General features: G+C 59.2%; 81 protein-coding genes and 1 riboswitch. Of the genes, 17 read left to right on the top strand and 64 right to left on the bottom strand.

Going from position 1 to position 115,343, the window contains the following annotated elements:
- The first annotated feature begins 356 nt into the window (after window positions 1-356).
- Entirely contained in the window at window positions 357-1,064 is a 708-nt protein-coding gene (locus ACFOTD_RS20795; RefSeq protein ID WP_378121850.1) for a peptidylprolyl isomerase, read from the top strand.
- Between the two features lie 104 nt (window positions 1,065-1,168).
- Here the strand turns inward: ACFOTD_RS20795 and ACFOTD_RS20790 are convergent, their stop codons facing one another.
- The 35 genes from ACFOTD_RS20790 to urtA all read right to left on the bottom strand — a co-directional run bounded on the left by ACFOTD_RS20790 (window position 1,169) and on the right by urtA (window position 64,241).
- On the bottom strand, window positions 1,169-1,396 hold the full coding sequence (locus ACFOTD_RS20790) for a hypothetical protein (RefSeq protein WP_378121849.1): 228 nt from the start codon (window positions 1,394-1,396) through the stop codon (window positions 1,169-1,171).
- Window positions 1,397-1,544: 148 nt separating this feature from the next.
- Complete coding sequence (locus ACFOTD_RS20785) at window positions 1,545-2,003, bottom strand: S1 domain-containing RNA-binding protein (protein WP_090117826.1); 459 nt, start codon at window positions 2,001-2,003, stop codon at window positions 1,545-1,547.
- A gap of 143 nt (window positions 2,004-2,146) precedes the next feature.
- A complete protein-coding gene (locus tag ACFOTD_RS20780; RefSeq protein ID WP_378121848.1) occupies window positions 2,147-2,464 on the bottom strand; it encodes an FtsB family cell division protein in 318 nt (105 codons plus the stop codon).
- A 118-nt stretch (window positions 2,465-2,582) separates the two neighbouring features.
- Entirely contained in the window at window positions 2,583-3,206 is a 624-nt protein-coding gene (gene yabQ / locus ACFOTD_RS20775; RefSeq protein WP_378121847.1) for a spore cortex biosynthesis protein YabQ, read from the bottom strand.
- On the bottom strand, window positions 3,203-3,484 hold the full coding sequence (gene yabP / locus ACFOTD_RS20770; protein WP_378121846.1) for a sporulation protein YabP: 282 nt from the start codon (window positions 3,482-3,484) through the stop codon (window positions 3,203-3,205). The genes yabQ and yabP overlap by 4 nt, the downstream gene beginning before the upstream one ends.
- A 123-nt stretch (window positions 3,485-3,607) precedes the next feature.
- Complete coding sequence (locus ACFOTD_RS20765; protein ID WP_378121845.1) at window positions 3,608-3,889, bottom strand: RNA-binding S4 domain-containing protein; 282 nt, start codon at window positions 3,887-3,889, stop codon at window positions 3,608-3,610.
- A gap of 3 nt (window positions 3,890-3,892) precedes the next feature.
- A complete protein-coding gene (locus ACFOTD_RS20760; protein WP_090117831.1) occupies window positions 3,893-4,165 on the bottom strand; it encodes an HU family DNA-binding protein in 273 nt (90 codons plus the stop codon).
- 190 nt (window positions 4,166-4,355) lie between these two features.
- A complete protein-coding gene (gene yabN, locus ACFOTD_RS20755; RefSeq protein WP_378121844.1) occupies window positions 4,356-5,840 on the bottom strand; it encodes a bifunctional methyltransferase/pyrophosphohydrolase YabN in 1,485 nt (494 codons plus the stop codon).
- A gap of 1,247 nt (window positions 5,841-7,087) precedes the next feature.
- Window positions 7,088-8,776, bottom strand: coding sequence for an oligosaccharide flippase family protein (locus ACFOTD_RS20750; RefSeq protein ID WP_378121843.1), 1,689 nt, complete (start codon window positions 8,774-8,776; stop codon window positions 7,088-7,090).
- A 212-nt stretch (window positions 8,777-8,988) separates the two neighbouring features.
- Window positions 8,989-10,995, bottom strand: coding sequence for an alpha-galactosidase (locus ACFOTD_RS20745; RefSeq protein ID WP_378121842.1), 2,007 nt, complete (start codon window positions 10,993-10,995; stop codon window positions 8,989-8,991).
- 390 nt (window positions 10,996-11,385) lie between these two features.
- Complete coding sequence (locus ACFOTD_RS20740) at window positions 11,386-13,740, bottom strand: alpha-L-rhamnosidase-related protein (protein ID WP_378121841.1); 2,355 nt, start codon at window positions 13,738-13,740, stop codon at window positions 11,386-11,388.
- Between the two features lie 361 nt (window positions 13,741-14,101).
- Window positions 14,102-16,516 (bottom strand): spermidine synthase family protein, encoded by a 2,415-nt coding sequence (locus ACFOTD_RS20735; RefSeq protein WP_378121840.1) that lies wholly within the window; start codon window positions 16,514-16,516, stop codon window positions 14,102-14,104.
- Window positions 16,517-16,523: 7 nt separating this feature from the next.
- A complete protein-coding gene (locus tag ACFOTD_RS20730) occupies window positions 16,524-17,366 on the bottom strand; it encodes a carbohydrate ABC transporter permease (protein WP_378121839.1) in 843 nt (280 codons plus the stop codon).
- Between the two features lie 6 nt (window positions 17,367-17,372).
- A complete protein-coding gene (locus ACFOTD_RS20725) occupies window positions 17,373-18,320 on the bottom strand; it encodes a carbohydrate ABC transporter permease (RefSeq protein WP_378121838.1) in 948 nt (315 codons plus the stop codon).
- Between the two features lie 341 nt (window positions 18,321-18,661).
- Window positions 18,662-20,035, bottom strand: coding sequence for an ABC transporter substrate-binding protein (locus tag ACFOTD_RS20720; protein ID WP_378121837.1), 1,374 nt, complete (start codon window positions 20,033-20,035; stop codon window positions 18,662-18,664).
- 90 nt (window positions 20,036-20,125) lie between these two features.
- Window positions 20,126-22,285: an amylo-alpha-1,6-glucosidase gene (locus tag ACFOTD_RS20715; protein WP_378121836.1), complete on the bottom strand. Its 2,160-nt coding sequence runs from the start codon at window positions 22,283-22,285 to the stop codon at window positions 20,126-20,128.
- Window positions 22,286-22,430: 145 nt separating this feature from the next.
- Window positions 22,431-23,450, bottom strand: coding sequence for a LacI family DNA-binding transcriptional regulator (locus tag ACFOTD_RS20710; protein ID WP_378121835.1), 1,020 nt, complete (start codon window positions 23,448-23,450; stop codon window positions 22,431-22,433).
- Window positions 23,451-23,625: 175 nt separating this feature from the next.
- A complete protein-coding gene (spoVT, locus tag ACFOTD_RS20705; RefSeq protein WP_378121834.1) occupies window positions 23,626-24,168 on the bottom strand; it encodes a stage V sporulation protein T in 543 nt (180 codons plus the stop codon).
- A 312-nt stretch (window positions 24,169-24,480) separates the two neighbouring features.
- Entirely contained in the window at window positions 24,481-30,489 is a 6,009-nt protein-coding gene (locus ACFOTD_RS20700) for an Ig-like domain-containing protein (RefSeq protein ID WP_378121833.1), read from the bottom strand.
- 345 nt (window positions 30,490-30,834) lie between these two features.
- Window positions 30,835-31,524: a S1C family serine protease gene (locus ACFOTD_RS20695; protein ID WP_378121832.1), complete on the bottom strand. Its 690-nt coding sequence runs from the start codon at window positions 31,522-31,524 to the stop codon at window positions 30,835-30,837.
- Between the two features lie 62 nt (window positions 31,525-31,586).
- Complete coding sequence (locus ACFOTD_RS20690; RefSeq protein ID WP_378121831.1) at window positions 31,587-40,067, bottom strand: S-layer homology domain-containing protein; 8,481 nt, start codon at window positions 40,065-40,067, stop codon at window positions 31,587-31,589.
- Window positions 40,068-40,093: 26 nt separating this feature from the next.
- Window positions 40,094-47,731 carry an S-layer homology domain-containing protein gene (locus ACFOTD_RS20685; protein ID WP_378121830.1) on the bottom strand — a complete coding sequence of 2,546 codons (7,638 nt, stop codon included), beginning with the start codon at window positions 47,729-47,731 and terminating at the stop codon, window positions 40,094-40,096.
- A gap of 112 nt (window positions 47,732-47,843) precedes the next feature.
- Window positions 47,844-53,210 carry a hypothetical protein gene (locus ACFOTD_RS20680; protein WP_378121829.1) on the bottom strand — a complete coding sequence of 1,789 codons (5,367 nt, stop codon included), beginning with the start codon at window positions 53,208-53,210 and terminating at the stop codon, window positions 47,844-47,846.
- Between the two features lie 463 nt (window positions 53,211-53,673).
- Window positions 53,674-54,534, bottom strand: a complete 861-nt coding sequence (locus ACFOTD_RS20675; protein ID WP_378121828.1) for an urease accessory protein UreD — start codon at window positions 54,532-54,534, stop codon at window positions 53,674-53,676.
- Window positions 54,509-55,195 (bottom strand): urease accessory protein UreG, encoded by a 687-nt coding sequence (gene ureG, locus ACFOTD_RS20670; protein WP_378121827.1) that lies wholly within the window; start codon window positions 55,193-55,195, stop codon window positions 54,509-54,511. The genes ACFOTD_RS20675 and ureG overlap by 26 nt, the downstream gene beginning before the upstream one ends.
- Window positions 55,196-55,236: 41 nt before the next feature.
- Complete coding sequence (locus tag ACFOTD_RS20665) at window positions 55,237-55,926, bottom strand: urease accessory protein UreF (protein ID WP_378121826.1); 690 nt, start codon at window positions 55,924-55,926, stop codon at window positions 55,237-55,239.
- Window positions 55,927-55,942: 16 nt separating this feature from the next.
- A complete protein-coding gene (ureC, locus tag ACFOTD_RS20660; RefSeq protein ID WP_378121825.1) occupies window positions 55,943-57,655 on the bottom strand; it encodes an urease subunit alpha in 1,713 nt (570 codons plus the stop codon).
- Window positions 57,648-58,025 carry an urease subunit beta gene (ureB, locus tag ACFOTD_RS20655; RefSeq protein ID WP_378121824.1) on the bottom strand — a complete coding sequence of 126 codons (378 nt, stop codon included), beginning with the start codon at window positions 58,023-58,025 and terminating at the stop codon, window positions 57,648-57,650. The genes ureC and ureB overlap by 8 nt, the downstream gene beginning before the upstream one ends.
- Window positions 58,026-58,086: 61 nt before the next feature.
- The gene (locus tag ACFOTD_RS20650) at window positions 58,087-58,389 is read right to left on the bottom strand and encodes an urease subunit gamma (RefSeq protein WP_378121823.1); all 303 of its coding nucleotides are present in this window, start codon (window positions 58,387-58,389) and stop codon (window positions 58,087-58,089) included.
- Window positions 58,370-59,350 carry a HoxN/HupN/NixA family nickel/cobalt transporter gene (locus tag ACFOTD_RS20645; RefSeq protein WP_378121822.1) on the bottom strand — a complete coding sequence of 327 codons (981 nt, stop codon included), beginning with the start codon at window positions 59,348-59,350 and terminating at the stop codon, window positions 58,370-58,372. The genes ACFOTD_RS20650 and ACFOTD_RS20645 overlap by 20 nt, the downstream gene beginning before the upstream one ends.
- Before the next feature lie 18 nt (window positions 59,351-59,368).
- A complete protein-coding gene (urtE, locus tag ACFOTD_RS20640; protein WP_378121821.1) occupies window positions 59,369-60,076 on the bottom strand; it encodes an urea ABC transporter ATP-binding subunit UrtE in 708 nt (235 codons plus the stop codon).
- Entirely contained in the window at window positions 60,063-60,839 is a 777-nt protein-coding gene (gene urtD / locus ACFOTD_RS20635; RefSeq protein WP_378121820.1) for an urea ABC transporter ATP-binding protein UrtD, read from the bottom strand. Before urtD ends, urtE begins: the two co-directional genes overlap by 14 nt.
- Window positions 60,790-61,902, bottom strand: coding sequence for an urea ABC transporter permease subunit UrtC (gene urtC / locus ACFOTD_RS20630; RefSeq protein WP_378121819.1), 1,113 nt, complete (start codon window positions 61,900-61,902; stop codon window positions 60,790-60,792). The genes urtD and urtC overlap by 50 nt, the downstream gene beginning before the upstream one ends.
- A gap of 51 nt (window positions 61,903-61,953) precedes the next feature.
- Complete coding sequence (urtB, locus tag ACFOTD_RS20625) at window positions 61,954-62,859, bottom strand: urea ABC transporter permease subunit UrtB (RefSeq protein ID WP_378121818.1); 906 nt, start codon at window positions 62,857-62,859, stop codon at window positions 61,954-61,956.
- A 113-nt stretch (window positions 62,860-62,972) separates the two neighbouring features.
- Window positions 62,973-64,241: an urea ABC transporter substrate-binding protein gene (urtA, locus tag ACFOTD_RS20620; RefSeq protein WP_378121817.1), complete on the bottom strand. Its 1,269-nt coding sequence runs from the start codon at window positions 64,239-64,241 to the stop codon at window positions 62,973-62,975.
- A 459-nt stretch (window positions 64,242-64,700) separates the two neighbouring features.
- On the opposite strand from urtA, the gene ACFOTD_RS20615 reads away from it, so the two are divergent.
- The 4 genes from ACFOTD_RS20615 (at window position 64,701) to ACFOTD_RS20600 (ending at window position 68,662) form a co-directional block, all read left to right on the top strand.
- Window positions 64,701-66,332 carry a plastocyanin/azurin family copper-binding protein gene (locus ACFOTD_RS20615; protein WP_378121816.1) on the top strand — a complete coding sequence of 544 codons (1,632 nt, stop codon included), beginning with the start codon at window positions 64,701-64,703 and terminating at the stop codon, window positions 66,330-66,332.
- Window positions 66,333-66,345: 13 nt separating this feature from the next.
- The gene (locus ACFOTD_RS20610) at window positions 66,346-67,155 is read left to right on the top strand and encodes a plastocyanin/azurin family copper-binding protein (protein WP_378121815.1); all 810 of its coding nucleotides are present in this window, start codon (window positions 66,346-66,348) and stop codon (window positions 67,153-67,155) included.
- A gap of 140 nt (window positions 67,156-67,295) precedes the next feature.
- The gene (locus tag ACFOTD_RS20605) at window positions 67,296-67,862 is read left to right on the top strand and encodes an RNA polymerase sigma factor (RefSeq protein WP_378121814.1); all 567 of its coding nucleotides are present in this window, start codon (window positions 67,296-67,298) and stop codon (window positions 67,860-67,862) included.
- 5 nt (window positions 67,863-67,867) lie between these two features.
- Entirely contained in the window at window positions 67,868-68,662 is a 795-nt protein-coding gene (locus ACFOTD_RS20600) for an anti-sigma factor domain-containing protein (RefSeq protein WP_378121813.1), read from the top strand.
- Window positions 68,663-69,099: 437 nt separating this feature from the next.
- Here the strand turns inward: ACFOTD_RS20600 and ACFOTD_RS20595 are convergent, their stop codons facing one another.
- The 4 genes from ACFOTD_RS20595 to pth form a co-directional block, all read right to left on the bottom strand.
- A complete protein-coding gene (locus ACFOTD_RS20595) occupies window positions 69,100-70,296 on the bottom strand; it encodes a peptidylprolyl isomerase (RefSeq protein ID WP_378121812.1) in 1,197 nt (398 codons plus the stop codon).
- Window positions 70,283-73,807 carry a transcription-repair coupling factor gene (gene mfd, locus ACFOTD_RS20590; RefSeq protein WP_378121811.1) on the bottom strand — a complete coding sequence of 1,175 codons (3,525 nt, stop codon included), beginning with the start codon at window positions 73,805-73,807 and terminating at the stop codon, window positions 70,283-70,285. The genes ACFOTD_RS20595 and mfd overlap by 14 nt, the downstream gene beginning before the upstream one ends.
- A 108-nt stretch (window positions 73,808-73,915) precedes the next feature.
- On the bottom strand, window positions 73,916-74,146 hold the full coding sequence (locus ACFOTD_RS20585; RefSeq protein ID WP_090117844.1) for an anti-sigma-F factor Fin family protein: 231 nt from the start codon (window positions 74,144-74,146) through the stop codon (window positions 73,916-73,918).
- A gap of 170 nt (window positions 74,147-74,316) precedes the next feature.
- Entirely contained in the window at window positions 74,317-74,883 is a 567-nt protein-coding gene (gene pth / locus ACFOTD_RS20580) for an aminoacyl-tRNA hydrolase (RefSeq protein ID WP_378121810.1), read from the bottom strand.
- A 108-nt stretch (window positions 74,884-74,991) separates the two neighbouring features.
- Here pth and ACFOTD_RS20575 point away from each other — a divergent pair, with 108 nt between their 5' ends.
- The 10 genes from ACFOTD_RS20575 (at window position 74,992) to ACFOTD_RS20530 (ending at window position 90,205) form a co-directional block, all read left to right on the top strand.
- The gene (locus ACFOTD_RS20575; RefSeq protein ID WP_378121809.1) at window positions 74,992-75,195 is read left to right on the top strand and encodes a hypothetical protein; all 204 of its coding nucleotides are present in this window, start codon (window positions 74,992-74,994) and stop codon (window positions 75,193-75,195) included.
- A 182-nt stretch (window positions 75,196-75,377) separates the two neighbouring features.
- On the top strand, window positions 75,378-77,777 hold the full coding sequence (locus tag ACFOTD_RS20570) for a helix-turn-helix domain-containing protein (protein ID WP_378121808.1): 2,400 nt from the start codon (window positions 75,378-75,380) through the stop codon (window positions 77,775-77,777).
- Between the two features lie 165 nt (window positions 77,778-77,942).
- Complete coding sequence (locus ACFOTD_RS20565; protein WP_378121807.1) at window positions 77,943-78,896, top strand: ABC transporter permease; 954 nt, start codon at window positions 77,943-77,945, stop codon at window positions 78,894-78,896.
- Window positions 78,897-78,925: 29 nt separating this feature from the next.
- A complete protein-coding gene (locus tag ACFOTD_RS20560) occupies window positions 78,926-79,846 on the top strand; it encodes a carbohydrate ABC transporter permease (protein ID WP_378121806.1) in 921 nt (306 codons plus the stop codon).
- Window positions 79,847-79,901: 55 nt separating this feature from the next.
- On the top strand, window positions 79,902-81,425 hold the full coding sequence (locus ACFOTD_RS20555; RefSeq protein WP_378121805.1) for an ABC transporter substrate-binding protein: 1,524 nt from the start codon (window positions 79,902-79,904) through the stop codon (window positions 81,423-81,425).
- A gap of 51 nt (window positions 81,426-81,476) precedes the next feature.
- Window positions 81,477-86,300: a carbohydrate-binding protein gene (locus ACFOTD_RS20550; RefSeq protein ID WP_378121804.1), complete on the top strand. Its 4,824-nt coding sequence runs from the start codon at window positions 81,477-81,479 to the stop codon at window positions 86,298-86,300.
- 53 nt (window positions 86,301-86,353) lie between these two features.
- Window positions 86,354-87,382 carry a Gfo/Idh/MocA family protein gene (locus tag ACFOTD_RS20545; protein WP_378121803.1) on the top strand — a complete coding sequence of 343 codons (1,029 nt, stop codon included), beginning with the start codon at window positions 86,354-86,356 and terminating at the stop codon, window positions 87,380-87,382.
- Entirely contained in the window at window positions 87,379-88,158 is a 780-nt protein-coding gene (locus ACFOTD_RS20540) for a sugar phosphate isomerase/epimerase family protein (protein WP_378121802.1), read from the top strand. The genes ACFOTD_RS20545 and ACFOTD_RS20540 overlap by 4 nt, the downstream gene beginning before the upstream one ends.
- Complete coding sequence (locus tag ACFOTD_RS20535; RefSeq protein WP_378121801.1) at window positions 88,155-89,492, top strand: alpha-L-fucosidase; 1,338 nt, start codon at window positions 88,155-88,157, stop codon at window positions 89,490-89,492. Before ACFOTD_RS20540 ends, ACFOTD_RS20535 begins: the two co-directional genes overlap by 4 nt.
- Complete coding sequence (locus ACFOTD_RS20530) at window positions 89,489-90,205, top strand: ThuA domain-containing protein (RefSeq protein ID WP_378121800.1); 717 nt, start codon at window positions 89,489-89,491, stop codon at window positions 90,203-90,205. Before ACFOTD_RS20535 ends, ACFOTD_RS20530 begins: the two co-directional genes overlap by 4 nt.
- A 149-nt stretch (window positions 90,206-90,354) precedes the next feature.
- Here the strand turns inward: ACFOTD_RS20530 and ACFOTD_RS20525 are convergent, their stop codons facing one another.
- The 14 genes from ACFOTD_RS20525 to ACFOTD_RS20460 form a co-directional block, all read right to left on the bottom strand.
- The gene (locus ACFOTD_RS20525; protein ID WP_378121799.1) at window positions 90,355-91,002 is read right to left on the bottom strand and encodes a 50S ribosomal protein L25; all 648 of its coding nucleotides are present in this window, start codon (window positions 91,000-91,002) and stop codon (window positions 90,355-90,357) included.
- Between the two features lie 168 nt (window positions 91,003-91,170).
- On the bottom strand, window positions 91,171-92,127 hold the full coding sequence (locus ACFOTD_RS20520) for a ribose-phosphate diphosphokinase (RefSeq protein ID WP_378121798.1): 957 nt from the start codon (window positions 92,125-92,127) through the stop codon (window positions 91,171-91,173).
- 87 nt (window positions 92,128-92,214) lie between these two features.
- Window positions 92,215-93,639, bottom strand: a complete 1,425-nt coding sequence (gene glmU / locus ACFOTD_RS20515; RefSeq protein WP_378121797.1) for a bifunctional UDP-N-acetylglucosamine diphosphorylase/glucosamine-1-phosphate N-acetyltransferase GlmU — start codon at window positions 93,637-93,639, stop codon at window positions 92,215-92,217.
- A gap of 161 nt (window positions 93,640-93,800) precedes the next feature.
- Window positions 93,801-94,088, bottom strand: coding sequence for a septation regulator SpoVG (gene spoVG / locus ACFOTD_RS20510; protein WP_067781204.1), 288 nt, complete (start codon window positions 94,086-94,088; stop codon window positions 93,801-93,803).
- Between the two features lie 411 nt (window positions 94,089-94,499).
- A complete protein-coding gene (gene purR / locus ACFOTD_RS20505; RefSeq protein WP_378121796.1) occupies window positions 94,500-95,327 on the bottom strand; it encodes a pur operon repressor in 828 nt (275 codons plus the stop codon).
- A 126-nt stretch (window positions 95,328-95,453) separates the two neighbouring features.
- Window positions 95,454-96,311, bottom strand: coding sequence for a 4-(cytidine 5'-diphospho)-2-C-methyl-D-erythritol kinase (gene ispE, locus ACFOTD_RS20500; protein WP_378121795.1), 858 nt, complete (start codon window positions 96,309-96,311; stop codon window positions 95,454-95,456).
- Window positions 96,312-96,510: 199 nt separating this feature from the next.
- Entirely contained in the window at window positions 96,511-96,693 is a 183-nt protein-coding gene (locus ACFOTD_RS20495; RefSeq protein WP_378121794.1) for a small, acid-soluble spore protein, alpha/beta type, read from the bottom strand.
- Window positions 96,694-96,840: 147 nt separating this feature from the next.
- The gene (gene veg, locus ACFOTD_RS20490) at window positions 96,841-97,113 is read right to left on the bottom strand and encodes a biofilm formation stimulator Veg (protein ID WP_277529852.1); all 273 of its coding nucleotides are present in this window, start codon (window positions 97,111-97,113) and stop codon (window positions 96,841-96,843) included.
- A gap of 152 nt (window positions 97,114-97,265) precedes the next feature.
- A complete protein-coding gene (gene yabG / locus ACFOTD_RS20485; RefSeq protein WP_378121793.1) occupies window positions 97,266-98,150 on the bottom strand; it encodes a sporulation peptidase YabG in 885 nt (294 codons plus the stop codon).
- 101 nt (window positions 98,151-98,251) lie between these two features.
- Window positions 98,252-99,136: a 16S rRNA (adenine(1518)-N(6)/adenine(1519)-N(6))-dimethyltransferase RsmA gene (rsmA, locus tag ACFOTD_RS20480; RefSeq protein WP_378121883.1), complete on the bottom strand. Its 885-nt coding sequence runs from the start codon at window positions 99,134-99,136 to the stop codon at window positions 98,252-98,254.
- A 26-nt stretch (window positions 99,137-99,162) separates the two neighbouring features.
- On the bottom strand, window positions 99,163-99,891 hold the full coding sequence (gene rnmV / locus ACFOTD_RS20475; protein ID WP_378121792.1) for a ribonuclease M5: 729 nt from the start codon (window positions 99,889-99,891) through the stop codon (window positions 99,163-99,165).
- 239 nt (window positions 99,892-100,130) lie between these two features.
- Window positions 100,131-101,282 carry a resuscitation-promoting factor gene (locus ACFOTD_RS20470; RefSeq protein ID WP_378121791.1) on the bottom strand — a complete coding sequence of 384 codons (1,152 nt, stop codon included), beginning with the start codon at window positions 101,280-101,282 and terminating at the stop codon, window positions 100,131-100,133.
- Between the two features lie 311 nt (window positions 101,283-101,593).
- A riboswitch (cyclic di-AMP (ydaO/yuaA leader) is annotated at window positions 101,594-101,806 on the bottom strand.
- A gap of 154 nt (window positions 101,807-101,960) precedes the next feature.
- A complete protein-coding gene (locus ACFOTD_RS20465) occupies window positions 101,961-102,758 on the bottom strand; it encodes a TatD family hydrolase (RefSeq protein WP_378121790.1) in 798 nt (265 codons plus the stop codon).
- Between the two features lie 41 nt (window positions 102,759-102,799).
- A complete protein-coding gene (locus tag ACFOTD_RS20460) occupies window positions 102,800-104,092 on the bottom strand; it encodes an HD domain-containing protein (RefSeq protein WP_378121789.1) in 1,293 nt (430 codons plus the stop codon).
- A 318-nt stretch (window positions 104,093-104,410) separates the two neighbouring features.
- Between ACFOTD_RS20460 and ACFOTD_RS20455 the strand changes: the two genes are divergently transcribed.
- Window positions 104,411-104,659, top strand: a complete 249-nt coding sequence (locus ACFOTD_RS20455; RefSeq protein ID WP_067781230.1) for an AbrB/MazE/SpoVT family DNA-binding domain-containing protein — start codon at window positions 104,411-104,413, stop codon at window positions 104,657-104,659.
- Between the two features lie 90 nt (window positions 104,660-104,749).
- On the opposite strand, the gene rsmI is transcribed toward ACFOTD_RS20455, so the two are convergent.
- The 11 genes from rsmI to ACFOTD_RS20400 form a co-directional block, all read right to left on the bottom strand.
- A complete protein-coding gene (gene rsmI / locus ACFOTD_RS20450) occupies window positions 104,750-105,700 on the bottom strand; it encodes a 16S rRNA (cytidine(1402)-2'-O)-methyltransferase (RefSeq protein WP_378121882.1) in 951 nt (316 codons plus the stop codon).
- A gap of 114 nt (window positions 105,701-105,814) precedes the next feature.
- Window positions 105,815-106,606, bottom strand: a complete 792-nt coding sequence (locus tag ACFOTD_RS20445; RefSeq protein ID WP_378121881.1) for a tRNA1(Val) (adenine(37)-N6)-methyltransferase — start codon at window positions 106,604-106,606, stop codon at window positions 105,815-105,817.
- A 235-nt stretch (window positions 106,607-106,841) separates the two neighbouring features.
- On the bottom strand, window positions 106,842-107,225 hold the full coding sequence (locus ACFOTD_RS20440; RefSeq protein WP_378121788.1) for an initiation-control protein YabA: 384 nt from the start codon (window positions 107,223-107,225) through the stop codon (window positions 106,842-106,844).
- A 55-nt stretch (window positions 107,226-107,280) separates the two neighbouring features.
- On the bottom strand, window positions 107,281-108,081 hold the full coding sequence (locus tag ACFOTD_RS20435; protein ID WP_282912072.1) for a PSP1 domain-containing protein: 801 nt from the start codon (window positions 108,079-108,081) through the stop codon (window positions 107,281-107,283).
- A 41-nt stretch (window positions 108,082-108,122) separates the two neighbouring features.
- Window positions 108,123-109,106 (bottom strand): DNA polymerase III subunit delta', encoded by a 984-nt coding sequence (gene holB / locus ACFOTD_RS20430; RefSeq protein ID WP_378121787.1) that lies wholly within the window; start codon window positions 109,104-109,106, stop codon window positions 108,123-108,125.
- A gap of 56 nt (window positions 109,107-109,162) precedes the next feature.
- Window positions 109,163-109,606 carry a YaaR family protein gene (locus ACFOTD_RS20425; protein ID WP_282912074.1) on the bottom strand — a complete coding sequence of 148 codons (444 nt, stop codon included), beginning with the start codon at window positions 109,604-109,606 and terminating at the stop codon, window positions 109,163-109,165.
- Window positions 109,607-109,630: 24 nt separating this feature from the next.
- Entirely contained in the window at window positions 109,631-109,960 is a 330-nt protein-coding gene (locus ACFOTD_RS20420) for a cyclic-di-AMP receptor (protein ID WP_067781248.1), read from the bottom strand.
- 141 nt (window positions 109,961-110,101) lie between these two features.
- Window positions 110,102-110,740 carry a dTMP kinase gene (tmk, locus tag ACFOTD_RS20415; RefSeq protein ID WP_378121786.1) on the bottom strand — a complete coding sequence of 213 codons (639 nt, stop codon included), beginning with the start codon at window positions 110,738-110,740 and terminating at the stop codon, window positions 110,102-110,104.
- Window positions 110,741-110,787: 47 nt separating this feature from the next.
- Window positions 110,788-112,383: a glycan biosynthesis hexose transferase WsfD gene (wsfD, locus tag ACFOTD_RS20410; protein ID WP_378121785.1), complete on the bottom strand. Its 1,596-nt coding sequence runs from the start codon at window positions 112,381-112,383 to the stop codon at window positions 110,788-110,790.
- Window positions 112,361-113,842 carry an aminotransferase class I/II-fold pyridoxal phosphate-dependent enzyme gene (locus ACFOTD_RS20405; RefSeq protein ID WP_378121784.1) on the bottom strand — a complete coding sequence of 494 codons (1,482 nt, stop codon included), beginning with the start codon at window positions 113,840-113,842 and terminating at the stop codon, window positions 112,361-112,363. Before ACFOTD_RS20405 ends, wsfD begins: the two co-directional genes overlap by 23 nt.
- A 148-nt stretch (window positions 113,843-113,990) precedes the next feature.
- Entirely contained in the window at window positions 113,991-114,176 is a 186-nt protein-coding gene (locus tag ACFOTD_RS20400) for a sigma factor G inhibitor Gin (protein ID WP_378121783.1), read from the bottom strand.
- 156 nt (window positions 114,177-114,332) lie between these two features.
- Between ACFOTD_RS20400 and ACFOTD_RS20395 the strand changes: the two genes are divergently transcribed.
- A complete protein-coding gene (locus ACFOTD_RS20395) occupies window positions 114,333-114,860 on the top strand; it encodes a transposase (RefSeq protein ID WP_378121782.1) in 528 nt (175 codons plus the stop codon).
- Window positions 114,861-115,343 lie beyond the last annotated feature (483 nt).

Here is a 115,343-nt window from a genome sequence, read left to right as displayed (position 1 = left end):
GTTCGATCGCGTGAATGTTTTTAATTATAGAAGGGCGCATTCAGGAAGTTTGTCAGACCGCGTTGGCGAACGAAAAGTTTTTTCCGACAGATCCCACGTCCGAGAAGGGCGCTTGGCGCGGTTCAGGTTTATGGCGTCGCGATGCGGTTTATCCTGTTGTTTTCCGCTTAGCGCCTTCTGCAAAACGTTTAAAACCGCCGCTATCCGACGGCATATAGGAGCCGCTATGCTGACGGCATTCGAGGACCGTTTGACGTACGAACGCGAATCGCGGACGACCTGCGCCGACATGGAATTACTTTCGGGCGATATGCTATGATACGGGGGTGAAAACAGGACAAGGGGGATTATGAATAATGATTAAAAAAAGAACGCGAGTCGTCGGCGTACTGCTGCTGCTCGCTGCCGTGCTGCTGCTCGTCGCGGGCTGCGGCGCTCGCAATAATCAGAACGAATCGGGGGGCGCATCTTCCCCGGCCGCGACGGAGACGGCTTCGGCATCCGAATCGGCGGCGCCTTCATTCGATCCTTCCTCGGACAACGACCCGGTCGTCACGATCGAAATGGACAGCGGAGACAAGATCGTCATCGAGCTGTATCCCAAGGTCGCGCCGAATACCGTCAATAACTTCATCTCTCTGGTCAAAAAAGGCTTTTACGACGGCACGATCTTCCATCGCGTCATCCCCGGCTTCATGATTCAGGGCGGCGACCCGGAGGGTACAGGCGGGGGCGGACCCGGCTATACGATTAAAGGCGAATTCTCGGCAAACAACGTAGACAACCAGCTGCTGCATACGCGCGGCGTTCTCTCCATGGCACGGAGAGGCGACAGCAACGACAGCGCCGGCTCGCAGTTCTTCATTATGGCAGCGGATTATCCGTCTCTGAACGGTCAGTACGCTTCCTTCGGCAAGGTCGTGACCGGCCTGGAGACGGTGGACAAGATCGTCGCGCTGCCGACCGGAGAGCAAGACCGCCCCGTCGAGCCGCCCGTTATGAAGAAGGTCACCGTCGATACGAAGGGCGTAGATTATCCGGAGCCGGAGAAGATGGCCGAATAACGGCGCGCCGGTCAAACGCAAAAAGAAGACCTTCGGGAGAAAGCTCCCGAAGGTCTTCTTTTTGCTGCCGCCCCTCGAGCCACGCTCCGGGGTTTGTTTTGACGCTATTTGACGATGCTAACGAGAACCAAGGCGGCGCCGATCGCGATGAACGTCATGACGAAGTAGAAAAACCATCTCACGGCCGCGGGCATGGCGCTAAGATCCGCCCGGCGCGAGGGAACGCCGACGATCCGATTCATATGGTCGGTCACGTCGTTGAAGACGAGGCTCTCCTCTGCGTCCTCCCGAATAACCTCGGCCTGCGTCTCGTGCGTTCGATCTCTTTTCATCCGGATCCCTCCAATTCGCTTGCGAATAGGATGTCCTTCGTCGTTCAATGACGTCCAACCTGATTATAAGAAACAAATAAGCCGGACTCGCGAGTCCGGCTGCATATCTATATCGCGCAACACGATCCAATTCTCAGAGGGGCTCCGATCAGGAACGACGGCCGCCTCTTCCGCCACGCTTGGATTCTGTGCTCTTCTTCAGGTTGGAGATGCGTTCTTCGCTATCCTTCAGGAAGCGGGATACTTTGTCCTCGAAAGTGGCGCGGACCGGTCCTCCGGGTCTGAAGTTCCTGCCTCCGCGATCGCCTCCGCCGCCGCGAGGTCCGCGCGGGGGGTATTGCTGCTGTTGTTGCTGTTGCTGTTCGGGCGGTTTGTCGACCGCTTGCCGGATGGACAGCCCAATCTTCCCGTCTTTGTCCACGTTGATGACTTTGACGGTGACGGCATCGCCGACCTTTAGGTGGTCCTTGACGTCCTTAACGTAGCTGTCTGCAATCTCGGAGATGTGCACGAGGCCCGTAACGCCGCCGGACAAGTCCACAAACGCTCCGAAATGCGTGATACCGGTAACTTTACCCTCTAATTTGGAGCCCACTTCGATGGCCATAAAAACCGAATTTCCTCCCTGAAGAAAGTGTGCCGAGATCCTAGCGGCTTCAAACGATAAGTCCGGCTGTGCTGATTATAACCGATCTAGAAAAGTAAGGTCAACCGACGTCCGCCCTTGCGGGGCTTGGCCTCGCAGATTTCTCAAGGGTTCTTCGGCTTAACGATGATGGATTGCTGGCCTGGACGGGTCATTCCCTGCTGTATGGCGATCTGTCCGATATACTCATCGTCATGCAGTCGGACGATCTCCTTCTTAAGCGTCTCGTTCTTCAGCTGGACCTCGGATAGCTTGATCTTCACGTCGTGCAGCTGCGTGGAGCGCTCGGACGTGTGCTGCTGCTGTATGACCAAGGTGTAGACCGCCCAGCTCATGAACAGAATGACGAAAAGAAGCAAAAGTTTGAGACGTCTCTTGAGTCCGACCGAAGCCGGGGTGTTCGCTGCAGTGCTGGTTGGCATTCGGTCGCTCCTCCTAGCAGTCCCTTGCGCACGCTATAAATGGTGTACTTATTATAGCATAATCCCGAGAATTCGAAATATCCTTCTATCGTCATGCTTTACGGACGGATTGTGTCGATTACTCGTCGGGATCCGGCTTATCCGAAGGATCGTCCGGTCCTTTCAAAACGCGCCATACTTCCTTTACCCGCGCCACGATCCGCTGAAACAACAGTTTTGCGCGGTTGAATTGGTTTCGAACCGGCAGCAGCCTGTCCCACAGCCAACGGCCCGGCGGACCGAGCGGGCGGAGCAGCAGTTTGGCCAACCAGAGCAGGAGGGCCGCCGTCACGACGAAGATCGCGTCAAGCAGGCTCGCAAGCGTACGCACGATCCACATCATAGGGACGATTAGCAAAATCCGTACGATGCGCCAGAGCAGCAGCCCTAGCTTGCGCAGCGTCTCGAAGATCCAGCCTGCGGCCCGCAGCACATGCGAGCTGAACAAACCGAAATACGCGCAAACGCCGATGCCGATGCCTAAAAACACATAGAGACGCACTTCGCCGTAATTGACGCCGAGAAGGATGCGGAACACGATCAGCGTAGCGGCGACCCAGTACAGAAGATCGAGCAGCGGGAGCAGCCAGCGGCGGAAATGAAGACGAGCGGCGGCGGCCCGATAGATATCGAATACGGTGCCCATGCCAAGCCCGCATAGAATCATCGCGCCGATCGTCGACCAGTGGACGGCCGCGTTCACCGGAAGAGCTTCCCGAGCAAGCCCTTCGACTTGGAGGCGGCTTTGCCGTCCAGGTAGACGAACGCGTCGATCGTGCCCTCGATGGTCACGAGTCCCTGCTCCAGGCTTAAATTTTTCATATGAAGGTTATGTCCGCGAACCGCGAGCGGCCCGCAGGACGTGTCCAGCAGAAACTCCTCGCTGTCGAAGCTCTCGACCTGGCTCACGCCCGTGATATCCATTAATTTGCGGTTCTGCAGACGAACATCCTGCACCTTGCCGCTCTTTCCCTGGTCCATGGCGCGTCCCTCCTTTAGATGAGACTAGCATATGGGCCTGTACAGAGAATTAGAACGGACATGCCGGAGAATGCGCGCGGACATAAAAAAATCCCTTATCCCCGGGCTGGAGATAAAGGATCTTCAGAGGAAAAAGTCGTCGCTCTCGCGTTTGCGCACTTCTTCTTTGACGATTGCGTAGAGGCCTTCGGCATCTTCCTTTTTGGTCGATTCGAGCAGCTTCTCCACGCGGACCGTCAGGATGCGCTGGCCATACTGGATCTCAAGCTCGTCGCCGATCTTCACGTCGGCGCTCGGCTTGGCTTCGCGCCCATTGAGAAGGACGCGTCCCTGATCGGACACGTCCTTCGCGACGGTGCGCCGCTTGATCAGCCGCGACACCTTCAAAAATTTATCGAGGCGCATCGATTACTTGACTGCGTCCTTCAGCTTGTTGCCGGCTTTGAAGGCAGGAACCTTGGAAGCGGCGATCTCGATCGTCTTGCCCGTTTGCGGGTTGCGGCCTACGCGGCCGGAGCGGCTGCGGGTCTCGAACGTGCCGAAGCCGATCAGTTGAACCTTGTCGCCGGAAGCCAGCGCGTCGGATACTTCGCCCAGGAAGCTGTTAAGTACGTTCTCTACGTCTTTCTTCGTCAGGCCGCTTTTTTCGGAGATGTTGTTGATCAGGTCAGTCTTGTTCATGGTTAATATTCCTCCCATAATTGGAAATCTTAAATTGGGTTGGCGCCGTCCGCCATAGAATCTTGTTGTTGACGCAAAAGCACGAAGGTTACTATTCTTCACCTGCCGATAAAATCCTGCAAATTCCGCGAAAAATAATTCGAAAAAAAGCGGAAAAGCGCAGTCTTGAGCGAAAAATAGAGCCTTCGAACTAGTCGGCGGCGTGCTTGGCTTCTTGCCACCAACCTTCCATCTCTAGTAAATCAGTTTCGTCAAACTTGCGCCCGCTTATACTTAGCCGCTCTTCGATATAGCGAAACCGCGCGGCGAACTTGCGGTTCGTGCCCGCAAGCGCCTCCTCCGGATCCGCGTGGATGAAGCGGGACGCGTTCACGACCGCGAACAACAAATCTCCGAACTCCTCTTGCTGGCGCTCTTGCGATTCGTCCCGCACCGCCGCCTTGAGCTCGTCCAGCTCCTCGGCGATCTTGTCCCACACGCCTTCGAGATCCGGCCAGTCGAAGCCGACGCCGGACGCCTTCTTCTGAATCTTGTGCGCGCGCGGCAGCGCCGGCAGGTCCTTGGGAATGCCGTCGAGCAGAGACATGCGCTCCGGACGTCCTTTCAGCCGCTTTTCCTCGGCCTTCATGGCTTCCCAGTTCCGCAGCGCTTCCTCGGCATCGCCCGCGTTCTCCGTGCCGAATACGTGCGGATGGCGGAAGATCAGCTTGTCGTTCAACTCCCCGAGCACATCGAACACGTCGAACGCGCCGGTCTCCTCTTCCATCTGACTATGCAGCAGAATCTGCAGCAGCACGTCGCCGAACTCTTCCTTCATGCCGTCGGGATCGTCGAGATCGAGCGCTTCGAGCGCTTCGTACGTCTCTTCGATAAAATTGCGGCGGATCGACTGATGCGTCTGCTCGCGATCCCAAGGGCAGCCCTCGGGACTGCGCAATATCGATACGATCTCGTGCAGCCGCTCGAACGAACGACGCTGAAGCCTGGCATCGTCGCTGGCGGGAACGTAGACCAGCGTCAGATTGCCGTAGCTCTCCTGGCGGTCCAGATCATGAAGCGGTATGCGCGCGATGCGCTCCTCCCCCGCGATACCGAGCGCCTGTCCGAGCACGATCTCATGATCGTCCGGGTAAACGCCCATCAGCGTGAGCTTGACGTCCGACGCGGTATAAGCGTCATATACCTGGCCGACAACGGTATGCAACGACGGACGCAGATGCTCGCGCTTCAGGCTTGAGGCGTCCAGCAGCTGGAAGCCCTCGATCGGATCGAAGCCCAGCCTTACGAATGCCTGGTCGAGAAAGCTCTCTCCGCCCAGGATGTCAAGCGAGATGCCGCGCGCTTCGGATCGCTGGCGCAGCAGCTGAACGGTGCGCTCCGCGACCATCGGATGACCGGGCACGGCGTAAGCGACCGGCTGCTCCGGATTCGACGCCGCCTGGCTAAGCAGCGTCTCTGCGATGTCTTCGTACACCTGCTCGAAGCTGTCGCTGCGCTCGTACAGGGCGTCAAACGGCTCCATCGCGATGCCGCGCTTGGCGAGATCCGCCACGGCCGGATGGTCCGCGGTGCGGCAGTAACGGATGCCGGCGGACTCCAGCGACTTCAAGATGCCGAGCGTCAATTGGTCCTCCCCGCCGGAGCCAAGCCCGACGACGATGATGGATGGGGGCATGCGGTACTCATCCTTTCCGTTGCTCGAAGGTCGATAAGCCAGTATAGGTTTAAAATGGGGGCGAAGTCAAAATGCGGGCTGCCAGAAGGCGAGGAAAAGTGCGATAGTGGCGGAAATGTGGGGCGTGGAGCGTGGAGCGAGAAAGTTCCGCTGGTGCATTTGGCTGAAAATTTTGCGGAGATGTAGGGGTGCGGGGTTTACGGTCTATATCATTGATCGGTTTTAACGATATCCCTTTGGAACAGGAAGGTCGAGGAACAGGGAGGTTGAGGAACAGGAAGATCGAAAAGCAGGAAGATCGAAAAGCAGGAAGATCGAAAAGCAGGAAGATCGAGAAAGCAGGAAGATTGAGAAGCAGGAAGATCGAGAAAGCAGGAAGATCGAGAAAGCAGGAAGATCGAAAAGCAGGATGATCGAGAAAGCAGGAAGATCGAGAAAGCAGGAAGATCGAGAAGCAGGAAGATCGAGAAAGCAGGAAGATCGAGAAAGCAGGAAGATCGAGAAAGCAGAAACCGGTAGAGCGGGAACAACGGTAAAGTAAGAAAAACAAAATTGTTGTAATGAGCGGCTCGGCAAGATTGCTCTAGGGAAAGTAATTGTCCGATTTGCGGGGCGGCGGGCCGGTGGGTTCCATCGCCTGCTGCAGGAGAGGCGATGGCTCGATTTGTGGGCCAGCGGGCTTCATCGCCTGCTGTAGGAAAGGCGATGGCTCGATTTGCGGGCCGCCGGGCCCCATCGCCTGCACCAGGGGAGGCGTTTGTCCGGTTCGCGGTTCGGCGGACTCCATCGCCTGCACCAGGGGAGGCGTTTGTCCGATTCGCGGTTCGGCGGATTCCATCGCCTGCACCAGGGGAGGCGTTTGTCCGGTTCGCGGGCCGGCGGGTTCCATCGCCTGCTCTAGGGAAGGCGATGGTACGATTTGCGGGCCGCCGGGCCCCATCGCCTGCTGTAGGGAAGGCGATGGCTCGATTTGCGGGCCGCCGGGTTCCATCGCCTGCTCTAGGGAAGGCGATGGCACGATTTGTGGGCCGCCGGGCTTCATCACCTTCCATAGGGAAGGCGATTGTTCGCCATGGGCGTTGCCTGAATGAAGGGGATAACGTTAAAACGCCGCGCAGAAGAACGATTCGTAGCGGAGCATGACTATTAAAACGTGAGGAATGCGGGACGTGTTAGGTGCATATGCAGGCCGCGTGAGCGCACATGTATCGATCGTACAGGCGCGGACAGTGGGCCATGCTCCCGCGTTACGGCGCGGATGGCGGGCCGCCTGGGTCGGCTGTAGTCTCGCCCAACCGGCGCGAAGCGGGCTGCAGGCGTTGCAGCCACCGCTCGGCTCGCGAGCCTGCGACGCCCGGAAGCGCGCGCCATTCGCGCGGGCCGAGCGCGCCGGTGGCCGCTAGCGCTGCCGCGAAGGCGAATGCGCCGAGCGCAATGCACGGCAGCGCCGTGAGCAGCGCCGCGACGCGCGGAGCGAGCCCGCGCGTGAGCGCGGCCAGCGCGAGCGAACCGCCGCCGGCGGCCGCGGCCAGCACCGCCAGCGCGAGCGCGGAGCGGCCTGCTGCGGCGAAGCGCGGGACTGGCAGCGCGCCGAGGCGGTGCAGCGCGCGCAGGTTAAGAGTTGCCGCGGCGCCGTATGCGCAGGCGGCGGCTACCGCAGCGCCCGTGATGCCGAAAGCCGGCACTAGCGCTGCGTTAAGCGCCGCCTTGATGAGGGCGGCAAAGGCCAAATGGAAGGCCGGCGCACGAAGGTCGCCGAGCCCCTGAAGCACGGCGGCGCTGACGGCCTGCAGCGCTGCGCCGAGTGCGGCGGCGCCCAGCACGGCCATGGCGGCGGTACCGCGCGCGTCCGCGAACAACGCGACGTTAATCGGCCGCGCCAGGATGGCCAAGCCGATGGCGGCAGCGCCGCCGAACCACCAGGCAAGACGCATTGCGAATGCCGCCTGCGCGCTGCTCTCGGCATCGATGCCGGGGCCGGAACGTGCCATCGTCAAGCTCGGCACGAGGGCGGCGGCAGCGCCGCCGGCGGCCATGGACACCAGCTGCAGCAGCGCGACGCCGCGGTTGTATTCGCCGAAAGCGAACATAGCTGCCGCGGCGGTATCGCCCGCGCTCTGCAGGAACCGCGGCAGCGTAAACGCGTCGATCAACCCAAACAGCGGTGCGACGACGGATCCGGCGGCGACAGGCAGCGCCACCCGGACGATTCGGCGGAGCAGGATGCGGCCAGGTTCTTTTGGCGCGAGCGTAGCTGAAGCTGCAGCGGATTCTTGGTGCTCGGCGCGATCATAGGCATGGCTGCGCCGGCCGGTGATCAGCATCACGGCCAGGCCGGCTGCAGCGCCGGCCGCCAGCCCGCCATGGACGGCGGCGGCCGTCGAGGCCGCCGACCAGTCCCGCTGGAGCGCCCAACCGAGGGCGCACAGCATGAAGGCAACGCGGGCGCACTGCTCCGCGAGCTGCGACAGGGCCGGGCGGCCCATCTCGAGCCGCCCCTGTGAATAGCCGCGCAGCGCGGCCGTGAGCGGCGCGGCAAGCAGCGCCAGCGAGGAGGCGCGGATTGCGGCCGCCGCCTCGGGCGCGCCCATCCAGGCGGCCAGCGTATCCGCCGCGGACCAGAGCAGAGCGAACGCGACCAGGCCGCTCGCCGAGAGCAGGGCGGCGGCATAGCGAAGCAGCCGCCGCGCCCCGCGCTCGTCGCCGGCGGCGATTCGCTCGGCGACGAGCGCCGATACCGCGACGGGGATGCCTGCCGCCGCCAGCGTCATCCACATGACCGCCAACGCGTAGACAGCGCTATAAAGGCCGAAGACGCGGTCTCCTGCCAGGTTCTGCAGCGGAATCTTTTGAAGCGTGCCGATGAGCTTGGACAGCAGCGCGGCGCCTCCGAGCAGGGCGGCGCCGCGCATGAGTTGCGATGGTTGGCTTTTCAAGACGCTTGGCCGGCCGCGGCATGCCGCGATCGACGCTCCTCCGTTCATGCGATTAAAGTGAGACCATTATAGCACAAGCGTGGGGAAGGCTAATTTAGCTATAGATTACAGCAAAAAGAGCGCCGCTCCGTCCGCCTCGCGGGCAGTGCGACACTCCTCTGACAAGCAGCTGCACGCAAGCTTCTACGTCGCCGCTCGTATAACCGCTGCCCTCAGCCTTCCACTTTTCGCAAGACAAATAATCCCGACTGCTCCTCCGCATAATCCTCGAACAGCAGACCCGTGGCCGTCAGCTCCGCGCCGGTCAACCTCCTGACAGGCCCGCCGTCCAAGTCCTCCAGCTCGTATGTCACCTCCGCCTCCAGCGCCCGCAGCTTGATGTGCCGCCGCGTCTCGTCGCCGTCCAGGCGGAAGACGAACAGCAAGTGCTCGCCGCCCCCTTCCAGCGCATACTGGAAGGCAGCCCATCGCGAGCCTCTGCCTTCGCGCAGCGGCTGCTCGGTCAGCCGGTACAGATCTCCACCCCGTACGAAGCGGCGGACGGTCGTCCGGTACTGTTCCGCATGCCGGGCCAGCCGCTCGCTCAAGGCCGCAGGCAAGTCAGGCAAACGTTGGGAGACGCCGAACGCGCCAAGCATCCCGATCCGCGTGTAGTAATCAAACTTCGCTAGCGTGAGCGCGGGGCTGTGCGGGTCGAAGCGCTGGCGCGGATGCTCGCAGATCCAATCGGAGTAGCTCCAGTGCAGCGCCCGGTCGGCCGCGAGGAACGTGGATACGCCCCAGAAAATTTGCAGGCTGTGCTCAGGCCAGTCGGGATCGCTGAGGAAGGAAGCGTGCGAATGGCGCGCCATGCCCAGATCGAGCCGCAGGCCGCCGGAGGAACAATTCTCGAGCAGCACGTCCGGATGCGCCGCGCGCAGCCGATCCAATACGTCGTATAGGCCCCAGATATGCTCATAAAGACCGTCTCCGGCGCCGTGTCCATGGTCGCAGCGGTCGCAGCCGGCTTTGGGATCCACGTTAAAGTCCAGCTTGATCCAGTCGCAGCGGTAGTTCCGGATCAGCCGGTCCAACTCCGCATACGCCCATGCCCGCGCCTCCGGGTTGCCCAGGCACACATAACCGAGCGGCTCGCCCTCACGGCTCGCGGGAAAAGAAGGACTGCGTTCGGCCAGCGATGCTTGCGGGCCCAAGCCCTCGATCTCGCACCAAAATCCGAAACGCATGCCGAGGCCGCGCACGTATTCCGATATTTCTCCGATGCCGTCCGGGAAACGTCGGGCATTCACCTTGTCCCAATCGCCCCGAATGTCATGCCAATGCAGGCTCCCTTCGGCATCGCCGAACCAGCCTGCGTCCAAGGTGCAGGCCTCAAAGCCTAGCTTCGCAGCCTCGGCCGCGTTGGCCTTGAACGTATCCGCGTCAATCAATTGGTCTTCGTAGCTGAACCAATGGTTCCACTCGACCGGCAGCTCGTCGGACACCGCGCTCCGGGGATACCAGTGCCGCCTGCCGACGCGCGCTAGCGGAATCGACACGGTATGCAGGTCCCCGCCGCTGCCTATTGCTGCCGCGACGCGAGGGCTCTCCATCGTTTCCCCGGGCGCCAGCTCCTTGAAGAACGCCCAGTCGTTCAGCCCGGCCGCGACCGCGACGCCGCCATCCTCCCGGCGCTCGCAGCGGATCTTCCAGTTGCCGGACCACATCGGGCTGACATGGAGCAGCGCGCCGTCGTCCCGTACGAGCGCGACCCAGGGGTGCATGCCTTTGGAGGAGCGGCCCCATCGCGTTTCGGCGATAAAGGATTCGCCTAGCGGCGCCTCCTCCGGCTCAAACTCGGCTCCCCAGTCGCTGCGATAGGACAGCACCCGCCACTCTCCCAGGGAGAGCTCGAGCTGGAGGGGATCGATCCGTTCCACGTGGAACGAAGCTTCGCCCGCATTGCGAACCGTTACCCAACGCTCGAAGACCGGCTCTTCTTCATAGATGATCGTGTGACTGTCGACTTCGAAGAAGAGTTTGTCGCAGCGAAGCCGGACGGTATGATGCCTTATGCCGGGCGCCGGCGAAGAAACTGTCGCTTCGATACGTCTGAGACTGGCGGAACGGCCTCCGAATCGCACGCCTCCGAGCTGCAAGACGAAATCGCTGCCGGCTCTGATGCCGTGGCTAAGCGCCGGCTCGCCGGCAAGACCGAGTCGGCTTAGTCCCGCACTCACCTCGCTGGCCTGCACATACTGCATGCGAGCGGTCGACCAGTCTGCGTCAGCTGGGAATTGACAGTCCAGTCGTTCTGGTCTTTCGGATGCTGCCGGCTCCATAGGCCGTGCTAGTGATTCTGGTGCGTCGTTCCGTCGCTTGTCCGTCATCGTCTCCCCTCCTCCCCCACGCTATAATGACTGCTCACAACCCAAATGAAGCCGGCTCTCTCTCAGGTTTGGGGTGCATTTTCTCCCTTCAGCACGCACGCCGTGTGTACGTCCAACTATCCCAACGCATCGTCCAAATTGGCCGAAGCATTTGGCATGCATCTGGCAAGCGCCTAGCATGCATTTGGCATGCGTCTGGCAAGCATGCATCTGGCACACCTTGTCCGCTGTCTGCAATGACTAACGCTCCACCCGCACCTCGAACATGCCATTACCCGCGATTTCAAAGCGCGCCTCGCCATCCCGGCCGTCCTCCCGTTTCTCAACCAGGCTGCCGTTTACGTAAATGCGCGCGCCTGCTGCCTGCGGCAAATCTAGGCGAATCGTCCACCCTTCTCCGCCGAGCTTCACCTTGTACACGTCCGCGCCTTCGCCAAGCGTGATCTCAAGGTCTAGCGAGGCCGCGCAGGCGCCTTCGCCGATCGCGACTCGACGGATGGCCGCTTCGCGCCATGCGGACGGCAGCCGCGGCCGCAGCGTCAGTGTCTTGTCATGCGCCTTAGGCGCGATGCCAAACATGAACCGCACGATCGGCCAGTGGATCCCGTAGTTCGTCCAAGCTTGGACAAAGCAGCCGTAATCCGGCGACATCTCGCTGATCGAGCCCGGCAGACGCCTTCCGAAGGTGGAGGCGATCAGCTTCACCAGGCGCAGCGACTCGTCCATCCGGTCGTAACGCGCTTCCGCTACCGCCTGCACGCCCGTCGAGATCGTCATCATCTGCGTCCGGTACATGCCGGACAAATACGTGCCGGCATCGCCTGTAAATTCCTCCGTGCCCATACGCATGAGCGCCCGCACTGCCTTGTCGCGCGGCGCCAGTCCCGTTTCCATCGGCGTGTTAATGACCCAATTCTTGAACAGCCAGGGACGCTCCTCGTCCGGCGGCAGGTCCGCGATCTCCGCTTGCATCGCCTGCATCTCCCGTACCGCGCGATCCGCGCCCATCCCTTCGGCCCGCTCGATATATACCGGCATCCGCTGGCGGACGGCCTCGACGCGCGCCATGGCGTCCGCGTACAAGCCCTCTTTTTCCAACCACAGATCCGTGTTGATCTTGTCCGACAGCCGCACCGCCGTCTCGCGCCAACCATCGGCAACGTCCGCTTCCCCGAGCAGCTCCGCCATCTCCGCCCCTGCTAGCAATGCCGACCAGGTGTAGACGGCCGTATCGATGAGCTCGACGTTCAGCCCTTCGATCTCCGTGATGCCGTAGCCTTCGGGAAGCAAGTCGCCGTCCGGATCCATCTCGCCGAGAAGCCACTCCAGTCCCTGGCGCACGGTCGGATAGGCCCGCTTCAGGTAATCCAGATCGCCCGTCCAGTCGAAAATCTCGCGCACGCTCTGGATGTAGTGCGGCGTCTCCTGCGTATTGCCCGGATTGGAGACCAGCCCCCAGGTCGTCAGCTCGTGAATGATGCGGCCGTTGCCGTTGGTCCGCTCTGACGTCTCGCGAATCAGGTCGGATGTCTCCACGGCAAGCGCCTGCCGGCCGACGGCGAGCAGCCCGAGCAGGGCGTAGCTGTTGTCGCAGCCGAACCACCAGGGGTACTCGGGAATGCCGGCCGTCAAGCCTCTCCCGACGCCGGGCACATCTAGCACTAGCCACTCGCTGTGAATCTTCACCCAATCGAATACGCGGGTGAGTTCTTCATCCGGGATCTCCAGCTCTGTCCGGGCCAGCAGCGATTCATAACGCAGGCGCTTGGCTCTGCGCATGTCGGCGTGACCGTCGCGGATGCGGGCGTACGTCCCTGCCGCTTCGGCTTCCGACTGGACGGAGCCGGCGATGAAAAATCGCAGCTCCGCGGTGCCGTTGGCAGGCAACGAGATCCGCATGCGCAGGCTGCCCGTCACGCCGTTGCCTGCGGTAGGGGCGCGCGAAGGTGTCGCCGAGTCGCTGTCGACGTACGGCTCGCACCCCGGCACGTCGCTGCCGAAGACGACGAACCAGGGGTGTTCCCGGTCCTTGGCGACGATCGCGGATAGCTCCGCATCCGCGCGCGCTTCGTCCGGCGCGTCCTGAATGCCGGCCTCCTCGGAGAACCATACCGGGCGCAGCTCGGTCCGCCCCTGGAAAACAGCCGTCAGCTCGCGGCTCCTGCCGCTCGTATCGCGCAAACGGTATTCGACGACAAAGCCGGGATGCTCGTCCGGACAGAACTGGCTGCGAACGGCATGCAGTCCCAGAGCCGGGACCGCGTAGTCATGCTCGTTATAAAACGCGAAGTTGTGAAAGGCTTCCGCCTTTTCCAGCCACGCGCCCCCCGAAGAATCCGCCGCCTCGGCCAAGTGCAGCCAAAAGCCGTCCATGAGCTTGATCGGATGCGTCCACAAACCGCCCATCTCATCCGGAATGTGATGGCCGAAGTCCGGAAATCCGCCGTCCTGGCCCCCGATCATCGAACTGCGGTGTCCCGCGCAGACGAACAGATCCATGTCGTCCGTCTCTTGCGTCTCCCGTCCCGCCGTCATATTGGCAAGGCGAATGGCCGCCTCCATTTGCGAGCGGTTGTCTCCCCATTGTTGGGCCATTATGCGATTCTCTCCTTCCGAGATGTCGAATTCGTAGATATGCGCCGCGCCGCTGCCTGCTCGCTGACAGTCGTGTCGCGGCATGCGTGATGCGAGGAAAATTAGATGCATATCCGCAGTTCATTTTATTATCCGCGTCCGTGTTTACGATGATAGCTGCATAAATGCAGCTAATGGACTGCGTAATGACGAAAATCAGCTATTTAAAAGCAAACAGCTGCATAAATGCAGCTAAACGCCTTGAAGCGAGCGAGGAAAAGAAATTTAGATGCACATATGCAGCTATCGGAATCGGCGACACGGACGGTACACAGGGGGTTGGCTCAGCTCAGCCTGCCCCCGCTCACCCCCGCAAGCGCCGCTACCCGTTGCTTAGGCGCTGCCGCTCCTCGTCGGCCGCCGCGCGCTGCCGGAGCGCGGACATCAGCGCGACCAGCGCGTAGCAGACGATCGCCGCCGCAAGCGCCCAGCGCAGTCCCGCAGCCAGCGCGAGCGCCGCGCCGAGCCAGGAGCCCCATACGCCCGCGATGCCGTTCACCGCGAACAGCAAGGGCGAGCTGCCCCGCTGTCCGCGCTCCGCGGCTTCCATGCGAAGCGGCAGCGGGACGCCCATGAGCAGCCCCAGCGCTGCGGCGGCAATACCCAGCATGGCAAGCCGCGCGCCTAGCGCCAGCTCGTACAGGCCGCCTCCCCACAGCGCTTCGGCCGCGGCCAGCAGTACGATCAGCAGCGCGGCGCCGCCGGCGCCTGCCGCTTCCGACAGCCGGCGCCGGCCGGCAAGCCGGCTGCCAAGGCTGCCGCCGACCAGCATGGCCAGCAGCACGACGGCTGTCGCGGCGGCCGGACTGCCGGCGTATTTCATCGCCTTCTGGATGAAAGCCGCCTGCAGGCACATGTAGCCGACGCCTACGAACAGGCTGACGAGCAAGGCCCTGCCGCCCGGACCGGTACGAGTACGCTGCAGGCCGGAAGCCTGCTTCTGCGGCGCGACCTCGCGCCACCACACCCAGACCGAGAACAGCGCCGTCAGGCCGGCGATGACGCCCAGCCAGGTCTTCAGCGATCCCGGCATGCCGGGCGTGAGCTTGTAGAAAAAAGGCTGGTCGTCGGTCGTCGGATAGACGCTGAAGTCGCTATCCCTTACGAATGCGTCAAACGACTGCTTGCCCTCGATCAGCGGCTGCAGGAACTGCTCGTTGGTCTCCGGCAGGAACAGCGTCTGCAAGGCTAGGGCATTCGCACCGGCACGGAGCGTGTCGAGCTGGGACGAAGCGAGCGGGGTGCGCTGGATGACGGTCAAGGTGAGACCCGGTCCCGCCGATTGGTCCGAGGCCATAAGCAAGGCGGCATGCTTAACAGCCGTCGCCGGCTTCGCTCCCGTCACGTCCATCAGCGCCCCAAGCCCGGTGTAGAAGGCGCGCACGCCTTCAATCCCTTGGTGCGAGATCACGATGAGGCGACCGCCGTCGTTCAACCGGTCCAGATAAGCGCGGAACGCCTCCTGGGTAAACGCGTAGTTTTCCGTCAGCGCATGCCCGTTGACGCCCCCGACCTGCGAGTAGACAAGGTCGAGCGCGATCAGGTCGAAGCGCTCGTTGCTGCGCTCGAGCACCGTGCGGCCGTCGCCGACGACCGCCTTCACGCCGGAGCGGTCGAGCAGCCCGCCGTTGTAGGCGGCGTCCTCGCGCATCGCGCGTACGATGCCTTCGCTGAGCTCGACGGCGGTGACGTTCTTCGCGCCGGCAAGCAGCGCGTACAAAATATCGCGGCCGCCGCCGGCGCCGACGATCGCCGTCTTGTCGGCCGGACCGGCCGCGAACGGCAGAAACTCGATGTCTTTGGCCAACCCCGACACCGAGGACAGGTCGCCGTCGAACTTGTACATGTAGCTGCCCGCGCCGCCGTCGATGAACACGGTCTTGCGGGCGGGATCGCTGCCGGAGACGACGTCCGCACGGGCGAACGCATCCCATTCCGTTCGCTCCAGCGCCGCGCCGGGCTGGCGCAGCGCGTTCACGATCGTCTTGTCCGGCGCCGCGCCGCGCATGCCGGCGTAGTCGATATTCCACCAGCCGGCCCCGGATGCCAGACCGGCGACGACGGCCGCAAGCGGCAGCAGCGGCGCGAATCGCAGCCAGCCGCGTCCCGCCGAGCCGGCCGCCGTCGGAGAAGGCAAGAGCAGCAGCGCGGCGGCTGCAAATGCGGGAATGGACAGCGCGAACATCGCCTGCAGGCCGCCCCAGAGCTGAATCAAGCCGTAGGCCGCGGCCACGCCGAGCCCCGCGCCGAGCAGATCCGCAGCGTAAAGCGAGCGCGTGCGGACGCCGCTCGCCAGCGCGAGTCCCATGCACCAGCCGAACAGGACGAACGGCAGTGCGCCGAGCAGCGCATATACCGCCAGTTGGTCGACGTAAGGGAACTGTGCAAGGAAAAGGCTAAGCAAGGCGATAAACAAGCCGAGCCCCAGAGCCGCGAGAGCCGCGGAACGGCTGGAGGCTGCATGCGCGGGACCCGCATCGTCCGAGGCGCCCGACCGGGCCTTTGGCTCGCTGCCCGACATGCCCGTCGTACCCGCCTGCCTGCGCGCTGCGTAGCTGCCCGCGCCGATGCCGAATACGGCAAGCGAAACGACGAGCGACACGTAGTGATACTGCAGCAGCACCCCGAATACGTTGGTCAGCGCCATCTCGAGGCCGAGCGCGGACGCCGAGAGGCAGCCCAGGCCCAGCATCCAGCGAAAAGCTCCGCTTTTTCCACCACCACCCGCTACAGCCATCCGTCCGTCACCCTTTCATGCCGGTCAGCGTGATGCTCTCGACGAAGTATTTTTGACCGATAAAATAAAACAGCAGCGAAGGCAGCATCGTCACCATGGAAGCCGCCATCAGGTAGTTCCACTGCACGTTGTTCTGGCTCTTGAAGAAGTTGATGCCGAGCGTCAGCGTGTACAGCTCCGGCTTGCTCAGATACAGAATCGGCTGCATGAAGTCCTTCCAGCTGTCGTTGAACTGGAAAATCGTGATCGTCACGATCGCCGGCACGGTCAGCGGGAGAATGACTCGCATTAGAATGCCGAAGGTGGAGGCGCCGTCGATCTTGGCCGCTTCCTCGAGATCGGCCGGGATGGACATGAAAAACTGCCTGAGCAGGAAGATGAAGTAGGCTTTCCCGAAGAACAGCGGCACGATGAGCGGGTAGAAGGTGTTAATCCAACCGAACTTCGTAAACATATAAAACTTCGGAATCATCGTCACGGTATCCGGCAGCATCATGGTCGCGAGCGTCAGGATAAACAGGAACGACCGGCCTCTCGCTTTGAACCGGGCGAACCCGTAGGACACGATGATGCAGGATACCACCGCGCCGATGATGGAGAGAACGGTGATGATGATCGTGTTGTTGAACCATTGTCCGAAGGGCAAGCTGGTGAAAGCAGTCTTGTAGTTACTCCACTTGACGGGATCCGGAATCCATTTGGGCGGCCAAGTGAATACCTGGTACGACTCCTTGAGCGACGTGGACAGCATCCAGGCGAAGGGCACGAGCATGACAAGGGAGCCGATCGCCAGCAGGACGTAAATAAGCGAATTTTTGAGCAGCAGTCTGCCGCGGTTCGTTGTGGTCATGTGGCCTCAGTTCCTTTCCCCTTCGTAGTAGACCCAAGCCGCCGAAGACTTGACGACGAGCGCCGTGAGCGCCAGGATCAGGATGAAGAGCACCCAGGCCAGCGCGGAGGCGTAGCCCATTCTGAAGTTCTGGAAGGCATGATCGAACAGGTAAAAGTTGAAAAACAGCGTGGAATTCATCGGTCCGCCCTTGGTCATGACATAGGCTTCGCCGAACGTCTGCATCGCGCCGATCACGCCCATGACGAGGTTGAAAAAGATCGTCGGGGTCAGCATCGGGATCGTGACGTTCTTGAACTTTTGCCAGCCGCCGGCGCCGTCCAGCTCTGCGGCCTCGTAAAGCGAAGGCGGGATGCCCTTGAGTCCGGCGAGCCAGATGATGACGCTGCCGCCGACCGTCGACCAGAGACTCATAATGACCATGGAGGGCAGCGCCCAGTGCGGATCGAAGATCCAGCCCGGGCCGGCGATGCCGAAGTAGCCCAGAATCGTGTTCAGGAGGCCGATCTGCGGGTTAAAAATCCACATCCACAGCACCATGACCGATACGCCGCTGACGACCGCCGGCAGGTAGAAGATGGTGCGGAACAACCGCATGCCCCGTACCGCCTGGTTGAGCAGCAGAGACAGAAGCAGCGATGCGATTAGGCCGAGGGGCACGGAGAAAACGGAGTACAGCGCGGTTACCTTGAGCGACTGCCAAAACAGCGGATCGCGATTGAACGCGGTATTGTAGTTTTTAAAGCCGACGAACTTCGCAGGGGTTAGCATATCCCATTGATTCAGGCTGATCCAGAGGGATGCGACCATCGGTACCGCGAAAAATATGAGCAGTCCGATCAGCCACGGCCCGGTCAGCAGGTAGAACGTGCGCTCCTCCTTGCGTTCCGCTTTGGACAGGCGGCGCTTCGTCTTGACGGGCGTGTATTCGGATGCGGTCGCTGCCTTTTCCATGATCAAACACCTCTTTCTTTTTTGAAAATGCCGCAAAGGCGGCGGATAGCTGCAAAAATGCAGTTAAATCTGGTCAAAATCGAGGGTCTCATTCGTTTGAGCCACTTTCTAGCGGTCAGGATGAGCCTTTAGGATGAATTAAGTGCATTTTTACAGCTATCGAATCCGATGGTTTGTTCGCGATTGCACGGCGGTTTGGGATTGCACGGCCGGTTTCCGATTGCACGAAGCACGGCGATCCGCTGCGGCCATAACGGATCGGACGCCGGAGAAGCCGGCGGGAAGCGAGCTTCCCGCCGTCGTTCCGACTGTATTAGCATGCCGTGATCAGGTCGTATATTTTACTGGTTTTTGGCCGATGCGAGGTCCGTCGTCGCTTGCTTGACTGCGGCGTCGAGCTCTTTTTTCACGTCGATCGGCTTGCCCAGCATCATCTTGTCGAGCACGGTTTGCATAGCCTTGGCGCCGGAAGCGCCAAAGAATTCGCTCGTTTTTTCCGGGAATTCCTTAATGTTCGGAATATCGTCGAGGAACGGCTTCAGATGCTCATCCGTGGCTTGACCGAGCTTCTCCGTCGTGGACTTGACCGCCGTGAAGGCGTATTGCGCCATGATCTCTTGGCCTTGCGGGCCGGTCAGGTACTTCAGATAATCCCAAGCCGCGTCCTTGTTGGCGGACTTGGAGTAGAGGCCGTAGCCGGAGTAGCAGATCGTGTTGGCCGCGCCGCTCGGGCCGACCGGCATCTGGGCGACGCCGAAGCTGAGGTCCGGATTCTTCTGGTAGTCGGCGACCGGCCAGCGGCCCGTCATAGACATGGCGACTTTGCCTGCCGCGAACAGATCGACGCCTTGGAGAGCTGCGGAATCCGCGTTGGACGGGCTGATCTTATCCTTAAGATACATGTCTTGATACAGTTCCAGCGCCTTGACGGTGCCGTCGCTGTTCATGAAGCCGTCGAACGATTGGCCGTCCGGGCTGATAACGCTGCCGCCGTAGCTGTTGATGAGCGGCAGAATGGCGCGCAGCCAGCCGCCCGGCAGGCTGACGCCCCACTGCGTCGTCTTGCCGCCCTTCTGTACCGTCAGCTTCTTGGCCGTATCGTAGAACTGATCCCAGGTCCAGCCCGTTTGCGGATAAGCGACGCCTGCGTCGTCGAACAGCTTCTTGTTGTAATAAATCCCGATGTCGGAGTAGTCCTTCGGCAGCGTGTAGTACTTGTCGTCCAGCTTGCCGACGTCCAGAACGCTCGTATAATAGTCGTTCAGGTCGATGCCGGAGGCGCCCTGGATATAAGGCGTCAGATCCTCGAGCGCGCCCTTTTGCATGAACATCTTGACGTCGCCGTCGCCGATCTGGAAGATGTCCGGCGCTTGGCCCGCCGCCACTTGGGTAAGCAGCTTCGTGCCGTATTGGTCCGGCACCGACTCGATGCTGACCTTGACGTTCGGATGCTCCTTGGTGTAATTGTCCGCGATCTGCTGCTGCTGCTTCAGACCGTCTCCGCCGTCCCACGTGCCGACGCGCAGCGTGACGTTCTTCGCTTCCGCGGAAGCGGAAGGACTGGCCGACGTGGAAGCGCTTGCGGATTGCGTCGCGCCATTCGTCGCCGCAGCCGAGGAGGAGGCTGCGTTATTGTTGTTGTTGTTTCCGCATGCCGTCACCGCCATTGCAGAAGCCAAACCGAGTGCAAGTAATGCCGTTCCCCTTTGTCTCATGCACGAACACTCCTTTGGTTAGGTGTTGAAAATATGTTTAAGGGAATCCGCCGCCGCGGCAAGCGCGCGGCGGAGCCTCAAAAACCGATATTAGACGTTCGCTCCGGCCGTCCGCCGATCGTCGACTTGAACGGCGAACCCGCTCGTATTGCCGACGACGCCGACTTGATAGCCGCCCTCGCGATCCCGTTGAACGTCGACGTCCAGCGTACCGGCGCCGAGCTTGATCCGCCGCGCCTGCAGCCTGTTCATCCCTGGCGGCAGCGCGGGCGCGATCCGGACGGTGCCGCTCGCGCCGTCGACGGCCAGGCCGAGCATGGCCGTCAGCATGACGAGCGGCGTGCCGGCTGCCCAGGCCTGCGGCGAGCAGGCGACCGGATAACGGACCGGTCGTCCGCGCGCCTTGGCGTAGCCGCAGAACAGCTCGGGCAACCGGGCGTTCTCGAAGTGCGCGGCGGCGGCCAGCAGGCCTTCGATGACGGTGCCGCTTTGCTCGGAGAAGCCGCCTGCGGCGAGACCCATCAAGCACATCGAATTGTCGTGGGGCCAGACGCTGCCGTCGTGGTAGCTCATCGGGTTGTAGCCCGTCTGGCCCTCCGCCATCGTGCGAATGCCGTAACCGCCGTACAGATCCGGCGCCGTCAGCCGCTTGGCTACGGCAGCCGCCCGCTCCGGCGCGAACAGCCCGGAGGCCAGCGCGTGTCCCGGATTGGAAGTGACCGACCGGACCTGGCGGCCGTCGCGATCGAGCGCGATGGCGTAGTATCCTTCTTCCTCCATCCAGAACGCCGCTTCGAACCGTTCCCGGAGCGTCTCCGCCTCTTCGGCGAGCCGCGCCGCGAATCCGCGCCAATCGTGGCCCGGCTCCTCCGGCAGGCGGGGAAGCTGCTCGGACAGCAGTCGTTTCGCCTGGTACACGTAGCCCTGCACTTCGACCAAAGCGATCGGCGTCTTCGCGTATTCGCCGTCCCGGTGGACGATGGAATCGGCCGAATCCTTCCACCCCTGATTCGCGATGCCTTTGGCAGACTCGCTGTGATAGGTGACGAACCCGCCGGCGGCCTCGGCATTGCGGTCGATCCAGCCCAGCGCGGCTTCGACGTTCGGCATCAATTCCCGCAGCGCGGACAGGTCGCCGGTCCACTTGACGTACTCGGCCAGCAGGACCAGAAAGAGCGGCGTCGCGTCGACCGTGCCGTAGTAAGGCGTGAATGGCACCTGGTTCGTATTCGCCAGCTCTCCGCGGCGCATCTCGTGCATGATCTTGCCGGGCTGCTCGTCGCGCCAGGCGTCGTCGCGCTCGCCTTGATAACGCGCCATCGTGCGGAGCGTGGCGAGCGCGACCTCCGGCCTGACGGGCAGCATCTGCAGCGCGGTGATCAGGCTGTCTCGGCCGAAGAGCACCGCGTACCAGGGGAGCCCCGCGACAGGGAAGCGCCCGTGCCCTTCGTCGTTCAGCAGCACGCGCAGATCCAGCAAGCCTCTCGCATACAAGGCGTCGAGCTGCGGATTATCCGTCTCAAGCGTTGCGGACGTCGACACCCACCGTTCATAGTCGGCTTCGAGACGCGCGAGCGCCTCTTCCCTTGGAGCGGCAGCCGGCTCGACATCCCCGACTGACGGTATGAGCAGCAGCTCGATCGACCGGGCAGCTCCTGGCGCCAGGGTGACCGCCATGCGCACCGTGCCGTCTTCGCCGGCGACGGCTTCCGGGTCGTCCCAGCGGATTCGCAGCGCGCGCCGGATGCCGTCCGCACCCGCATAGCCGAAGCGCAGCGCGCCGGCCGATGCTTCCGGCGTTTCAGTCGTGCCTAGTTTGCCCCCCATGAATCCTCTAACCACAAACATGTCCGTAAAATCAGCTTCGAATCGAAGCGATATGCCGAAGGACAGCTGCGCCGGGCTGAAGTTGGTCATCGTCAGTTTGTCGTACAAAACGTCGCCGTAGATGAACCGCGTCCTGCGCAGCTCCACGGACTCCCGCCAGAGGATCAGCCTGCCGTCCTCCTCCATGTGCGGGTTAGTCAGCACGGTCTCGGACAGATAGTTCTGGTCCGCTTCGGAGGACAGGACGATCGGCTTGCGGCCGTTGATCAGCAGCTCCATCCGGCTCAAGAACCGGGTATCGCTGCGGTACAGTCCGTAACCCGCTTGTTGCCCCTCGCCCGCGTCGGCGGGCGGCGGAATGACGTCGCCGGACAGGTCGGTCAGAAGGAAAAGGTCGTTGTCTTTAATCACCCGGTAGTCCATGCGGCATTTCTCCTTCTTGCTGTTGGTCGGCGACTCGCGGTTATCCGTTGAACCGCTTTCATATCGCCGCCAAGGCTTTCCAAAACGTTTCGGTTTTTGAGGAAATAAAAACGCCTCTCAGTCATCACGGCATGAAGCCAAGCGATTACACGGATAAAGGCGCGGTGCTCTGACGGACGATCAATTCCGATTGAAGCGTGATCTTGCGGCCGATGTCCCGGTTCTCCAGCATATCCACCAAGAGCTGCGCGGCTTGGTAGCCCATCTCGTAGCGGTCCTGGCGAATCGTCGTCAGCGGCGGCGAGCAGTGCGCGGCGATGGCGATATCGTCGTATCCGACGATCGACATGCGCTCCGGCGCTCGGTGTCCGAGCCGCTCCAGCGCCCTCAAAGCGCCGAGAACCATCAGGTCGCTCGCGGAGAAAACGGCGGTCGCATCGGGATGTTGGTACAAGATGCCGTACATGGCCTCGAAGCCGCCTTCTTCCTTAAAGCCCCCGTTGTAGATCAGCTTGGGGTCGAAAGGAATGCCTGCTGCCGCAAGCGCCAACCGGTAACCCTCCAGCCTGTCTTGGCTGACGGCCGCTTCGTCGTGCCCGTTGATCATGGCGATCCGGCGGTGGCCCAGCCCGATCAGGTGATTCACGGCCGCGGTAGCGCCGCGTACGTTGTCCGTCGTGACGTGCCCCACGTTGCGGCTCTCCGCGGGAATATCGATGAGCACGCACGGGAAGTTTGTCTTGTGCACGACCTCTTCGAGGTAAGGATCGTGCAGCCGCAGGCCCGACAGAATAGCGCCGTCGACATTGCGTTCCTTGCACAGATCGGCATACGACTTGGACAGCTGCTTCTTCGGGTTGGTGCTGAAAAGCAGAATGTCGTAATCCAGCTCGACCGCGCGGTCGTTGATGCCGCAGAGGGTCTCGAAGGCAAGCGAGTCCTTCGCGCCTTCGCGGTTGATCTCCGACAGAATGACGCCGATCGTGCGGGTCTTCTTCGTAACCAGACTCCTCGCTACGGCATTAGGCCGGTAACCCATCTCGTCGGCGATCGTCTGTATGCGTTTGCGTGTCTTCTCGTTCACGTCGCTGTAACCGTTGAGCGCCCGCGAGATGGTCGTAATGGATACGCCGGCGGCCTTGGCCAGGTCTTTGATTGTCGTCAACGTACCCACTCCTTTTCCAAAACGTTTCGGAAGCTCGTGTAGTCATTATAATTCCAGATGTAAGCCTTTGCAATGGTTAATTTTATAAAAATGATAACAAAAAAAGCTTCCGGTTCCGGATCTCTCCGTTCGCGAAGCTTGATTTGTATCCGAGTGGGGATCGCGGCCGTCTACGTCATTGCTCCATCTGCTTGGCCAAGAATCCGGCTGCCGTTTCGACCATCTTGCTCTCCATCTCGCCCATTTTCATGCCCTCTTCGCGACTAAGCAGCACGACTGTACCGATCGGGTCGCCCCCCGCCACGATGGGCGCGGCCACGAACGAGCTCAAGCTCTCGCTATTGTCCCGCAGCAGGTCGAATTGGCCGGCGCTTGCTTCGAGCGTGATCTTGCGATTCTCCATGCAGTTCTCGAGCGTCTGCCCGATGGCCTTGTCCAAATATTCCTTCTTGGATGCGCCAGCCACGGCGATGACGGCATCCCGGTCCGAGATCAGGCAAATATGGCCCGTGCTCTCGGAAAGCGATTCGGCATACTCCTTGGCGAAGTCGCCCAATTCGCCGATCGGCGAATACTTTTTAAGAATGACTTCCCCGTCGCGGTCCACGAAGATCTCAAGCGGATCGCCTTCACGGATGCGGAGCGTCCTGCGGATTTCCTTCGGGATGACTACCCGGCCCAGATCGTCGATGCGGCGTACTATTCCGGTTGCTTTCATGGTTGCGAGATGCCCCACTTTCCTTGGATGTTTTGGACCATGGCCCGAAGCCGCATCAGGTACGGCATACGGCATGTATGACGAACGCGGTAGCTCAGGGATAAGGATTGATCTTTTACCATGGGAGTAGTATTTAACCCCTCCCAATTTCTTATGCGCTCACCCACGGGCGGGCACAGCGACCAGTCCTCGTTTTCCAGTTATTACCCTTCGCCATCCGCGAGTGAATCAATGAATATGTCGGCGGAAAAAGGAAAAAGGACCGTCCCGGTCTCCGAGGAGACCTGATGGACGAGCCTTTTCGCGATTTGCTTAATGAACGTTGTCGTCGATGCTTTTCACGTAAATCTCGCTGCCGTCCGCAGCTCGCGTGGATTCATGCGATCTCGTGGCCTCTTCGACCTGGCCGAACGACCAGCTCGTCGCCGGCACATCCGGGAACGATGCCTCTACGCCGCCAAGCGGACCGCGGTACAGGAGCCGGTTGATCATCGTAACCGCCTCTTGGCGGATGATCGGCGCGGCAGGCTTGAAGGTGCCGTCCTCATAACCCGTCGTCAGCGCGTTGCGGAACAGCGCTTCGATCGCTGCCGACGACCAGCGGCCCTCCGCGTCCGCGAACTTCGGATCGAGCGGCTGAGCGACCTTCAATTTCAGGTAGCGAACCATGACTGCTGCGAGTTCTTCGCGCGTGACGGGGCTGTCCGGGTGGAAGCTGCCGTCCGCATACCCCGTGAAGATGCCGTTATCCGAAGCGATGCGGATGTACCCGCTCGCCCAGTGCCCTTCGCGGACATCGCTGTATTGCGCTTTGAGCGTCGTGCTGCCGCCGTCGATCAGGCGCGCGATGATCGCGGCCAGTTCGGCCCGGGTCAAAGTCCGGTTCGGAAGGAACTTTTTATCCGGATAACCAAGAATATAGCGGATATGCGAAACGTTGCCGTAGCGATTGGAGAAAATAAGCAGCTTGGCCGAAGATTCTGCATTGGCTGCGCCTTCCGCAGCCATATTCGCTGCCGAGGCTTTGGCATCCACCTCGGCCATCCGTTCCGCGGCGTCGATTTGCGGCCACTTGAGCTTGACCGCAAACTGTCCGCCTGCAGCCATTTCCACCGTGCCCGGTTTCCAGACGATCTTGCCGTCCAATACCTTACCCCCGGCAGCGTCCAGCACTTCCGCGCCTTCGGGAATCGCGAGCGTGATTTGCGCGTCTTTTGCCGCAGCGTCGCCGTTGTTTTTGTATTTGACGGTTACGGTCGCCGTACTGCTCTCCTCATAAGCGCTGCGGTCGATCGACACGTTGACGATCAGATCCGGCGTGCCCTTAGGATCCGGCTCGGCCGGCGTAGACGGCACGACCGGTGACGGCGATCCGGACTGCGGCGTCAGCGGCACGTCGTGACGCACGATCGCGAACTCGACCGGAATGGTCGAGCTCACGTACGTCTCGTATCCTGTCGCCGTCACGACCAGGTAGTAATCGGTAGTCGGATACACCATGTAGGCGTATTTGCCGCCGTCCTTGCTCGTTTGCGGGTTCTTGTTGTCGTTCGGCGCGAAGCCCGCGATCTCAGGCAGCACGACTTCGGTGCCCGGCGTAATGCCCGCAGCTCTGTTGCGCGGCGTATCGGCATAGTAGAGGACGACGTGCGCGCCGTCGACAGCCGTGCCTGCAACCTTATCCGTAATGTCGCCGTAAGGGTCGATCAGTTCGTCGAGAATGTTGAGCTCGCCGTCCGCGGACAGCTCGAACTTCGGCAGCGTGCCGTCGTTGTCGATCGCGTTCATAATGATTTCTTTAGCCGCTCCGCTGTTCTGGGCGTCGGGCAGGCTGTACACGATCGCAAGTCCGTATTTCTTGCCTTTGACGAGGCCCGGGATGCTGAACACGCCGCTCGGATCGAGCGCGAACGCGTCTTGTCCGTTCACCGTGATGAACGCGCCGGTGTCCGGGTCCTGGATCTTAATCTTAATTTGCGCCGCCATATCGCGGTCGGCGGAATCTTGTTCGTTCAGCAGCTTCTGCGAGCCGTCGGGCTTCGCGAGAACGATAATGCCCGTCGCGACCTTGTCGGAGTCAAAGTATTCTTCGCCGTTGCCCGTAATTTGGCCGACCTTCGCCGTCTGCTTAAACGATACCTGCTTGGTCTCGCCGCCGACGGTGACTGGCTTGATGATCTCGATGTTGTAGTCGAGATCCCCCTCAGGAACCGGGATGGCGTATTGTCCCAGCTCGTCCGTCGTGGTCTCGGCGGAGAAGCCGATTGCCGCGTTCGTGATGCGTACCGTAACGCCTTTTTCGACGACGCGCTGGCCGTTTACCGTGGCGGCCACGACGCCGCGGATCGCGGCGGGCTGGAACGTTACGTTGAGCTGCTTCTTGCTGTAGATGCCTCTATCGGTATCGTACACCTCCGCCATGATCGGAATGACCTGGGCGGTTGTGCTCGCGATTTTGGAGGTCTTATACGGAATGACCGCCTGGCCGAATATATTCGTCACGGCTTCGTCCCCATCAGGGAAGGTGCCGGACGGCGCGCTGAATTTGACCTTGACGCCTGCGACAGGCTGCGCTTCGCTATCCAGCAGGGTCGCCGTCAGTTGCGACGTAGAGACGCCGTCGCCGATGAGCGTGTCCGGATTCGCCACAAGGCGGATGACATACGTGCCTGGCTCGGCGATTGCGATCGTCACCTTGGCTGGTGCGGACTTGGCGCCATGGTTGTCGGTGACCGTGAAGGTGAAGCTGTCTTCACCGCCGTAACCAGGGTTCGGCTTGTAGGTGTAAGTGCCGTCCTCGTTTACTGTCACTACGCCGTGCGATGGATCGCTCGCCTTGTCGAAAGTCAGCGTGTCGCCTGGATCCAGATCGCTACCATGCAGCGAACCGTCGTATACTGCGCCATTCACGCTTATCACGACATCATGCGCGATAGCGGTCGGTGCCCGGTTCGTGATCGTGATCGTCACCGTAGCCACGTTGGAGTCGGCCTTGCCGTCGGTTGCCTTGAAGGTAAAGGTGTCCGTGCCCGCATAGCCGGCAACCGGCGTGTAGGTATAGCTGCCGTTCGGATTCACCGTGACCGTGCCGTAAGAACCGGTTGTGTTTATTGCGTATGTCAACGTGTCGTTCGTATCGGCATCCGTGGCGGAGAGCATGCCGGTTACCGCCGTATTTTGATACGTGGACTTCGCGCCGTCATGCGCGACAGGCGCGACGTTCGCAGGAACGATCGGGCCGTAGCCTGCGCTTACGACCGGAGAGCCTGTGATTACGCCTGCCGTCGCTTTTGGCGTGACCTCGAAGAAGATGTATTTGCCCGCATCGCCAGCCGTCAGCACGTAGCTGCCGGAGGTGGCGCCGGTAATCTCTACCTTGCCCGCACCAGTCGCCTGGCTATCGCGGTACCATTTGTACGTCGGCGTCCCTGTCGGATCGCCGTCCACGTCGCCATACGTATAGGTACCCGTCAGCGTCTCGCCGACAACCTTGTCGCCAGCGATATTGACGTTCGTCGCTGTCGGCGGCGCATTCACCGTAATCGTCACCGTCGCGGTGTTCGAATCGGCCTTGCCGTCGTTGGCCTTGAACGTAAAGCTATCCGTGCCGGTGTAGCCCGTTGTCGGCGTGTACGTGTACGAGCCGTTGGCGTTAACCGTCACCGTACCGTGCAACGGGTCGCTCACTTTGCTGAAAGTCAGCGTATCGCCCGTATTCGTGTCCGTTGCCGGAAGGGTGTCGGTCAGCGCCGTGTTCATGTTCGTTTTCTTCGTGTCGTCCGTGGCCACCGGCGCTACGTTCGCAGGTACGATCGGGCCGTAGCCTGTGCTTAGGGTCGGCATGCCCGTCAGGACGCCCGTCGTTGCCTTTGGCGTGACTTCAAAGAAGATGTATTTGCCGGCATCGTCAGCTGTCAGCGTGTAGCTGCCGGAGGTGGCGCCGGTAATCTCTACCTTGCCTGCACCAGTCGCCTGGCTATCGCGGTACCATTTGTACGTCGGCGTCCCTGTCGGATCGCCGTCCACGTCGCCATACGTATAGGTACCCGTCAGCGTCTCGCCGACAACCTTGTCGCCGGCGATATTCACGTTCGTCGCCGTCGGCGGCGCGTTCACCGTAATCGTCACCGTCGCGGTGTTCGAGTCGGCCTTGCCGTCGTTGGCCTTGAACGTAAAGCTATCCGTGCCGGTGTAGCCCGTCGTCGGCGTGTACGTGTACGAGCCGTTGGCGTTCACCGTCACCGTACCATGTGACGGGTCGCTCACTTTGCTGAACGTCAGCGTGTCGCCCGTATTCGCGTCCGTTGCCGGAAGCGTGTCGGTCAGCGCCGTGTTCATGTTCGTCTTCTTGGTGTCGTCCGTGGCCACCGGCGCCACGTTCGCAGGAACGATCGGGCCGTAGCCTGCGCTCGCAACAGGCGTGCCTGTCGGCGTGCCCGTTGCCGCCTTCGGCGTGACTTCGAAGAAGATGTATTTGCCGGCATCATCAGCTGTCAGCACGTAGCTGCCGGAGGTGGCGCCGGTAATCTCTACCTTGCCCGCACCAGTCGCCTGGCTATCGCGGTACCATTTGTACGTCGGCGTCCCTGTCGGATCGCCGTCCACGTCGCCATACGTATAGGTACCCGTCAGCGTCTCGCCGACAACCTTGTCGCCAGCGATATTCGCGTTCGTCGCCGTCGGCGGCGCGTTCACCGTAATCGTCACCGTCGCGGTGTTCGAGTCGGCCTTGCCGTCGTTGGCCTTGAACGTAAAGCTATCCGTGCCGGTGTAGCCCGTCGTCGGCGTGTACGTGTACGAGCCGTTGGCGTTAACCGTCACCGTACCATGTGACGGTTCGCTCACTTTGCTGAACGTCAGCGTGTCGCCCGTATTCGCGTCCGTTGCCGGAAGCGTGTCGGTCAGCGCCGTGTTCATGTTCGTCTTCTTGGTGTCGTCCGTGGCTACCGGCGCCACGTTCGCAGGTACGATCGGGCCGTAGCCTGCGCTCGTGGCAGGCGAACCCGTCAGGACACCTGTCGTTGCCTTTGGCGTGACCTCGAAAAATACGTACTTGCCAACGTCGCCGGCGACCGACGTGTACGTGCTGCCGGTTGCGCCGTTGACCAATGTCTTGCCCGTGCCGTCCGCACTACCGCCGACGTACCACTTAAACGTCGACGTGCCCTCTGGGTTAGCTTCGGCATCGCTATAGGTGTAATGGCCTGTCAGCGTTTCGCCGACGACCTTGTTGCCGGTGATATTTACACCGGTAGCCGTTGGTGCGGCATTTACAATCTCCGACGTATCGGTCACTGGTGAGGACGGATTGCCGTTTCCGTTGACAACGCTCGCGGTGACTTTAATAGTCCCCATCGCCAGCGTAGACAAATCTACTGTTTTCGAATAGTCTCCTCCGCTCACGACCGTTGTTGTAAAGGTCAGGATCGTCCCTGCCGAATCTTCTACGGTTAACGTGACCGTGTCATTGACCGACGCCTTCGTCGTAGTACCCTGAAGGATCACGCTGGATTTCTCTGCGCCGGATAGCTTGCCGTCGCCGCCATCGTCTACATTTAATGTTATCGTAGGAGAATCCGCATTGGGATATACCTTTGGATCGTCAAAAGCATTACTTACGGCACCAAAGTTAAGCGAGAATTGTCTGCCACGATTCGTACCATTGCTTAATGTGTTCGTATTGCCGATTACGACACTGATGCTCTGCACAGGCGCTGCATATTGTGCAATAAATGAAGCAGAGTTGTCGAACTGAACGCCGTCCAACGAGGAACTAATACCTGAAAATCTCGTACGGCCAGCCGCCGGACGATTAATCGCCGCAGAATTCGCGTCATAGATGGTAAGTTTAGATCGATACGCAATCGTGCCGGAGTTTGGGTTGCCGATTTCATAGCTGGAAAATCCCGCTACCTCGGCATACTCTTGCGCGGATGCGCTGCCGTCCAGATCGATAGCCGTGAGATGGAAACCGACCAAATAAACGGGTTCGCTTGTCCCGTTTTTAACGAAGCTAATCTCGAACAAGACCCCGCCGGCGCCACCGCTTGTCGTAACAGTGGGATTAAACCGTCTCACGATTGCAGCGCTTGTATCGGAGGTATCGTCGTCTAAGAGATTGAGCGTTGCCGTAGTATTGATGCTCACGATTTTGACCAATGCGTCGACCGACACGCCGTTTTTGGTCAACACTTTGCTATAACGATAGATGTTCCCGGCAACGTAACTTGACGAACTACCCGACTCGAGCGAAGGGTTCTTCGTCGGCGTTGTCTTGGACGTGAAGTCTAAGTAGTCGCTGCTAGACAAAGGTACTAGCAAAGGTTCAGTCGCCGCATTTGCTCTCACAGGAGACAAAGAAATGGATGACAAAATCAGCGTAACAACCACTAGATAAACAAAAAATTTAGTTCCGGCCTTTCGAAATCCTGTCATATGGCTGAAGCCCCTTCTTATAAAGAGTATATTCCAAAATTAAACAAAATATTTTCCATTATCCTCCTATGGTCTATTGTCAGCTTTCATTCACAGGCCTTTTTTACTATTATTAACGATTGTTCTGAACATCTACTGAACAATTTTCTATTTTCTTGTCATGTTGGCTATAAATAAAAAAATCCTCCCGAAGGAGGACGTCTACATCCGTTATGGAAGGTTTAAAATGAATTATTTCAGCTTGCTCGGCAAAATCTTGCGAATGTCATTCGTATCGATAACGAGATGAATATTGTCCATCGTCCGAAGCGAGCCCGAGATCGTCCCTACCAATCTACCGGCATCGTCTAGCAAAGGTCCGCCGGACATCCCGCTGACGATCTGCGAGGAGGTCAGAATGCGATCGCGGCCGTTGATTTTCGCCGCAGGATTGTTGATAATGCCTTGCGTGATAATCGGCGTGTTTTTCAGCGGATAACCGATCGCAAAGACCGTCTCGCCAAACTTCAAAGACTCAGATCTTACGGTCAGGTAAGGATATGCGCCGCTTGTCAGCTTGGCCGTCTTCGGATCTGGCAGCTCGAGCACCGCGGCATCCGTCAACTCGTCGTACCCGACCACTTTAACCGGACTAAGCACCCGCCCGTCGCTCAACTGCGCTTCAACGCGGGCAGCGCCCTTCACGACATGATAGGCGGTAAGTGCGGAGCCTCCGGCCGAGATGATCGCGCCCGAGCCTGTCGCTTGAAGCGTACCCTCGCTGTCCAATACTCGCAAATACAACGTAGCAGTGATGGCCATATCGTAGCTCTGTACGGCGTCGATGCTATCCGTCTTGGCCGCGCTCCCCGTACCTACGCTTAAGATCAAAGTTGCCAAGAGCGCAAGCACCATACCGGCAAACCTTATTTGTGCTCTCACCAATGTCCCTCCTGTCTAAGGTGTAAAATGGCGGGGCATAAGCCCCGCCATTCGGACGACTGTTATTGCACGGCAGACATGATGTCTTGATAAGCCCAGTGCGTGGCAGGAAGATCGCTGAACCGGACGGGCAGTGCTTCAGTATTAATCCCGATGATCCGGTTGATCAGCACGACCGCCTCTGCCCGCGTGATCTTGCTCTCCGGACGGAAGGTGCCATCCGGGAAGCCCTTAATATAACCTGCCTTGGTCAAGGCGCCGATGTAGCTCTCGGCCCAGTGACCTTTGACATCGCTCTGTTTGACGGTGCCGCCGGATGCCGGATCCAGATGAAGTACGCGCGTCAGAACCGCAGCGAACTCCGCTCTGGTCAGTCCCCGATCTCCAGCGAAGCCGCCGCTCGGATACCCTTCGATAATGCCTGCTGCGTTGAAGAAGGCAACCGTATCTGCGGAATCCGATTTGACGTCATCGAACAGGTTGGCGACGCTGACTTCCTCTTTGTCGAGCAGCGGCGACAGCGCGTCGACAAGCTCGTAACGCGTAATCGCCTGGCTCGGCTTAAAGGTATTATCGGCATATGCCTTCATGTAGTTGACATCTTTCGCGTCTTCTTTCAGGCTGTAGCTTGCATTTTCCACCTTGTAATCGATGGAGACGACTTTGTTGTCCTTGTCGGTCATGAACTTGACCGTCATGCTGGAGCGAAGAACGATCGGCCCCGTGTAACGCGTGCTGTTCGTCGTCGGAGTCGTACCGTCCGTCGTGTAATAGATTATTTGGCCGGTCGGCGCGTTCAGCTCCAGTTTGCTGTTCTTGGCGACAACGACAGGAGCTGTGCCCGTCGTATCCTGCGTCTTGGTGCCGATAGCTGCCGTTACGGGCTCGGTCGGCGTTACTGGGGCGGATCCGCCACCACCGCCGGCAGGCGCAGCTTGGGCAAGCCAGCTGTCGCTGAACAAGTCGCTGTCTTCTTTGCCGTCGGCGACGGCGATCGCTTTCAACGTCGTAGTGCTTGTCAGCAGCACGGAGCCCGTGTACAAGGTCGACGTGAACGGATTCGGCGTCGAACCATCCAGCGTATAATAGATTTTCTCGCTTGGATCGATTACGCGGAAAATGACCTGTGTCGATCCGTTAAACGAGCGACTGTCCGATTGAGGTTGCGGCACAGCTGCTTTTTCCGCAAACTTGAAGTCCGACGGACCGACAATGATATAACGCAATGCGTCACCATAAGTCACTTTCAGCTTCACCTTCTCGCCTTGCGGCACGCTGCCTTTCAGTTGGCCTTCTTCGTGACTAAGGCTCAGCGCTGCTGGAGGCGTAAACGCCGTCCAAGTCGGTGAATTCGTCTCGGTCTGTGACAAGACGAACTTGCCGGTGAGCTTGTTCAAGGTATCCTGCACGCCAGGAATGATCGCTGCCGACGCCAACAAGCCATCGGCCGTATCACTCCAGCCGGAGAGGATTGGATAGAATCCTTCCCGAACCGCCCATACATTAGCATCGAAGCTCTCCGGCAGCTTGCCGTCCGTCAGACTTGCGGCGGACATGCCGACTGCACCCGAGATATTGCCCGCAGCAGGATTGCCGGAAGCATCGAAGTACGGCGTATTGCGCTTGAGCGCCTGAGCGTTGTATCGCGATCCGGTTACCGAAGTACCGTCGATGATCTGGCCGGCGATTCCGCCCAAGTAGGATTGCCCCGGCAAGATCGTACCGCCGATGCCTGACCCGACTTCGCCGGAATTCAACGTGCGCAGTATCGAACCGCCTTCGGCCAGACCGACGATGCCGCCGGACCAGGCTTGCACAGTCCCCTTGGCCACGATTCGACCTGCGGAGTAACCGTCCTCGATAGTGCCTGCGCTGTTGCCTGCGATACCGCCGGACTGAGCTTCCTTGGCTTCAACCGAGACATCCGCCATTGAGAACGACTTCAGTACCCGGCCATCTGCCGTATTAACGGCGGCGATGCCGCCCGCAATAGCGCGGCCTTCCGGAGATGTGCTCTGAATCGCGCCCGAGCTGTAAGAACTCTCGATTAAGCCGCGGTTAACGGAAGCGATGCCCCCGGCACGATTCGTGGCTGTCACTGCAGCGTCGCGTACGGCAACGCCCCGAATGATGGCCCCGGTATCGTTGACGCCGGCAACGACCGCAGCGTCGCCGGTTGAGGAGACGATCGGCCGATCGAACATGATATCGACGATCTCGCCGCTGTTGGCCGACGCGAAGCTTGCCGCCACGCTGCTGACGGGCAGAAGCGCAGTCAGTGTGCGCTGTCCGCCATCGAACGTGCCCGTGAACGTCTCGTACGGCACAAAGCGAATGCCTTCGAGGTTTAAATCTGCCGTCAGCGTTAGCTTAGGCAGGTTCGGCGCCTCGGTTGCCGACCGGTTAAAGAGCTTATAGTAAGCTGCGCCGGTCGCGTTCTTCAGCAATACCGTTCCTTGAAGGCGAGGAACCGTAGCGATCTCTACGTTGCCAGCATCCGGTTCGCTCAGGAACACAGTATCGACGTCGATGGTCCATTCGCCCTTGGCATAAACATCGATCTTATCTGCCTTCGTCGCCTGTCCCGAAGTGCCGCCGTGCCCGACCGGATTCGTCTCGCCCGTGTAAACGGCATTCGAGAGCGCGCCTCCCGTCAGGAGATTGCCGACAATGGTACCCGTGTAAATGCCGCTGCCGGTCGTCGGTGCGCTCACTTCTTTAATGTCGGTAGAAACACCCTCCAGGGTTCCGGCGTTCGCGCCGGCGATGCCGCCGGTATGCGCGCGAGTGACAGCCTTGGTAGAGGAAGCCGCGACTTTTTGCTGCAGCGCATAGGAATTAACGATGGAACCTGTTGCTTCCACGGATCCGGCCAGACCGCCTGTGCGCAGATCCAAACCGCTGTGCTGAACGTTGCCGGAGGCGTATGCGTGCTCAATGCGATAATGATCCACCGAGCCGACCAAGCCGCCAGCATAAGAAGCCGACTTCGCGGTAACGGTGACTGCGCCCTTGGCCCAAACGTCGCGGACCAGCGCTGTATCGGGCCCGGTACCTGTGAGCTGTCCCGCGAATCCGCCGACCATCGGCGTATTAAACGAGTTGGCTTCCGTAAGTGTCACCGGCAAGTCCGTCGATGCGTTCTGGATCGACGTGCCCGATGCCTTGCCGACCAGACCGCCGGCATGGGTGTATGGCGTTTCGCCTACCGCAGAGATCGCGCTCGCGACGACCAGTTGCTTGCCGCCGGAAGACAGCACTTGCGTATAGTAGATTCCGCCGCCTGCTGCTTGGCCTACAGCTCCGCCAGCATCATATGCCGTGCCGTTTGCCACGCGAACGCCGCTGTTCGTCTTCGAAGCTGCGATAACGCCGTCGCTATAACCGGCAAGACCGCCTGCCACGATCGTGTCGCCGCCGTTCACGGACAGATCGGTTTGCGAGTCCGCGTAGTAGATGGAAGCATTGCTGTTCTTGCCGACGATGCCGCCGGCATACAGCTTGCCTTGGAAGTTCAAGCTGCCTGCCGTTTGCGAGCCGCCCTTCATTTCCGCCTGATACAGCCCCGGGTACAAGGGGGTCATCAGGCCAAAATCGAACGCCCGATCCCGATCGGTTGCGGACAGCTCGCCGACGATGCCGCCGACGACGGTATCGCCGCTGCGCGTCGTAGCGCTGATGTCGCCCGCCATCTTCGTCTTGTAGAGAACCGAATCCTTGGCGGAGCCGACAATACCGCCGGCCGTTACGGTCACGCCCGCGCCGCGTACGGTAGCCGACGAATCGATATGGCTGATAGCCGTATTTACCGTCTTGCCGGCCAAACCGCCGACAAGCGCGCTCAGGCTGTCGCCCGAGGAGGCGACATTGATATCGCCGATCGTGACGTTGCGAATCTCGAACGCATTATTACCGGCGCCTTCTTTGATGCCGACGACACCGCCCACGATACCTTTGCCCAGCACGTGAATGCCCGGAACTTCGTCGCTCACGTCGATGTCGGACAGAACCGTGCCGATCGCCGCGCGACCGACCACGCCGCCGATGACCGATTCCGGTCCTCCTGCCTCCAGAGAAGCGCCTTCGAACAGCAGCTTCACGTTGCTGGCCTCGCCGGACTCGTAGCTGCCGATGACACCGCCGACGATATTGCGGTCGGCGTTGGAAAGAATCCGGAAGTCCGGAGATATCGAGAGCTCAAATCCATGGATATCGCCGGATTGCCGGCCGACGATACCGCCGACGATGGCGTCTTCGGTGTAGCTTACAATCGAACCCGCGGTTGACGTGAGCGACAGTTGCCCGTCGATCGGGTACGTATTGTCCCCGACGAAGCTGCCGACGACCGAGCTATTGTATGCCGCTTCGACGCCGCCGTCGTTCACAATCAGGCTCAAGTTGCCAAGCGTACCTTTATTGCTGCCTAGTATCCCGCCGACGACGCGCCCGCTGACCTTGGCTCCGCCAAGCAGCCGGACTTCAATACCGTCTACGGTCCCTTCATTGAATCCTGCCAGCGTGCCCGTATACTCAAGACCGGCAACGGCCAGCGGCTCAAGCTTGATCTTCTCTACCTTGCCTTCCGCGGCGATGACGCCGAAGAGGCCGGAATACGCATGAGCAGGTTGCAGGCTGAGGCCGTCGATGAGGTAGTCTCCGCCGTCCAAATGCCCGCGGAACGGATTCTCCAGCTTGTCGCCGATCGGCGTCCATTGCCTGGACTGGATGTGAATCGGTCCGACGATCTGAATGTTGCGATCCTTGAAGTCGAACCGATCGACGCCGGCGATGCTGCCGTTAACGATGCCCGCCAGACCGGCCAGCTCCGCTTCGGTAGAAATCTGGAAGTTGATCGCGCCCTTGTCGTTCATGTACCAGTTGATGTTGGCGTTAACGCCTCCGCTGGTATCGTCGCCCGTATTGGCGATCCGGTTAACTTCCGGATACTTGTACTGGGCGTCGAGCGAGCCGTAGCGCCAAGCCTGGACAAAGTCCCATCCGGATTGGCTTGGGAATACGGTCCGATCCCGCAGCGTGCTGACGCTCACGGTATCCAGTCGCAGCGGCTCGTCCAGTGCCGCGACGGTGCCTGCGCCGAAATCGGACAATCCGACGTTCAGGTTGTTGGATGCGTCTTTGACGACATAGTTCTTATACAGAAGCTCGAGATCGGAGCTGTCGTAGCGACCGGCGTAGGCGCCGGCTGCCGCGCCGCCCGAAGCAAGCACCTTTGCAGCGGAGTAGGTATACGAGATCTTGCCGTCTGCGATACGACCGGCCAGACCGCCGACAAAAGAATGATCCTTTGTTGCGGAAACTTCGCCTGCTGCATAAGCATTTTTGACGGTGCCCGATGCCTGGTCGCCGACCAGACCTCCGACGACGCTATAGCTGCCGCTAGCCGTAGCGATGCCGGAGAAGTAGGACAGCTCGATACTGCCGCTGTTGCGTCCGACCAGACCGCCAAGATAGACAGGGACGGAAGAAGCGCCCGTCGCTCTGCCCGTGACTTCGATATCCACGTAGGAACTCTTGACGGCGCCGTCGTTTTGTCCGACCAGGCCGCCAACCAGCGTGTTCTCGCCTTCCACGTTCAAATTCGCGTTGGAATACGTGTAATACAATGTGCCTGTCGCCCGGTTAATGCCGGCCAGGCCGCCCACGATGGCATCGCGGCCACGCGAGATTACCGGAACCTTGTCGGCTACGTTGTTATTCGCGATCAGACTGCCGTTGTCGCCGACCATGCCGCCGACCAAAGCCGACGGAGCCGTGACGTTCACGGTGCCGATCGCCCGGCTGTTGCGGAGCGTGCTGACGGCGCTGCCGGGATTGATAACCGGATCGCCTGCGCGGGCGGCATTGACGCCGACCAGACCGCCGACCGTCGTGCCCGTAGCCGAAGCGTTAACCTTCAAGCTGAGACCTTCCGTCGAGCTGTCCGCGATAAATGAGCCTGTCGCTAGATTGTAGCCGACCATGCCGCCGACCACAGTGGACGGATTGTTGACGTTCAAATTAATGCCCGCAGACATGATCTTCTCGATGCGGGTCGCTTCCGCATAACCGGCGATGCCGCCGATGATCGGATTGGTGGAAGCTGCGACCGTGCCGATCAGAAGATCGTCTACGTTGACGTTCGTTGCATCGCCGACAATGCTGCCGTCAATGATGCGGCCGGCGATGCCGCCTGCTGTCGGACTTGCCGCCTGAAGCGAAAGATCCACAAAGTTCGGCGCATCCGCCATTGCCTGCGGATTGACGATATCGGTGCTCTTCGCATATCCGACGATGCCGCCTGCGTTGATGTTCGGCGCCAACACGCTGACTGTCGGTTTCTCTCCGCCGATTAGCTTAACGTTGTTCAGGCCGGCTCGCCCGCCGTCCGGGCCTTCGGAGCGGCCTACGATGCCGCCTGCCGACGAATCGGCGCCCGAAGCTTTGATCTCGATCGCTTCTGCTGTCGAGTTGCTGACAGAACCGCGGTTGAGGCCGGCGATGCCGCCGATCGAACCGCGCGCGCCCGAGGCCGTAATGACAGTGTCGTTTACCTTGCTGCCCGCAACCGCACCATGATTTTCGCCGAATACGCCGCCCAAGCGGACATCCTCGCCGGTGGATTTCAGCTGCACGCGTTTCACCTCGACAACCATGACCGGTGCCCGATTGACCCCGACTGCGCCGCCGAAGCTGCTGTCCGTCGCGCCGGCATCAATCAGGAAATCCTGCACGATCACCGGCGCTTCCGTCGTACCTACGCTGGCTTCGGCTGTCAGACTCCCTGCGATGCCGCCTGCCGTGTAGAGACTCTTGCCGGCGCCTGCGGCAATGCCGACCCGCGTGACCTTGCTGCCCGTAATGGTCAGCGGCTTCTCGTTGAGGCCGGCGATACCGCCGACTGTCCAGCTATCGGCGCCGCTGGACAAACCGGTGACGGCCTCCAGCTTGACGCTGTCATAACCGTTGTAATCCGCTGCGCCTACCTCTGCACCATAGACGCTGCCCTGCATGCTGCCGCCGACGCCGCCGACGGCGCTGCCGACCGTATGCGTTTTAATGGAGATATACTTGACGGACACCCGGTTGACTGCGCCCTCAATATATCCCCCGATACCGCCGATCGTACCGTCGGCATCGAGCGTCGCATACTTGCTTGCGCTGCCGCCCACAGCGACTTGGGTGTAATGGCCGCTGCCATCCCCGTTCGCGTCGCCGACGCCGCCGCCCTTGGCGTAGCCGACGATGCCGCCGGTGTAGGCATTGGCGCCGTTAGCGACAATGTCGGCATTAAACGATACATTCATGATCGTGCCGCCGACAGAATAGCCGGCGAAGCCGCCCGTATAGACCTTATCCGTGCCGATTGCTTGAATGTTGACTTTATTCAGGAACGATCCCGACCAGCTGTAGTTGTCTCCGAAATAACCGGCAACGCCGCCGGTATAAACGCCAGTGCCACCGCTATTGTGGATCGTGCCTTTGTTTTCGAAGCTGCCGCGGAGCACGGACCGGTCCGTAGCAGGGGCTTCTGCGGCGCCGACAAAGCCGCCCGCATAAGAACCTGTTCCTCCGGGGGTATCCACGGTAATGGTTCCTTCGTTCTTTGTCAGGCTGGAAATCGAGATCCGCCCGCCAACCCGGCCGGCGATCCCGCCGGCGTAGCTGACTGTCGCGCCGGTCGCGCTGATATTGCCCTTGTTGACGATCGGCGTATCTTGATCCTCGAGTTCAAGGAGGCCCTCGACATAGCCGACAATACCGCCCACACCGACTTTTCCGCCCTTGCCGTTTACGGTTATATCCTTTTGGTTCTCGGCTTGCTTGATCCTTAATCCGTGAGCGCCGCCGTAGCCGGCGATGCCGCCGGCGTACGAGGTGCCGTTCGTTGTTACCGTTTTGGTATTTACAACGTTAGCGATGGTGCCCTCGCCCATACCCACGATACCGCCGGCATACACGTTGTATGTCGCGTCGGTCACGCTGATCTCGATATTGTTGGTGATGTTGTAGACGAGGCTGCTGCCCGTCATCTTGCCGACCGCAGACCCCGCGTACACTTCGTACGCGGAATCGGCGACGCTGATCCGGCCGTTGTCGGCAAAGGTGAAGCCGCCGAGCGTGCCGGCCTCCATATATCCGATCAACCCGCGATAACTGAGGTTGTCCGGAATCTTCATCCCCGAGATCGTGAATCTGGCGCCGTTTTGCGCGATCATCGTTCCTTTGAAAGGATGTTCTTTGTTACCGATCGGCAGCCACTCGTAGCTAGAGAGGTCCATATCGCCGGCGACCTCAAGAATCTTGTCCTTAAAGCCGTTCACCTTGCCGTCCGGATCTTCGCTGACAAGCTTCGCTACGCCGGCCAGCATTTCGGGCGTATTGATATTGAACGTTGAATAAATGGGATTGTACCAGTTCGTCTGTGCCACGGAATCCCACGTCTGCGGATCCGCCATAGCCTTTGGCCCGAAGGACAGAGCCAGGCTCCCCGTCAGCACCGTCGCCAGGATTGTCCCGACGACGGATTTAAGCTTAAATGCCATCTTCACACCGCCTTAAGGAATCTGTCTTATTCGCCGGCGATCAACCGGTCCAGTCTCATTGCAATCGCTGCAGCCTGTGACCGGGTTAATGCATCTTCAGGACGGATATACAGATTCTCGCCCTGGATAATACCGTATTTGATGCTAAGCGCTACCTGCTCACTCGCCCATGCCGGAATCGAAGCACGGTCTTTGAAGCCTGCGAGCAGATTATCGATCTCTGCAGCGCTTAGCGGCTCCACATTGCCCGTCAGCGTAAGCAGACGGCCAGCCATCGTCATCGCTTGAACCCGCGATAAGGTCTCTTGCGGTTTGAATACGCCGCCGGCAAGTCCGTTCGCCAAGCCAAGCTTGGACGCGATCGCCACGCTGCGCGCGTACCAGCTCTCAGCCGATACGTCGCTAAAGCTGGAGGATGCGTTTTGATTCATGAGACCGGCCACGCGGAGGAGCAGCGTCGGATATTCAGCCCGGGTGATCTTGCTTTCCGGATCGAATTGCTGATCGCTCTTGCCCTGGACGAACATCTTGGCTGCGGCCTCTTGAATCGATTGACGGCCCCAATAGCTGTCCTTTACATCCGCAAAGCTCTTTGCGCTGCTGATGAGGAACAAGCTGCCTTCTCCGGTCAATTTGATCCGGAAGCCGTCCTTCGTCTTGCTCCATGGAACGGTGGTCCAATTGCCATTCGCATCCTTCAGTACGATAGCGGTCACTTCGTCCGCCTTTACGCCATCCGGTACGTTCAGTTCGGTGATGACGCCGTTCATCCAGCCGCTCTCAGCCAGATTGGCCTTAAACGTAAGGCCGGAACCGGAACCGAGCATCGTAACCTTTTGTCCGGCTGCAATCGTCTGCATGGCCGCGATATCGCCTTCGGCGTTAGCCGCTGCCGTGAGGGTAAGATCGCCCTTGACGCCGGAAAGTTGATCCTTGGTCAGTGTCAGCTTGCCGGTAGGCAGCTGTACGATCAGCTTCTTGCCGGCATCCGCGAGCTGACGGACTGCGGCAGAGGCGATATGGAATTCATAGCCCAACGCACTGCCTTCCTTCACGCTCAGAGTCAGGTCGCCTTGGCCTGCCGCCACGGTGTCTTCTGTCGTCAGCGTGACCTTGGCAATGCCGTCAATACCCAATTCGCTCTTGACTTCCTTGCCGTTTAGCGTGAAGGTCGGCGCTTCTCCCGAAGGAGCGGTCGAGCCACCACCGCCTCCGCCTCCGCCAGCGCCGCCTCCGACGTCAATAGCGCCTTTATATTGCAGCTTTCCACTGACAGCCATAGCCAGCTTGCCTGTGGAAGTCCGTTTCGCTACCACGATAATATCGCGCGAAGTAGCGGTAACCAATCCGTCGGTAGGGAAGATGCTCCAATCGGACAAATCTTGCTTGAATGTCGGCAGTACAGCTCCTGTGTCCGGGAATATCTTGTAAGCGAGCTGTTGGCCAGTCATATCGCCAGCATTGTCGATTGTTACCTGCGCCAAGGCAGCTTTCTCATTCAAGACACGAATGCTAGCAGACAAACTTCCCAACGCCGTCGGCTCCGGAATTTTAACTTGAGCGGCGACCATGGCGGTCAGCGAGACGTCGTCGGAAATCTTGTAAGTCGCTTCGATCAAGCCGGCGCCTTCGGTCAGGCCGGTAACGGTTCCCTTGGCCGGGCTGTTCGCGTCCACGGTGAGGTCGACGGCATCGCCCATCAACAGCGTGTAGCTAAGCTTGGCTTTGATATCTTCCGCAGAGATCGGCACCTCTTTAAAGGTCACCTTGCCCTGCGCGTCTTTCCCGTTAACGACCTTCAGATACGCTTGGATCGTCTTGCTCTCTCCAGGCGTCAACGCCGGCAGTTCCTTCAGCACCAGCGCAGCCGGCGTCTCAAAGCTGTCGTTCGTGATGCTGACCGTTGCCGAGTTCTCGTTACCGGCTGCATCCGTAGCAATCAGCTGCAAGTCCACGGTTGGGTCGCTGCCCGAAATTGCCACATCGCCATCGAACTTGCCGTCATCCGCTACAGGAATAACGGTACCTCCCACGGTCAGCTTCGTGCCTACGCTCGTCGTGCCTGCGACATGAATCAAGTTCGCAGACTTGCCGCCGATCTGGCCCATTTGCGTTCTGGCGCCAGTCGTCGGCTCATCGATATAGAGCGTCGGAGCGATCGTATCGACGGTCAGATACAGCATCGTAACGGAGACGTCCTTCGTCTTCGTGTTCGTCGCCGTCAGCTCGATCGCATAAGGGCCGTCAACCGTAAAGTTGCTCAGCTTCAGCGTGCCGCTGCTGCCCGAGGTTCCGTTCGTCAAGGAAACTGAACCCACTGTTTCGCCGGCATACTTGGCCTCGACTTTTACGTTTTGCTGGTTAGATACGAGCTTGATGCTCTGCGTCGTCTCGTTCGTAATCAGATTAGGCGATGTGCCCGTGTCGGCAGTCGTGCTCACCGTACCTTGATCCGAGGAGACGGTCAGCCCCGGCTTCACGGGGACCGGCAGCAGCGTAAGGCCGCTGTCGATGCGGTCGGCATAATGATAGTTCTCGTTTTTGTCCAGCGTCGCGGCCGGCTTGTTGGCGGCAGATACGCCGATGACGTATTTCTTGCCGACTTGAAGGCCGATGTACTTCGCGTCCGCCGCGTCCGCCTGAGCCGTACCTTGCAGGCTGTCTTGATCGACGGCGTCGGAAGTCGTGCTCGCCGTCCATCCGCCGACCGGAACGCCCTCATAACGGCCGGTCGAAGCGTTCCAATACGGCTGCAGTTCCTCTTCCGTCATCAGCACTTCGCCGTAGTTGTCGTACGACTTCAGGCTGCCGGTCTGGTCGCTCTGCGCCTCGATGACGTAGTTGCGCGGAATGTTTTCCTGACCCGGCTTGACGGCGCCCGGCTTGAACGACAAGGAGAAGTAGCCGTTGCCCGCCGATTCGATCTTCACGTCGCTGACCTTCTGCGGCGCCAGCGGGTCGACGATCGTGAACTTCTGAGCCGAGGTCTTCGTTCCGAAGGCAGCGGAGGCCTTCAGCTCTGCGCGCAGATAGTAATCGCCTTGGCGCAGCAGGCCTCGGATGTCCTCGGTGCCGCCTACCAGCGACACCTTGGTGACGTCGATGGTTGCGGTGCCTGCGGTTGCCGGCAGGTCCTTAGCAATCAGTAGACCCGGATCGCCGGCGGCCAGTACCGAAGTGCCGTCGTCGAGCTTGACCGTGCCGCTGCCAACCGCATCCTGCGTCAGATACAGGTTGACCGTATCGCCTGCCTTCGCGTTCGATGCGTTCCATGTCGCAGTGAACTTGTTCGGATCGGTGCCGCTCGCCGCCAGGTTAACCTGGTTCAGCTGCGGCAGTACCGGTACGTTCAGCAGCTTGGTATCGACGCCCGATTCAGCCGTCAGCGTCCAAGTGCCGCCCTTCTTGGCTTCCGCCTCCGGTACGATGATATACGCTTTGCGGATATCGACCTTGTCCGTGTTGCCTTCGTCGTTCGCGAGAATGATCTGCGAAAAGGCGTTGGCCTTCGGATTGGTATTCGAGTTGTCGAATACGATCGGATAATCCTTCTTGCTCGCATCCTTCAGAACGAGCTTAGGCAGCGTCTTGTAGTCGTAATCGACTTCGATGATGGCGTTGCCCGAGATGTCATTCATTGGAATCGAATGCTCGCGGCCATTGTTCTTGGTCACGATGCCGCCGACGCCAAGATTCATCGCGTCGCTCTCCAGCAGTTGCACGCCCTTGGCTACGTCGCGATAAACGATCTCTTGGCTGCCTTGCTCCGTGTCCTTCCACGAAGTAGCGACCGTTTCGACGCCTTGGCCGATGACCAGCATGCGCGGTCCCGTTTCGGGATCGTTCACGACCATATGAATCAGGCCGTCCGGCAGTTCCTCGCTGGAGGTGCCGAATTCAACGCCGCCGCCCCAATAGTAAGTCACGCCGAGCGTGATGAGCAGAATGCCTACGCTGCCCCAGATTTTGTCGTTGTTGACGCCGAAGAACACGCTGGCGAGCGGCATGCCCCCGACAACCGGTACGCTGTTCGGGATTTGCAGCCTGGAACCGATATAGCCTTCAAAATCGATCCGGTTTTTCTCCAGGTTTTGCCCGACGAAAACGCCGGCTTTGCCGACGATAACGTCCCAGCCGCCGATGTCGACTTCCGTCTGGATGCGCACGAACCACGGCGTTACCCATTGCGCTTCCAACAGCGCCTTGGTCAGCATCGGAAGCGTGTCGTCTCCGTCCGGATCCGTCGAGAAGTCCAGCTTACCCTCGATCTTAAGACCGGTCCGCTTCACGGTCAGGTCGGCCTGGCCGAAGAAGTACGCCGGCGCGATGCCGAAGCGCATGCCCACGCCCGCCTGCACGACGAGCGGGAACGGATCGCTGCTCGTGCCCGCGATCGTATCCGCCAGCTCGCGAACCGCGCCGCGGATATCGGTGAGGTAGGTCGCGCCGGTAATCAGAATGCCCGGCTTTGGAAGCCCTGCGCCGAAGCCGATGACATCCGGCAGAATGCGGCCGTCCTGCACCTTTTTAAACGCCAGCTCGATCTGTACGCTCATCATGCCCTTCAGATCGGCCTCGAATTTCATGCCGTACTTGCTTGCCTTGTATTCGCCGTTGATCTGCTGAACATAATGGGAAATAAAGATTTCCCCGCTCGGTCCTTCGCTCTTTTTGTCTTCGCCGTCCATCGGACCGAACAAGCCGAGGTTCTTGTTCAGACCGAACTTCAGCGCTGCGTCAATGCCTACGAAGCCCTTGTTATTAAAAATAACGTTGTTGATCTCCGCGTCGATGATCTTCATCGAGATCATGCCGCCAAAAGAGATGCCGCCTTCTCTCAAAATGAAGTCATTGAAAGATAATCCGAAACCGGAAATGTTGAACGACGGCACCGAGAACAGCGATTGCCGATTGAAGTAAACGTTCGACACCATCAGTTGACGGAGCGGATTGAGCCGGTCTCCGATGAGGCCCGACGCCCACTTCAGGCTTCCGTTAAGCGATGTGTCTTCCGGATTGTCGTCGTTGTCCGCCTGCTCTGCAGGAGACAGCGGGCCGCTGCCCAGCCGCTTGTTGAAGCCGTTGAAAAAGTCCAGCGTCCATTCGCCGCTGTGGAACACGAATCCGCTGCCGGCCACGCTCAGCGTACCGTCGCCCTTGACGAACGTCGAGGCGAACAACGGATTGTTGGCGAAGCCCGGTACGAGCTTCTGAACGCCGAATACGTCCAGCTGGCCACGGACGATGACGAGGTCCTTGCCCTTATAGGCAACCGCATCATTAATGATAGCGGGCTCGGTCTTGGTATCGACGATAACCTGGGCATCCTTGCCTTTGCCCACCGTCTTGATCATGCCTTTAATGACGACCAGAACGGAACGGCTCTTGTCATCCTTTTGGAATTCCTGCAGCTCGGCTTCGGAGCTGAATGTCTTGTAGCTGTAGATCGGAACGGCTTCCAGACTGTCGTCCTCGAGGAACGCATCGAGCTTGAAGGTCGGATCGACCGTCTTGCTCGCGATGCCGATCGCTTTTTTAGCCGATTTGAAGTTGTCGATCGTGCTCTTGAGCTGATCCTTGTTGGCGAACGGAGCGGTTGCAAACATCCCGTTCAGCTCGTCCATATCCTCCATCGTCTGACCGATCGAAGCGCCCTTCAGGTCGAAGGCCTGCTTGTAGACGGCCAGAATGTGCGCTTCGCGCACCCGGGTCTCGTCGTTGTCGGTCATCATGATCGTCTGGGGAGCGGTGATGTCGTACAGGGACGCTTCTTCTTCGTCTCCGCCCGTATCGCCCTTATAATCGATCTGGATCTCGTATTCGCCGAGCGGCATTTCTGGGCCGGTATCGGATGCCAGCACGTTGCCGTTAGCATCTACTCGATCGCCGGTGTTGTAAGTGATGCGCATGTCGCCGGAGGCGCCGTCGTCGGTCGGCTGGAGCAGCACGGAGCTCTGCACCGGCACCTTGTAACGATCTCCGGTCACTTTGTTGCGGAAATAGAGATCGAAGTTCGGCGCGGTGTTCGCGTCGCCGGTGTTATAGGCTTCGATATTGGACAGATTGACGGTTACGTACTTCGTATCGGTGCTGTACAGTTCCTTCGGCGATACGCCGTACACATAAGTCGGCAGCGCTTCGCCGACGGCGGGCAGCAAGATGAAGTTCGCCTTGCTCGACTCGTATTGGGCTTTGATGCCCTCGTCGGTCACGCCGTCCAGTTTAGCCACTGTCTCTGGACTTTTGGCCGTCAGCATGTACTCCCGGGTCGTCGGCCATGCCCTGCCTTTAGCCTTGACCTTGAACGAAACGGTGACGGTGTCGCCCGGCTTGTACTTCGGCTGAATGCCGAGCTCGGCCTCGGCGGGTGTTGCTTCCTTTTTATACTCGAGTATTTTGCTTTGGAAGGTTTCCGTTAGCGCTTTGCCGGAGGAATCGCGGACGATATTGCCCTGATTGTCCAGCTTAACGAAGCTCAATCCGCTCTGCAGCGTCAGCTCCAGATCGATTTTGGATTGCTCCATATTGTACTGCGCGAGATTTTCTACTTCCGCCGTGATATCGAAGATGCCTTCGTTCACATAATCGCTGTCGTCCGGCAAGGTTGCCAGCGTCTGGATCGGATCCAGGTAGCGGATGGAGAAAACATGGTCCGGTTGCGTCAGCTCGCCAAGGCCGTATACCGTTTCAAACGACTGGAAGCCCTTGGCGGCAATCTTGTCCGGATTCCAGTAGTAAGCCACGGCGGAGTCGGAAGAACCGTAATCGTTGGTATCCCGGGTAAAGTCGAGGTTAGGGTTCGGGGTGTAATCCCACTTCGTATTGGCCATGCCGGCCCAGTGTCCGACGATCATCTCGTCGACGATGTTGATGTTCTGCTCGGCATAGTTGTTGAAGCCGTAAGCGACGACGTTCGTCGCGAGCGGATTTTCGAAGTCGAGCTTGTCGCGCATGACCCAGTAGGCAGGCAGCTTGTAGAACGCGACGTCTGCCTTTGGAATGCCGATAGCCTCCGGATCGTGAACAAGCTTGCGCTCGACCGACAGCGGAGCCTTGTAGGCCGTGCCGATCTGGAACGCGGGACCGTCGTTGGATCCAACCATCGTATCCAGTAAAATACGGCTGCCCACGGCGACCGTGGCGTTGCCGAGATTGTTCACTTCATAACGGATATTGATATTGCCGGAGTTGATCTTGTCGGAGCTGTCTCTGTACAGCATCAGAATCTGCTTGATCTGCACGTTCTTGATGCTCCAGACCGTCTCGATCTGCTGCGTTCCATTCGGATTGTCGACCACTTTGGCCGGAACGACCGAGGATTGCGTACCGTCGTCCAGTTTGTAGCGATTGCCGAAAATAAAGTCCGTGCCGTCGATTCTGAACGTCGTAAACGAGGTTTCAGGCTCGTCGCCGCCGTACAGCAGGTTGACGTTCTGGTCCTTTTTGCGAATCGGTTGGCCTTCTACCGTACGGATACCGTAGCGTCCGCTGTTTTTGTCGACGGTGACCTTGATAAAGTCGTTCTGAATCGCGACCGAATTGGTGCTGTTCAGGGTCTCGGCGAGCGACCGCAAAATTTCTGACGAAGATAAAAATATTAATATGAATGAGAGCAAAGCGGCTGTCGTTCTCTGCCAAAGCTTCACTTGCTTCCCCCCGATCATAATTAGCCCCTCTTTACCGCCGCTGCGGCGAAGAGCCGTCGCCCGTTTATGCCCGGGATCCGGTCTCTTCGCTCGTTTCTACAGTGCGGCCTTTAGTGCGTATTAGCGCGTATTAGTTCGTGCTGCCGATGAAGAAGGATGCGAATTCGCGATCCCGCTCCTGCGTTCTGACGATGACGGTATACCAGCCTGCTTTCGGGAAAGTAACCTTGAACTCGCCCTTCACCAGTTCATCGTAGGTGACCTTAGTGGCGATCGCCTTCATTTGACCTTCGCGGTACAGACCCGGCTGATAATACAGATCGTAGGTCGCCCATTCGTTGGTCAGGTCCTTGCCGCCTACCTTAATCAGGTTGTAGCCCGAGATGCGGAAGGTCAGCTTATTCGTATCGAACAGCGCCGTCTCTCCGGAATTGGCCGAGATCAGGGTGTTGTTGCCGAAGATGAGCAGTCCGCCGTTTTTGACGACAACGACGCTCTGCGTCGCAACCGTCTTGTTGCCGACTTCGTCCACGGCCGTATATGTCACTTGCTGGCGGCCCAGCTTGGTCAGATCCAACCCGCTGACGGACACCTTGATCTTGCCTACGGCAGATACGTTGTCGCTAACGGTGTAGCCGCCCAGATCCTTGGCAAAGTCGAAGTCCGCCTTGTTCTGCACGATGCCTACGGATGTCTGGTTCAGCGTCAGCGCCGGTCCGGTGCTGTCGATGCCTTGAATCGTCACCGGCACGCGGGTCATATGGCCGAGCAGGTCGGCCAGGCCTACTTGGGTAGCGCCATTGGTCTCGTAGACACGCGAATAGGTGAACTTGCCGGTAGCATCGCTGATCTTGTTAAGGTAAGCGCCGGTCGTTTCGTCCACCGCAGGTGCCGTACCGGAGAAGACTGCGTTAGCCGCCGGATTCTTGCCCGTGATCGTCACCTTGATCTTGCCGCTCGCATACTTCTTGCCGCCGATCGTGACGATCTTGTCTTCCGCCACTTCCTTGCCCTCGCTGTCCACGAAGGTATACTCGATCTTCTCGGCCGTCGGGCCGGAAGTGACCAGGTTGTCCACCGTCTCCTTAACGATCGTCGTGTTGCCGTATTCGTCCGCAACCGTGAAGGATACGATGCCGTTATCGCTCACCGTTCTCGGATTGCTGCCGTCGGTGACGAAGATCGGCTTGGCCGGGCTGTCTCCGCTTTGGACTTCCAACGCCAGGCCCGCAGTGTAGAGTACGTTCCCGCCGCCGTCCGTGATCGTCGGGAACGTCTTGTTGCCGTTCGCGTAGGAACGCACGATCTTGACGCTCGGGGCACTCTTGCGGATATTGCCTACGGTTGCCGTTGCGGTAGCCGTATTGCCCGCTTGATCCCTGAATTCAAAGGTGAAAGAACCGTTTTCCTTAAACGTATAGACGTTGCTGCCGCCGTTATTCGTCACGATGATCGGCTCCGAAGCCGACAGCTTGGCTACGACGTTGGCGTTGGTCGGCGCCGTTCCCCCGAATTCAATAGATCCGATCGGCGCCGTACCGTCCACGTTTTTGACCACGATATACAAATCGTCTTTCCGGCTAGGATCGTTCAGATCGATTACTTCAAAAGCATAGTAGCCGTTCTCAGGCACGTTAAACGAATTGCCGGTACGCACGAGCTTCGCCGGATTCACCGCCGCAGGAACGACCTTTAGGCCGGCCGGCACTTGAATGTCGATGTTCGCGCCGACGCTCGGAAGCACCATGCTCGTGCCGCTGACCGCGGCCAGCGCATAGATCGGCTTCTCGTCGAGCGACGCGTTCGAGCTGTCAAGCGGGAACGCCTCGCTGATCGCGCCGCCCGGCGTCCGGTACTTGACCATGACCTGAAGCTTGGACGGATCTCCGCTCGGTACAGGCAGCGAGACAAAATTCGTATACGGCTTCCATCTGGTCCAGCTCTCGCCTTGGTCCGGCGAGACGGAGTATTCATAGCCCGCCTTGTTTTCCGTATCCAGATTCAGCTTGAGGATGGCTGTGTAGCCGTCCTTCGCGTCGCCGTACAGATAGATCAAGTCGGACTCGGTATCCGCAGGGGGCACCGTCTCGTCCCCGGTATGCGTGACCTTGAACAGATCGGAGGTTCCGACGATCGAGGTATTGCCCGCGCCGTCAGTATTCCGCACGTACAGGCGGAAGTTCGCGATCTCCCCGGCAGGGAGTACGTCCTTGCCTTTGATGGAGACCGATCCGCCTTGCGGCAGCTCCGTCCATCCCTCAGATGCCTCTGCAGGCGCAATCTCGGGGATGCCTTCGTCGACCCGTACCCATTGGTACTTCGAGATCATGTTTTTCTTGCTGTAAAGCTCGTTGATGCTAACCGTCGTCTCCTGAACGTCCAGCGGATAAGGCACGCCGTTCTTGCTGAACGTAATCTCCGACGGCGAGTTATCCCAGTAATAGGCCTTCGCGTAGTAATAGCTTTGGCCGTCCTTCTTCACCAGCACATGGACGTACTGAATGCCGCTGTGCGACGTGTCCTCCGGAATCACATAGGACAGGGATACCTCCGGTGTAGGCGTTGGCGTATCTGACGGTGTGTCCGTCGGCGTGTCCGTCGGCGTGTCCGTTGGTGTATCCGACGGTGTATCCGACGGTGTGTCCGTTGGTGTATCCGTTGGTGTATCCGTTGGTGTATCCGACGGTGTTGGTGTCGGCTCGGCCGTCAGCACCGCAAATGCATCATCCCCCGGATGAATCGAGCTCGAACTGATGGCATACCCGACATAATCCGGCTCGGTGCCGTTTATCGTGAAGGTCACTTTTTGACTCTTCACATAATTGCTGTCCGCTTCGGGCGAGAAAGTGCCCGGAAGCGAAGTGCCCGATCCGACAACGGCCGGCAAGTCTACCTTTTGCACGGACTCATTGCCGGCAAGGTCTGTCATTCTAAGATAGAGCCAGAAGGTTCCGTACTCGAACACTTCGTTCAGCGTCGACTCTTTCACCTTGCCGTTGTCTACGACGGTCGGAACCCAGTTGATATCCGACGGCGATTCGCCGTCCTTTACCCATTGATAATCGACCTTGTCGACGCCGCTGTGCGGGTCAAGCACAAGCGCGCTTACCTGAACATCGCCCGTGTTGCTTCCGTAGACATTGTCGGCTACCGAAGTCGGACCCTGATTATCCAGCTTCAGCACGCCGACGCTGTGCGTCCAGTTGGAGTCGTCATGCTTGAAGTCGTCCAGACTCCATACGCTCAGATCTCCATACTGTCCGACCGCGACGAGCGCCTTGTTGTCGGCATAAAAAGTCTTGTCGGCTTCGGAACCCGGCGCTTCCGCGATCCAGGCTGCATACTGCTCCTCGTGCGTCCGTACGTATTCCTTCATTTTGTCGTACTGCATCAGCTCCCGGGCAGAATCCCAGGTCATATCCGCAGTCCACGTATGCAGGTACCACTCGCCGCTGTTCTCCGGCAGATACGCCTCGGCAGGCGGCGTGATCAGATTCGTCTTGTTGTTGGCAACCGCGAGCTTAACGCCTTCAAAACCGGTTGGGTACAGCTCCTCGGACGGCTGCTTCGCCGACAGCGCATAACGCTTCAAGGCAGCGTAATTGTCTCCCACCTGGGCCGCGAACGGATCCGTCGAACTCTTGCTCCACCAGTAGTAAACCAAACCGACTGCAGGCGAGGCTTCGCCGGTCATATTGGTCGGTCGGTAGATGCCTTTGCTCGGATGGGCTACGCCGCGTTCGGCGACATCCGGGTCGAGCGCCGGTACCTTGATTGCCGGATCGTTGGCGTCGATCGTGATTTTGCCGACCTTTTTGTAAGTCAAGTTATCCGCACCACCAAGATCGAAGTGATAATTGATCAGCGGCTTGGTGTTGTCAATCGATAAGTTCGCCCAGTCAATCTTGGAGTTGACCAGCGACTTGTCGCCGTCTTCGTGCACGCCGTCGAAATTAGCGGGCTGGAACAACAGATTGCCGGCATAGTCGGAAATTACGTCCTTGTCGGAGTTGTCTCCCTTGCCGTCGTTCGTCAACGCGATGACTTTGAGCAGCGGCGTCTCCAACTGCACACCGTCATCGACAGTCGCTCTGAAAATCAGATTTTTGCTGCTGCTGCCTTTGAGATAGTACGCCCTCATACCGTTGTTAAAGTAGAGAAACGTTTTCCCTTCAATTAAAGCTTTGTTACCGATGCCTTCTTCCGTCAGCTGCACGTTAAAATCGATGATATCCCCTCTGTTAAGGGTGACGCCTGTTAAAATCTCCGGTTGAATGCCGTTACCTGTCTTGGTGTACTTCGGTCGTACGGCATCGACGATGACGCGGAAGCCCTTGTTCTTGTAATCGAACGGATTGCCAATCTTGCCGCCGTTTTCCAGTAAGTAGGACAGGCTGCCGCTTCCCGCCTTGACGGATGCCAGGTTAGGCTGCAGCACGTTGCCTGCGCCGTCTGCGAATACGGCCGCGTTCATCTTCTCTTGCAGCGTTTGATCGATTGGCGCATTGCCGGGCGTCGTGCCGGTAATAAGCGGCTCGAGCGGCAGATTGCCGCTGTTATGGTAGCGGACGCCGGTATAGTTGTAGGTCAAGTTGCTAAAGTAGGTTTTCAGGTTGGAGTTACTGTAGGTAGTATTTTCCATGTACTGCTGTTGACCGTTGGCCGGAAGACCCGTACCGGCCGGATTGACGAACAGCGGATGCCGGAGAAAGAAATCGCTGTTGGAAGTGGTCAGCGCCGTAGGTCTGATCGGCTCGCTGAAGTTGTAAGTTAGCGTGATATTTTCATTTTCTTTGGCGTAAAGCTCTTGCTGATTAATATTCGGGTTCAGCCGTTGATTGCCATTGCCTGTAAACGTATAACTGTCAATGACGGGGCGGTTCTTGTCCTGGAACTTCAGATAGAAGCCGCGTACGCCTGCTCCTTCCCCGTCGTCTTCGCCCTCGCCGTAAATTCTGATTTCGATAATCGAAGTAGGCTTGATGGTTTTCGTAACTTCTTTATTGTATACCTGGCTGCCGCTGGTTCTGTAGCTCATAATATTCTGACCGTCGAGGAAGATGTTGATCGTAGAAATACGGGTCCAGATGAACCCGCTATGCCGCCTCAGAACGGCAAAACCAGCGATCATTTCCGCCTGCCCGCCGAGCGCCATCTCGCGCAAAATCGGATTTTCCGCAACCTTGACCTGGAGGGTGACATAGGAATCCTCGTCGTCCGTACCGGCGTATACATTCCCGCCCGCCCAGTCGACGGTAGCGTTGCTGTCTTTTCTTGTCGTATAAAAACCAGGAACCGTGTTGTTGAAGAAGTTCAGGAACGTATTGTCCGCATTATAGGTCATATTGCCGACATGCGCCCCTGTGCTGAACATCACTTCAAGATCCTGCGTTGCCGCCGTCGCCTTTCCGTTTAAGGTACTCGGAACCAACGACAGCAACAAGCAGATCACCAGACCGACCGCTGTAATTCGTTTCGCATAGCTGCCTTTTCGCAACGCGATCCCCCGCCTTTGTTCTGTTTGAATGTAAGCTTTTCTAATATAAAATCGTCCGCCTTACCTGCCGCCCGGGCGCTAGTCGCCTCGATCGCAGGGTTCGGACGTCATTCTCAGCTGACGCTGTCGAAAACTAGCTATTGCCCGTCGCAGAGCGCCGTTAGAACAAACCGTTATGCAGCCGTCGTCCGGATCATCTGAGTCACCTTCGAGCCGTCAAAATCAAATCCCCCATTCGCTGTAGGCATAAAGACATAATCGGATCGGGGCCCGCCAATATGAAGCCCAAGATGTAAAAAACCATCCCGACTCATGTCAGAAATTGTAGAATCAACTCGAGCAGTATACATTCTATCAGGCACCTCTAAACAAGCTCTGAACATTTCCATAAATAAGTGCTTGAAATAAAAAAAACTTGCCCGCCGGGCTGGCAGGCAAGCTTATAATCAATTAATGACGATATTCAGTCAAAGCTACCGCGGCTCGGTAGCTTCCCAAGCAGCGACTTCTGCACCGCCTTCTGAACGCAGCCGATGAACCGCTGCAGCTTCCAGGCCGAATCGGAAGCCGCAACGACCGCCAGGCCGTAGCAATACGTTAGCGATGCGCCTGCGTACAGTCCTAGCTCGAGAATCTCCTTTACCTCGAGCGTCTCCCGAACCATTTCCAGCAGCGACGGCGTTACCCGATCCGAAAAAACGTAAAAAGTGCTTAAATGGCTGAAATCTCCCCAGCCTCCTTGCGCTGCTATCCGTTGCAATCGCGGACGGACGAGCTGCCGCTGATGATAAATAATCTCGTCCTCGTAATATACGGACAGGCGGTTGTCCAGCGATTCGAATTGAAAAGCTTCTCCCCGCAGCGTTCTGCCCGGACATACGACCTCGCCTTGCATCCAAACGGCACCCGGCGCCAGATCCACGACGGTTCGGTTCTCGTACACGGCGTCCCGATAGAGCATGAGCGGCTGCATCATCGCCTCTACGCACGCACCCGTTCCGACCCGATACCGGGTATGCGTCGATGCGAACTGCCCCGGCTCGCAGGGGTGAATCTTGGTAAAGCCTTGATTGGTCAGAATAAGGTGGGTGTCGGTTCCCGCCTCCCACTGCAGCTCGTAACGGTCGCCTGCCAGCATGCCGGGAGAAGCATCCATAACCATCACAACCAGCGCCCTGCCTTGCGAGAAGGTCTTGGCGATCTTGATCGGCGACGTGCAGTAACGACCGGCAAGAATCGTCGCTCCCTCTCGCAGCGAAGCCGATGCCTCCAGCACGGCGACGCGCGCCTTCTCCTGGTCAGCGGTGACTATGCTCGATGCCATGGGCATGATCATACTCGTGCGCGAGCCAGGCGACGATCTCTTGCACGCCCTCCCCGCCTCGCAGGTTGGAAAATACGTAAGGCCGATCGCCCCGCATCCGCCTGGTATCAGCTTCCATGACATCCAGGCTTGCGCCTACATGCGGAGCAAGATCGGTCTTGTTGATGATGAGCAGGTCGGAGCGCATAATGCCGGGGCCGCCCTTGCGCGGAATCTTCTCTCCCTGCGCGACGTCGATGATATAAATGAATCGGTCGGCCAGCTCGGGGCTGAACGCGGCCGCCAGATTGTCCCCGCCGCTCTCGATTAGAATGATCTGCAGCCCGGGGAATCTTTCTTCAAGCTCGGACACGGCCTCGAAGTTCATGGAGGCATCCTCCCGAACGGCAGTGTGCGGGCATCCGCCGGTCTCCACGCCAATAACGCGTTCTTCGGGCAGCACGCCCGTCGCGAGAAGAATCCGGGCATCCTCCTTCGTATAGATATCGTTCGTTATGACACCGAGACTATAGCGGGATTTGAGCTCGCGTGCGATATTTTCCAGCAGCGCGGTCTTCCCCGATCCTACAGGTCCTCCAATGCCGATCCGCATGGGACGCGAGCCTTCAAAGACCGGCTGCGACCATTCGGGGTGATGGTGATGTCCTTTGCCTTGGCACATTTTGTATTCCTCCAATCTTGTAATGGCAGGACTTGCGTCATTCATGACATAAACAGGCGGGAATAAAGCGTCTCATGCCGGATTGCGCCGATCTCGGCCAAGGGCGCGTTCGTATAGGCTTCCTCCGGCGCCAGATCCCGCGCAATGCGCCAGCCCTCGTCGATCGCCGGGCCGAGCCTGGCGATGAGCGCCTGACATTCGGTCTGCCCAACGGGCAGCAGACGCAGCGCGCTGCTCGTCGCGGTGACGACGCAAGCATATAGATAGCCCTGCACCGCCTGCTCGAGCGGAAGGCCGAGCCGCCAGCAGACGAAGCCGTGCACCAGCGGATGCGTCGCAAGGCAATCGCCGGCTTCGCACGCCGCAAGCAGCGGCGACCAATCAAGCGCGGGATGGATCGAGGCCGCCAACTGGAGCAGGCGCCGCCCCATTTTCTCCACGCCCGCACGCGATTCGGCGCCGGCTCGCTGCAGATGGACGAGCCGCTCTACGCGCCATAGTCGGGACCAGTCGCCACTACCCGCCGTCTCGTACACCGCCTTGACAGCCATGGCATCCGCCGTCGACCAGCTCTGCGCGAGCATCGTGCGCAAATATTGCTCGAGTGCTCGCATATCGGCGATGAGGCCGTCCTGCACGGCGGCCTCGAGGCCGAACGAGTGCGCGAAGCCGCCGATGGGCAGCGCGGAATCGAGCAGCTGCTGCGCCGCGAGCCACCGGATCATAGGCATCGCTCTCCTCCCGACGCTAGAATAAAAAGTATCGCTGCGCCATCGGCAGCGTCTCCGCCGGCTCGCAGACGGCGGGCACGCCGTCTACCGTCACCGCGTACGTCTCCGGATTCACCAGGATCTCGGGCGTCGCGTCGTTTAGCACCATGTCGGCCTTGGTGACGCTGCGGCAGTTGCGGACCGGCTCGATACGCTTGCGCAGACCCAGCTGCTGCGCAAGGCCGCTATCAAAAGCCGCCTGCGAAACGAACGTAATCGCACACTGTTCAACCGCTCTGCCGTATGCCGCGAACATCAGCCTGCCCATGACCGGCTGCGGCGTCGGGATCGATGCGCCCGGATCGCCCATCTGCGCATAAGCGATGCTCCCGCCCTTCAATACGAGATCCGGCTTTATGCCGAAAAATGCCGGCGACCAGATCGCGAGGTCCGCGAACTTGCCCGGCTCGATCGAGCCGACGAGATGCGAGATGCCGTGCGTGATGGCGGGGTTAATCGTGTACTTCGCAATATATCGCTTGATGCGGAAGTTGTCGCTGTCCGCATCCGTACCGAGCGGACCTCGCTGCCGCTTCATCTTGTCCGCCGTCTGCCACGTGCGAAGGATGACCTCCCCGACGCGCCCCATCGCCTGCGAATCGGAGCTGATCATGCTGAACACGCCCAGATCGTGAAGGATATCCTCCGCAGCGATCGTCTCGGGACGGATACGCGAATCGGCGAAGGCGACGTCCTCTGGAATGCGGCTGTCAAGGTGATGGCAGACCATCAGCATGTCCAGATGCTCTTCAATCGTATTGACGGTAAACGGCCGAGTCGGGTTGGTGGACGAGGGCAGCACGTTCGGATGCGAAGCCGCGCGGATGATGTCCGGCGCATGACCGCCCCCCGCCCCCTCCGTATGATAGGTATGGATCGTCCGGCCGCCGATGGCGGCCAGCGTATCCTCCAGAAAGCCCGCCTCGTTCAGCGTGTCGGTATGGATCGCGACCTGCACGTCGTATTGCTCCGCCACGCGCAGGCAGGTATCGATCGCCCGCGGCGTCGTGCCCCAATCCTCGTGCAGCTTGAGCCCGATCGCGCCCGCCCGGATCTGTTCTTCAAGCGGCGCTGCGAACGAAGCATTTCCTTTTCCCGTGAATCCCAGATTCATCGGAAAAGCCTCCGCCGCCTCGAGCATCCGCCGCAAATGCCAGGCGCCGGGCGTGCAAGTCGTAGCGTTAGTCCCGGTCGCAGGTCCCGTGCCGCCGCCGATCATCGTCGTCACGCCGGATGACAGCGCCGTCTCGATCTGCTGCGGGCAGATGAAGTGAATGTGCGCGTCGATGCCGCCCGCCGTAACGATCCGGCCCTCGCCGGCGATGACCTCGGTGCTCGCTCCGACGATCATATCCGGCCGGACCCCGTCCATAACATCCGGATTGCCGCCCTTGCCGATGCCGACAATGGCCCCGTCCCTGATACCGATATCGGCCTTCACGATGCCCCAGTGATCGATAATGACAGCGTTCGTAACGATCGTATCCAACACGCCGGCGTCCCGCACCGCATGGGCGGATTGTCCCATGCCGTCGCGGATGACCTTGCCGCCGCCGAACTTGCACTCGTCGCCGTAGGCGGTATAATCCCGCTCGATCTCGGCCCACAGCTCCGTATCCGCCAGCCGAACCGCATCGCCGGCCGTAGGCCCGAACATGCCGGCATAATCCTCTCGCGTCATTTTAGCCATATTCCGCCTCCCGGCTCTCCCAGCCCGCAAGACGACGCGCCGCCTCCTCGGGCAGCGCCTCGCAATCGGCCGCGCCTTCGCTCAGTCCGTTCAGCCCGTACACCATTCTCGCGCCGCCGATCGCGGTCAGCTTCACCGGCTTCTCCTCGCCGGGCTCGAATCGTACGGCAGTGCCTGCCGGAATGTCCAGCCGCATGCCGAACGTCCGCTCCCGGTCGAAGCGCAGCCGCCGGTTGACCTCGAAAAAATGATAGTGCGACCCGATCTGGACGGGACGATCGCCCAGATTGGCCACCAATACCTCGATCGTGCTGCGTCCTTCGTTCAGTTCGATCTCCCCCGCCCGCAGGCGGTACTCGCCCGGTATCATCCTGTCTTCACCCCGTTTGGCATGCCAAAATAGAATCCGCTCCTTCAAGCGTCCCGACGCGTCATCCGATCGGCTGATGCACGGTCACCAGCTTCGTCCCGTCCGGAAATGTCGCCTCGACCTGCACCTCGTGAATCATCTGCGGGATGCCCTCCATCACCTGCTCGGCGCTGAGAATCTGCCGCCCGTAGGCCATGAGCTCCGCCACGCTTCGCCCGTCCCGCGCGCCTTCCATAATTTCCGACGTGATCAAGGCGACGCTCTCCGGATAGTTGAGCTTGACGCCTCGCTTCATCCGCTCTCTTGCCAGGTTGGCCGCTACCGTAATCAGCAGCTTTTCTTTCTCACGCTCCGTCCACTGCATGGCCGCTTCTCATTCCTTTCCAGGCGATCGCGAACCCGATCCACGTCAACGCGAACAACCCGACCAGGCCGTATCCGAGATAAACGAAGTCGATGCGATCCGTCCACGCGAGCCACGCCTGCGGCAGCCGGCTCTCGAGCAGGTGCGACAGCTGCAAGAGACCGACGAACAAGGCAGAGACAACGGAGACGCCCGTCACGACGAGGTTGTAAGCGAGCCGCTTGCCCGGCGAGACGGAAGACCAGCTGTACGCCCGGCTCATCAGCACGCCGTCAAGCGTATCTAGGAGCGTCATGCCCGAGGCGAACAGGAGCGGCAGCGACAGAATGCCGATCAGCGACGCCGATTGACTCGCGGCGCCCGCCGACAAGGCCAGCAGGCCGATCTCGGTGGCGGTGTCGAACCCGAGCCCGAACAGAAAACCCAGCGGGTACATATGCCAGCTGCGGCTGACAAGCCGCAGCACCGGACGCAGCAGCGCTGCAAGCGGACCCGACGGGCGCGGCGCATGTCCGGCATCGCGCCATCCGGACCGGCGGGCGCCGGACAGCGCCCGGAGCATGACGACAAGATTAACGCAGCCGATCGCGACCAGGAAAAAGCCCGAGACGGATGTCCCGATCAGCGCGCCCATCTCGCGCAGCGCAGCATTGTCGAAAATGTAAGTATCCGCCGTGAGACCGATAGCCAGCACCATCAGCAGCACGACCGTGGAATGTCCGAGGGAAAAGAACAAGCCGACGCCGTTCGAATCCGAACGCGCCGCAACGAGCTTGCGGACGGCATTGTCGATTGCTGCGATATGGTCCGCGTCGAATGCGTGCCGCAAGCCGAACGAGTAAGCCAGCAGGCCAAGGCCCCAGAAGGCAGGCTCCCGAAGAGAAGCGTAGACGATGCCGATGATGCCGATCACATGCAGCAGGCTCACGACCCGCCAGTAAGTTCGTCTAGGTTGTGTCATTTGGTCCGCATCCTCTCTCTAAATCGTCAGATACCGCATGACGGCCGGATCGTCCAGCTCCTCCTTGCTGCCGGACCACACGATCGTTCCTTTTTCCATGATGTAAAATGCGTCGCCGACGCTGCGCACGAAGTCCAGGCTCTGCTCGATGAGCAGAATCGACGTTCTGCCTTCGTCCGCAATACCGCGGATGACGTCCTGAATCGCCTGCACGATGGAAGGCTGAATGCCCTCTGCCGGCTCGTCGAGCACGAGCAGCTCAGGTTCAGCTACGAGCGCGCGGGCGAAGGCGAGCTGCTGTTGCTGGCCCCCGCTCAGATCGCCGCCGCGGCGTCCATACATCGATGGCAGCACGGGAAACTTGGCGATCGCCGCTTCCGGGATCTCGCTCGACCTGCGCCGCTTCGGATCCCGGCTCGCCTCCAGCCCGATGCGCAGATTGTCCAGCACGCTCAGTTGGCCGAAGATCTCGCGCCCCTGCGGCACGTAGCCGATACCGGACCTCGCCCTTTCCCCAGAGGCGGCACGTGTAATATTCCGGCCTTTAAAGGAGATGCTGCCTCGCCTCGCCCGCAAGACACCCATGATGCTCTTAGCGAGCGTCGATTTGCCCACGCCGTTGCGCCCCATCAGGCAGACGACCTGGCCGGGCTCTACCTTCAGGCTGACATCACGCAGAATGATGCTCTCGCCATAGCCCGCTTCAAGCGCCTCAACCGACAGCATGCGCATCCCGCCTTTTGCCCAGATATACTTCGGCGACCCGGTCGTCGCTCTGGACCTCGTCCATCGTGCCGTCCTTGAGCAGCTTGCCTTCGTGCATCACCGTCACCTTGCTCGCAAAGTTGCGCACGAATTCCATGTCATGCTCCACGACGACGACCGTCCGCCGCTTGACGATCTCCCGCAGCAGCTCGCCGGTCTTGTCCGTCTCCCGATCCGTCATGCCTGCTACAGGCTCGTCGAGCAGCAAAATCTCGGGCTCCTGCATCAGCATCATGCCGATCTCGAGCCATTGCTTCTGTCCGTGCGACAATAATCCCGCGCGCGCATGCCGTTCGTCGCCAAGGCCGATGAGCGCCAGCTCCTCGTCGATGCGCGCTCGCTCCCGAGAAGTAAGGGAAGCCCGCAGCGTCGCCCATACGCTCCGATTTTGCGACATGGCGATCTCCAGATTTTCCATGACCGACAGGCCCGAAAAAATCGAAGGCGTCTGAAACTTGCGGCCAATGCCAAGCCCCGCAATTTTATGCTCTTTTCGTTTGGTGATATCCACGACGCCCGTTCTGCTGCGAAAAGAGACGGTGCCCGCTACGGGCTTCACCTTGCCGCAGATCACATCGAGCATCGTCGTTTTACCCGCGCCGTTGGGTCCGATCAGAAAATGAAGCTCCCCCGGCTCGAGCGACAAGCTCATGCCCTGCACCGCCTTAAATCCGTCAAACGCTACGGTTACTTCCTCGCAGGACAGGATGGGCGCCTGGCTCATGTTCGTTCCCCCTTCCTGTTTTCTTGCGGACGCTCGCGGTTCCCTTGCGGATCAAATCGACGATGCCGCCCGGCAGGAATACCGTTACGACGATGAAGAGCGCACCCAAGAAAATTGTCCAGATCTCGGGGTAAGCCTCCGACAGTCCGCTCTTCGCATAATTTAGGGCCAATACGCCGATCAATGCGCCGACAAGCGTGCCGCGACCGCCGATCGCAACCCATAAGATCATCTCGATGGATGGCACGATTCCCATCATCGACGGCGATATGATGCCGACATGAAGCACGAACAGCATGCCTGCCAGACCCGCCAGGGCGCCGGATACGGCGAACGTCGCCATCTGGTAGGTCGCAGGATCGTACCCGAGAAATCGCACGCGGTTCTCTCCGTCGCGGATCGCGCGCAGCACTTTGCCCATCCGGCTCTTCGTCAGATAGCGGCAGAGCGCATAGGCGACGATAAGCGCAATGACCGTAGCGAAATAAAGCGCGGTCTTCATGCCGTCCGAGCGCAGCGGATGATTTAGCAGCTTCGAGAACCCGGTCAGTCCGTTCGTACCGCCGGTATAGGCTTGTTGGCCGATGAACAGCGTCGTCACGATGATGACGAGCGCCTGGGTCAGAATCGTAAAGTAGACACCTTTAATCCGGTTGCGAAACGTAAAAAATCCGAGGAAAAGCGCAAGCAGCGACGGGATGAGGAGGCCGAGCAGCACCGTGGCGGGGAAAGACTTGAACGGCTGCCAAAACCATGGCAGACGCGTCAGTCCGCTCCAATCCATGAAGTCGGGAAGCCTGCCGCCGCTCGCCGCCAGCTTCAGGTGCATGCCCATCGCATAGGCGCCAAGACCGAAAAAAACGCCATGGCCAAGACTAAGCACGCCGGTATAGCCCCACAGCAGGTCCAGTCCGAGCGCCACGATCGCGAAGGCCAAAAATTTGGCAAGCAGGTTCAACCGAAAATCGCTTAAATAGAGCGGTGCGGCGAATAACGCTGCCGCAGCGGCAGCATAGCCGAGCGTCATCCATAGACGCTTGCGGTCCGGCCATAATCCGGTCATAGCGGCCTCACCTTCTTTTCGAGGAAAGTGGATGTCGCGGTTCTCAACGTGTCAATCAAGCTGCCGCGTACGAACGGCGAACAGCCCCTTCGGCTTCCACTGGAGAAAGGCGACGATACATAGAAAAACGAACACCTTGCCGAGCGACGCGGTCGACCACCATTCGAACATCGTGTTGAATACGCCGATGCCGAGCGCGCCCAGCACCGTGCCGACGAGCTTGCCCACGCCGCCCAGCACGACGACCATGAAGGCGTCAACGATATAATACGTGCCGATATTCGGTCCGATCGGTCCGATCAGCGTCAGGGCGCAGCCTGCAATGCCGGCGATGCCAGAGCCGATCGCGAACGTCATTCCGTCGACGCGGCGCGTCGAGATGCCGAGGCATGCAGCCATCTCGCGGTTTTGCATGACCGCCCGCATTCGCCTGCCGGAGTGACTCCGGTTGATATACATATACATTGCCGCCAGACAAACCGAAACCAGCGCGAGAATGAACAGCCGCTTGTAGGGAAGGTCTATGCCGTCCATCACGTGAAGGCCTCCGTTTAACCAGGAAGGGCTGTTCACGGCGACGTTGGGCGCTCCGAAGATGCTGCGGGCGATCTGCTGCAGGACGAGTCCGACGCCCCAGGTCGCCAATAGACTGTCGAGCGGCCGGCCGTACAGGTGACGAATCAGCAAGATTTCAAGCAAATAGCCGACAGCAAAAGCGACGAGAAAGCTGGCCGGAAGCGCGACGAGGAAGTACGTGTCGAACATGCTCCCCGGCAGAAGATCCTTGAAGGCATTTTGCGTCAAATAAGCCGCATAGCTGCCGATCATGATAAACTCGCCGTGCGCCATGTTAATGACACCCATCAGTCCGAATGTAATCGAGAGCCCGAGCGCGATCAGCAACAGAATGGAGCTCACGCTTAAGCCGTTGAACAACTGGGTGATCCACATCTCCAAGGAAAATCGCTCCCCCCTGTATTGAAGGCACTGCGGGGGCGTGCCCCGGGACCCCGTTCGTCTCCGGGCGCAAACGCTCCCGCTCCTCCGTTCGCCTTGAAGTCAGGACAACGTCATGTACCGGCGCTCAGGTCTTTGGCCCAATCATAGCCTTTGAGATACGGATCGGGCTTCACCGGGCTGCCGGAGTTCCACAGTTCCTTGATCATGCCGTCCGGCTGAATCTCGCCGATACGAACCGTTTTGTAGATATGCTGATTGTCGCCGTCGATGGTCACCTTGCCTTCGGGCGCGTTCCATTCGATGCCCTTGGCCGCTTCCTTCACTTTGTCGACATCGAAGGAGCCCGCCTTCTCGACCGCTGCTGCCCAGAGGTAGACGGCCGTATAACCGGCCTCCATCGGGTCGCTCGTCACGCTGTCCGCGCCGTATTTCGCCTTGAAGTTCTCAACGAATGTCTTGTTTTCCGGCGTATCGGTCGTCTGATAATAGTTCCAGGCAACGAGGTGACCGGCCAGGAAGTCGGGACCGATACCTTTGACTTCTTCTTCCGCTATGCTGACGGACAACGTCGTCAGATCCGCCGCGGCGATGTTGGCATCCTTTAATTGCTTGAAGAAGGCTACGTTGCTGTCGCCGTTCAGCGTGTTGTAGACCACGTCCGGCTTGGCTTCCTTAATCTTGGCGATGATCGTCGTGTAATCGGTATGTCCGAGCGGGGTGTATTCTTCGGCGACAGTCTCTCCGCCTTTGGCGGCGAGCTGCGCCTTGATGATCTTGTTGGCCGTGCGGGGGAAAACATAGTCCGAACCGAGCAGGAAAAATTTCTTCTTGCCTTGCTCCAGCAGGTAATCGACCGAAGGCACGATCTGCTGGTTTGTCGTTGCGCCGGTGTAGAAGATGTTGGGAGACGACTCAAGCCCTTCATACTGAACCGGATACCACAGCAGTCCGTTCAATTCCTCGAAAACCGGCAGCATCGCCTTACGGCTTGCCGACGTCCACCCTCCGAATACGGTGGCGACTTTGTCTTCGGACAACAGCTTGCGCGCTTTCTCCGCGAAGGTCGGCCAGTCCGAGGCGCCATCCTCAATGACGGGCACGATCTTTTTGCCCAGCACGCCTCCCTTGGCATTGATTTCGTCAATCGCCATCGATTCCGAATTTTTAACCGTCACTTCACTGATCGACATCGTCCCGCTAAGGGAGTGCAAGATGCCCACCTTCACGGTATCTCCGCCGCCTGAAGCGGCCGTGGAACCCGAGGCCGAAGAAGCCGGCGCTGAGGAAGCATTATCCTCGTTATTGCCCCCGCACCCTGTTAGCGCGAGACTTAGGGATACGGCCAACCCTGCGATTTTTAACCATACGATTTTTTTCATGAATCCACTCCCTTTTCATGTTTGTATCTCAGACACGAACGTTAATTAATCAAATATCAATTACCGTTCGCGATTCATATTATAGAGTTGGACGAAATTGTATGTCAATATAATTAACATAAAATAAGTTTTATTGGTAAAATCACAGCCTTTTAAACTATTATTATAAAATATACCAAGTAATATGTTAGATTATATTACATTTAGAATGAATTTAATAAACGAAACGAGGGAAACGGTTCAATAAAAGGGAGTACAAAAGAACTTTTTATGACTTCTCACATGTAACTCCTGCCAAATGTCGATTTATGACGAATGTTCGCATTTCATTTTCATCAAGTAAATGACTCCGCCCGCTTGCTCAGTTTTCTTCATGTTTTTTAAGCGCCTTTCAAACCGCTATTTCCTTCCGTTCGTTACCTCTTACATAACCGGAACGATAATGAGGAGGTCATGAGAATGAACGGGTTCGGGAAAATGATTGCATCGCTCTCCATGTGCGCGATGATGCTGATGCCGTCGCTTGCATCGGCGGAGGCGTCCCAAGCCGCAACGGTTCAGCCCGGCGGAGCCGCGGTCAAGACGGACGGTCAAGCGGCCGCCGAGTTAGGCTTGCTGATCGGCGAAGGCAGTGGCGTCACCGCCGAGTACTTGGCCAAAGGCACGACGCGCATCCAGGCCGCCATCATATCGCTCAGACTGCAGGGCAAGCTGGAAGCGGCCAAGGCGTATACGGGCACCGACAGTTTTGCCGATGCGAATCTCGCCGGAGCAAGCAACCGGCCCATTCTAGCCTTCCTGCACGGCAATCCCGAATACGGCTGGACGGGCGAAGGCGCGAATCGCTTCAACCCGCTCGCCCCCGTAAGCTCGCAGCAGCTGTACAAGGTGCTGCTCGAGACGCTCGGCTATCGTTCGAACGCGGACTTTGCCTATAAGGATACGGAAGCGTTCGCTTCCGGCAAGGGACTGGTCTCGATCGCCGGTACGCCCGCCCTAACAAATGCGCATATGGCCGCCGCGCTGGTCGAATCGCTGTCGGCGCCTACGTCGATGGGGCATTCGCTTTTCGATATGCTTCAGATGGAAGGCGTCCTGCCGGCCACCGCTGCGCTGCCCGCCGGCGAACGTATCACGCTTCGCCGGGACGCCAAAGGCGGCTCCTATTTAGCGGACGGACAAGGCCGTACGTTGTACTTCTTCTCGAACGATGCGAACGATCTGGACGCTTGCCAAGGCCCATGCATCGACAATTGGCCGCTGCTGACTGCAGACGAGCTGCGGATACCGGCAGGGTTCGATGCAGCGGATTTCACAGTCGTTACGCATGCGGACGGCGTTAGACAATGGATGTACAAAGGCTGGCCGCTCTACCGGTTCGTCAAGGACGTCAAGGCGGGAGACACACTGGGCGAGGGCGTCGGAGGCGTATGGTTCGAAGCGAAGCCGGATTATCGCGTCATGATCGGCAAAAGCGCAGCGCTTGGCAATTACTTGACCGACAGCGAGGGGCGTACGCTCTACTATTTTGACAAGGATATTCCACAGATGAGCGCATGCACGGAAAACTGCCTAGCCAACTGGCCGGCTTATGGAGCGGCTACAGGAGAGGTGCCGTCCGTCTTGAACGCAGCTGATTTTGGCACGATCACCCGTCCGGACGGCAGCAAGCAGGCAGCCTTCAAGGGCTACGGGCTTTACTACTTCGTTAAGGACGCCAAGCATGGGGACGCCACCGGCCAGAACGTCAATCAAGTCTGGTTCGTAGTGGATCCGGCCAAATTTACGGGCACGTCGGCAGGCCAGGCGGCCCCCGCGACGCCTGCCGAGCAGACCGGCAAGACGTATCACGTCGATATCAAGGATTATTCGTTCGGGTCCGGCCCGCTTACGGTCGAAGCCGGATCGACGATTATTTTCACGAATTTCGACGATATGAAGCATAACGCGGTGGCGGTGAACGGCAGCTTTGCCGGTCCGCTCCTGGCCAAAGGCGAATCCTACACGATTAAGCTGGATAAGCCCGGAACGTACGATTATTACTGTCAGCCGCACAAATCGTTCATGACCGGCCAAATTATCGTAAAATGAGAGGTGCAGGCGAATGAGAAGCTTACTCGCGGCGCTCCTGGTCGCAGCCATGCTGGCGCTGTCCGCATGCGGCGCTTCCTCCGATAACGCGGCAGAGTCGGATCAAGGACATGCCGCCCATTCGGCAAGCGACGCAGCAGAGCCGCGGACGGCCGAAGCCACCGCATCGGCGGACGCCCAAGCGCAGACAACAGCAAGCACGCAAACGCCGGAGCAGACGCAAACGGCTGACAGCACGCCCAAAGCGACGACGGAACCCGCAAGCGCAACGCCGAAGCCGACTGCTACGCCGCACGCGCAGCATTCCGCCGCAGCCGATAACGACAGTCATTCCGGCGGAACCGACGACAACGGCGGCCACGCCGGCAAATCTGACGATAGCGGCGGTCATGCCGCCGCCTCCCACAAGCCGTCTCCTTCGGCGGAACCGGCCAAGACAGCCGGCCCGCGCCCGTCTTCGGGCACGAAGGGGACCCCGTCCCCCTCGGCTAAACCGTCTCCTTCCGCTTCGGCACAGGATGACAATCACGGCGGTAAAGGCGGCAAGGACGATGGGAAGCAGGCTGCCAAGACTTATACCGTCGAGATTGCAGACTTTAGCTTCACCGTGGAAAAGCTGGAGATTCATCCGGGAGACTCGGTCAAGTTCGTGAACCGCGACAAGGTCAAACATACGGCCACCGCGGACGACGGCTCCTTCGACACCGGATTGCTGGGCCAGGATGAATCAAAGACGGTCGTTTTTGAGAAAGAAGGCGAATTCGGGTACTATTGTACGCCTCATCCGGGCATGAGGGCGACGATCGTCGTCAAAGCCGATTGAGCGCCCGCGCGCAAATGCCAAAGCAGGGAGACCGCCAAGCCGGTCCCCCTGCTTTTGCCGTGTCGCCCGCCGCAATCAACCGGCCGGAACGCCGCAAGCGAGAAGGCGTTCCCCAAGCCGATCTTGGAGGCTGCGTCCCTATGCATCAGTTGACCGATTATGAGTTAATGCTGCTCGTCAAGCTCAAGCGTCAAGAAGCGTTGTCCGTCCTGTACGACCGCTTCGCCAGTCTCGTCTATTCTTATGCGTTCAGGGCCGTCCGGGACGAGCAGGCCGCGCGGGAAATCGTGCAGTCGGTATTCGTGCGGCTGTGGACGACCGACTCCGATTACAGCGAGGATAAGGGAAAATATACGAACTGGCTCATTACCATAACCCGCAATATAACGATCGACTGGCTGCGCAAGCAGCGCAGGCAGTCGGAAGGCATCGTTCCGTTTACCGCCGAGCAAATGGCGCGCATTCCCGACGACGAAGGGGATTCGCCGGAAGCGAGCATCGAGCGCGAATCGATCAAAGGACAAATTCGCGTCGCCTACCGTTATTTATCCGGCCCTCAGATCGAGCTGCTGGAGCACTTTTACTGGCAGGGCTTCACGCTCAGGGAGCTGGCGGCCCGTTACGGGGAGCCCCTCGGCACCGTGAAGAACAGGCTGCATCAGGCTTTGAAAATATTGCGCAGGCATCTGGCCTTGGAAGGAGAGTGATGACGATGCACGACAAGCAAAAACCGCTATGCGACCTGTGTCTTTCCGTAGCGACCGGCACGTGCAGCGACGAAGAGCGGATCGCTTTTGAACGTCATCTTCCGGGCTGCGAAGCCTGCCAGGCCGAATGGAACGATCTGCAGGTCGCATGGGAGGCGCTGTACGCGGATATGGAAAAAATCGAACCGCCTGAGGATTTGAAGCGCCAAGTGATGGATGCCGCGCTGGCGGCGGATCTGGCCATGTTAAAAGAGGCGGACATCAAAAAAGCGGAGCCGGCTCCGGGCAGGCGGTCAAGCGGACGTGGCAGAAGAAGCGGAAAAAGCCGCTGGATCGCGGTCTCCGCATCTGTCCTGCTGGTTCTGCTTGCGGTCAGCACCGTCTGGAATTACAAGCTTTTCCGGGAAAACGAGGCCGGTCCGCTTCCCATTGAACGCGCGCTGTCCGTTCCGGCATCGCAAGTGAAGCTTGCCGTCCCGCTGCAAGCGGAAGCGTCCGAAGCTTCCCGCGCATTCGGCATCGCCTGTATCGTCGACAACGGCAAGAGCCGCCAATTTGTCGTCTATGTCTATGGCGCTTCGCCGACCAGCGGCGAGGAAGCCTACCAGGTATGGCTGCTCAAGGACGGTGTCCGCAAAAGCGCCGGCACCTTCCGCGTGGCCGACAACGATGAGGGTCTGGGCGTGCTGGCCATGCCGATCGAGGCGGACAACTTGGACTTCGACAAGATCGGCATCACGCTTGAGCCCGACGACCAAGGAAGTCAGCCGCGCGGGGAAAAGATGTTCGGCTCCATTTGAGTTACCTATACATCTGCATTTGTTTCATCGCACTAGCTGCTCGCTAGAAATGCGTTGATTCATCCGGCAGTCGTTCCGATGGACCTGCGTATCGTCGCCCGCGCCGTTCTTTCGCCGTATTGCCTGCAAATATACATCTATTTTTGCCGATGTCGACCCTGCCGGTGAGAAAAGCTGCAAATGCGCAGGTATTTTCCTTCATCAGCCCGATTTCCGGCTTGTGCTTTGCATTTACCTGCATATTTGCAGGCATTTCATCAAGTGCCGCGAGTCGGTAGAAAATACATGTATAGATGCAGGTTTTTCTATCTACGATTCGACGCTGCACGAGTCAGATGAAAAGCAAGGCCGCTTTTCCGATTTTTTTGATAAGTTCATCATTGTTAAAAAAAATCACCCGGCTGTTTACGCAGCCGGGTGATTTAACGCGTTCTCTATTATTTGCTCGATGCCGAAGCGGATGCCGACGGAGATGCCGGCTCGCTGGCCGAAGCCGATGCGGATGGCGAAGCCGGCTCGCTAGCAGATGCCGATGCGCTAGCCGAAGCCGATGCGCTAGCCTCAGGCGATGGAGAAGGCTCGGCAGGCAGCGTTACCGTAATCTTCAGCTTGTCCGTTTCTTCTTGGATGTAAGTTTGCATTTTCGGATCGACGAGCGCAGTCACGATCGCGTCCTTGTCCGTTTGGGACAGCTTGTCGTAAGTCGCGACTTCGCGAGCTTCGACCTTCATCACGTGATAGCCGTACTCCGTCTTCACCGGGTCGCCGATAACGCCGATCGCTTGCGTGTTGGCTGCGTTCTTGAACTCTTCGACCCAAGTCTTGGCCTGCGTCTTTTCATACAGACCGCCGTTGTCCTTGGAGCCGGTGTCGTCGGAGTATTCCTTCGCCAGCGCGGTCCAGTCTCCGCCGTCCTCAAGCTTCTTCTTCACTTCTTGCGCACGCTTCAGCGCATCCGCGTCGGAGCGCTCCGCATTCGTGGTCGAATCCGTGAAGGCAACAAGGATGTGGCGGACCGTGTCGAGGTTGTAGTCGGCAGGCGCCTTGTCGAACTCGGTTTTGATGTCGGCGTCCTTGATCGTCGCCTTGATCTCGGTTTCCTTGGCGGTGCTGATCTCGCCGCCCGTCGCCAGCGTGACGACCAGGTCGACCATTTCATCCTCGGTAATGTTGTTGGTTTTCATCGACTCTTTGATCGTTGCGCCGTTCGTTTCGTCCTTCAGCGCTGTTTCGAGCTGCTTCTTGAACTCGTCGGCTTGCGATTTGCCGGACTTCTTCTGTTCGTCCGTCGCACGCTCCGCGAACACCTTTTGCAGGATGTATTGCTTGACGATCTCTTCCTTGTATTGCGGGATCGACAGATACATCGCCATTTGCGGGTTGGTTACGTTCATGAATGCTTCGTACTTGCCGAATTCGGCTTGCTTCAGCTCGCCGCCCTCCCAGGTGGCAAGCACGGTGTCAGGATCTATGCTAGCGGTCGGGCTGGCCGAAGCAGTCGAGCTGGCCGAGGCGGACGCGCCGGAGTTTTCGTTTTTACCTTTGCCGCAGGCGGTGGCCATCGCGGCGAGCAGAACGAGGGCCGCCAGCATGAATGCGAACCGGCGATACGTTCCGCGTTTATTGTACAGCATTTTGCAATTCCTCCTTGGATTTTGTCGCTTCTTTATATTGTAACAGAAACTCTTCTACGAGCGCCAACATGGAATCGTCGTCGAGTCCCTTGACCCGGATCCGCACGAGCGGAGCCGGCGTCTGCTGCACGAGCTGCACGCGTCCCTGATACCGGGCCTCTAGCGCCTTGAATTTCTTGGCGTCGAGCTCCGCGCTGCGCCGTTCCTCGAACTTGATCGTCAGGTCGTCGTTGCGGTTGACGATCGATTCGATGCCGTAGATCCGCGCGAGCGCCTTGATCCGGGCCACGCTCAGGAGGCTCAGCACCGGCTTCGGCGGATCCCCGAACCGGTCGACCAGCTCCTCGAGCAGATCGCTGACGTCTTCTCCCGAGGCAGCGGCGGCCACCTTTTTGTAAATCTCGATTTTCTGAATGCTGTCGTAAATATATTCGGGCGGCACATAGGCGTCCACGCCAAGGTCGAGCTGCGTGTTGACCGGCGGCGGAGGCGGCGCTTTCTCGCCGTGCCACTCGGCCTTGCGCGCGTTAACCTCCTCGGCCAGCATCTGCGAGTACAGGTCGAAGCCGACGGACGCGATGAACCCGTGCTGCTCCGCGCCGAGCAGGTTGCCCGCGCCGCGGATCGACAGGTCGCGCATCGCGATCTTGAAGCCCGAGCCGAGCTCGGTGAACTCCTTGATCGACTGCAGCCGCTTTTCCGCCACCTCGTTAAGCACCTTGTCCCGCTGGTAGCCGAAGTACGCGTAGGCGATCCGGTTGGACCGGCCGACGCGGCCGCGCAGCTGATACAGTTGGGACAGCCCCATCTTGTCCGCATCGTGCACGATCAGCGTATTGACGTTCGGGATGTCCACGCCCGTCTCGATGATGCTCGTACTGACGAGCACGTCGTATTCGCCGTCGAGGAAGTCGAGGATCGTCCGCTCGAGCTCCTGCTCGGACATCTGCCCGTGCGCGACCGCGATCTTGGCATCGGGCACGAGCCCCGAGATCTGCTCGGCCATCTGGTAGATGCCCTGCACGCGGTTGAACAGGAAATACACCTGTCCATCCCGTGCCAGTTCCCGCTCGATCGCCTCCCGGACGAGCGTCGGGCTGTATTCGACCACGTAGGTCTGTACGGGGAAACGGTTCTCCGGCGGCGTCTCGATGACCGACAGATCCCGCACGCCGAGCATCGACATGTGCAGCGTCCGCGGAATCGGCGTCGCGGTCAGCGTCAGCACGTCGACGCTCGTCTTAAGCCGCTTGAGCTTCTCCTTGTGCGAAACGCCGAAGCGCTGCTCCTCGTCCACGATGAGGAGGCCGAGGTCCTTGAACACGACGTCCTGCGACAACAGCCGGTGCGTGCCGATCAGCACGTCGACGGTGCCCGCCTTGACGCCCTTGATCGTCTCCGTTTGCTCCTTGCGCGTGCGGAACCGGCTCAGCACCTTGATGTTGAACGGATAGCCGGAGAAGCGCTCGCGGAACGTCTCGTAGTGCTGCTGCGCAAGGATCGTCGTCGGCACGAGCACCGCCACCTGCTTGCCCTCGATGGCCGCCTTGAACGCCGCCCGGATCGCGACCTCCGTCTTGCCGTAGCCGACGTCGCCGCAGAGCAGCCGGTCCATCGGGCGGGACTTGCGCATGTCGGTCTTGATCTCTTCGATCGCGCGCAGCTGGTCCGTCGTCTCGTCGTAGGGGAACATCGCCTCGAACTCTTGCTGGTACGGCGTGTCTTCGCCGAAACCGTAGCCCTGGGTCGCCTGCCGATCCGCGTACAGCTTGATCAGATCGTCGGCGATATCCTTGACCGAAGAACGCACCTTGGACTTGACCCGGGTCCACTCCGCGCCCCCGAGCTTGCTCACCTTCGGTTCCTTTTCGTCGGAGCCGACGTACTTCTGGATCAGATCGAACTGCTCGACCGGAATGGACAGCTTGTCGCCGCCCGCGTAGATAACGTGCAGGTAGTCCTTGTGGATGCCGCCTACTTCAAGCGTGCCGATGCCCATATACTTGCCGATGCCGTGGTTCTGGTGGACGACGTAATCGCCGACCTTCAGCTCCGTATAGCTCTTGATGCGCTCGGCGTTGTCCATGCGGCGGTCGACGCGGCGCGCCTTGCGCTGCTTCTGGGTGAACATCTCGCCCTCGGTGATGACGACGAGCCGGACCGAAGGCATCTCGAACCCGCTCTGCAGGTTGCCCTCTACGATCTCCGGCGTCTCGATCTGATAGTCGTCGAGCACCCGGCGCATCCGCTCGGCCCGCTCCGCGCTGCCTGCCAGCATGACGATATGCGCGCCGCCCTTGCGCCAGCGCTCCATCTCCGCCTTAAGCAGGTTCATCTGTCCGTGGAAGCTCTGCATCGAGCGGCAGACGAAGTTCACGATGTTCTGCGGCTGCGTATGGGGAATCTGGCGCACGAACAACGACAGGTACACCGTCTGGAAGGTCCTCGGATACAGCGCCTGCTCCGCGGGTACGGCCAGCGTGAAGCCGGGCAGCGACTTGCCCTGCTGCAGCAGGTGCGTCGACCATTCGGTCTCGTCCCGCTCCAGCTGGCGCGCCGTCTCCGCGAGCCGGTTCGGCTCGTCCATGATAAGCAGCGTGTCCTTGGGCATATAATCGAACAACGTCTGTCTCTCGGGATAGAGCAGCGATATATATTTATAGATTTCGGAAAAATACATATTTTGGCGCAGGTCGTCAATTTCGCGGGTAATCTCGGATTTCAGGCGCTCCTTGGCCTGGCGGTCCGCCATCTTCTCCAGCTGGCGCTCGAGCAGCTCGAAGGCATGCTGCGCCGCGTTCGCGAAGCGCCGCTCGTCGGCGATGATCTCGCGGCAGGGACGCACGGTGTAGCTGTCCAGCTTTTCGATCGAGCGCTGGTCCGCCGGGTCGAAAGTACGGATCGAGTCGATCTCGTCGTCGAACCATTCGACGCGCACGGCGCTCGCGCTCGTGAGCGGGAAAAAGTCCGCGATGCCGCCGCGTACGCTAAGATGTCCCTTCTGCTCCACGCGGTCCACGCGCTCGTAGCCGAGCCCGATCATACGCCTTAAAAATTCGTCCATCGGCATCGTATCTCCCGCCTTCAGGGTGACGAAGGCGCTTGCCATCGTATCCTTGCTCGGCTGGAAACGGCGCGCGCCGGAGAACGGCACGACAATAACCCCGCGGAAGCCTTCCGCGAGTTGCAGCAATACATCCATGCGCCTGGCCGACGTCTCCGGACTCGAGATGGCCGTCTCGGCCGCAATCAGCTCGTTGGCCGGGTAGAGGAGCACTTCCTCCGCGGTCAAGCATTCCTGCAGGTCCTCCGCCATCTTCTGCGCGGCGAACATATTGTGCGTGACGACGAGCACGGGTCTCCCCAGCTCCCGGACGGTGGCGGCAATCATGACCTGTCTGGCCGAGCCCGACAGCCCCGCCACCAGCTGCTCCCGCATGCTGCCCCGAAGGCCCGCGAGGACGGACTGGAAGTCGGGGTCGGTAGCTAACGTATTCATTAGCGGCTTCATCGCTTTTCCCCTTATACGTACAATCTACGTTCACGTTCATTCAAAAAGAAGCCTGGGCGCAAAGCCGAGGCCTCTTATATCGTTCGTTTGTCGCAGCGGACGACGGCGCTATTGAAGCGGATTGCTGAGCAGCGCCAGTTCGGGGTGATGGTCGAGCGCCTGGCTGCAATAATCGCAGACCACCTGCACCGTCACATCTCCGTTAGAATTATACGCTATTATACGCTTTCGCTCTTCGGGGGTCAAGAAATGCAAGCCCAGCCTATATTCGGATACGTCGGCCCCCTCGAATCGGCCAAGCGGCGTGCGGCAGTGCCGGCAAACGTAGTTCACAGCCATATGGGTATGCCTCCTGAAGGCAGATTATGCGGCCATGGACAAGCTATGGAACCGCGCTCCCTTCAGTATGCCCGACCGTCGGCGATTTTAAGCGGAAATGGATGGCGCATCCTGCGGATGGCCGCTTCTCCTCGTTCTGTGCGCGCGCTCATGCCCTTTTTTTCACCGCGTTACTTGCCGTTGTACTTCGCCATCGTCTCTTCGAACGGGTGACTAAGCGCGTATTCGATCGCGTCGCAAGCGTCCGCGACCATCGTCCGCAGCGCTTCCTGCTCGCTCTTGGGGAACGCGCCGAGCACGTAGTCGACGATCTTCATGCCGCCCACAGGACGCGAGATGCCCATGCGCACCCGGTTAAACGACTGGGTCCCCGTATGCGCGATGATCGACTTGATGCCGTTGTGGCCGCCCGCGCTTCCCTGGTAGCGAAGCCGAATCTTGCCCGTCTCCGTATCGAGATCGTCATAGACGATGATGCCGTCCTCGAGCGGGACCTTATAAAAATCCATCAGCGCGCGCACCGATTCCCCCGACAGATTCATATACGTCATCGGCTTCAGCAGCGCGACCTTAAGACCTTGAACGCGCGCCTCGCCGTACATGCCCTTGAGCTTCTTCTGATGCTCCAGCCGCGCGCTCCAGCGCCTGGCCAGCTCGTCCACGACCATGAAGCCCGCATTGTGCCGCGTCGCCGCGTATTCCGGCCCCGGATTCCCGAGGCCTACGATCCATTTCATCGGTCATTCAGCTCCGTTTCAATTATTTTAAGGGCAAGCTGCAACGAATTGGCCTGCAGCCGTGTCATCTAGATTACATAGCACAAACGTCAGGGGTGATGATGATCAATGATGTACCTCAACGGCCAGACCTTGTCTCATGACAGGCATTTCGCTGATCATATCGTAGCAGAGGTGCCCGTCCAAATCTACAGAGACAAGCAGCACAGCGATATCGGCTTCATCGAGCGTTACGGCAAGGAATTCGTCAAAGTCAACAATCACGTGTATTGCCGCAAGGAATTCACCTTCGTATCAAGGCCAGGTTACTGAAGCGGCTTAAGTCCGGCCGACCCGGCGCCGCACATCCGCGCGATACTTCCGGCGCCTCGCCCGCATTCCCCGCTGTTCAAGTCCTCATTGACCCTACATAAGCTTTATCCGCAGAAATATGCCAAATCCGCAATAGGCAATTCCCCTCATCCCGGATACGCTTAGGAGAGGGGGATTGTCCAATGGTGAATGCGCTTCTCAAACGGCCCCGGCCGAGGAAATACTGGATTCGTCTGTTCTGGACGGTCATCCTCCTGATCACCCTGGTTCTGCTCGTATTCGCATCGGTGCTGTACGCGTTCATCCGCCATACGGCGGTAGCCCTCCAGCAGGAAGCGAACCGCAAGGTGCTGAATCAGGTGGTCTACAACCTGGACTACTTAAATGAGACGCTGCAGAGTCTAACGCTCGCCTCCTACCGGGACCGCAATGTAATCACGCTGCTGAAAAGCGAGAAGCTGGACGATTTTCAGCTCTACAATCGCTTGTACGCGCTCGACGCCCTCGTGAACGCCAACCGGTTTTTGGACTCGGTCTGGGTTTACAACGCCTCCAGCGGCTGTACCTATTCCAGCACGACCGCGCTGCCCGTTTCTTGCGCGGCATCGGACGGCGGCGTGCCGGCAGCCGATCCTCGCAATTTGATCGCGGGAGCGATCGATTCCCAACAAGCAATGCCGATGCTGAAGCTGCTGCCGATCGACTCGGCAAGTCCGACTTCGGGTTCCGGCCTGTTCGCCTATATGATGTATGACTCCCTGTCCGGGTACAAGCCAGGACACAGCTTGCTCATGCTCGCCGTCCGCGCCGACTGGGTGCTCGACAACATCAAGAAAATCAACGAGGCAGGCGGCTCCCGAATCGGCGACGTATTCGTCATCGACGATCGCGGCCGCACGTACTCTCCGTCAGGAGAGTCGGTAGATCCCGCGCTTGTCCGGCCCATTGTGGCGCGTCTGGGCGAGACTGCCGACCGCGCCGGCTTTTTCACCGTTCGCGCGGGAGGAGACAAATACTTCGTAACCGCCAGCCGCGCCGAAGAAAGCGGTTGGACGAGCGTCAGCGTTCAGCGTCACAGCGACGTTTACGGCGATATCGATCGGATCGCGCGATTCACCTTCCTGTCCTTGCTCGGATTCGTGCTGCTCGGCGCGTTAGCCTCAGGCTTCGTGGCCAACCGGCTGTATCGGCCGGTCGACCGGCTCGTTCGTATATTGCCCCGCGAGGGGATGGGCGAGGATGAGCGCGACGAGCTGAAGTTCGCGGAACGCGCCTACCTCCGCATGTCCGCCAGACTGAGCGACCTGCAGTCGGACCGCGACCAGACCCGGCGGCTCCTCGATACCTACAACATTCAGCGGCTGCTGACGGAGAGTCGTGCCTTGAAGCGAGAAGAAGCCGAGACGCTGCTGGCCGATGCCGGGCTCAAAGCTGTCCCGTCAGGCGCAGATTCGGCGCGGACGCAGGCTGGCGAGCCGCTCTATGCCGTCGTCGTGCTGAAGATCGACGATCACGACAGCTTCCTCCGGGCGCGCAGCGAACAAGAGCGCAGGCTATGTTTGTTCGCCATCACGAATATTGCGGAGGAGATCATCGGCGACCGGTTTCCGAGCCGCGCAGCGGACATGAGAAGCGACCATGCGGCCGTCTTAATCCGTCTGGGCGACGACGCCGCGGAGGAGCAGGAATCGCTCTGGAGCAGCTTGCTCAAGCCTGTTCAGGCGGCCGTGCTCGGTTACTACGCTCTTTCGATGACCGCTGCGGTCAGCGATTCGTTCACAGATATCCGTGCGGCTTCGCGCTATTACGACCAGGCCAGCAGCCGAGCTCTGCGGAGACTGACGCTCGGCAAAGGCGCGATCATCACAGCCTCGGCGCAGGCGACCGAAGATGGACCCGAGCCGCCCGGCGAGTTCTGGAAGCTGCCGTACGAGCTGCAAAAAAATCTGGCGGACGCCGTCCGCTCGGGAGATCGGCACGGACTGACAGAAGGCCTCCGGTCCGTACGGACCCGGTACGCCGATCTGCCGCCGCAAATGCTGGATCATGCCGTGCTGAGGCTGCTGGCGCTGGTGGATCAAGCGCTGTACGAGCGACCGGGCGGACGGCCGCCGTCGTTGTCGCTGAACGCCTACTTGCGGGATGCGTTGGAGCAGGAGACGCTGGACGACCTGTTCGGTCTGCTCGGCAGGCTGGCCGAGGAGATCGCGGAGGAGAGCGACGAGTCGCGCGGCGGCCGCAAAAATAGGTATCTGATCGATATGATCAAAGATATGACGCGGCTCCACTACAAAGATCCCGGCTACAGCCTGCAGGCGGTCGCCGATGCGATGAAGATGTCGGCGGCCTATCTTGGCAGATGCTTCCGCGAACAGGAAGGCATCTCCGTCGCCGATTGGATCGTCGAGGTGAGATTGAGCCATGCGATCGACCTGCTTGAACGCACCGACGACAGCGTGAGCGACATCATGCGCGAGACGGGATTCGTCAGCGAGAGCACCTTTTTCAAATGGTTCAAAAAGAAGACGGGCATGACGCCTAAAGACTATCGTCTGCACGCATTAAAACAAGCGAATCGATAATCCCCGGCTTCGCGCGGCGGACTTCGCGTTAGGCATAAGACTGCGGCATTGCGACGAACTGCCGATCGCGCAGAAATGTACGAACTGCGCAATAGCGGCTCCGGCGCGAGCCGCTCTATAATTCATCTCGACCGCAGCTGCGGCGGAAATCGAGGTGATAACCAAATGAAGCGCGATTCGACGACGAGAAGCGGCATAGGGACGACGCTGCGGCGAGAATGGCGGCTCTTCCGGAAAAACCGCGGGCTGTTCATGCTGGCGCTGCCGGGCGTGCTTTACAAGCTTCTTTTTAATTACCTGCCGCTGGCGGGGCTCATTCTCGCGTTCAAGGAATACAGCTACGCCAAAGGCATCTGGGGCAGCGACTGGGTCGGCTGGCGCAATTTCAGATTTTTTTTCATATCCGACACGGCCTACCGCATCACGCGCAATACGATTTTGTACAACGGCGCCTTTATCGTGCTGACGACGATCGCCGCCATCGGACTGGCAATCCTGTTGAACGAGCTGTCGCGTCGTTGGCTCGGCATCCACCAGACGGCTCTTTTTCTGCCGCATTTCTTATCCTGGGTCGTCGTGAGCTACGTCACGCTGGCCTTTCTCGACCAGAACGGCGGCTTCGTCAACGAGCTGCTCCGGCGGCTAGGGGCCGATTCTGTGAAATGGTATCAGGAGCCTGCCTACTGGCCCTTTATTCTCGTCGCGGTCAACCTATGGAAGTCGGTCGGCTTTTCCGCTCTGATCTATTACGCCGGCATCCTGGGCATCGATTCGAGCTACTATGAAGCGGCCCGCATCGACGGCGCTTCCAAGTGGCAAATGATCCGCAGCATTACCGTTCCCCTGCTGACACCGCTCATCGTCATCCTGTTCATTATGGCGGTCGGCGGCATTTTCCGGGCGGACTTCGGCTTGTTCTATTTTATCCCGAACGACAGCAGCTTCCTGTTCGCGGCGACGGACGTAATCGACACGTACGTGTATCGCTCGCTGCGCGAAGTCGGCAACATCGGCATGTCGACGGCCGTTGGTCTGTACCAGTCCGCAGTCGGCTTCGTGCTCGTCATAGCGGCCAACTGGACGGTCAAAAAAATCAATGCCGATCATGCACTATGGTAGGCGGCAAGCGGAGCCGAGAGGAGGCACCTATGAATACGGTCGCCATCGAACAAGCGCGAACGGTCGTCCCCGTCCGTCGGGAGCGTCGATCCGCGATATTTGTAAACGTTTTCTTTATTCTGCTGTCCACGGCGATGATCGTGCCGCTGCTGCTCGTCGTATCCGTCTCCCTGACATCCGAGGCATCCCTGACGGCCCAAGGCTACCACCTTATCCCGCAGGCGGTGAGTCTGGAGGCGTACCGGGTCATTCTGCAACATCCCGGACAGATCGCGCGCGCCTACGGCGTCACGATCTGCGTCACTGTCCTCGGTACGCTGCTGGCGCTGGCCATCACGACGGCGCTCGCCTATGCGATTGCCAGACGCGACTACCGATACCGGAGAATAACGACGCTTTACGTATTTTTTACGATGCTGTTCAACGGCGGACTTGTCCCCTTTTACATCCTGGTGACACAGTATTTGCATCTGAAGGATACGATCTGGGCGCTGATCGTACCCGCGATGCTGACGCCGTTCAACGTGCTGGTCATGAAGGGCTTTCTCGACAAGCTGCCGCCGGAAATTTACGATTCGGCCCACATCGACGGCGCCGGCGAGTGGCGTATCTATACGCGGATCGTGCTGCCGCTGGCGACGCCCGCGTTGGCTACGCTGAGCCTGTTTATCGCCTTCGCGTATTGGAACGACTGGTGGCTGGGTTTGCTCTTTATCGACAATCCCAAGCTGGTCCCGCTGCAGCTGCTGCTGTATCGCATCATGAGCTCGATCGATTTTATGCTGAACAATATCGGCAAAGTGAATGTCGCGATCGACATCAGCCGATTTCCGGACCTGTCGGCAAGGATGGCGATGGCCGTGCTGGCTGCAGGGCCCATGATGTTCATCTTTCCGCTGTTCCAGCGATATTTTGTGGCGGGGCTGACCGTCGGCTCGGTTAAGAGCTGACCCCCTGCCGAAGGCGTACCGAATAAATCGAACGATACGGGGAGAGTCGACACGAATGAGACGGACGACGAGTAAAGGAAAATGGCTGACTGGCGCGGCCGCCGCGCTTGCGCTGCTGACGGCCTCGGCTTGCGGGAACGACAACGAACAGCAGGCTTCCGGCAGCGCGAGCGGAGGAAGCGGCGCGTCATCGGCAGCTTCTTCGCAGAAGGCGGAAGGCGGCGGCAGTCTCGCGCCGGTCAAGCTCGTCTGGTATATGCCTATGAACGAAATGCCTGCAGATTTGGCTAACGTACAGGCAGAGGCCAACAAGATCATCGGCGAAAAAATTAACGCCACGGTCGAGTTGAAGGTCATTCCCTCCTTCGGCGACTACAACGACAAAATGAATACGACGCTGGTCGCCGGAGAGCAGGTCGACCTGATGTGGACGTCCAATTGGAGCTTCGACTACCTGCAGAATCAGGAGAAAGACGCATTTGCCGAGCTCAACGCGCTTATCGACCAATACGCGGGCGGCTTGAAGGATAGTCTGCCTGCCTTCGTCTGGGATGCGGTGAAGGTGAAAGGCGGCATCTATGCGGTCCCCAACTATCAGACGATCACCAACCGCGAAGGCTTCGTCATACAGAAGCCCTATGTCGACAAGTACAACCTGGACATCTCCGCTATCAAAAAGCTGGCGGATATCGAGCCGTTCCTGCAGCAATTGAAGGAAAACGAGCCCGGCCTGACGCCGTTCCCGATGGCCAGAGGCGGCGCGTGGTTCACGCACTATGAGGGCTTCGAGGAGATTGCCAAAAACATGAGCATCGGCATCCGCCTGGACGATCCGCATACCGTGGTCGACTTCGATCAGGCGCCGGAGCGCAAAGCGTTCTGGGACATGCAGCGGCGCTGGATGAAAAACGGATGGGTGAACGACGACGCGGCGGTCGTCAAGCAGGGCCCCAAAGGGCCTGTCGGAGGGAATAACGTGCTCAAGCCGGGCGGCGAGGCTGAAGCAAAGATCCAGAACGGCGGCACGGATGTCGTGTATGCGCCGCTCACGGAAGCTTTCGTCAATACGAACTCCATCACGACGACGATGACGGCGATCAGCCGCACGTCCAAAAATCCGGAGCGGGCCATGATGCTCATTAATCTCGTCAATACGGATCCGGCGTTGTACCGGCTGCTCTCCTACGGCATCGAAGGCAAGCACTACACGCTGAATGCCGACGGTACGATGCATGTCAACGCGGGCAGCGGCTATGCCGCTTCCGACTGGGCGATCGGCAATGTGTTCAACGGCTACGTCCTTGAAGGAAAAGATCCCGGCGTATTCGACGCGACCGAAAAGGAAAACGAAAACGCTGCGCCGTCGCCGATCCTCGGCTTCCAGTTCGACGTCGGTCCCGTCTCGTCGGAGCTTGCCAACCTGCAGACCGTCGAGGACGAATATTACCCTGCGCTCAATACCGGCGCCATCGACGCGTCCAAGGAGGCCGATTACTTGGAGAAACGGAAAAAGGCCGGCGTTGATAAAGTGATCGCGGAAATCCAAAAGCAGCTCGATGCCTGGTACGCCTCTAAATAAACGGCTGGCCGCCGTTCCGTTCGGACGGCGGCCCGAAGCGGAGGATCGACGATGCGTGGAAATTGGAGAAAGCGTATTCAAATGGGAATGGCCGTACTGCTGCTTATATCCGCGACGATACAAACGGCCGGGAAGGCCCGTGCGGATGAGCCTGTAGGCGCAGCCTTGTATGTATCTGCGGCAGGCTCGGATACGAATCCCGGCACCGAAGCCGCGCCCTTTGCGACGATCGAGCGTGCGCGGGAGGAGATTCGATCGCTGAAGCTAGGCGACGACCTGCCGGCCGGCGGCGTCACGGTATATTTGCGCGGCGGCGTTTATGCCCGCTCCGAGACGTTCGCGCTCGGCGAGCAGGATTCGGGCACCGCATCCTCGCCGATCGTCTATGCAGCATACCCGGACGAGGAAGTGCGATTTACCGGATCTGCGACGCTTGACGGAGACGACTATCGGGTCGTCTCCGATCCGGCCGTGCTGGCGCGTCTTCCTTCATCCGTTCACGGTTCCGTTTACGAGTACGACTTGGCGGGCGCCGGCATTTCGAATTACGGCTCGCTTCAGCAATACGGTTTTCATATGCCGGAGGTCGATCCGCCTGCCGAGCTGTTCTATGAAGACGAGCCGATGACGCTGTCTCGCTGGCCCAATTCGGGTTATGTGCTGACCGGCACGGTGACGGATCCCGGAGCCGAAGGACCTCCCGCGCGCGGCGCCGTCTTCGCGTACGCCGACGAGCGGCCTGAGCAATGGAGCGATCCGAGCGACGTATGGATGTACGGCTACTGGTATTGGGACTGGGCGGACGGCAATATGAAGATCGATGCTATCGATGCGGCCAACAACAGGATCACGACCGAGTCTCCGACCTACTTTTCCGTCCGCGGCGGACAACGCTATTACTACTATAACGTGCTGGAAGAGCTGGACAGTCCCGGCGAATGGTACCTGGACCGCGGCGCGGGCAAGCTTTATTTTTATCCCCCTGCAACGCTGTCGGGAGAAGCGACCGAGCTCTCGTTGCTTGACGAGCCGCTCGTATCGATGGATGAAGTCGACTACGTCACCTTCCAAGGTATCACATTCGAAAATGCGAGGAATCTCGCGGTGCGCATCGAAGGCGGTTCCTACAGCGGCGTTGCGGATTGCGTGCTGCGCAATCTGGGCAATATCGCCGTATCGATCCAGGGCGGCTACCGCAACGGCGTATCCGGCAGCCTGATTTACAATACCGGAAGGGGCGGCATCCTGCTCGAAGGCGGCGATCGCGACACGCTGGGGGCGGGCGAACTATACGCGTCGGACAACGAGATCCATGATTATAGCCGCGTACAGGCGACCTACAGCCCGGCTATCGAGCTGCGCGGCGCAGGCAACCGGGCGGAGCATAATCAGATTTACAATGCGCCCCATCTTGCCATCCTGATACACGGCAACAATCATGTCATCGAGTACAACGATATCCACGACGTTCTGCAGGAAACCGATGACGCTGGCGCCATCTATATGGGGATGGACTGGACCGAACAGGGCAATGTCATCCGCTTCAATTATTTGCACGACCTGCCCCGCATCGGCGTCTACCTGGACGATCTGGCGAGCGGCACGCTCGTCTACGGCAATGTATTTGCGAGGGTCGACCAAGGGATGCTGCTCGGCGGCGGCCGGGACAACACGGTCGTGAACAATATGCTGATCGACGGAAACTCCTCCTTCCTGATCGACGACCGGGGACTGGGCTGGCAGCATATCGCCTGCGAAGCGGGAGGCGTGCTGCGTACCAAGCTGGCGGAAGTGCCGTACGATCAGGAGCCTTGGACCTCCCGTTATCCGAATTTGGCCGGCGTACTTACGGATAATCCCTGCTCGCCCATGTCCAATACGGTGCGCCAAAACGTGTTCTATCGGACGCCCGACCTGTCCGCTGCCTCTGCGGCGGTCGAGCTGGGCAGCATCGACGGCAACTGGCAGACGTCGACGAATCCGGGCTTCGAGGACGAAAGCGGCGGCAACTATGCGCTGACCGCGGGCGCAGCCGTGTTTACAGCCATACCCGGCTTCAAGCCGATTCCGTTCGAGGCGATCGGTCCCCGTCCGGACGGCGCGCCGGCATCCGATCCGCAGACGCCCGACACCCTGACGCTGTTCGCGACCGGCTCCGCGCTGCGCGTGGGCACCGGCGTCAGGCTGTGGTCCATCGCGGACACCGTATACGGCACTTATCTTGATACGTTCGGGCATCTCGCCTATACAAGCTCCGATCCGGCGGTCGCCAGCGTCGACAGCCTGGGCAATGTCTTGGGCCTGTCGGTCGGCGAGACGGAAGTGACGGCCACGGCCGCCTATGGTTCGATCGTCCTTAGCGATACGATCCGGCTGCAGGTGATGGAGAGCTTGCTGGACGGCGTCTCGCTCTCGCTCGACAAGCCCGGCGCGGAAGTCGGACATACGGCATCGATCGCCGTATCCGGGACGATGACCGGCGGCGCTGCGGCTGACCTGGCGGAAGCCTCGATCCAATACGAATCGAGCGACGATGCGATTGCCGAAGTGAGCGGCTCGGGCATCGTCACGGCAAAGAAGCTCGGCTACGTCTCTCTGACCGCACGGGTGACGCTGGACGGTGTCCTGAAGTCGGCCTCGGTTCTGTTCGCCGTCTATCCCGACGGCTCAGGCGACCCTTCAGCGCCCTGGCAGCTGCGCAACTTTGGCGCGACGCTGGGCGCCGCCTACAAGCATTCGAACGGCGATCTCTCCCTGATCGGGAACGGCGCGGACGTATTCGGCTCCGCGGACGCGTTCACCTATCTGTTTCAGCCGACTGCGCAGAGCGAGGAGACCGTCGCTACTTCCGTAACGGCCATCGTCTACGCCCTGGACGGCACGAACGCGGACGCGGCGGCCGGCCTCATGTTCCGCGGCGGCGACGCGGCAAGCAGCGACAATGTCATGCTGCGGGTGCTCCCTGGCGGCGGGTTGCGCATGACCTACCGTAATGCCGCCAATCCCGGTTCCTGGTTTATTGTCGGTCCGGACGCATCGTACCCGGTCGAGCTTAAGCTGACGCGCGAAAACGATTGGTATATCGGCTATTACAAGTCCGGCGGCCTATGGACAGAAGTCGGCCAGGTGCAAGCGGAGCTGGGGAATACGCCGAACGCGGGACTGGCCATGTTCTCGCATCAATCGCTGCCGGCCGAAGCCCGCTTCGGGAACGTATCGATCGACGAGACGCCGATGGAGCTGACGCGTCTTGAAGCCGCGGCCGGCAACCACCGGCTTGCATCCGGTCAGACGCTGGATCTGCAGATGCGCGGCGTCCTCGGATCGCATCTCCAGGTCGAGCTGCCCGGCGCGCAATTTACCTATGCCACTAGCGATGCATCCGTCGCCACGGTCGACGCTGCAGGCATCGTCACGGCCGTCGGGCTCGGCAGCTCGACAATCAGCGTTACGACCAGCGTATACGGCTATTCGCTATCCGGCGCGTTCGATATCGAAGTCGTGGCGACCCGCGATCCTTACGGCGCGGTCTACGCCGGTACGGCCGACGAGCTGCACGGCGGACTCACCGCGGGCGGTTCGGGTACCCTGGGCAATACGGCGGCGGGCTCATGGGCGAAGGTCGCCAATCTCGACTTCGGCGCGAATGCGCCCGTTAGCTTCGGGGTCGAGGCAGCCGTGCCGGCAGAGCTGGCAGGCGGCACGATCTCAGTCCGTCTCGATCGGCCGGACGGTCCCGAGATCGGCGTCCTGACCGTCGCCGCCACCGGCGGCTGGGACGACTACGTTCCGCAGCGAACGACGCTGTCGGCCCCGTCAGCGGCCGTCGGCATTCATGATGTTTATTTCGTCTTCAGCCGCTCCGGCACGGCCAATATCGGCCGCTTCGTTTTCGCTGGCGATATCGCATTCAGTCCCGATGGCAGCGGGACGCCCGCGCCTGAGGCCGAGACGACGATATCGGTCGCGGGCGACGGAGCCGGCTTCGATCCCGAGGCGTTCGAATATGCCTGGTCCGAGTCGACCGTGCCGCCCGTCGGAGGATGGTCTTCCTTCACGCCGGGCGACACGATCGTCAAGTATCTGGCTGGAGACGGCGACTGGTACATGCATGTGCGCGGACTGGATCTGGTCGGCAACCGGATTTACGCCCGGTCAGACGTGTTCATGCTAGAGAACTCGCATACGCAGTTCACCGGACTGGAAATCTCCGCGGGCAGCAGCAGGAGCAAGCTAAGCGCCGGACAGACGCTCCAGCTTGCCGTTACCGGCCTGGCCGGTCCTTACTCGGCGGCACTGCCGGAGACGACGTTCGCCTATACGAGCAGCGACTCGGCCGTCGCGACTGTCGATGCCGCAGGCGTCGTTACCGCCGTCGGTCTCGGCATGGCGACAATCAGCGTAGCAGCGACTGTGTACGACCAACCGCTCTCGGGCGAGTTCGTCGTCTCGGTCGTAACCACTCGAGACGCGTACGCCGCCTGGTATGCCGGCACGGCCGACGAACTGCACGGCGGACCGAGCGCCAGCGGTCTCGCGATCGGCAATACGGCCCCCGGTTCCTGGGCCAAGTTCGCGAATGTAGACTTCGGCTCCTCGGCGCCCTCGCGCTTCGGACTGGAAGCTGCCGTACCCGATTCGCTGGCCGGCGGAACCGTCTCTATTCGAATCGACAGACCCGACGGTCCCGAGATCGGGCGGTTGACGATTGCCGGGACGGACGACTGGGACGATTACGAGTTGCAGGAGACGTTGCTGTCGAGTCCGGCACCGGCCGTCGGCATTCATGACGTCTATCTCGTATTCAGCAATTACGGTACCTGCAACGCTCGTCTTGTCGTTTTCTCGCCGGATACTTTTATTGAACCGGACTGACCGACAAGCGTTAGAGACTAACGCGATTTCTATTGAACGAAGGAGATTCGGATATGCGTTTACAAAATGGAACGATCCGCAGCGCGATCATCGGGTATGGCGGGGAGTTTAACATGGGCAAGCATCATGCGCTTGAAATGAAAAACGCCGGCATCGAGCTGACGGCCGTATGCGACATCAATCCCGATCGGGCGGCCGAAGCTGCGAGGGATTTCCCTGCTATACGCACCTACACGAGCGTAGAGGAGCTGCTAAGTCAGCCCGATATCGATCTGGTCACCGTTATTACCCCCCATCATACCCATGCGGACCTGGCATCCGCGGTACTGGAGCACGGCAAGCATTGCATTTTGGAAAAGCCGATGTGCATTCATGCCGACGACGCGAGCCGTCTAACCCGGCTGGCGCATGATCGCGGTCTCATGCTCTCAGTCTATCATAATCGGCGCTGGGACGGCTGGTACTTGACCGTTCAGGATCTTGTCTCGCGCGGGCAGCTCGGCGATATCTTTTATGCCGAATTCTACTTCGCAGGCTTCGACCCGATGCGCGACTGGTGGCGCTCCGACAAGGCCGTATCCGGAGGCGCATTCTACGACTGGGGTGCCCATTATGTGGATTGGACGCTCGGCCTTATTCCTTCCGCCGTACGATCGGTGCGAGGCTACGCGCAGAAGCGGCTCTGGCACGGCCATACGAATGAGGATCAGCTCGACGGTCTGATCGAATTCGAGAACGGCGCGGTCGTGCATGCGCAGGCTTCCTCGATCGCCCATGCGGGCAGAGGCGAGGAGCGAATATTGGGCACGCGCGGCGCGGTCACTTTGAACCGGCGCGACGATTACTTGACGCTGCATACGCAGCTCGAAGGCAACGCCATTGAGACCCGCGTGCCGATTCAGCCTTCGCGCTCCGAGGCCTACTATCTCAACATCGCCGCCCATCTGCGGCTGCAGGAGGCGCTCGTCGTGCAGCCCGAGCAGGCCCGCCGCGTCATCGCGGTGCTGGAGGCGATTACCCTATCGGCAGAAAGGCGCGAGCCGTTGACCGTGCCGTACGAGTCAGGGGCGGGAGCTTTATGAGGAAGGGAAACGACGGAAAGCCCCGTTTGGCCGTTCAACTGTATACGCTCCACGATCGGATGGCCGCGGACCTCGAGGGTACGCTGCAGGCCGTGCGCGAGATCGGATACGACGGCATCGAGTGGGCCGGGCTTCATGGCCGCTCGCCGGAGGAGGCCGGTCATATCGCTCGGAGACTCGGCCTCGACTCTGCCGGCATGCATGTGGGCGCAGATCGTCTGTTCGAGGAGCTGCCTGCTTTAATCGAGGAAGCCCGGCTGCTGGAGACGCGGCATATCGTCTGCTCGGCGATGCCTGAGCGACTGCGCCATCCGGACGGTTACCGGGAGTTCCGCAGGCGGATCGGCATCGTCGCTTCCGCCCTCGCGGCCGAAGGCTTGACGATCGGCTACCACAACCATGACTTTGAGCTTCGAGAGACGATCGAAGGCATCACGGCGCTGGCTTACTTGCTGGCGCCTGACGCAGACAACGCTCTGCTGGCGGAGCCCGATGTGTACTGGTTGGTTCGGGCGGGCGTCGACCCGTTAACGTTCCTGCAACCGTATGCCGGCCGTGTGCCGACAATTCATTTTAAGGACATGGCGGCGGACGAGTCGCGGGGGTTCGCCCCCGTCGGCACGGGATCGATCGCCTTCGAGCCGATCGTGCGCTGGTGCGAGCGGCACGACGTCGAATGGCTCATCGTCGAGCAGGACGAATGCCGAACCGATCCGATCGCTTGTATTCGCACAAGTCTGACCAATCTACGAACGATGGAGGCAACCATTCGATGACGACCGACAGCCAGGCGCGCCCGTCGAAAGCCCAGCTCGCATGGCAGGATCTGGAGCTCGGCATGTTCTGCCATTTTGGCATCAATACGTTTACCGGCAATGAATGGGGTGACGGCACGGATGCGCCCGGGCGATTTAATCCGACTCACTTCGATGCGAACCAGTGGGTGAGCGTCGCGAAGCGGGCAGGCTTCCGGTATTTAATCCTGACCGCCAAGCACCATGACGGATTTTGCTTGTGGCCTACGCGAACGACCGATTACAGCGTCCGCAGCAGCCCTTGGCGCGACGGCCAGGGAGATGTCGTGCGGGAAGTATCGGATGCGTGCCAGGCGGCGGGCATTGCTTTTGGACTCTACCTCTCGCCCTGGGACCGCCACGAGTCTTGTTATCCGGATCAGTCCGCCTACGACGACTTTTACGCCGAGCAGTTGACAGAGCTTCTGACGCAATACGGGCCGCTCGTCGAAGTATGGTTCGACGGTGCCGGCTCCGAAGGCCGGGCCTACGACTGGGAGCGCATCATGTCGCTGACGGAGCGTTACCAGCCTGGTGCGATGCGCTTCAATATGGGGGTGCCGACGATCCGCTGGGTGGGCAATGAGGACGGCGTCGCGCCGTATCCTTGCTGGAATCGGGCGGCGTCTGCGCGAACGAGCATGTTTACGAACGATATGCTCACCTGGCTGCCGCGCACGCCGCTATGGGTGCCTGCCGAATGCGATGTGCCCATCCGTCGTACAACCTGGTTCTGGCATCCGGAGGAGGCCTACAAAATACGGCCGCACGAGGAACTGCTCGATATCTATTACCGTTCGGTCGGTCACGGCTGCAACCTGCTCATGAATCTGGCGCCGGACGATCGCGGTTTGATTCCCGATGCCGACGCCGATGCGGCGATCCGCATGCTGGACGACGTACATGCCCGGTTCGCGAATCCCGTCGCCGAGACGGCAGGCGAAGGAGAACTGCTGCTATGGCACGCCCCGAAGCCCGCGACCTTTGATCACGCGGTGCTTATGGAGCAGATCGAAGAGGGGGAACGCGTGCGAAAATATGTATTGGAGGCTCGCCTTGGCGACGGCGCGTGGACGGAGCTTGCGTGCGGCAGCGCGATCGGACACAAGCGAATCGATGTGTTTCCATCCGTTACGGCAGACCAAGTGCGGCTCGCCGTCCGCGAGTCGGAGGGCATGCCGCTGATCCGTTCGCTGCGGTTGTACAATACGGGCGCCGTGTCGGATGCTGGCTCGGCGATAAACCTTGACGGAACTGCTGTAGACAATACGAACGATGCAATCCCGCTTGCCGGAAAGCCAGGAGCTTCCTTATGATGCGGACGCTGCTGCTGAGCGGCAGCAACAATCACGACTGGCGGCGTACGACACCCTACTGTCAGGCGCTGCTGGAATCAACCGGATATTTTGCCGTGGATGTCTCGCTCGATCCTGGGCGTGAATTGCAGGATGCCTTCGATCCGGCGGGCTACGATCTGATCTTTACCGATTATAACGGTCCCGATTGGCCCGAGGCCGCCAGACATCATTTTATCGATGCCATTCGGGCGGGAGCCGGCTTGCTCGTGCTTCATGCCGCCAACAATGCTTTCCCCGATTGGCCTGAATACGGGCAAGCGATCGGACTGCGATTTCTTCCGCCCGCTTCGGGTCATGGCGAATTTCATCGTTTTCGCGTCGAACCTTTATCGGATCATCCTATTGCCGCCGGTCTTGACCCCTTTTTTACGTTTGACGAGCTTTATCACGGGATGCTGCCGATGGAGGAGACCCATTATGAAATTGTAGCCAGCGCTTATTCCGATCCGGCACGCGGCGGCTCGGGCAAACGCGAGCCGGCAGCGATTGCGCTCCGCCTTGGCGCCGGTCGCGTGTTTCATATGCTGCTCGGACATGTATGGCCCGAGCCCGTCGATCCGCACTATCGCGGCCATGAGATGACTGCGCTGGAGAATGAAGGATTCGGACAGCTGCTGCTGCGGGGATGCCTGTGGGCGGCAGGCGGCGATCCGGCTCGTCTGTCGGTATAATTGTTGGTGCGAATATCCACAATTCATAAACAGGCATGTCGTTATGTAGCGAATGGCTAGGACAATAAACCTATACACATGAACAACCGCCAGACTTATCCACAGTCTGGCGGAGTTTATACACATATGTGGATAACGTTGTGCAAATCTTAAGCGTCGGTCTCCACGGCTTTTGCTGCATCCGAATGCTTCGCGTTCTCCTCGGCAGCATCTGCCGCAGCATCCGCTTCGTCCTCGGTGATCTCCTTCTGCGGCGCAAGCACGGCGATGACGACCGTATCCTCGTCTTGTACCGGCTTGACGCCGGACGGGAACGCGAGTTGGCCGATCGTCAGGTTCTCGCCGAAGCCGAGCGACGAGATATCCGCAGACACGGACTCAGGCAGGTCGCGGGCTACGCATTCCACTTCGATCTCGTGAAGCACGACGGTCAACAGGCCGCCTTCCTTCTCGCCGGGGCTCGTACCCGTCACTTCTACGCGGACCGGGGCTTTGATCTTCTCATTCAGATTAATCTGGTGGAAATCGACATGAAGCACCTGACCGCTCAGCTTGTCGCGTTGGATATCCGTCAGCAGCACGGACTGGTTGCCGCTGCCCGGCACGTCCAGCTGCAGTACCGCATGCGCGTGACCGCGCAGCAGGCTGGACAGCTCCTTGCCGTCGAGCGCGATGGTGCTCGGCTCCTGCAAGCCCTTGCCGTATACTACGCCGGGTACCCGTCCTTGTATCCGAAGCTGCCTAAGCGCACCTTTCGTGGAACGCTGGCGCGATTCCGCACGCAATGTCGTCGTCATACCGATTCCTCCCGATTGCTGCAAGATTTGAAGACATGCATTTATTTTACCCTTCGGGAGGAGGCGTTAAACAAAAAAGGGAACATCGGGGGAAGCACAGCAGGACCACATCGGAATCGCAAAAGAAGGCCGCGTCATCTCCATGGAGACGGCGCGGCCTTCAAACGGTCAGGCGTGCGGTTCAAAAAGCTTGCTGATAGACTGCTGCTCGTGGATGCGCACGATCGCTTCGCCGAGCAGCGGAGCGACCGACAGCACGCGCATCTTGGTCGAGGCGCCAGGCGTGCGAAGCGGGATGGTATCGGTCACCGTCACCTCGGTGATCGGCGATGCCTCCAGCCGTTCCATAGCTTGTCCGGACAGCACGGCATGGGTACAGCAGGCGTAGATCTCCCTCGCGCCTGCCTCCTTAAGCGCCTGGGCTGCCAGGCAGATCGTGCCGGCCGTGTCGATAATGTCGTCGATCAGGATCGCGGTGCGTCCGGAGACGTCGCCGATGATGTTCATGACCTCGACGACGTTGGGCTCCGGACGGCGCTTGTCGATGATGGCAAGCGGCGCCTGGAGCTCGTCCGCAAGCCGGCGCGCCCGCACCACGCCGCCGTGGTCGGGAGAAACGACGACTGGGGCGATCAGGCCCTTGCTCTGGAAGTAATCGCCGAGGATCGGGACGCCCAGCAGATGATCGACCGGGATGTCGAAAAAGCCCTGGATCTGCATGGCGTGCAGGTCCATGGCGATCACGCGGTGCGCGCCTGCCGTCTCGATCAGATTGGCGACCAGCTTGGCCGTGATCGGGTCGCGCGACCGCGCCTTGCGGTCCTGGCGGCCGTAGCCGTAATAAGGAATGACGACGTTGATCGTCTTGGCGGAGGCGCGCTTGAGCGCGTCGACCATGACGAGCAGCTCCATCAGATGCTCGTTGACCGGCCAGGAGGTCGACTGGACGACAAATACGTCCGCGCCGCGCACGCTCTCGTTCAGCCGGATGTGAATCTCTCCGTCGCTGAAGCGGGTGACCTTCACGTCGCCGAGCGGCACGCTGATATGCCTGGCGATCGCTTCCGCCAGGCGAGGATTCGAGCTGCAGGAAAATAGCTTCAAGGTGTTGTCAGGGTAGCTCATAAGCGCCTCGCTTTCGATGAGGGCGATGGCGAGCCCCGCGCCTGCGCGCGGGGCGGCCGAGGATCGCCGTCCGTTTAAATCTGTCCGCTATTCGCGGGAGTCTTCGCCGTCTATGCGCTTAGCTGCGGATTCCTTCTTTGACTTGGCTCTCGCGCGGAGTTTGTCCGCGTAGCCTTCCTTGTTCACCTGGCGCGCGCGCGCGATCGCAACGCTGCCGTCGGCCACGTCATGCGTGACGGTGGAGCCGGCGACCACGTAGGCGCCGTTGCCGATGGTCACCGGGGCGATCAGGTTGGAGTTGCTGCCGATGAAGGCATCGTCGCCGATGACGGTCTTCGATTTATTATACCCGTCGTAATTGGCGGTAATCGTCCCGCAGCCGATGTTGGTGCCGCTGCCGACGACCGCGTCGCCTACGTAGCTCAGATGCGGAACCTTGCTGCCGGCGCCGATCTCGGCGTTCTTGATCTCGACGAAGTCGCCGATCTTGACGTTGTCCGCAAGCTTCGTGCCAGGCCGCAGGTAAGCGAACGGACCTACGGCGCATCCGCTGCCGAGCTGCGCCGACTCCGCCACCGATTGGCGGATCGTCGTGCCGTCTCCCACGGCCGTGTCGGTCAGGTCCGCGCCTGGACCGATGACGCAATCCTCTCCGATGACCGTGCCGCCGCGCAGGAACGTGCCCGGGTACAGCACCGTGTCGGCGCCGATCTGCACGCCGGCCTCGATGTAGGTTCCGGCAGGATCAACGATCGTCACGCCGTTCGTCTGGTGACGGCGCGCGATTCGCTCCCGCATCAGACGCTCCGCCTCGGACAGCGCGATGCGGTCGTTGACGCCGATCGACTCGGCCGGATCCGCAGCGACCGATGCGGAGATGCGCTCGCCGCGCGCCTGCAGAATGCCGATTACGTCGGTGAGGTAATATTCGCCCTGGGCATTATCGTTCGTCACGGCGGCGAGCGCCTCGAACAGCTTCAGGTTGTCGAAGCAATACGTGCCCGTGTTGATCTCTTGGATCGCCGCCTGCTCCGGCGTGCAGTCCTTCTGCTCCACGATGCGCAGCACGCTGCCGTCTTCGCCGCGGACGATGCGTCCGTAGCCTGCCGGCTGCGTGAGCTCCGCGGTCAGAATCGTGGCGGCTGCGCCTTCGGACGCGTGCAGCGCGATGAGCGCTTCGAGCGTCTCCGAGCTGACGAGCGGCGTATCTCCGCAGACGACGAGCGTCACGCCGTCCGTGCCGCCGATTGCGGATGCGGCCTGAAGCACCGCGTGTCCGGTCCCCAGCTGCGTCTGCTGGAGCGCGTATTCAACCGAATCGCCCAGCGTCTGCTGCACGGCCTCGGCGCCGTGGCCGACGACGACGACGGCACGCTCGCAGCCGATGCCGCGGACCGCGTCCAGCACGTGCCCGACCATAGGCTTGCCGCATACGGGATGCAGCACTTTATATAATTTGGATTTCATCCGCTTGCCTTGTCCGGCAGCCAGAATCACAGCCATTCTCGTCATATCGGGCAGATGCCTCCTTTTCCCGCTTTCCCGCGCGCACGGTATTTTTCACTTGTGATCATAGCTTATTACAAAGCAAATGAAAAGAGAGCCGTCGCCGGCTCTCGTCGATGCTACTTCATATTCTCGGCGCATATCGCCGCTAAGCGCGAACACAAGCACTACGCACCCTCGACCAGCACCTCTTCTTCCTCCACGGCGGCGCGCTCGTACTCGGCGAGTACGGCGGACTGGATCTTCTCGCGCGTGCCCGAAGAAATGGGATGCGCGATATCTCGGAATTCTCCGTCGGGCGTACGCTTGCTCGGCATCGCAACGAACATGCCGTTGTTGCCGTCGATCACGCGAATATCATGGACGACGAACTCGTTGTCGATCGTGATAGACGCGATTGCCTTCATTCGCCCCTCGGAATTAACGCGGCGGAGTCTAACATCTGTAATTTGCACTTGTGTTCACCACCTTTGCCCCATCAGAAGACTTGGTGTAATATTCCACAAAATCGTGCGGATTCCTTCTTAAATCTGGTAAAACTAGTCCATTATTTTAAATATTTTTTCAATACCGGATAATGTCGACATCGTACGCCCGCATTGGCTTTATTTCGACAAAAACTCCGTTTTCGCGCGGCATCCCAGCAGCGCAAAACGGAGTTCCGGAACGGCATTTTTTGCCGCCTTTGAACGCATCTCCCAAGATCCGGAAGGTACTCCCCTGAATTTCTATCCACCCTGCGAGATTGCCTTCGACGGGAGCTCTCGGCTCCATGTAGAAGCTCGCAATTTGCAAAAAAAACCGCTAACCTCAAAATTGAAGTCGGCGGTTGACGTTCGCGATCGATTCCCCCATCCTTTGCTTAATCAAGGCTGAAAGAAGTTGCCTGGCTGAACGGCGATATGCTTCGTTTTCAGATCGACCTCGGTGAGCCGCGCCAGGGAAATATAATCGTGGAGCAGACGTTCCTCGTTGTCCACCTCGCCAGATTCCACAAGCACGCCGACGCCGGCCACGATCGCCCGGAATTCGCTAAGTAGGTCGACCATGCCTTGGATCGTACCGCCGGCCTTCATAAAGTCGTCGATGATGAGCACGCGGCTCTGCTCCTTAAGCGCGCGGCGGGCCAGCGACATCGTCTGAATCCGCTTGTTGGAGCCGGAGACATAATTGATGCTGACGACGGAGCCCTCCGTCACCTTGTGGTCGCGTCTGACGATGACGACGGGAACATTGAGGTACTGAGACGCGGCATGCGCCAGCGGAATGCCCTTCGTCTCCACCGTCATGATCACATCGATATCCCGGTCCGCGAAGGCGGTGGCGAACATGCGTCCGAGATCCTGCAGCAGCCCGGGCTGGCCAAGCAGGTCGGTCATATATAAATATCCGCCGGGCAGCAGACGATCCGGCTGCTCCAGCATGCTGCATACATCTTCGATCTTGCGGAGCGCTTGATCCTTGCGGCACTTCGGAATGAAGCGTACGCCGCCGGCCGCGCCCGCCAACGTGTGAAGCTCGCCGATTCCTTCGTCCTCGAACACTTCCTTGATGATCGCGAGATCCTCGCTGATCGAAGACTTGGCGGACTGGTAACGCTCGGCGAATGCTGTCAACGATATTAACGTGTGGGGACGATCCAGCAGATATTGCGTCATTTCAACGAGCCGCGCACTGCGCTTTAACTTTTTCATCCAACCCACCCCGTCCAAAACCGAATATTATAACGATATAATAACACTTTTATCCGGTTTTGGGCAAGGCGTCAAAAGCCCCATGGCACCCTTTCTTACACCAGATGGAACTGGCTTATAGAATACTCAGGTGAGCATGCGTACAACGTAAACCTCTTTGCAAAATCCGCGCAGACCGTTGTAGATGCGAGCCAGCTTCGACTCCTTGGATACGAGTCCGAATACGGTCGGCCCGCTGCCGGACATGAGTACGCCGTCCGCGCCGAGCCGCGTCATCACTTCCTTGATCTGCCTGACCTCCGGATAGTGGGCCAGCGTCACTTTCTCCAGCACGTTCCCCAGCGCGCCGCACATCCGGTCGAAGGATCCTTCGCGCAGCGCCGCCAGCATGTCCGGCACGGACGGATGCTTCCCGACCTCGCTCACCCGGAAACGCCCGTACACGTCGGCCGTCGACACGTTGATGGGCGGCTTGGCCAGCACGACCCAGCACTGCGGCGGGCTCTCAAGGCTCTCCAGCCGCTCGCCGCGCCCCGTCGCCAGCGCCGTGCCCCCGCGTACGCAGAAGGGCACGTCGGAGCCCAGCTCGGCGCCTAGCGCCTCCAGCTCCGGCACGCCAAGATTGAGATCCCAGAGCCGGTTGAGCCCTCGCAGCGCAGCAGCGGCATCGCTGCTCCCTCCTGCGAGCCCGGCAGCCACGGGAATCTGTTTGTCCAGGTAAATATAGACGCCTTTCTTGACGCCGTAACGCTGCTTGAGCAGCTTGGCAGCCTGAAAGGCTAAGTTCTTCTCGTCAAGCGGGATAAAGCCGGCTTGGCTGGCCAGCACGATCTGATCGCGCTGCAGCTCCTCGAGCGCGAGACGATCGGCGAGATCCACCATCGTCATGACCATTTCCACTTCATGATAGCCGTCTTCCCGCTTGCGCAGCACGTCGAGCACCAGATTGATTTTCGCCGGCGCTTTCTCATATATTTTCGTCATATGCCCACCTGCCAGACCTTCTGCTTCGCCTGATTCCTGTCGTTCCAAAGCTTAACATATTATAACAAACCCCTGCCCGAATTGCGATTTGACAGGAATGGACTTTTATATGTAAAAGCCGGGGATGCCCCCGGCGGCTTCGTCTTCCCCGCAATGCGCCGGACCTGTGCCGCAGCCGGGCTGTTGCCCCGCCGGCATGTCAGTCCTGCTTGCGCGCAAGCGACTGTTCGGCGAGCTGGATCGCCCGCTTGACCATATTGCCTGCGTCCTTCGTGCTGATGGCGCCCCAGCCTTCGCTCTCGACCTTCCCGTAGAAGCCCAGGTCCTTGGCGAGCTCCGTCTTAAACGATTCGGTCATCGTCCGTCCTCTGCGCCTGCTCATGCGAATCCCTCCCCGTGTAGCTATAATTACGGTTTGCGCAAACAAGCTGCGCGGCCGTCAACCTTTAGGGTGTCCCTGAGCCGCCCCCAAAATGCAAAACAGGCAGTCGTGCCTGTAACGGCGCGACTGCCTTAAAGATCCAAAAGCTCAGTGCTGCAAATCGATGCGGACCTGACCTTGTTCATTGCACAGCATGACTTCGACGGACTCGGTGAGAATGTCGGCATAGCTGTACGAGACACGCTTGAACGCATTCTGCTCCTGGTCCAACTTGACGATGAACACCGACGGGTAAATTTCTTCGAGAACTCCCGTGCGTTCGATGGTTTTACGGCGGCCACCGTTGGCGCGGAGCATGATCTTGGATCCGATATGAGGCTCCAAGCTTCGTTTGATATCCAGAAGCGCGTTCTTGGACATGTCCACTACCACCTCTTTCCCTGTAAATTATACCTAAATACAGGGGAGGTGTCAAGTGGTTAAATATTATATCAGCGGACAAGAAATATTGTCAATAATGTTTTTCTAATATCATTTTAATTTTAACCAAAATGAGTCTGGGGAAATAGATTTCAGCCAAATTCCGCGGCCGTGAGCGTCGGGACGATGTTGGTTGGCTTGATATTCGGAAGTCCGATTCGGTATTTGCCAAGCGACTCGACCCCGCCGACGCCCCGCATGCCGCTGATCGTATTCGAGATGACGTCCGGCAGGTCGATCGTCTCCCGGAACGGCGTAAAGGCCGCGCGGACGGCGACATAGACCGGATCCAGCGCATGGATCATGATGCGCGCAGGCGAGCTGGCAAAGTTGGCGCCGGCGGACATCAGTGCCTCGAAGTGAGACTGGCAAGCGCCAGCGACGACGATCAGGGAATCCTTGCTCTTATCGTAGCTGCGCGCGGTTCGGACGGCCTGGATGAAGTTGCCCGTGTTTTTATAACTCGACAGCTGATCGTAATCGGTTCTGTTCTTGTAGACGCCGTCGTGGCCGGTAATCACCACGATATCGGGCATCACCTTGGGCAGCAGGTCGGCTACTGCGGCCGCCATCTGCGATTCGTGGCAGTGCACGCCTTCGGCGGGCATGCGCAGCTGCCTATATACGGCCATGCTCTTTTTCAAATAATTGACGTCGCCGTCCAGATGGAGCACCTTGCCCGGCATCTCAAAGTACGGTTTGCTCTGCCCGGACGAGGCCGCTTCCTCGATCCCCTCTTGGACATGGGCGCGCTCCGCCTGCATCCGTCTCACCGATTCGCCGGCCTGCACGCGTGCCGTCCGGGGGCCGCGCAGCTCGTCCGGGTTCCGTACCTGCTCGAGGTCCCCTACAGGCGCGTCCGCGAGCAGCCGATAATCCGTTCCCCGCAACACCGCCGTGTTCTGCAGCAGGGCCGCGATCCGGAACAATACATCGCCGCCGTACGATTTGCGGACGACCAAGTCCCCTAGCTTCATGGGCGTATCACCTCTTCGTCTATCCTATGGAGAGGGGCGCCCAATGGTGCACGCATTAACGTAAGCGAGGGTCCCCCTCGACAAGACAGGGACCCTCGGTTCTATTCGATCATGCCGGCGGCAGCCAACGCTTCGGCCAGCGTCGCGAACTCCTGAAGCGACAGCGTCTCGCCGCGTCGCTCCGGCTTCACGCCGCTTGCCTCGAGCAGGCCGGCGAGCTCGGCCTTGCGCTCTTTGCCGACGAGCGCAGCCAGGTTGTTGTGCAGCGTCTTGCGACGCTGCGTGAAGGCCGCGTGCACGACGCGAAAGAATCGCGCCTCGTCGGATACGTCGACCGGCGGCGCCTCGCGCCTCGTCAGCCGGATGACGGCCGAGTCGACGTTCGGCGCAGGAATGAAGGCGCCGGACGGCACCACGCAGACGATATCCGGTACGCAATAGTATTGGACGGCTATGCTGAGGGTGCCGTAGTCCTTGCCGCCGGGCTTGGCCGCCATCCGCTCGGCCACTTCCTTCTGGACCATGACGACGATCCGGTCGAGCGGCAGCTTCTGCTCCAGCAGCGTCATGACGATCGGCGTCGTCACGTAATACGGCAGGTTCGCGACCACGCTGACCTCGTTGCAGCCGGCGAAACGCTCCGACCACAGCTTCGCCAGGTCGGTCTTCAGCACGTCTCCGTGCACGACGGATACATGCGGATAGGGCGAGAGTACCTCTTGGAGAATCGGGATCAGCCGATTGTCGATCTCGACTGCGGCGACCTTGCCAGCTTCCTGTGCGAGCCGCTCCGTCAACGCGCCGATGCCCGGGCCGATCTCCAGCGCGCCTTTTTCTTTGTTGAGCGCCGCAGCATCCACGATCTTGTCCAATATATTTTTGTCGATCAGAAAGTTCTGACCCAGGCTTTTCTTGAAGGTAAAGCCGTGCTTGCGGATAATATCCTTGGTCCGCGTCGGCGTCGCGATGTCCATGGCGCCCGCCATGCCGCCTACGCCTCCCGCATGCTTCGTCATTCGCCTACTCCCTCTCTCGTCAGCTGCTTGAGCGCCTCCGCGAACTCCGTCCGCGTAATGCGAAACATCCCGAGCCGCTTATAGAACTGCTTGCCGTTGGCATAGCCGATGCCTAGCAGCTCGCCCATCCGCTCCCTGCGGCTCGCGGCGGCCGGATGCACGATCAGCCCCGCATCGATCAGATCCGGCCAGTCGATCCCAGACTCGCCGGCTCCCGCGCCTGCCATCGCTGTCCGGTCCGCTCCTGCCGCATCAGCGCCGGACAGCGCCGCCCCGGACGCAGACGCCGCTGGTGGAGCCCCGGCGCCTCGCTGCGCCGCTATCGCTCCGTCCGCGCCGGAAGCGGCGCCGCCCCCTGCCGATGCCCGCACGCGGCCAAGCGCCGCGCGTATCGCCTCCGGGCTCGCGTGCTCGACGCCGATGCCGTCCTTGCCGCGCGCATCGGCCTTCGCTAAGAACGCGTGGCTGCATCCCGGCACCCTCGCCTCGATAATCTTGCGTATTTTCTCGCCCGGGACGTCCGGATCCGTGAAGATTATGACGCCCCGCCGCTCGCGGGCCAGCTCGATGCGTCGCAGCACCTTTTCGTCGATCGCCGAACCGCCCGTCTCAATCGTATCCGCGTCGACGGCCCTTCGGATCGCCACTGTATCCTCCTTGCCTTCAACGACGATGATCTCCGCTATTCTAGCCAGGCTGATGCCGTCCACCCCGTTCGTTCTCACTACCGTTCGTTGTCGTTGCCGTTCGTTCCCATCGTTCTTCCCGTTCAGTCCGTTCGCATCGCTTCGTATGCCCTATTATAGCCCACATCCCGAAAATGACAAAGGGAAGAGGCACAGGCCCCTTCCCAGGACGCAGCGACCCGACCAGGCCGCCGCCAAAAAAAATTGACCGCTCCGACATAAAACAGACACAAATTCGATAATAGCGGGTAATGAAAATTAAGAACCTATCAGGCGGCTCAGGCGGCCGATGGCTTAACCGGTCCGATCACGTACACGGTGTTGCCGCGTTTCTTGCCGAACTTATTCGCATACCGCTCGCTGTCGTAATACACGTCGATCTTCTTGCCTTTGATCGCGCTGCCCGTATCTTCCGCGCGGCGGAAGCCGATGCCCTCGATGTAGACCCACCAGCCCAAAGGCACGACATCCGGATCGACCGCGATCGTACGACCCTCGGATACCGTAGTGCCGGAAGCGGTGATGCCGTAGCCCACGTCGCCTACGTCCTTGCCCGTCGAAGCCGGGCCCGCGGAATACGCGGTTAAGGTGACGCCGGACAAAACGCTCTTTACCTTCACGGATTTGCCGTTCAGCTGGAGCGTCTTAACGTCGTCCGCGGCTTTGTTGTAGGCAAGCGACACGACGGCCGCTTTTTTCTTCGCGCCGACGGCTACGACTTGCTGCACGATCGGCTGGTCAAGCGATTTGTAGATGAGCTGTTCGTTGACGAGCTTGCCGTCTTCGTAGACGCGCTCGAACTTTTTCACCAGCAAGCCTTGCTTGCCCGTCTGCACGACCTTCGTCTTGCCGACCAGCAAGTTCTGATCCGCTGTCTTGACGACTTTGTACGCCATCGGATGCTCGGTCGTGACGACCTCGCGAGTGACGCGGACGACCTTCACCTGCAGGCCCTCGTCGATCTTCGACGTGAGCGCCGGCGTGACTTTGTCTTCGGCGGAGAGCGTGATGCCTTCGTTCTGCAGCAGATCGCCCACCGTCTTGACTGTTGTATATTTGGTCTCTTTCTTCCCGTCTGCGACGAGCTGAACGCTCATAGCCCGATCGATGACGACTCGCGTGCCTTCCTCTACCGAGGACGTGAGCGCTGCCGACAACCGATCGTTTGGACCGACCGTGATGCCAATCTCCTTAAGCAAGGCGGAGACATCGGAAGTGCGGGTTTGGATGACGGTAGATTTCCCGCCGTCCACGACGGTCACGCTCTTGGCGGACGCGCCGTGCAGCAGCATGATGAGACAGATGGTAAGAGCAAAGGACAAGATTGCGCTCAAGAGAATCAAACGCAGATGCTCATGCAACCATCGCGCTGCGGTAAGCTTGCCGGTCGGTCGTGGATCATGGGTCCCTTGAAGGGGGATTGCACCCATTTTCTCGTTCCTCCTTCATAGCCTCGCCGTCGACTGTTTTACATGATATTCGTCTGACGCGACTATCCATTTGTGATAACGGCGCTGGAAGCTTAGTGTGGAGCGGCTTGCACACTAGCGAATTGCGCCGCCTTGCCCAGCTGTGGAGGCATGTCATGCGCCTGCCATTCATCCCGTGGGTGCTTCCGTGGAGCGGTCTTTGCGGCCATCGGCGCCGAACGTGTAAATTCGGGCACAAAAAAAGCCTGCGACAGAGGGCCTGGTCGTGGCTTCCGCTCAACTGGACGAGGGACGATGGGGCGGCACGAGGTTACCTCTCTCTACTACGCTTGCGAGGTTAGCTGTCGGGTTCGGGCGTCGAGAGTCTGCCCTAAGCGATCAAGCGGTCTGCCGTCAGCCGGACGGCGCCCGTCGTTCGCTACTCACCCCAAGATTGCTCGGACCGCTGGGACATCGGCAAGCGCCGATATCGTCCGCGTCGGGTCCCCCGCTCTCCCCGCTGGGAGATTAAGCGCACTGGAAAAGGAATGTCATATTCGGACTTCTGGATTAGATAATAACCCGCACGCCCCAAAGGTGTAAAGAACGTGCAAAGAGCGAATTTCAGCGTTTTAAGGCAAATTTAAGCCATATTTTTAGGATTTCGAGAGCAAAAGCTAGTTTTTTCTTAGAAAATATTTATTTTTCTACGTTTGTTGGCGCTTTTTCTTCGAGTCGAAAACAGACACGTGCATTTCGATCCGTAATTTCTTCTATTTTTTTCCTAGAAAGGCCTGTGATTTCCGCGGCGGAATCAGCTACAAACTGCACGTAAGAAGACTCGTTTCGCTTGCCGCGATAGGGGTGGGGGGTAAGGTACGGAGCATCGGTCTCGATCAACAATCGGTCCAGGGGGACACGGGCCAATACCTCTTTGGGAACGCGCGCGTTTTTGAAGGTGACCGGTCCTCCGAAGGAGATATAGAAGTTCATGTCCAGGCATTGCTTGGCCGTCTCCCAGCTGCCGGAGTAGCAGTGCATGATACCCCCGATCTCGGCTGCTCCTTCTTCGCGAAGAATACGGACGACGTCCTCATGAGCGTCCCGATTGTGAATGACGATCGGCTTGCCGATCCGCTTCGCGAGCCTGATCTGTTCGCGGAATACGAGCTGCTGGACGTCCTTGGACGAAGTGTCCCAATAATAGTCGAGTCCGATCTCGCCGATCGCTACGACTTTCGGATGACTGCATAGCGCTTCGATCCAGGCCAGATCCTCCTCCACTCTCATGTCGACGGCATCCGTCGGATGCCAGCCTACTGCCGCATAGATAAAGTCGTGCTTTTCGGCTAATGCAAGGGTCGTCGGGATCGTCTCCCTGTTGAAGCCGATATTGACGATCGTACCGACGCCCGCTTCCTTGGCGCGCGCGATCACTTCTTCTCTATCGTCGTCAAACTTCGGCGAGTCCAGATGGGCGTGCGTATCGAACAGCATGTCTTGAAGGTCTCCTTTGACTGATTAAATTGGTATAAGATCTATAATCCCAGCAGCTCGCGAATCTCGGGCTTCAGACTATCGATGTGCGGGAGCACCAGGTCTTCGGGATAGTAGATGTAATACTTCCCGGTATGAAGTCCCGCGATCGACCGGACGATATCGCTTTTCAGGGAAATCTCTGTCAACCGGTCTTTTTCGTCCAGCACCAGGACGGGGGTCTTTTCTTTGGGCTCGGGATCCGGAGATCCTGGCTTGTACAGGTCGTAAGGAAGGTTCGTCGGCGTGTCCATCTGAAGGTGATAATCCGGATGCAGACCGATCCTTTCCCATTGCTCCCGAAGCTCCGCCTCCAGTGTTTCGTGCGGACTATCGAGGGGTACATACTTGTACAATCGGCGGTTTAAGAACCTTTTACATAAGTCCGCCAAGATCTCGTCCTCTTCGTCCGCCCATTGGCCGAACGCCGTCTGTACCATCGCTTCATCCAGCGCCAGATAGTCCCGCAGTCCGATCGTGCCGTTCAACAACTGCGCTAGCGGCGGCAGCAGGAATTTGAACGCATGGCCCCCGCGGAACAACTCGCGCGCCCTCATGAAAATTTGCCTCAGTACGATATCCGAACTGCGCGTCACGGGATGAAAGTAGATCTGCCAATACATTTGATATCTCGACATCAAATAATCTTCTACCGCATGCATCCCGCTCTCCTTCACCACGATTCGCCCTTTATAAGGACGCAGCACGCGCAAGATCCGATCGAGATCGAAGGTGCCGTAGTTCACGCCCGTGAAGTACGCATCCCTGAGCAAATAATCCATGCGGTCCGCGTCCATCTGGCTGGACACGAGGCTCACGACGATCGGCTTGTCGTACGTCTTGCAGATGACGGCGGCAACCTTTTGCGGGAAATCCTCGCTTACTTCCTTTAATACCCGATTGATCTCAGTATCTCCCAATATGATCGCGCACGACCATTCCTCATGATCCGTGTCGAACACCTGTTCGATGGCGTGGGAAAAAGGACCGTGTCCGACATCGTGCAGCAAAGAAGCGCATAAACTGACCATTTTTTCCTTTTGCGGCCAATCCTGGTATCCGTTACGCTCAAATTGACTGATAATTCTTCGCGTGATATCGTATACGCCCAGCGAATGGGAGAATCGGCTGTGCTCTGCCCCATGAAAGGTCAGGTACGAAGTTCCCAACTGGCGTATGCGCCTCAATCGTTGGAACTCGGCGGTGTTGATAAGCTTCCAGATCGTCGCTTCCTGTACGTAGATGGACTGATGAACGGGGTCCTTGAATACTTTTTCCTCCCGAAGACGGTACATGTTTCGATCACCTCGTAGGTTTGGGCTTCACATTCGACAAACGCTTATGATTTTGTCGAATGATGTCATTCACTAATTTTAAGAACTAATCCCTTTTTTTACCTAATATACTGGTGAATTGGTGCTAAACTGTGGAAGTTAGCGGGTATTCAGCTAAATTTCAGCTAAAGAAGCCACTATTTCTGGTTGACTTATTTGGGAATCGTTGGTACGATAGAGTACGGAAAAGAAAGAATTTTGTCGAATGATGGCGAATATGCGGAGGTTCTCCGACATTTCGTTTAATCTTATTTTACGCGAATGAGGGAGGATTTCCAAATGTTGAAGTCGACGGGCATTGTACGGAAAGTGGATGAACTGGGTCGTGTGGTCATTCCGATCGAGCTGCGCAGAACGCTGGGTATCGGGGAAAAGGATGCGCTGGAAATCTATGTGGACGGCGAGCGCATCATGCTGAAGAAATACGAACCGGCTTGCATCTTCTGCGGCAATGCGGACAACGTTATTTATTTTAAAGGAAAAATCGTTTGCAGAGAATGCTTGAAGGATTTACCTGCAACCGTGTGACAAATTAGAGAAATTCGTTTATAATGGAAGAAGCACTTACCAACATCGTTATTTCTAACCTTTTTATATCTCCTTGCACCCCTCCCGGACTTAGTCCGTGGAGGGGTCTTTTTCTTCTTCAAGCAACATCTGGTATACCTCCCGGCGGGACACGCCCAGATCCCGTGCCGCTAGGCGCATCGCTTCCTTGCGATTTTCTCCGTTCTGCGTTTCGTACCGGGAGACGTGCTGAGCCGTTGTCATCCCGGACCACCATGCATCGCCAGGCTCAGCCGTCGAAGCGGCTGACGGGTCCGCGCCTTCGATGACCAGGCAGCATTCGCCCAGCGGCGGATTGGCTTCTATATATTGCAGGCAAGCTTCGGCCGTACCCCGTACAATCTCCTCATGCTTTTTCGTCAGCTCGCGCACCACCGCAATCCGTCGGCCGCTCCACCGCTCGGCGACTGCCTCCACGGTTTTTTTGAGTCGATGCGGAGATTCGTACAAGAGAAGCGTTGCTTCTTCCCGATCGAGGCGGGCGAGGAAGGACTCCATTCCCTTGCGGTCCCGGGGCGGGAAGCCTGCGAACAGGAATCGGTCCGTCGGCAAGCCGGATACGACGAGCGCGGAAAGTGCGGCGTTAGCGCCCGGAATGGGAACGACCGGTATGCCTTGCTCTGCGGCCGCAGCCGCAAGATCGGCGCCCGGATCCGAGATGGCCGGCATGCCGGCGTCGCTGACGAGGGCGATCGTCGTGCCTTCGGACAACAGCCGGACAAGCTCCGGTCCGCTCGCTCTCTTATTATGCTCGTGATAGCTGACTAGACGCGTAGAGATATCGAAGTGCGTGAGCAGCTTGCGCGTCTGGCGCGTATCCTCGGCGGCGATCATGTCCGCTTCCTTTAGCGTACGAATGGCCCTGAACGTCATATCCTCCAGGTTGCCGATCGGCGTCGCGACGAGATAGAGCGTGCCCGGTCCGCCTGCCTGGCGAGCACCGAAGCTTTTTTGAACCTGCGCAGCTGCTTGCAGCGTTATCTGTGTCTGTGCATCCGACATGAGATCGGTGTCCCGCTCGCTGGCTTGTCCGTGCCCTTCCGGCAGCTCGGCGCCCTCTGATGCACCTTGCGGATTCCTTCCTCGCCAGCTGCGATCCCGCTTTTCCTTCATCGCTCAATCCTCCGCCCCTTCACTCGTGTCCGTGTCGTTCAATTCTGTTTTGCGTCCGTAAAATACGTCCAGCAGTTCGCCTGTATAAGTACGGCCTTCTCCTTCGTATACGACAAGCGGCGGGAGCAAGCGAAGCTCCGGCCTTCCGCCCAAGCTGGCCTCGATAAGCACCATGTTCGCTTCCGCTCCCGCCCGCGAGTGCACGAAGCGCATCCGCTTCGGCTCGAGCCGATGCCTCTGCATGGCGGCCATAATCTCCGCCAGCCTGGACGGACGATGCACCATGGAGACGCGCCCGCCCTCGCAGACGCTTCTCGCGCAGGCCGACACGACATCCTCCAGCGTGCATCCGATCTCATGGCGCGCGAGCGCTTGGTGCAGATTGCCCTTGTGCTCTCCGGAACCGACGGGCTTGTACGGCGGGTTGACCGTTACAGCGTCGTAAGCTTCGCTGCCCTGCAAGGCGGGCAGCGTCTTCAGATCCGCTTCCCGAATGTCGATCCGGGACTGTAACTCGTTGTACGCGACGCTTCGCCGGGCCATATCCGCGAGCCGGGGCTGCAGCTCTACGCCTTCGATAGCTGCATCGGTCCTTGTCGCGAGCAGCAGCGGGATCACGCCGTTCCCCGTGCATAGATCGAGGATTCGTCCTTTCTTCGGAACGCCCGCGAACCTGGCTAGTAGAACGGCATCCAACGAGAAGCTGAAAACCTCTTTGCTCTGTATAATTTTATACGCATGCGTAAGCAGGTCGTCCAGCCGCTCGCCATCCAGCAATTGCGGCTTCCCGAGCATGATGTTATCGTTTTCATTCAAAGCCCAACGCACCGTCCCGAATTTTTTCTTCTATTATATATGCGTCATTTCGTACCACTTTTTTATACCGGTTTTTGTTGCCGGCATCACGTCTCTAAGCTTACTCGATTTGCCTACCCAATGCCAGCAACGCACCGTGTCCCACCCGTTGCCTCTGCAAAAAAAAGCCGGCTCCCCCGGATTGGAGAGTCGGCTGTGCGCGGTTAAATTGCACTTAAGGCTTGCTCAGAAACGAAAGGCAGAACAAGCAATCGCCTTCCATTCGCAAATGCCCGTAATACACATTGCAAATATGGAAGCCTTCGTGGTACAACCGGGCCAGGTTGTCGTAGCCTTCGCCAATAGAAGACCCGGCTGCAGCCTCGGCTTGCTCCTGATGACGGGTATCGGCCGGTTCCTCCGATACGTCGACCGCAGGTTCTGCCACGAATTCGATTGTCTCGCGCTTGAAGATCTTGCGCAGCTGCTGGTTCTCGATGCGCAGCCGCTGGTTTTCTTCGACCAATTCCTTAATCTTGAGCTTAAGCGAGCCGAATTCCGAATGGAGGCCGCCTAGCTTCGCCTCGAGTTCATCCACGCCTAAGTATATATCCTTCATGGGCAAGCTCCACCTTAAAGCCAGGTTGTGTCGGTGACGATAGGCGCTGCTGGAATTACTTTACGACGACTTCTTCAAAAGGAAGTTCTTTGACCTTGCCGACCTCGAACAACTGTACGTGGACGCTGCGGCTGCCCGCATTGAGTCCGACGACCTTGCCGTCCCCGAACGAGGTGACGACGATCTTGCCTACGGCCGGCATCTCTTCCTTGGCGCTCTCGTAGTTGTCATGCTCGAACTTGAGACAACACATGAGACGGCCGCACAAGCCGGAGATCTTGGTCGGATTCAGCGACAGATTCTGGTCCTTCGCCATCTTGATCGAGACCGGCTCGAAGTCTCCCAGCCAGGAAGAGCAGCAGAGCACTCGACCGCAGGGGCCGATGCCGCCCAGCATCTTGGCCTCGTCCCGCACCCCGATCTGACGGAGCTCGATACGGGTACGGAATACGCCGGCCAGGTCCTTCACCAACTCGCGAAAGTCGACGCGGCCTTCGGCCGTGAAGTAGAAAATAATCTTGTTGCGGTCAAACGTGTATTCGACGTCCACCAGCTTCATTCGGAGCTGATGGTCCTTAATTTTCTGCAATCCGATGGTAAAAGCGTTTTTCGCCGCATTCCGGTTTTCCTCGACTGCATGCGCATCGCTGTCAGCAGCGACGCGTATAACCCTCTTGAGCGGAAGGACGACGTCGGCCTCGCCGACGGTCTTCGGTCCGATGACGACCGTGCCGTATTCGACGCCCCGCGCAGTCTCGACGATGACATGCTGGTCCTTGGCTACCGGATGTTCGGCTGGGTCAAAGTAATAGACCTTGCCCGCCTTCTTGAAGCGGACGCCGACAACCTCGTACAAAACTACCCCTCCCGTACGCCGATGCAGACGCTCCGATGCGGTTAACCCGCCGTCTGTGCGGACGTCACTAGAAATTGCTCGAAAGCGAGCTGCGGCTGCACGTTCGCCTTGATGCGGCGAACGGCTGACAGCGCCGCTTCCATGGACCGGGTCCACGCGTGGACGCTCCGGGTCCAGGCCTGCTTGGAGAGCCATTCCGCTTGATCGGGAAAGACGAGCCTCTCCTCGCGGCCGGTCATGACGTAAATCATATCTCTATACCATAAAGCAAACAGTTGCAGCAAAATGTCGGTATGCTCGGCAAGATCCGTCTTAAACACCTGTGTCTGCGCAGTTAGCAGCACGCCAGGGAACCGGGACGGGATCTCCCTGCCTAATTGTATCACTACGTTTCTTATTTCTGCAAACCAATTCTCGGCCGCCAGCACTCGCGCAGCTTCGAACCCGGCCGTCAGATGAACGACCGACTTGGCGATCAGTGGCGGCGTGCCCTCGCTTACGAGCAGCGCCTCCGTCGCTTTCGGATCGCCAGGCGTGAACGGCACGAGCTGCGTCCGCGATACGATCGTCGGCAGCATCGCCTGCTCGCTCGGCGCGATCAGGATGGCCACGACGGGCGACGGCGGCTCCTCCAGAAACTTCAGCAGGCTGTTGGCCGCTTGAACCGTCATCGTCTCCGCCGCCTCGATCACGTAAATCTTGCGCTGCGAGCCGGCGCTGCGATAAGACAGCTCCCGCTGCAGCTCGCGGATCTGATCGATCTTCACCGTCTGACCGTCCGGAACGACCCGGTGCAGGTCGGGATGGTTGCCGTGCTGGACCTTGCGGCACGTCAGACATTCCCCGCAGGCGTCATCCCCCCCGCGCTCGCACAGCAGCGTCATCGCAAAAGCTTGCGCCATCGCGCTTCTCCCCGACCCCTGCGGACCCGCGAACAGGTAGGCGTGCGCGACCTTCCCGCTGCGGAGCATGCCCTGCAGCAGTCTTTTGGCCCGATCCTGCCCCGGTACCGATGCGATCGTCATTACGTTGAACCTTCTCTCATAGATGGACTGAATGTACAGCAACGACTAGTGTGCCGTTAGAATACCAGGTTGATCAGAAGTCCCCGAATCTCGCCGACCTTTTGCAGAAGTTCCAGCCGGCCTTCTTCGCTGCCCAGGAGCTCCTCGCCCATGGCCACGAGCATCGAATCGACTTCCTCCAATATTTTGTACCGTTTGCCGCGTCCGCGCCGATCCCAGCCCTTCGTCTCCTTCAGGGCAATGCCGCGCTTCAACGTGTCTTCGAGGAATCCCTTGACCATCATCCGGTACAGCTTCAGCTCGCGCACAGTCATGGAGCGCATGAGACGGTCGCCCTGCTGGCGGATGTCCTCCAGCTTGCGCTGCAGCTCCTCCTGGGTGCGTCCTTCTTCGTTCTGCTGCATCAGATCGCCGAAGTTAGGCATCTCCCTCGGCCTGGAGTTGGTATCCGTACGTTGAATCTTATTGTTTGGGGGAAAATAACCCGGCTGGATCTTCATCCCGCTTCACATCCCGCCTGATAATTAGAAGTGTTCGAATCGTTCGACCGGGACCACGAAGACGGCTGCGCCGCCCACCTGCACCTCGACCGGAAAGGGAATATAGGAGTCGGCTGCGCCGCTGACCGGAGAAACAGGGGTAACCAATTGGTCGCGCACTTTGCAGTTGGCACGGATGACGTCGAGCACCTGCTGTACCCGTTCGTCCTCGATACCGATCAGGAACGTCGTATTCCCGGCCTTGAGAAATCCTCCGGTACTAGCGAGCTTCGTCGCGCGGAACCCTTCTTTGATGAGCGCATTGGAGAGCCTGTTGCTATCCTTGTCTTGTGCTACGGCGATGACCAGCTTCATCCATCATTCCTCCCAATTCAATGTAATATGAGCTTCTCTTTATAAAATTTGACACTGCAGCTTCAAATCCTGCCCCGCGCCGCATTTTTGCAAGCGCTATCCAAGCGCAGGCCCCGCCTTGACGCATTTACCGCTATTATCTTATTCGGCCCGATCCAAAAAGCGATCCAGTACCTCCGTTACCGCCGCGAACACGTTCTCGATAGCTGGATTGGCATCGACGCGCACGATACGATCCGGGAATCGTGCCAACGCCTCCAGATAACCGTCGCGTACGCGGTGGTGGAACGCCAGGGACTCCAGATCCAGACGATTGATCTCCCGGTCTCCATGCGCATGGATCCGCTCGATGCCGATCTCGGGGTCGACGTCCAAATAGATGGTCAGGTCGGGAAGTCCGCCTTCGATGGCAAATGCGTTGATCGACATCACCTCGTCGATGCCAAGACCTCTGGCGAATCCTTGGTAGGCGAGGCTGCTGTCGATAAAGCGGTCGCATAAGATCGTCTTACCCTGTTCGAGGGTAGGTACAATCTTCTCGACGAAGTGCTGCCTGCGGGCCGCCGCATATAGCAGTGCCTCTGTGCGGCCGTCCATGGCGGTATTGCCGTTGTCGAGCACGATTGCGCGGATCTGCTCCGCGATCGCGATACCGCCGGGTTCGCGCGTCGCCACGACATCCAGGCCCTTCTTGCGCAAGTAATCGAGCATCATCACCGCGATCGTCGATTTTCCCGCGCCTTCGTTGCCTTCTATTGTAATGAAATTACCTTTCTTCATCCTGAGAATGCCCCGATTCTATATAATAGGCAGACGCCCCTTAGCGTCTACTCTTCTCTATTATAGCCTGAAAGCTTCGCAGGTTGAATGATTATCGTCGTCTGCCTGCGATTCCCGCTCCTGACGGCAACGGCCCGTATCCCCCACAGCAGCCCATAAACGGCGCCGGCAAGCGCGCTTGCTGCCATAATATCGAAGCATACGTTAAACATGAACAGATGTTTGCCCAGATCCGCTTCCCCATCCCCCATGAGAGACACGGTCACAGCTACTGCGCCTGCAGCGCCCACGACGGCGAACAACTCCGCCAGCAGCCTGCTACCGGGCCTGCCGGCGCTTCTATGCCACCATGCTGCGATTAGCGCATAATAGACGGCGTAGCAAGCGATGAACCAGGCTAGCGAATTCGGCATATGACGATGTTTCCATTCGCTCCACGCGCTGAACGCATAGGACAGTTTACTTCGCTCACGATCGGCAGATTGACTATAATTTCCCAGGTAATAGGGTCTGACAGCCGTGCCGTTATTCGCCGCCTTCTCAAGCTTGCTCACGAACCGCTCGGGATGACGAACGTAGTACAAGGCAATATCGCGGTGGGATAGCCGATCCAACACCTCTCGACGAAGCGTAGGGTCGCTCTGAGGGATGATCGTATCCTTTTGAAAATAGTTCGTGCCCGCCAAGCCCGCATACTTGTCCGGAATGCCCAGCTCGGTCATATCCCGCTGAAGATCCGGCGTATCCTTGAGCGCGCCGAAAAAGATCGATTGATACAAGTTGATATGCCGAAGCTGATCCGGCGCCAGCGCCATCATGAGGATGGCCGATAGCGCCAGGATGCCTGCGCCGATTCTCGCGCGCAACCGCCAGCTGCGATCGGGGCGCAGCGCGGCCATGCGCCAAGCCAGGATGGTCAGCAGGAAGCCGATAGGCGCGTTTTGAATTTTGGAGGTCGCCAAGGCAACCCCAGCAATTACGAACAGCGCCAGCAACCACGCAGACGGAGGGCGGATGATCGGCTGAAAATCATGCTGCACTGCCGTGCTTCGCCTATCCGGATCGACACGCGACGCGATCGCGACCGCTGCACCCAAGGCAAGCAGGGTAGCAACCAGGGCATACGGCTCACCGAAGAAAGACTGATAATAAGCGGTATAGCCGACATCGCAAAAAATGCCGATCCCGATCACTGATATAAAGACGGCGGCGGCGCCGGTCGTGTATTTGCCCCGCATCGTTGGCGCATAACGCACGAGAAGCCACAAGGCAAAGAGCATGAGGGCCATGTAGCAAAAGCCGAGCACGCGAATATCGAACGTCCGGGGATCGATGAGTCTCCCGATCCCTCCGGCGATGGCCACAAGCAGCACATGCGTCGATACATAACCGCCGGAAGTAAATCCGCCGTAGTGATAGAACTGGTGAGCGTAGCCGAAATATCTGTCCGTATAGGATTCTTGCGGGTCCGCATAAGCGATGCCCGCAGCGCCCATGACGCGATTGAAGTCGCCATTGTCAGCTACGCCGATGACTGGGGGTACAAACAGCAGATACACAATGATGGCTGCTGCAGCGCCCAAGGCGACCCACGCAGTGATTACGCGCGATTCCAGTCTTTTATACGATGCTTCCTCGTTCATGTATATCCCCTTCCGTCAGGACTCGAATGGTCGCCAAGGATTCATCCGACGCCCCCTGGAATCGCGCTCCCGCAGCCGCCAAGCGTCTCAGTTCCCCAACGATAGCTTCGCTTATAGGTTCTCCCGGATAAAGAAGAGGAATGCCCGGCGGATAGGGAATGATCCATTCCCCGCATATATGGCCCGCTGCAGCCTCCAGAGCCACGCTGGACGTAGAGGCGATTCTCCGCTTGATCGTAACCGGCTCCGAGACTTGAATCCTTGTGGCCTGATTGCGAGAGGTTTCAGTCGTACCAGCGGTTGCTGCGATATGAAGATCTTCGGCATTCAACGCTTTGGCTATTTCGCTCAGCGCGTGCAGTAAGATCTCCCCATCCTCTTTTCTCGTACCAGGTCCTAGCGCCAGCACGGTATAGCTTGCATCCGCCATCTCGGCGACACAGCCGCGCTTCTCCAGCTCCGCCTGCAGCTCGAAGCCGCTCAGTCTTCCCTGTTTGTTCCTTATCGACAGTTTTAATGGATCATCCGCATTCAGAGCCTCGAAAGGGAGTTCGGCGAGGGCTTTGCGCACAGTCCGGGATACCGCGAGCGCCGTCAGGAAATAGGCATGTCCTTGCACCTGGATTTCCCTGCGGGCCAGGTCGAGCGAAGCCATCAACGGATAGGACGGACTTGAGCTCTGGATCATGCGAAGGGCTTGCCGAATCGCCGGTCGCGGTGCAAGCTCGCCTTGCATATGAAGCATGGCGCTCATCGTCAGCGAGCCCAGCATCTTATGCGTCGATTGAACGACCACATCCGCTCCAGCTTGGAGAGCGCTACGGGGAAATGCAGGATGAAGCCCAAAATGGGCACCATGCGCCTCATCCACCAATACCGGCATCCGCTTTGCATGCGCAGCTTCAACCAAGGGCGCCAAGTCCGCGGTCAATCCATAATAGTTGGGACTGCACAGAATAAGCGCCTTTGCCTCGCCATAAATTTTAACGGCTTCCTCTACAGTCTCTACGCCAGGAGCTATCGCGATACCTGAGCGACCGTCCAGCACGGGCGTTAAAAAAACGCACTGAGCGCCCGCGAGCGCCAGGCCGTGGATAATGGACTTGTGCACATTGCGTTGTACCAGCACGATATCCCCCGGATCGCATACGCCGAGTATCATTGCCAAGTTGCCGGCTGTGCTTCCCCCAACAAGAAAACGTGTCTCTTCCGCACCAAAGCATGCCGCCGCCAAATTGTGCGCCTGCGCGATCGCTCCGCTCGGGTCGTGAAGGTCATCCGTATCCGATAGCTCGGTGACATCTATAGTCATCAGTATTCCGAAATCTGCTGCCTCTTTATCATCATTGACGACAGCGCGCTGCTTATGCCCCGGTACATGGAAAGGAACCAAATCTTTTTTCGAGTGGTCCACTAGCATATCGAATAATGGCGCTTGTTCGCTTTTTGCCGATCGCATTCTCGCTCATTCCTCACTAGGTTTCATAAAATTTTACATAATATCCATTATAACAGACCTTTTGCTACGCCCCAAACAACACAAAAAAGCGCCGTTCCAACGCGGCACTTCTTCGTATTCTGCGGGCCACTCCCTATACAGTCGGCTGTCAGCCTTCCGAATGGACCCACAATTGCTTTAATTGCTGCACAAAGTAAGGATATCTTTGATCCTCTACTTGCGTATTTACCATTTCCGACTCGCACGAATGACAGATAAATGAACTCATGATCCGAATGCCTTCCCGATCGCGTTGTCCGCATACGATGCAGGTTTTGCTATCTTCCTCATTCATGGCATTCCCGCCTTTGGTTGGCTTATTACGACTAGTATGCCTCATATTCTATGAAAATATACCTCTTGCTAGCGCGTACGGCCAGGAATTTAACAATATGCGCAATTGGAGCCGATATTAACTACAGAACCTTAGCGCCGTACAAGGAGATCCTCTATGAAAATGCCCGAGCCTCCACGCGAGGCCACCGTCTATCATTATAAACTGATACGCAAAATTCCGATGCGTCCGGAAACTAAGTATAGCTATATGACCACTGCGCTTCTTGGAGCAGGGTTCGTAACGGGATTTTACGCGTGGAAAGGGCTCGAGTGCATGGCAGTTGGCTTGATCGTTATGATACTCATTCATGCCGTCGTCCTGCGCATCACGCTGCGCCGCGTAGATGCCGCTGCCGGCAAACGATGGAGCTTCCGCATCGACTGGCCGTGGATCGGTCCGTTGCCGGTCATGGACACAAGCCTCAGCCTCTTCCGCCGTCTACACTTTCACCTGATGCTTGTCGGCTGCTGCGCATCCGCTCTCCTTTACCCCTGGGCGCATCCAGCCTTGGTTATATCCCTCGTGTATTGGCACTTCTGGCTGCTCTCACCGCGCCTTACGCTGCTCATGCGCATGCGCAAAGAGCGAGGCAATGGCGTTATTCGCTTGTCTGATACGGAAGTTGCCTACTATCATATTTAAGAACTTGCCTTTGTGAGGCTGCTCCTAATCAGGATCTACTGCATCCTTTACTTTTGCTCATTTCACTAATTCTGCATGCTAAGCTGGCTCGGGCGCTACTAATAGCGGCGCCTGCGTCCGTCCCTCTCGCACTGACTCGCTCCTCGTATCTTCGCGTCCTCCGCGTCGCTCTTTTACCGCAACGCCTGCAAATATACATCTTTTTTCGCCGATGTAGCCCTTTCTATGCTGAATAGATGCAAATGTACATCTTTTTTCCTTCTCCAGCCTCACTTCCGGCTTGAGCTTTGAATTTACCTGCATATTTGCAGGCATTTCATCAGGCTTCGCATATCGGCAGAAAAAACCTGTACAAATGGTTACTACTTAGGTCCCCCCCTCGGCGGGGGGATTTTTTGTTTTTTTCTAACCTAGAAGGGATTTAAGCATACCCATCGAGAATTAGTAGTTAAACCCAAACGAGGATTGTGAAGAGATGGAATT

The organism is Cohnella sp. GCM10012308, assembly GCF_042649185.1.
GTDB lineage: Bacteria > Bacillota > Bacilli > Paenibacillales > Paenibacillaceae > Cohnella.
The sequence above is the reverse complement of the archived record's forward strand: the minus strand, read 5'-3'. Positions and strand labels throughout refer to the sequence as shown.

What these genes read in the sequence shown, in the direction of transcription:
- ACFOTD_RS20445 (WP_378121881.1), bottom strand. Translation starts at nt 106,606, where the DNA reads ATGCTCGGGAAGCCGCAATTGCTGGATGGCGAGCGGCTGGACGACCTG.
- ACFOTD_RS20780 (WP_378121848.1), bottom strand. Translation starts at nt 2,464, where the DNA reads ATGCCAACCAGCACTGCAGCGAACACCCCGGCTTCGGTCGGACTCAAG.
- ACFOTD_RS20520 (WP_378121798.1), bottom strand. Translation starts at nt 92,127, where the DNA reads ATGAGCTACCCTGACAACACCTTGAAGCTATTTTCCTGCAGCTCGAAT.
- yabP (WP_378121846.1), bottom strand. Translation starts at nt 3,484, where the DNA reads ATGGACCAGGGAAAGAGCGGCAAGGTGCAGGATGTTCGTCTGCAGAAC.
- ACFOTD_RS20725 (WP_378121838.1), bottom strand. Translation starts at nt 18,320, where the DNA reads ATGGAAAAGGCAGCGACCGCATCCGAATACACGCCCGTCAAGACGAAG.
- ACFOTD_RS20715 (WP_378121836.1), bottom strand. Translation starts at nt 22,285, where the DNA reads ATGGACTACCGGGTGATTAAAGACAACGACCTTTTCCTTCTGACCGAC.
- ACFOTD_RS20425 (WP_282912074.1), bottom strand. Translation starts at nt 109,606, where the DNA reads ATGAAGATCCAGCCGGGTTATTTTCCCCCAAACAATAAGATTCAACGT.
- urtC (WP_378121819.1), bottom strand. Translation starts at nt 61,902, where the DNA reads ATGACCGGATTATGGCCGGACCGCAAGCGTCTATGGATGACGCTCGGC.
- veg (WP_277529852.1), bottom strand. Translation starts at nt 97,113, where the DNA reads ATGTCCAAGAACGCGCTTCTGGATATCAAACGAAGCTTGGAGCCTCAT.
- holB (WP_378121787.1), bottom strand. Translation starts at nt 109,106, where the DNA reads ATGACGATCGCATCGGTACCGGGGCAGGATCGGGCCAAAAGACTGCTG.
- ispE (WP_378121795.1), bottom strand. Translation starts at nt 96,311, where the DNA reads ATGACGAAAATATATGAGAAAGCGCCGGCGAAAATCAATCTGGTGCTC.
- ACFOTD_RS20545 (WP_378121803.1), top strand. Translation starts at nt 86,354, where the DNA reads ATGCGTTTACAAAATGGAACGATCCGCAGCGCGATCATCGGGTATGGC.
- ACFOTD_RS20575 (WP_378121809.1), top strand. Translation starts at nt 74,992, where the DNA reads ATGATGTACCTCAACGGCCAGACCTTGTCTCATGACAGGCATTTCGCT.
- yabG (WP_378121793.1), bottom strand. Translation starts at nt 98,150, where the DNA reads ATGAAGCTAGGGGACTTGGTCGTCCGCAAATCGTACGGCGGCGATGTA.
- ACFOTD_RS20650 (WP_378121823.1), bottom strand. Translation starts at nt 58,389, where the DNA reads ATGCAGTGGACGGAGCGTGAGAAAGAAAAGCTGCTGATTACGGTAGCG.
- ACFOTD_RS20455 (WP_067781230.1), top strand. Translation starts at nt 104,411, where the DNA reads ATGTTGAAGTCGACGGGCATTGTACGGAAAGTGGATGAACTGGGTCGT.
- ACFOTD_RS20615 (WP_378121816.1), top strand. Translation starts at nt 64,701, where the DNA reads ATGAACGGGTTCGGGAAAATGATTGCATCGCTCTCCATGTGCGCGATG.
- glmU (WP_378121797.1), bottom strand. Translation starts at nt 93,639, where the DNA reads ATGACGAGAATGGCTGTGATTCTGGCTGCCGGACAAGGCAAGCGGATG.
- ACFOTD_RS20530 (WP_378121800.1), top strand. Translation starts at nt 89,489, where the DNA reads ATGATGCGGACGCTGCTGCTGAGCGGCAGCAACAATCACGACTGGCGG.
- wsfD (WP_378121785.1), bottom strand. Translation starts at nt 112,383, where the DNA reads ATGAACGAGGAAGCATCGTATAAAAGACTGGAATCGCGCGTAATCACT.
- ACFOTD_RS20690 (WP_378121831.1), bottom strand. Translation starts at nt 40,067, where the DNA reads ATGGCATTTAAGCTTAAATCCGTCGTCGGGACAATCCTGGCGACGGTG.
- ACFOTD_RS20790 (WP_378121849.1), bottom strand. Translation starts at nt 1,396, where the DNA reads ATGAAAAGAGATCGAACGCACGAGACGCAGGCCGAGGTTATTCGGGAG.
- ACFOTD_RS20395 (WP_378121782.1), top strand. Translation starts at nt 114,333, where the DNA reads ATGAAAATGCCCGAGCCTCCACGCGAGGCCACCGTCTATCATTATAAA.
- rsmI (WP_378121882.1), bottom strand. Translation starts at nt 105,700, where the DNA reads ATGTCGGATGCACAGACACAGATAACGCTGCAAGCAGCTGCGCAGGTT.
- ACFOTD_RS20765 (WP_378121845.1), bottom strand. Translation starts at nt 3,889, where the DNA reads ATGCGCCTCGATAAATTTTTGAAGGTGTCGCGGCTGATCAAGCGGCGC.
- ureG (WP_378121827.1), bottom strand. Translation starts at nt 55,195, where the DNA reads ATGTGCCAAGGCAAAGGACATCACCATCACCCCGAATGGTCGCAGCCG.
- ACFOTD_RS20535 (WP_378121801.1), top strand. Translation starts at nt 88,155, where the DNA reads ATGACGACCGACAGCCAGGCGCGCCCGTCGAAAGCCCAGCTCGCATGG.
- tmk (WP_378121786.1), bottom strand. Translation starts at nt 110,740, where the DNA reads ATGAAGAAAGGTAATTTCATTACAATAGAAGGCAACGAAGGCGCGGGA.
- ACFOTD_RS20550 (WP_378121804.1), top strand. Translation starts at nt 81,477, where the DNA reads ATGCGTGGAAATTGGAGAAAGCGTATTCAAATGGGAATGGCCGTACTG.
- ACFOTD_RS20555 (WP_378121805.1), top strand. Translation starts at nt 79,902, where the DNA reads ATGAGACGGACGACGAGTAAAGGAAAATGGCTGACTGGCGCGGCCGCC.
- ACFOTD_RS20400 (WP_378121783.1), bottom strand. Translation starts at nt 114,176, where the DNA reads ATGAATGAGGAAGATAGCAAAACCTGCATCGTATGCGGACAACGCGAT.
- ureC (WP_378121825.1), bottom strand. Translation starts at nt 57,655, where the DNA reads ATGGCTAAAATGACGCGAGAGGATTATGCCGGCATGTTCGGGCCTACG.
- ACFOTD_RS20720 (WP_378121837.1), bottom strand. Translation starts at nt 20,035, where the DNA reads ATGAGACAAAGGGGAACGGCATTACTTGCACTCGGTTTGGCTTCTGCA.
- ACFOTD_RS20525 (WP_378121799.1), bottom strand. Translation starts at nt 91,002, where the DNA reads ATGACGACGACATTGCGTGCGGAATCGCGCCAGCGTTCCACGAAAGGT.
- mfd (WP_378121811.1), bottom strand. Translation starts at nt 73,807, where the DNA reads ATGAAGCCGCTAATGAATACGTTAGCTACCGACCCCGACTTCCAGTCC.
- ACFOTD_RS20460 (WP_378121789.1), bottom strand. Translation starts at nt 104,092, where the DNA reads ATGTACCGTCTTCGGGAGGAAAAAGTATTCAAGGACCCCGTTCATCAG.
- urtA (WP_378121817.1), bottom strand. Translation starts at nt 64,241, where the DNA reads ATGAAAAAAATCGTATGGTTAAAAATCGCAGGGTTGGCCGTATCCCTA.
- yabN (WP_378121844.1), bottom strand. Translation starts at nt 5,840, where the DNA reads ATGCCCCCATCCATCATCGTCGTCGGGCTTGGCTCCGGCGGGGAGGAC.
- purR (WP_378121796.1), bottom strand. Translation starts at nt 95,327, where the DNA reads ATGAAAAAGTTAAAGCGCAGTGCGCGGCTCGTTGAAATGACGCAATAT.
- ACFOTD_RS20420 (WP_067781248.1), bottom strand. Translation starts at nt 109,960, where the DNA reads ATGAAGCTGGTCATCGCCGTAGCACAAGACAAGGATAGCAACAGGCTC.
- ACFOTD_RS20540 (WP_378121802.1), top strand. Translation starts at nt 87,379, where the DNA reads ATGAGGAAGGGAAACGACGGAAAGCCCCGTTTGGCCGTTCAACTGTAT.
- ACFOTD_RS20610 (WP_378121815.1), top strand. Translation starts at nt 66,346, where the DNA reads ATGAGAAGCTTACTCGCGGCGCTCCTGGTCGCAGCCATGCTGGCGCTG.
- ACFOTD_RS20600 (WP_378121813.1), top strand. Translation starts at nt 67,868, where the DNA reads ATGCACGACAAGCAAAAACCGCTATGCGACCTGTGTCTTTCCGTAGCG.
- ACFOTD_RS20465 (WP_378121790.1), bottom strand. Translation starts at nt 102,758, where the DNA reads ATGCTGTTCGATACGCACGCCCATCTGGACTCGCCGAAGTTTGACGAC.
- ureB (WP_378121824.1), bottom strand. Translation starts at nt 58,025, where the DNA reads ATGATACCGGGCGAGTACCGCCTGCGGGCGGGGGAGATCGAACTGAAC.
- ACFOTD_RS20645 (WP_378121822.1), bottom strand. Translation starts at nt 59,350, where the DNA reads ATGACACAACCTAGACGAACTTACTGGCGGGTCGTGAGCCTGCTGCAT.
- ACFOTD_RS20595 (WP_378121812.1), bottom strand. Translation starts at nt 70,296, where the DNA reads ATGCTGTACAATAAACGCGGAACGTATCGCCGGTTCGCATTCATGCTG.
- ACFOTD_RS20560 (WP_378121806.1), top strand. Translation starts at nt 78,926, where the DNA reads ATGAATACGGTCGCCATCGAACAAGCGCGAACGGTCGTCCCCGTCCGT.
- ACFOTD_RS20685 (WP_378121830.1), bottom strand. Translation starts at nt 47,731, where the DNA reads ATGATCGGGGGGAAGCAAGTGAAGCTTTGGCAGAGAACGACAGCCGCT.
- ACFOTD_RS20730 (WP_378121839.1), bottom strand. Translation starts at nt 17,366, where the DNA reads ATGACCACAACGAACCGCGGCAGACTGCTGCTCAAAAATTCGCTTATT.
- ACFOTD_RS20665 (WP_378121826.1), bottom strand. Translation starts at nt 55,926, where the DNA reads ATGCCTATGATCCGGTGGCTCGCGGCGCAGCAGCTGCTCGATTCCGCG.
- ACFOTD_RS20795 (WP_378121850.1), top strand. Translation starts at nt 357, where the DNA reads ATGATTAAAAAAAGAACGCGAGTCGTCGGCGTACTGCTGCTGCTCGCT.
- pth (WP_378121810.1), bottom strand. Translation starts at nt 74,883, where the DNA reads ATGAAATGGATCGTAGGCCTCGGGAATCCGGGGCCGGAATACGCGGCG.
- ACFOTD_RS20735 (WP_378121840.1), bottom strand. Translation starts at nt 16,516, where the DNA reads ATGGCTGTAGCGGGTGGTGGTGGAAAAAGCGGAGCTTTTCGCTGGATG.
- ACFOTD_RS20785 (WP_090117826.1), bottom strand. Translation starts at nt 2,003, where the DNA reads ATGGCCATCGAAGTGGGCTCCAAATTAGAGGGTAAAGTTACCGGTATC.
- urtE (WP_378121821.1), bottom strand. Translation starts at nt 60,076, where the DNA reads ATGCTGTCGGTTGAGGCGCTTGAAGCGGGCTATGGCGAGAGCATCATT.
- ACFOTD_RS20585 (WP_090117844.1), bottom strand. Translation starts at nt 74,146, where the DNA reads ATGGCTGTGAACTACGTTTGCCGGCACTGCCGCACGCCGCTTGGCCGA.
- ACFOTD_RS20740 (WP_378121841.1), bottom strand. Translation starts at nt 13,740, where the DNA reads ATGGCCCAACAATGGGGAGACAACCGCTCGCAAATGGAGGCGGCCATT.
- ACFOTD_RS20760 (WP_090117831.1), bottom strand. Translation starts at nt 4,165, where the DNA reads ATGAACAAGACTGACCTGATCAACAACATCTCCGAAAAAAGCGGCCTG.
- ACFOTD_RS20440 (WP_378121788.1), bottom strand. Translation starts at nt 107,225, where the DNA reads ATGAAGGATATATACTTAGGCGTGGATGAACTCGAGGCGAAGCTAGGC.
- rsmA (WP_378121883.1), bottom strand. Translation starts at nt 99,136, where the DNA reads ATGGCGGGCGCCATGGACATCGCGACGCCGACGCGGACCAAGGATATT.
- urtD (WP_378121820.1), bottom strand. Translation starts at nt 60,839, where the DNA reads ATGAGCCAGGCGCCCATCCTGTCCTGCGAGGAAGTAACCGTAGCGTTT.
- ACFOTD_RS20565 (WP_378121807.1), top strand. Translation starts at nt 77,943, where the DNA reads ATGAAGCGCGATTCGACGACGAGAAGCGGCATAGGGACGACGCTGCGG.
- ACFOTD_RS20495 (WP_378121794.1), bottom strand. Translation starts at nt 96,693, where the DNA reads ATGAGCAGGCGCAGAGGACGGACGATGACCGAATCGTTTAAGACGGAG.
- ACFOTD_RS20405 (WP_378121784.1), bottom strand. Translation starts at nt 113,842, where the DNA reads ATGCGATCGGCAAAAAGCGAACAAGCGCCATTATTCGATATGCTAGTG.
- ACFOTD_RS20470 (WP_378121791.1), bottom strand. Translation starts at nt 101,282, where the DNA reads ATGGGTGCAATCCCCCTTCAAGGGACCCATGATCCACGACCGACCGGC.
- ACFOTD_RS20605 (WP_378121814.1), top strand. Translation starts at nt 67,296, where the DNA reads ATGCATCAGTTGACCGATTATGAGTTAATGCTGCTCGTCAAGCTCAAG.
- ACFOTD_RS20570 (WP_378121808.1), top strand. Translation starts at nt 75,378, where the DNA reads ATGGTGAATGCGCTTCTCAAACGGCCCCGGCCGAGGAAATACTGGATT.
- spoVT (WP_378121834.1), bottom strand. Translation starts at nt 24,168, where the DNA reads ATGAAAGCAACCGGAATAGTACGCCGCATCGACGATCTGGGCCGGGTA.
- ACFOTD_RS20675 (WP_378121828.1), bottom strand. Translation starts at nt 54,534, where the DNA reads ATGGCATCGAGCATAGTCACCGCTGACCAGGAGAAGGCGCGCGTCGCC.